The organism is Variovorax sp. GW531-E2, assembly GCF_059423125.1.
The window spans coordinates 1-84892 of record NZ_JBWKXQ010000023.1; the positions used below are offsets into that span (position 1 = coordinate 1).

Here is an 84892-nt window from a genome sequence, read left to right on the forward strand (position 1 = left end):
GTCCGAAGCCCCGCCCGCCTCGCCCTACGGCACGCTGCCGCCCGCCTCGCCCCTGGCGCAGCGCAAGCCCGTGAGCCTGCCGCGGCTGGCCGACATGCATGCGCGCGGCGAGAAGATCGCCATGCTCACCGCCTACGACGCCACCTTCGCGGCCATGGCCGACGCGGCCGGCATCGACTGCCTGCTGGTCGGCGACTCGCTGGGCATGGTCTGCCAGGGCCTGAACAGCACCGTGGGCGTGAGCCTGGAAGCCATGCGCTATCACACCGACAGCGTTTCGCGCGGCCTGCGCCGCGTGCAGGGCACGACCTGGCTCATCGCCGACCTGCCCTTCGGCAGTTACCAGGAGTCGCGCGAGCAGGCCCTGGCCAGCGCCACGGTACTGATGCAGGCCGGCGCGCACATGGTCAAGCTCGAAGGCGGCGGCTGGACCACCGAGACCGTGCGCTTCCTGGTCGAGCGCGGCATTCCCGTGTGCGCCCACCTGGGCCTGACGCCGCAGACCGTGCATGCGCTCGGCGGCTACCGCGTGCAGGGCAAGGGCGACACCGCCGGCGCACTGCTCAAGCAGCAGGCCCACGCGCTGCAGGACGCCGGCGCCGCCATGCTGGTGCTCGAGATGGTGCCGGCCGCGCTGGCCGCCGAACTCACCACGGAGCTGAAACACTGCGCCACCATCGGCATCGGCGCCGGCAAGGCCACCGCGGGCCAGGTGCTCGTGCTGCACGACATGCTGGGCATCAACCTCGGGAAGATGCCGAAGTTCGTGCGCAACTTCATGGCCGACGCGCCAGGCGTGCTGCCCGCGCTGCAGGCCTACGTGCAGGCCGTGAAGAACGGCAGCTTCCCCGACGACCGCCTCCACGCCTGGTAAGCACAGAAGGACACCGACCATGTACATCGCCAAGACCATCGACGAACTGCGCCAGCACCTGTCTTCCAGCCAGCGCCCCGCCTTCGTGCCCACCATGGGCAACCTGCACGAGGGCCACCTCGCGCTCGTGCGCCAGGCCAAGCCGCTGGGCGACGCCACGGTGGCCAGCATCTTCGTGAACCGCCTGCAGTTCCTGCCGCACGAAGACTTCGACACCTACCCGCGCACCTGGGACAGCGACTGCGAGAAGCTGCGCGCCGCCGGCTGCGACGTGCTGTTCGCGCCCGACGAGAAGGCGCTCTACCCCGAGCCCCAGACCTGCAAGGTGCATCCCGACCCGGCGCTGGCCGATCTGCTCGAAGGGCACTTCCGCCCCGGTTTCTTCATCGGCGTGTGCACGGTGGTGATGAAGCTGTTCCAGTGCGTGCAGCCGCGCGTGGCCGTGTTCGGCAAGAAGGACTACCAGCAGCTCATGATGATCCGCCACATGGTGCAGCAGTTCGCGCTGCCGATCGAGATCGTCGGCGGCGAGACCTTCCGCGCCGACGACGGCCTGGCGCTCTCCTCGCGCAACGGCTACCTGAGCGCCACCGAGCGCGCCGAGGCCGTGCAGCTATCGAAGGCGCTGCGAGACATGGCCGAGGCCGTGCGCGCCGGCGAGCGCGACGTGGCCGCCCTCGAGGCGCGCGCCATGCAGTCGCTCGCACAGCGGGGCTGGCAGCCCGACTACCTGGTGCTGCGCCGCCGCGCCGACCTGCAGGCGCCCCAGCCCGGCGATGCGCTGGTGGCCCTGGCCGCCGCGCGGCTGGGCAGCACGCGGCTCATCGACAACCTCGAAATCGACACCCCGCTCGCCGCATGACCTACAGCGTCAAGGAAATCTTCTACACGCTGCAGGGCGAAGGCGGCCAGGCCGGCATGCCGGCCGTGTTCTGCCGCTTCGCCGGCTGCAACCTCTGGACCGGCCGCGAGGAAGACCGCGACACGGCCGTCTGCCGTTTCTGCGACACCGACTTCGTCGGCACCGACGGCACGCTGGGCGGCAAGTTCAAGAGCGCCGACCAGCTCGCCGACACCATCGCTGCGCAATGGCCCGCCGGCGACACCGCGCACCGGCTGGTCGTGCTCACGGGCGGCGAGCCGCTGCTGCAGGTCGATGCGGCGCTGGTCGACGCGCTGCACACGCGGCACTTCCGCATCGCGGTCGAGAGCAATGGCACGGTCGTCGCGCCCGCCGGCATCGACTGGCTGTGCATCAGCCCCAAGGCTGGCGCGCCGTGGGTGCAGCAGCGCGGCCAGGAGCTGAAGCTGGTGTGGCCGCAAGCCGGCATTGACCTCGATGCGATGGCACGCACCGGCGAATTCACGCACCGCTTCCTGCAGCCGATGGACGGGCCCGACCGGCTCGCCAACACCGAGCTGTGCATCGCCGAATGCATGAAGCAGCCGGTGTGGCGCCTGAGCGTGCAGACCCACAAGATCACGGGCATCCGCTGACGCAGCGGCCCCTTTTTAGTTTCGAGTTTCTTTTTTGACGATGCGCTTCACCATCAGCCAACGCTTCTTCTTCGACGCCGCCCACACGCTCAAACGCGAGATCGAGGTCGAAGGCAGCCGCCGTATTCACGGCCACACGTATCACGCGGAGGTGTGGCTGGCGGGCGAGCGCGACCCGGTGACGGGGATGGTGATCGACCTGGGCCTGCTGCGCCGCCGGCTCGAGGACGTGCGCGAACAACTGGACCACCACCTGCTGGACGACGTGCCGGGGCTGCATCCGCCGACGCTGGAGAACCTGTGCGTGTTCATCGCCGACGCACTGCCCGACCTGCGGCCGTCGCTGGCGCGCGTGCGCGTGTGGCGCGAGGCGCTCGGCGACAGCTGCACGGTGGACTTCTAGCCGCCGGTCAGGCGGCGCCGATGCCGGCCACCAGGCTGCCCGGCGCCTGGCCGTTCTTCAGCCCGGCGGTGAACGCCAGCATGCGGTCGATCGGCACCCGCGCCCGCACGCCCAGCGCCGGATCGACGTGGATCTCGCCCGCACCGGTCTCCAGCGCGTTCGCCAGTTCGACCAGCCCGTTCATCGCCATCCACGGGCAGTGCGCGCAGCTCTTGCAGGTGCCGCCGTTGCCCGCCGTGGGCGCTTCGATGAAGGTCTTGCCGGGGTTCAGCGTGCGCAGCTTGTGCAGCATGCCGGTGTCGGTCGCGACGATGAACTCGGTCGCGTCGAAGCGCTGCGCCGCGTTCAGGATCGCCGAGGTGGACCCCACCGCATGCGCCAGCGCGATCACATCCGAGGGCGACTCGGGGTGCACCAGCACCTTGGCCTTCGGGTGTTCCTTCATGAGCAGCTCGAGTTCGAGCGCCTTGAATTCGTCGTGCACGATGCACGCGCCGTTCCAGCTGACCATGTCGGCGCCGGTCTGGCGGCGGATGTAGTCGCCCAGGTGGCGGTCGGGGCCCCAGAGGATCTTCTGGCCGGCCGCATGCAGCGCGTTCACCACGTCGAGCGCGCAGCTGGAGGTGACGAGCCAGTCGGCGCGCGCCTTCACGGCCGCGCTGGTGTTGGCGTAGACCACCACGGTGCGGTCGGGGTGCTGGTCGCAGAAGGCGCTGAAGGCGTCGACCGGGCAGCCCAGGTCGAGCGAGCAGTTGGCGTCCAGGTCAGGCATCAGCACGCGCTTTTCGGGCGAGAGGATCTTCGAGGTCTCGCCCATGAAGCGCACGCCCGACACCACCAGCGTGGTGGCGGCGTGGTCGCGGCCGAAGCGCGCCATCTCGAGCGAATCGCTCACGATGCCGCCGGTTTCCTCGGCCAAATCTTGCAGGTCGGGGTGCACGTAGAAGTGCGACACCATCACCGCGTTGCGCTCGCGCAGCAGGCGGCGGATGCGCTCCTTCAGCGCAATGCGCTCGTCGGGCGAAGGCTCGGGGGGCACGCGGGCCCAGGCGTGGCGCGTGTCGCAGACCGCGCCTTGCGCGGGCTGTTCGTAGTCGACATCGATGACGGAAGCGGTCGTCATGGCGGTTCAGTGGGTCAGGAAGCGCATCGAGTAGTCGATGGCCTTCACGTCCTTGGTCAACGCGCCGATCGAGATCCGGTCGACACCGGTCTCGGCCAGGGCGCGCAGGCCGTCGAGCGTGACGCCGCCCGAAATCTCGAGCACGGCCTTGCGATCGTCGCCCACGGCGTCGTTCAGGCGCACGGCCTCGCGCAGCGTGGGCAGGTCCATGTTGTCGAGCAGCACCATGCGGGCGCCGGCGTCCAGCGCTTCCTGCAGCTGGGCCAGGGTCTCGACCTCGACCTCGACAAAGGCGGCCTGCGCGGCCACGGGCGCCACCGCGCGCAGGGCGGCGGCCACGCCACCGGCCGCGACGATGTGGTTTTCCTTGATGAGCACCGCGTCGTACAGGCCGATGCGGTGGTTCAGCCCGCCGCCGGTGCGCACCGCGTACTTCTGCGCCAGGCGCAGGCCCGGCAGGGTCTTGCGGGTGTCGACGATGCGGGCACGGGTGCCCTTCACGGCGTCGGCGTACAGCGCGGTCTTGGTGGCGACGGCGCTCAGCAGCTGCAAAAAGTTGAGCGCGGTGCGCTCGGCCGTCAGCAGCGCGCGCGCGCCGCCTTCGATTTCAAGCACGGGCTGGTCGGCGGCGCAGCGCTGGCCCTCGCCGCACAGCCAGGTGATGCGCGCCTGCGGATCGAGCCGCCGCACGGTGGCCTCGACCCAGGGCGCGCCGCACACCACGGCGGTTTCGCGCGCGAGCACGCGGGCATGGGCGGTGCGGGAAGCGTCGACCAGCGAGGCGGTCAGGTCGCCGTCGGCGACGTCTTCCTGCAGGGCGCGGGCGACGTCGGACTCGGCCAGCGCGGCGACGGCCGACGCCGAGAAATCAAAGCGAGGGCTCATGTCTCTGGAATCTCTAATCTTCTTCAGGAGGAATGGCGCGAGGCCGGGCCGGCGGGCTGCTGCTGCACCGACTCGGGCACCGGGTCGCGCCCGGTCAGCGCCGCCACGGCATCGCGCGGGCTCACCTGGCCGTCGAGCAGCGCGACCACGCCTTCGGCGATGGGCATCTCGATGCCCAGGCCGCGCGCGCGCTGCACCACGGTGCGGGCGCAGTACACGCCCTCGGCCACGTGGCCCAGCGAATCGACGGCCTGCGCGAGCGTGCGGCCCTGGGCCAGCAGCAGCCCGACCTTGCGATTGCGCGACAGGTCGCCGGTGGCGGTCAGCACGAGGTCGCCCAGGCCCGACAGGCCCATGAAGGTGTCAGCGCGGGCGCCAAGCGCCAGGCCGAAGCGGGTCATTTCGGCCAGGCCGCGGGTGATCAGCGCCGCGCGGGCGTTGAGCCCGAGCGCGAGGCCGTCGCACAGTCCGGTGGCGATGGCGAGCACGTTTTTCACGGCACCGCCGACTTCGACGCCGACGATGTCGTCGTTGGCGTACACGCGCAGGGCCGGGCCGTGGAAGGCATCGACCAGCGCATCGCGCACGCCGGCGTGCGGGCTGGCGGCCACCAGCGCGGTCGGGCGCCCTTCGGCGACCTCCTGCGCAAAGCTGGGGCCGCTGAGCACGCCCGCCTTCAATTCAGGGGCCACCTGGGCCCAGATCTCGTGGGCGAGCAGGCCGAAAGCGGTGGGAGAGGCATCGAGCGCGGGCTCGACGCCCTTGCACAGCCACGCCACCTGGGCGGTGGTGCCGCGCAGGGCGATCAGCTGGTCGCGCAGGGCGGCCATGGGCGTGGCCACGATGACGAGGTCGGCCCCGGCCTGCGCCTGGGCGATGTCGCCCGCGCGCACGGCCAGCGAGGCCGGCAGGGCCAGCCCGGGAAGGTAGCGGGTGTTTTCACGCGCGGCCGACATGGCGTCGGCCTGGGCGGCGTCGCGCGCCCAGAGGGTGACCTCGTGGCGGGCCGCCGCGTTGACTGCGACGGCCGTGCCCCAGGCACCGGCGCCATGAACGCAGATCTTCATCGTGCGCTGGCGGCGTCGTGCGGCCGGTTTACTGGGCCAGGGTGGGGGCAGCCTGGCCGGCGGCCTGGGCTTGCTGCTGCTCGTACATGGCCTGGAAGTTGATTTCGGCCAGGTGCACGGGCGGGAAGCCGCCGCGCTGGATCACGTCGGCGACGTTGCCGCGCAGGTACGGGTAGACGATCTGCGGGCAGGCGATGCCCAGGATCGGGCCCATCTGGTCTTCCGGCAGGTTGCGGATCTCGAAGATGCCGGCTTGCTTGGCTTCGACCAGGAACACGGTGCGGTCTTCGATCTTGGTCTGCACGGTGGCCGACACGGTGATCTCGAAGATGCCGTCGGCCACGGGCTGGGCGTCCACGCCGAGCTGGATGTCGACGGTGGGTTGCGTCTGCTCCAGCAGGATCGCGGGCGAGTTGGGTTGTTCGAGCGACAGGTCCTTGAGGTAGACGCGCTGGATCTGGAACACGGGATCTTGGGCTTGCTGGTCGGCCATGGCTGAACTTTCGAGGATCAAAACAATGCCCGCCGGGGAGAAGGTCCCGCAGCGGGCTGCAGATGAGGGAACAAACGATTATCGCCCGACGGCCCGCGCACTTTCGTGACGCCCGGCCGCGTGGGACTTCAGGCGCCTTGCAGCAGCGGGACCAGGCCGCCGCGGCTGTCCAGGGCCATGAGGTCGTCGCAGCCGCCCACGTGGGTGTCGCCGATGAAGATCTGCGGCACCGTGCGGCGCTGGGTGATCTCCATCATGGTGGTGCGGGCTTGCGGGTCGGTGTCGATGCGGATCTCTTCGATCTGCTCGACGCCCTTGGCCTTGAGGATCTGCTTTGCACGCGTGCAGTACGGGCAGACGGCGGTGGTGTACATCTTGACGGCTTGCATGCGCTCTACCTTGGGGGAAATCAGGCTTTTTCAACCGGCAGGTTGGCCTCTTTCCAGGCCTTGAGCCCGCCGGCGACGGCTTGGGCCTGCTCGTAGCCGAGCTTCTTGGCCGTGGCCACGGCGCGCTGGGCGCGGGCGCCGGTGGCGCACACCAGGAGCAGCGGCACGTTCTTGTTCTTGACCGTGCTGGCCAGCTTCTCGTCCAGCAGGTTCAAGGGCACGTTCTTGGCGCCGATCATGTGGCCGGTCGCGAATTCTTCGGGTTCGCGCACATCGACCAGCACCGCGCGTTCGCGGTTGATGAGCTGCACGGCGCCCTGGGCCGTGAGCGTGCCACCGCCCGCACCCCGGAGCATCGGCCAGGCCAGCATGCCGCCCGAGGTGAGCGCCATCAGGATCAGCATCCAGTTCGCGGTGACGAATTCGATCAATTTCACGGGGGTTCCTTGGATGGCAAACCCGGGATTTTAGAATGCTGGTTTTCCCACGCGCTGCCAAAGGCCTCCGACATGCACAAACTGGTACTGATCCGCCACGGCGAATCGACCTGGAACCTCGAAAACCGCTTCACCGGCTGGACCGACGTCGACCTGACCGAAACCGGCGTCGAGCAGGCCAAGCAGGCCGGCCGGCTGCTCAAGGCCGAGGGCTACGACTTCGACGTGGCCTACACCAGCGTGCTCAAACGCGCCACCCGCACCCTCTGGCACACGCTCGACGAGCTCGACCGCACCTGGCTGCCCGTGGTGCACTCCTGGCGCCTGAACGAACGCCACTACGGCGGCCTGCAGGGCCTGAACAAGGCCGAAACGGCCAAGAAGTACGGCGACGAACAGGTGCTGGTCTGGCGCCGCAGCTACAGCACCCCGCCGCCGCCGCTGGAAGCGGACGACCCGCGCAGCGAGCGCTCCGACGTGCGCTACGCCAAGCTGTCGCCCGAACAGATCCCGCTGACCGAATGCCTGAAGGACACGGTGGCGCGCGTGCTGCCGTTCTGGAACGAATCGATGGCCCCGGCCATCCGCACCGGTCGCCGCCTGGTCGTGGCCGCGCACGGCAACTCGATCCGCGCGCTGGTGAAGTACCTGGACGGCATCTCGGACGACGCCATCGTCGGCCTGAACATCCCGAACGGCATCCCGCTCGTGTACGAGCTGGACGACGACCTCAAGCCCCTGCGCCACTACTACCTGGGCGATGCCGCGGCCGCCGAAAAGGCCGCCGCCGCGGTGGCTTCGCAGGGCAAGGGCTGAAGACGTAAGCAAAAGAAGAAAACCCCGCCTGCCGGCTCCTCCGTGGAACCCCGGCAGGCAATTTGCTTCCAAGCTGTGTATATTGGTTCGACAGCCGTCGACATACAGGACATTTCACTCATGATGGGCCAGAAACTGAAGATCACCGGCTGGGTCGCCGCCGGCGCCGTTGCTGGCGTCCTGACCACCGTCTCGCTGCAGACGGTCGCGCGGGGTTCGCTCGCGCCGCTCCCGCTCGAGGAGTTGCAGCAGCTCGCGGCCGTCTTCGGGATGGTCAAGAGCGACTATGTCGAGGCGGTCGACGAGAAGAAACTCATCTCGGACGCCATCTCGGGCATGGTCGCCGGGCTCGATCCGCACTCGCAGTACTTCGACAAGAAGTCCTTCAAGGAATTCCGCGAGGGCACCACCGGCCGCTTCGTCGGCGTGGGCATCGAGATCTCGCAGGAAGACGGCCTCATCAAGGTCGTCTCCCCCATCGAGGGCTCGCCGGCCTTCCGCGCCGGCTTGAAGCCGAACGACCTGATCACCAAGATCGACGACACCGCCGTGCGCGGCCTGTCGCTGAACGAAGCCGTCAAGCGCATGCGCGGCGAGGCCAACACCAAGGTGCTGCTGACCATCTTCCGCAAGGACGAGAGCCGCACCTTCCCGGTCACGATCACGCGCGAGGAAATCCGTACCCAGTCGGTGCGCGGCAAGATGATCGAACCGGGCTACGGCTGGATCCGCCTGTCGCAGTTCCAGGAGCGCACGGTCGACGACTTCGTCAAGAAGATCGAGGAGCTCTACAAGGAAGACCCGAACCTCAAGGGCCTGGTGCTCGACCTGCGCAACGACCCGGGCGGCCTGCTCGACGCGGCGGTGGCGGTGTCGGCGGCCTTCCTGCCCGAGAACGTCACGGTGGTCACCACCGACGGCCAGCTGGCCGAAAGCAAGTCGATCTACAAGGCGGCGCCGGAGTACTACCAGCGCCGTTCGGGCAGCGACCCGCTGCGCAACCTGCCGGCAGCGCTCAAGAACGTGCCGCTGGTGGTGCTGGTGAACGAAGGCTCGGCCTCGGCCAGCGAGATCGTGGCCGGCGCGCTGCAGGACCACAAGCGCGCCACCATCATGGGCAGCCAGACCTTCGGCAAGGGCTCGGTGCAGACGGTGCGCCCGCTCGGCCCGGACACCGGCCTGAAGATCACCACCGCGCGCTACTACACGCCCAGCGGCACCTCGATCCAGGCCAAGGGCATCGTGCCCAACGTGCTGGTCGACGAAAGCGCCGAGGGCAGCCCCTTCGCAGCCCTGCGCATGCGCGAGGCCGACCTCGAGAAGCACCTGGCCAGCGGCCAGGGCCCCGAGGTCAAGGACCCCGAGCGTGAAAAGGCCCGCGACGAAGCCCGCAAGCGCCTCGAGGAAGAAGCCAAGAAGCCGCCGCAGGACCGCAAGGTGCCCGAGTTCGGCACCGACAAGGACTTCCCGCTGGTGCAGGCGCTCAACCGCCTGAAAGGCCAGCCGGTGCTCGTCAGCAAGACGCAGGTCATCGTCGACAACAAGGACGAGAAGAAGGAAAACTGATCCCGGCGAGCGGGCCGCACGCACCGTGCGGTTCGCGCCACCGGCGTTTTCCCCTCCCCCGCACAGCCCCAGGCAGGCGCGCATGGACGATCACGACCTGCTGCGCTATTCGCGGCACATCCTCCTCGAAGAATTCGGCATTGACGGCCAGGCGCGCGTCAGTGCCGGGCGGGTGCTCGTCATCGGCGCCGGCGGGCTGGGCTCGCCGGTGGCCCTGTACCTCGCGGCAGCGGGAGTCGGCCACATCGTGCTGGTCGACGACGACGAGGTCGATCTCACCAACCTCCAGCGGCAGGTCGTCCACACCCAGGCGCGGGTGGGCCAGCCCAAGGTCGCATCCGCCGCGCAGGCCATGCGCGACATCAACCCCGGCATCGCCATCGAAACCCACGCCGTGCGCGCCGACGAGGCGCTGCTGTCGCGGCTCGTGGCTGAGGCCGACGTGGTGGTCGACTGCTGCGACAACTTCGCCACCCGGCAGGCCGTGAACCGCGCCTGCGTGGCGCACGCCAAGCCGCTGGTGGCGGGTGCGGCGATCCGTTTCGACGGCCAGCTGAGCGTGTACGACACGCGTGACGCCGCCTGCCCCTGCTACGCCTGCCTGTTCCCGCCCGAGGCCAGCTTCGAGGAAACGCGCTGCGCGGTGCTCGGCGTGTTCGGCCCGGTGGTCGGCACCATCGGCACGCTGCAGGCCAGCGAGGCGCTCAAGCTGCTGGCCGGCATCGGGCCGTCGCTGGCGGGCAAGCTGCTGATGTTCGACGGGCGCAGCACCGGCTTCGACACGCTGCGCGTCTCGCGCGACCCGCACTGCAGCGTCTGCGCGCAGCGGCCCCAGGCCGGCGCCTGAGCGCCCGCCTGCCCTCTTCTTTCTTTCGTTAAGGCTGGCGAGCCCCCTTGGCCCGCGCGGCACCGCGCGCGGCGGCCCCGGCCGTGGGCCGGTTCGCCAGCGCCAGCACACCCGTGCAGTCGGCGTTCTCGCCGGGGCCGGTCTCGATGGTCGCGGCCAGCGCCAGCAGCGGGTTGATGGCGCCGAGCGCCAGCGCGGCGAGCCCCCGACCGGCCAGCGGCCCGATCTCGACGCCGCCCTTGGGCGCGCCGAAGGTGCCGCTCACGACCAGTGGCGTGCGCAGCGACAGGAAGCTCGCGCTCTTGGGCTCGGGCCGGATCACGAAGTCCAGCGACTCGGTCGCGAGGTTGGCCTGGCCGGTGGCGGTAAAGACGGCGTTGGTGGTGTCCAGCACCAGCGTGCGCCCGTTCATCACGCCCTTGTTCACGTCGAAGGCCAGCGCGGCGCAGCGCAGCTCGACGTCGCGGTCGCCGCGCAGCAGGAACTTGAGGATGTCGCCGCCCACCAGCGTCGCGAACACGGGCATCAGGTTGCCGAACTGGCCGCGGCCCGACAGCACCGCCATGTCGCCCGACGCGCCGCCCAGCCAGCTGGCCACCGAATTGCCGGCGCCCGACAGGTTGATGCGCCCGTCGAGCCGGCCGACGCTGTTGCCCGAGTTCTCCAGCTTGGGAATGAGCCGAGCCAGCCGCAGGCCGCGCACGTCGAGCGAGGCGCGGATGTCGGCCGGCGTCTTGGTGGCGTCGATGCGGATCGCGCCCACGAGCTTGCCGTTGGCCACGCCCAGGTCGAGCGGGTCGAGCGACAGCACGCCGTCGGCCAGCTTGATCTTGACGCTGCCGCGGTCCAGCGGCACCTCGCGCACGTTGCGGATGCGCTCGGCCGTGTAGGCCACATCGGCATTCATGGCGTGCAGCCGCCCGAAGTCGAACGGCGTGGTCGGCAGCACCTTGCCGCCGGGCGGGCGCTTGGGCTGGGCCGAGGCGACGGGCGCCACACCCTCCACCGCGTTGGCGGAACGCGCCGTGGGCGGCAGGCCGATCAGCGGGCCGAGGTCGTCCATGTCCATCACGCGCGAGCGCAGCGTGCCCGACAGGCGCGGCACCTTGCCGGCCTGATCGAAGGCCATGTCGCCGCCGATGTCCGACAGGCCCAGCCGGCCGTTGAGCCCCGCCGCCTCCCAGAGCTTGCCGCGCTTGCGCAGGCCGCCGCTCAGCGCATAGGGCGGGGTCTGCGGCAGCACGATGCCCAGCAGCGGGTACAGCGCACTCAGCGTCTGGCCCTTGATCTGGAACGTGGCGTCGATGCCGTCGAAGCCCGCGAGCTGGGCCACCGTGCCATTGGCCTTGAGCCGGGTCTGGCCGGCGGCGGCGTTGATCTCGAGCGGGAACGGCGGCGCGCCCGCGGCGTTGATCTGCAGCACGTTGCCGGTGCGCCCGTCGGCCGTGAGCGGCTGGCCCTTGTAGCGGCCCTTGATGCGGTAGTGCAGCGGCAGCTCGCCGCGGTTGCTGTCGTAGTCCAGGTCGGCGTGCACGTCGACGCCCAGGTGCGTAGCCAGGAAGTCGACGGCGCCCTTGTCGACCTGGATCAGGCCGATGGTGGGCACGGTGCCGGTGTCGGAGGTGTCCTTGCCGAAGGCCCAGGTGCGGCGCCCGTCGGGTTCCATCTGCAGGCCGACGGTGGGCGCCGTCAGCGCCAGGCTCGGAATGACCACCCGCTTGTCGATCAGCGGCCACAGGCGGATCTCGAAGCTCGCGCGCTCGGCCTTCACCAGGTAGGGGTCGCGCGCCCAGTCGGGGTTGGCGAACTCGATGCCGTCGAAGTGGATGGTGGCGGCCTTCCAGCCCAGGTCCACGTCGAGCCGGCGGGTGATCTCGAACTTGCGCCCGGTCTTCTCGCTCACGAAGCGGTTGAGCGGCTCGCGCAGCGTGTCCCACGGAAAGAAGGCCACGAGGAGCGCGAACGCGGTCAGCAGGACGGCGACCAGCAACACGAAGGCCGCCAGCAGCTTCTGCCAGCGCGGCCGGGTGCGAAGGGATTGGGTTGCCATGGTCGATTCTTACCCGGATGCGCGCCCGAACCGGGTCGGCGGCAGGCCGCAGACCCCGTGCGGCTTGGCCTACGGGCGGGCGCAAGGCGGCGTGGAGACAGCCGCCTGCACATGCGTCAGAACCCGCCTACAACGCGCGGCCCTTGAACCCTGCATGATCCGCTGCGGGAAAGCCTCAATGTCCATGGGCAGGCTCTCTCCTCCGCAGGGCGCTTGGACACGAGCACCTGCCCACCTCAGAGGAAGCGCGGTTCGGCATGGATTCCAGATTGCAGACCTACGTTGTCGAAGACAACCCCACGATCCGTGAAAACCTCATCGGCACTCTGGAAGAGCTCACCTGCACCACGGTCGTGGGCTTTGCGGAAACCGAGCAGCACGCGCGCGACTGGCTGCACGACCATGCCGACGAGTGGCACCTGGCCATCGTCGATCTCTTTCTCAAGCAGGGGAGTGGCCTGGGCATCCTGCAGGCCTGCCAGTCGCGCAAGCCCGGCCAGAAGGTGGTGGTGCTCAGCAACTATGCGACGCCCGACATCCGGCGCCGCTGCGCCGAGTTCGGGGTCGACGCGGTGTTCGACAAGTCGAACGAGATCGACGCACTGGTCGACTTCTGCATCCGCCAGGCCGCCGCGCTGCGGTCCGCACCCGGCGATGCCTAGGCGCGGCTCAATCGATGAGCTTGTTCTTCAGCGCGTAGTAGGTCAGGTCGCTGTTGGAGGACAGGTTCATCTTCTCCATCAGCCGCGTGCGGTAGGTGCTCACCGTCTTCACCGACAGCGACAGCGTCTTGGCGATGTCGCCGGCGGTCTCGCCCTTGGCCAGCTTCAGGAAGACCTGGAACTCGCGCTCCGAGAGCTGCTCGTGCGGCGCGGCGTCGTCCTTGCGGTCGAGCTGGCGGGCCAGCAGTTCGGCCACAGCGGGCGTGATGTAGCGCCGGCCCAGCGAGATGGTGCGAATGGCGTTCACGATCTCGATCGGATCGCACTCCTTGTTGAGGTAGCCGCTGGCGCCCTGACGGATCAGGTTCATCGCGTAGTGCTCCTCGGGGTAGCCGCTGAGGATCAGGATGCCCACGTCCGGCGCCTTGGCGCGGATCATGGCAAGGGCATCAATACCGCTTTGTCCCGGCATGGAGAGATCCATCACCAGCACGTCCAGCTCGGTGGTGCGTACCAGCTCGATGGCTTCACGGCCGCTCGCTGCCTCGCCCGCCACGCGCAGGTCCACGTGCTCGGAGAAGAACTGCCGGAGGCCCGATCGCACGATGGCGTGGTCGTCCACAATTCCAATTTTGATCATCTGTTACTTTCGTCGTTGTGCCGCAGCTTTGGAAGCCGCAGCATGCCGGTCCCTGATTGTTATCAATTATTCACGAAGTTGCATTGAATGCGACCCTAAGGGTGTCATGCACTGGTTAGCCCCCCAAAAAATGGCCGTGAGCCTCTTGCTCGCGGCGCTGGCCGCACTGGCCCTCGTGGGCATCAACGAGGCAGGATACCGGCAATCGAGCCGCGCCCTGGCGGACATCGACGAGGCGCAGCAGATCCGCGGCACGCTCAACCAGATCCTGCAGAACATGCTGGACGCCGAAACCGGCCAGCGCGGCTTCCTGCTCACGGGCGAAGCCGCCTACCGCCAGCCCTACGACATCGCGGTCAAGCAGGTGGACGGCAACCTGGCCACGCTGCGCCAGCTGTACGCCGAGCGCCCGGCCGAGCGCACCCAGCTGTCCGAGCTGTCCAAGCACGTGCTGCGCAAGATCGCCGAGATGGACATGAGCGTGCGGCTGCGCCACGAGGGCAACGAGGACGCCTGGAAGTTCGTCATGACCACCGACGTCGGGCGCGAGGAGATGGAAGCCATCCGCGCCACCGCCAACGAGCTGGTGAAGACCAGCAACGCGACGCTGCAGGCCGGCCAGCTGCAGGTGATGAAGTCGCTGCAGCTGGCGCGCGTCGGCACCGGCATCGTGGCGCTCGCGGCGCTGATCGCCTTCTTCCTGTACCTGCGCCAGACGCACGCGCTGCGCTCGGTGGGCGAGCGCCAGCAGGAGGCGCTGCAACGCGAACGCAACGCCCTCGAAGACGAGGTGCGCGAGCGCACCGCCTCGCTGGCCGAGCTCGCCACCCACCTGCAGGACGTGCGCGAGACCGAGCGCGGCTACCTGGCGCGCGAACTGCACGACGAACTGGGCTCGCTGCTCACGGCCGCCAAGCTCGACGTGGCGCGGCTGAAGTCGCGCCTGGCCGACTCGCCCGACGCGATCCAGCGGCTGCAGCACCTGACCGAGCTGCTCAACAGCGGCATCGCGCTGAAGCGCCGCATCATCGAGGACCTGCGGCCTTCGTCGCTCTCCAACCTCGGGCTGGTCGCCTCGCTGGAAATCCTGGGGCGCGAGTTCGGAGAGCGCTCGGGCCTGGAGATCGAGATGGCGCTGGAGCCCGTGAGCATGGACGAGTCGCGCCAGCTCACGATCTACCGCATGGTGCAGGAGAGCCTGACCAACATCGGCAAGTACGCCGAGGCGAGTGAAGCCACCATCGTGCTGAAGAACTACGCCAACCACGTGATCGTGGAGGTGGCCGACAACGGCAAGGGTTTCGACGCGCAGCGCATGCGCCCGTCGACGCACGGCCTGGCGGGCATGCGCCACCGGGTCGAGGCGGCGCGCGGCAAGCTCACCATCACCTCGGCGCCCGGCCAGGGCACGCGGCTCACCGCGATGCTGCCGGTGGTGAAGCCGACACCGCAGGCCGGCACGCCGGCGAGCCCCGACACCCCCGCGCCGCGCGGCGCCTGACGCAGGCGCTGGCATTTCTTCACGCCCCGGGCCTGCGGCGACTCGGTCGCCTCCTACGCACCCCCGCCCCGGTCGCTGACAGGGCCGATGCGGCCCTGCCCTTAAGGTGGATCCTGTGTCATCCGGCACCGGGCCGCGTCTTCAGCGATGCGCCTGGATGCATGGTTTCAAACCACAAAGAGGGAAGCCTCGAAGGAGTTCCGCATGCTGCACTACGCCGTGGTATTTCTGGTCATCGCACTCATCGCTGCCGTGTTCGGCTTCGGTGGCATTGCCGCCAGCGCGGTGGGGATCGCCAAGGTCCTTTTCATCATCTTTGCCGTGCTCGCCATCGCCAGCTTCCTGGCCGGCTTGCTACGACGCAAGTAGCGTAGTTACGATCCATAGGCTCCCGCATTTCATCTTCCCGGAAAGGACTCTCCCATGAACACGACCAAGACCCCTTCGCAACTCGCCGACGACGTGCGCCAGACCGCCCAGGAAGCGGCCGAAACCACCCGCGCCTACGCTCAGAACGCGGTGAATGCGGCGGGCGAAAAGGTCCGCGAACTGCGCCGCGACGCCGAACCGGGTGTCGAGCAGTTGGCCGCACGCGTGCAGCAAGCCGTGCAGCGCGGCCTCGACGCCGCTTCGACCACCAGCGCCCGCGCGCACCGCCGCATCGAACAGGCCGCCGACGTGACCGGCCGCTACATCTCCGATCAGCCCGTGCGCTCGGTGCTGCTGGCCGCCGCGGCCGGCGCCGCCATCACGGCACTGATCGTGCTGGCCAGCCGCCGCAACCGCGACGACTACTGATCCGTTGCATCGCCACTGACCGACCGACCCCGCCCGACCACCCTCGCACATGCTTCATCCGATCTTCTCGACGGTGCTCGGGCACCCGGAGCTCATTGCCGATCACATCGCCAACTACGCCGCCCTTGTCCGGCAGGAGAGTGCCGTGGCGGGACGCGGCCTGGTTGCCCGACTGGTCGCGGGCGTCCTGGCCGTGGCCACCGCAGTGCTCGCCCTCGGGCTGATCGGCGTGGCCGTGCTGCTCGGCGTGCTGCACGGCAGCTTCCACTGGGTGCTGGTGGCCGTGCCTGCCGTGGCGGTGGTGATCGCGGCGATCTGCACCTGGATCGCCACCCGCCCGAGTCCGAACTACGGCTTCGACGATCTGCGCGCCCAGCTGGCCGCGGACCTCGACGCGCTGCATGCCGCCGGAGCCCGCCATGAGCAGCCCTGATCCCCGCCGCCCTGCCGCACCGCAACTCACGCCGCAACAGCGGCTGGCCCTGTCGCGCCGCGCGCTCGTGCGGCAACTGAACGGCGGCGAGCCGGATGCACCGGCGCCCCACCGCGCCTTGGCCGCCGGCGACGCCGACGACGATCTCGAATACGCACACACCGACGCCGGCGATGCGCCGCCCGGCTCGCCGGGGCGCCGCCACAACGTCTGGAGCGCGATGGCGCGCGGCGTGGTGCAGCGCTGGTGGCGCCGCCATCCCGCGCACGCGGCCGGCCAGCTGGCCCGCCCCCTGCTCGAACACTACGCCCGCACCGAGCCCGTCAAGCTCATGGCCGCCGCGGCCGCCACGGGCTCGCTGCTGGTGCTCGTGCGGCCCTGGCGGCTGCTCTCGGCCACGGCCGTGATCGCGGCGGTGCTCAAGACCTCCGACGTGGCCGACCTGGTCAACACGCTGCTGCAGAAGCCTGCGCGACCGCCGCGGCAAGACCCGCCCTGACGTCACGCCAACGTGTGCTGCATGCAGACAAGAAAAAGCCCGGTCGAACCGGGCTTTTTGCTGGGCGCGACAGAAGCGCCGGTCAGCCCTTCACTTCGAGCTGGTTGTTCACCGACTTCACGCCCTGCACGGCCTTGGCGATCTCCTCGGCGCGCGACTTGGCGGCGGCCGTCGGGGCCGGACCCTTGAGGCTCACGGCGCCGCCCTTGGTGTCGACGTCGATCTTGATCGCGCTCAGGTCCGGGTCCTTGGCCAGGCCGGCCGAGACCGAGGCGGTGATCGCGGCGTCGTCGACCGTGGCGGTCACGGCGGCGGTGGCGTCCTTGGCGGCTTCCTTCACATCGGCGGTGGCGCCGGCCATGCCGGTCTTGGCGTCGGCCGCGGCCTGTTCGGTCTTGGCCTTGGCATCGGAGGCCGCCTGCTCGGTCTTGGCGACGGCGCTGTCGAGCTTCTCACCGGCGGTCTGGTTGCCCGGCTTGTCGCAGGCGGCCAGGGTCAGCGCGGCGCCGGCTGCGAGCACGGCGAGCCAGGTGCGCGAGGTGGCAAAGGGAGCGAGGGAACGGTTCGACGTTGTCATGGGAAATCCTCCTGCGGTCGGAATGGGTGCATGGACCGGCTTGGTCCACGCCAGTCAATCTAGTCCCCACCGCCCGCGCCCGGGTGTCGCCGCAGGCCCGAAGCGCTGTAGGACAAGCAAGCGACGGCAGGCGGCTCAGGCGCTGACGATCCAGCCTTCGAGCGGGTCCATGGCCCCCGGCAATCCATAGCCCGGCCCGGGGCTATCGGCGCGCTGGCGGGCCCAAGCGGCCTGCAGCAGGCACAGCACGGCGTCGAGTTCATCGCCCTTGGCGTCGGCGCGCAGCCCGTCGCGCTGCGCGGCCGTGAGTTGGAGGCGCAGGCCGAGCCGCGTGCGTCCGGCCTCGAGCGCGGCCAGCAGGTCGGCGCGCGCGGCCCCGCGCTCGGGCGACTGCCGCGCGAGGTCGTCGCTCTTGTAGCTGCGCCGGCCGATCAGCTCGCGGGCCAGCAGGCCGGGATACGCCTCCAGCGCGATGCGCTCCTTGTGGGTGCCCGTGTGCAGACCCGGCAAGGTGGCGCCGGCGGCGAGCAAGCGCGGCACGCCGGCATGCAGCATGTAGGCGACCGGCGGGTTCACCCATTTCATCGACGGGCTCGAGCCGGCCGGCGCGTCGGTCGCACGGTGCGCGAACTTGCCGCCGACCGGACGCGCCGCGCAGAAAGCGGCGAAGGTGTCGCGGATCTCGGCACGGCTCAGGCCGGCGTAGTGGGCGATCAGCGCATCCCACGCGGTCGGCCACTGCAGGTGCTCGACCAGCTCGCGCGGCAGGCCGAAGGGAAAGTCGAAACCGCCGACCCAGGCGGGCGTGCTGCTGTCGAGCCACTGGCCCCAGGCGTCGAGCGTGGCGAAGCGGTGCAGACCGGTCAGCGTGACGACATCCGGGCCGGCCAGTTCACCGACGGCCACGACGATGGGTTTGCGGGCGGTCGGTGCGCTCGAGAAATCGCAGCCGAAAAGCATCGCCCGCCTTCGGTCAACCCAGTGCGAGCGCGATCACGCCGGCCGCGATGAACAGCGCGCCCAGCAGCCGCAGCATGCGGTCGCCTTCGCGCAGCAGGTGCCCGCCGATCAGCGCGGCGAACAGCATCGACACCTCGCGCGCCGGCGCGACGTGCGAGATGGGCGCCTGCTGCACCGCATACAGCACGAGCACATACGAGACGGGGCTGATCGCCGCCACCAGCAGCGCGTACTTCCACTGGTCGCGCCACATGCGCGCGGTGGTCGCGCGGTCCTGCAGCGCGGCGGGCAGCAGCAGCACGAGGCGCACGAAGTTGCTCATGTAGTCGAGCAGGATCGGCGACATCGCGAGGAACTTGACGGCGTAGCTGTCGGTGACCGTGTAGGCCGCGATGAAGGCGCCGGTCAGCACGCCATAACGCATGCCCTTGTGCACGCGCTCGCGCTGCACCGGGTCGTGCTTCTTGTGAAAGAGGCGCGGGCCGCCGGCCACCAGGAACACGCCGAGCACCACGCCGAAGATGCCGGCCACGCCGACGAGGCTGATCTTCTCGCCCAGGAACAGGATCGCGACCAGCGACGACAGCAGCGGCCCCGAGCCGCGCGCCAGCGGGTAGACCACCGTGAGATCGGACTTGCGGTAGCCGCGCAGCAGCACGACGTAATAGAAGACGTGCAGCACGCCGCTCAGCACGATGAAGGCCCACTCCTTCGTGCCCCAGGTCGGCACGACGCTCCAGCCGAGCGTGATGCCCACGGGCGCCCACACCACGGCCATGAACACGCCGCTCTGGAACGCGAAGCGCGAATCGCCGTTCGCCTTCTTGGCGGCGATGTTCCAGCTGGCGTGGATGACTCCAGCCAGCAGGATCAGTGCGAAAGCGGAAAGGGGCACCCCGGTCGAACCGGGATCAGTGGCGGCCGACGATGGCCGCGGTGGCCATCAGTTCTTCGAGCAGCGCGAGCGAGACCTTGCCCGAGACCTTGTACGGGTCGAGCTCGGGCTTCTCGGAGTACTTCAGCAGCGTCGAGGCGTTGAGCTTGGAGAGGTTGACCTGCCCCATCGTCCAGCCGCCGAAGCGGCGCTCGGAGATTTCTTCGTAGTGCAGCAGCACCACGTCCTTGTGGCGCGGATCGCGCTGGATATGGCCGTAGAGATCGCTGATGGCGTCGCGACCACCCTCGATGGCCTGCAGGAAGGTGCCGGCGCCGTAGCAGAGGATGCCCGTGATGCCGCAGGCCGGGTTGTGCGTGCGCGATTTCGCGAGGATCGCCTCGATGGCCTCGGGGCTGGTATCGACGGCGCGACTGGCATAGAGAAGTCGGACCAGCATGGCTCAGCTCTTTCGTGGCAGGAGGGAGAGGAATTCGCGACGCAGGCTCGGGTCTTTCAGGAACACGCCGCGCATGACGGAGTTGATCATCTTGCTGTCCATTTCCTTCACGCCGCGCCAGGCCATGCAGAAGTGCTCGGCCTCCATGACCAGCGCAAGGCCGTCGGGCTGCGTCTTTTCCTGGATCAGGTCGGCCAGCTGCACCACGGCTTCTTCCTGGATCTGCGGACGGCCCATGACCCATTCGGCCAGGCGTGCGTACTTGGACAGGCCGATCACGTTGGTGTGCTCGTTGGGCATCACGCCGATCCAGAGCTTGCCGATGATCGGGCAGAAGTGGTGCGAGCAGGCGCTGCGCACGGTGATCGGGCCGACGATCATCAGCTCGTTCAGGTGCTCGGCGTTGGGGAACTCGGTGAGCGGAGGTGCCGGCACGTAGCGGCCGCGGAACACCTCGTTGAGGTACATCTTGGCCACGCGGCGCGCGGTGTTGTCGGTGTTGTGGTCGTTCTCGACGTCGATGACCAGGCTCTCGAGCACGCCCTTCATCTTGACCTCGACCTCGTCGAGCAGCGACTCCAGTTCGCCCGGCTGGATGAACTCGGCGATGTTGTCGTTGGCGTTGAAACGCTTGCGCGCTGCATTCAGTCGCTCGCGGATCTTGACGGAGACGGGGGTGCCCTCGTCATCATCTTTTCGATCGGGAAGCGGTTCGACGTCGGTTTTCCTCAGCATGGCGGGGATCGTACCAGTGAATGGCCCCAGGGGATTCGGGCTGCAACGCCCGCCCCTTCTCGGAGCAATGCTATCAATTAGGTAGCGCGAAGTCGGCTACCAGTGGAAGGTGGTCGGACATGCGGGCCCAGATCGGGCCGCGCGGCACGTTGCAGGCCAGCGGTTCGAGCTGGCGGCCGTAGACGAAATCGAGCTGCGTCACGGGCAGGCGCGACGGGTACGTGAGCGTGCGCGGGCCGCGCAGGTCGCTGGTGTCGCGCAGGCCCATGGCATTCATGGCGTAGCGCATGCGCGCGCCCCAGTCGTTGAAATCGCCGGCCACCACCACGGCCTCGTCGGCCGGCACCTCGCGCTCGATGAACTCGCGCAGCCGGGCCACCTGCCGCACGCGGCTGCCCTTGATGAGCCCCAGGTGCACCACGATGGCGTGCACCCGGCGCCCTTCCACGTCGATCACGGCATGCAGCAGGCCGCGCTGTTCGAAGCGGTGGTCGGAGATGTCCTGGTGGCCCGTGCGGATCACCGGCCAGCGCGTGAGCAGCGCGTTGCCGTGCTCGCCATGGCGCGTGACGGCGTTGGTCTCGTAGACGGCCGTGTAGCCCTCGGGCGCCAGAAAGTCGGCCTGCGGCAGCTCGGGCCAGCGCGGAAAGCGGGCGGCGGCCTGGCGGTTCATCTTGCGCACTTCCTGCAGGCAGACGATGTCGGCATCGAGCTGCTCGATGGCGTGGCCCAGGTTGTGGATCTCGAGCCGACGCGCCGGCCCGATCCCCTGCACACCCTTGTGGATGTTGTAGGTCGCGACCCGAAGGTTCTGCGTTGCTGCTGCTGCGGCGGCCGGTGGGTTCATCGCGCAAATTCTGGCAGCAACAGAATGGCTTCGGCGTTCGACGGGGAAAAGCAGGCGTCGGCCGCCTCGTGGTACGGCAGCCATTGCCAGTCGGTGTGCTCGCGCGGGTCGAGCACGGGCGTCAGGCGTTCGGGCACGCACAAGCCGAACAGGTGCTCGGTGTTGTGGGTGACGCCGGGTTCGTAGCGCGCGCGCCAGCCCGGGTAGATCTCGTAGACGTTGCGCAGCTGCCAGTCGACCAGTTGCGAAGCCAGGGCGCTGCCTTCGCCGCACTGGATGCCGGTTTCCTCGGCCACCTCGCGGGCGGCCGTGAGCGCCAGCGGCTCGTCGAGGGTGTCCTTGCTGCCGGTGACCGATTGCCAGAAGTCGGACTCGGCATCCGCACGCCGGATGAGCAGCACATCGAGTGCCGGCGTGTGGATCACGACCAGCACCGACTCCGGGATCTTCCAGGGCCGGGTGCCGGTCGTCATGGCTGCATCAGGCCGCCTGCGGCGTGTTGCGCAGCTTGATGTGCAGTTCGCGCAGCTGCTTCTCGTCGACCGGGCTCGGCGCCTGCGTCAGCAGGTCTTGCGCGCGCTGGGTCTTGGGGAAGGCGATCACGTCGCGGATCGACTCGGCGCCGGTCATGAGCATGACCAGGCGGTCCAGGCCGATGGCGATGCCGCCGTGCGGCGGGGCGCCGTACTGCAGCGCGTCCAGCAGGAAGCCGAACTTGAGCTGCGCGTCCTCGGCGCTGATCTTGAGCGCGCGGAACACCTTGCTCTGCACTTCCTCGCGGTGGATACGCACCGAACCGCCGCCCATCTCGATGCCGTTGAGCACCATGTCGTAGGCCTTGGCGATGCACTTCTCGGGCGCGGTGTCCATGAGGTCTTCATGACCGTCCTTCGGTGCGGTGAACGGGTGGTGCACGGCGCTCCAGCGCTGGCCTTCCTCGTCGAACTCGAACATCGGGAAGTCGACCACCCACAGCGGTGCCCAGCGGTCGTCGAAGAGGCCCGCCTTCTTGCCGAAGGCGCTGTGGCCGATCTTCACGCGCAGCGCGCCGATGGCGTCGTTGACGACCTTTTCCTTGTCGGCGCCGAAGAACAGGATGTCGCCGTTGCGCGCACCCGTGCGGGCGATGATCTCGGCCAACGTGGCGTCGTCCAGGTTCTTGACGATCGGGCTCTGCAGGCCTTCGCGGCCGGCGGCTGCGTCGTTGACCTTGATGTAGGCCAGGCCCTTGGCGCCGTAGATCTTCACGAACTCCTGGTACGCGTCGATCTCGCCGCGCGACAGGCCGCCCTCGGCACCGCCGCCGGGCACGCGCAGTGCGACGACGCGGCCGCCGGCCATGGTGGCGGCGTTGGAGAACACCTTGAACTCGACGCGCTTCATCAGCTCGGTGAGTTCGGTGAACTCGAGCTTCACGCGCAGGTCGGGCTTGTCCGAGCCGTACTTGAACATCGCGTCGGCGTAGCTCATGGTCGGGAACACCGGCAGGTCGATGTCCGCGGCGTTGCGGAACACGTTGCGGATCATGCCTTCGAACATCTCGCGGATTTCCTCTTCGGCGAGGAACGAGGTCTCGATGTCGATCTGCGTGAATTCAGGCTGGCGGTCGGCGCGCAGGTCTTCGTCGCGGAAGCACTTCACGATCTGGTAGTAGCGGTCGTAGCCGGCCACCATCAGCAGCTGCTTGAAGAGCTGGGGCGACTGCGGCAGCGCGAAGAAGCTGCCGTCGTGCACGCGGCTGGGCACGAGGTAGTCGCGCGCGCCTTCGGGCGTGGACTTGCCCAGCATCGGCGTCTCGATGTCGATGAAGCCGTTGGCATCGAGGAACTTGCGCGTTTCCATCGTCACCTTGTAGCGCAGCATCATGTTGCGCTGCATGGCCGGGCGGCGCAGGTCGAGCACGCGGTGCGTGAGGCGGGTGGTTTCCGACAGGTTGTCGTCGTCCAGCAGGAACGGGGGCGTGACCGACGGGTTCAGCACCTTCAGTTCGTGGCACAGCACTTCGATCTTGCCGCTCTTGAGGCTGTCGTTGGTCGTGCCTTCGGGGCGCGCGCGCACCAGGCCGGTGATCTGCACGCAGAACTCGTTGCGCAGGTTCTCGGCCACGGCGAAGGTCGAGGCGCGGTCGGGGGCGCACACCACCTGCACGTAGCCTTCGCGGTCGCGCACGTCGATGAAGATCACGCCGCCGTGGTCGCGGCGACGGTTGACCCACCCGCACAGGGTGACGGTCTGGCCCAACAGGGCTTCGGTCACAAGACCGCAATAGTGAGTACGCATGGCCATAGAGATGACTTCCGGCGCCGTCGTGGCGCGTTCGTTTTTATGAGTTGGATGGCTTGATCGCCACCGAGGAGGGGCCGCCTGGAACGACCACGCCCATCGAGACGATGTACTTGAGCGCTTCGTCCACGCTCATCTTCAGTTCGACGCAGTCACTGCGCTTGAGCATGACGAAGTAGCCGCCCGTGGGGTTGGGCGTGGTCGGCACGTAGACGCTGAGGAATTCCTCGCTGCCCAGGTACTCGGCCACCTCGTTGCCCGGCGCGCCGGTCACGAAGGCAATGGTCCACACGCTCTCGCGCGGCCACTGGATCAGCACTGCCGTGCGGAATGCATTGCCGTTCTCGGAGAACAGCGTGTCCGACACCTGCTTGACGCTCGAGTAGATCGAGCGCACGACCGGAATGCGGCGCACCACAGCGTCGCCCCAGCCGAGCAGGCGCTTGCCGACGAAGTTGCTCGCAATGGCACCGACCACCAGCAGGATGGCCAGCGTGAGCAGCACACCGAGCCCGCGGATGTTGTTGTCGTAGAGCCAGCGCTGCCATGCGCCCGGCAGCACCCACAGCGTCTGGTCGAGCGTGTCGATGATCCACTTCAGCACCGCCAGGGTGATGAACAGCGGAACGATCACCAGCAAACCGGAGAACAACCATTTGCGCAGGGCGGACATGGGAGAGGGTTCCGTCAGTCGCCGCTCTTGGCGGCAGCCGTTGCAGCGGGGGCCGGCGCGGGAGCGGGCGCCGGTGCGGGGCTGGAGGCGGGGGACGAAGAAGAAGCGTCGGCCGACTTGGCGCCGTCGCCGGACGCAGCGGGCGCGGTGGCGGCCTCGGACTTCTTGCCGCCGCCCTCGCGGAAGTCGGTCACGTACCAGCCCGAGCCCTTGAGCTGGAAGCCGGCGGCCGTGACCTGCTTTTCAAATGCGCTCGCACCGCATTCCGGGCACACCGAGAGCGGCGTGTCCGACATCTTCTGCAGAACGTCCTTGGCAAAGCCGCAGGAACTGCACTTGTAGGCGTAAATGGGCATGGGAAATCGGGGTGGGAATGAGCGACGCAGCTGCCGCTCGCAAAGCCCTCGATTATAGGGGCGCCCCCGCCCGCAGGGGCCGTGGGGGCGCGGCCCGGCCCGGCGTCAGGCCGGCTCGGTCGCCAGGAGGCGGTGCGGCGTGTGAGTGTTCGCTATCCATTGCGGCAGCAGCGAGCCGATGACCATGCCCGCGAAGGAGGACAGCACGCCCGCCAGCTGGGCCGGGAAGGCGGTACCCCAGGGCATGGCCATGAACAGCAGCCAGACGCCGATGCCCCCCACGATCGAGGCGATGGCCCCCTGGGTGGTGGCGCGGCGCCAGTACAGGCCGCACACCAGCGGCACGAAGGCCCCGACCAGCGGCACCTGGTAGGCGCCCGAGACCAGTTCGTAGATCGGCGTGCCCTGCATGCGGATCGCGTAGGCCAGCACGGCGGCGCTGAACAGCAGCACCGTGATGCGCATGGTCATCAGGTTCTCGCGGTCGGTGCCGGCGGGACGGAACTGGCGCCAGATGTTCTCGGTGAAGGTGACGCTGGGCGCCAGCAGGGTGGCCGAGGCGGTCGACTTGATGGCCGACAGCAGCGCGCCGAAGAACAGCACCTGCATCACGAAGGGCATCTTCTGCAGCACCAGCGTGGGCAGCACCTTCTGCGGATCTTCCTTCAGCAGCACGGCCACCTCCTCCGGCATGATCAGCAGCGCGCTGGCCACGAGGAACATCGGCACGAAGGCGAACAGGATGTAGGCCACGCCGCCGATCACCGGGCCGCGCGTGGCGGCCTTGACGCTGTTGGCCGACATCACGCGCTGGAACACGTCCTGCTGCGGAATGGAGCCCAGCATCATCGTGATGGCCGCGGCAAAGAAGAACACCATGTCGTGCCAGTTGGGCTCGGGCCAGAACTTGAAGAGGTCCTTGCTGACCGCGAAGGCCACCACCTTGTCGGCGCCGCCGGCCATGTCGCCCGCGAACATCGCGATGACCGCGAGGCCGACGACCAGAATGATCATCTGGATGAAGTCGGTCACGGCCACCGACCACATGCCGCCGAACAGCGTGTAGGCCAGGATCGAGACCACGCCGATCACCATGCCCAGCGGGATGCTGATGGCGCCGGCCGACAGCACGTTGAACACCAGCCCCAGCGCCGTGACCTGCGCCGACACCCAGCCCAGGTAGCTCAGCATGATGATCAGCGAGCAGGCCACTTCCACGCTGCGGCCGTAGCGCTCGCGGTAGTAGTCGCTGATGGTCAGGAGCGTCATGCGGTACAGCTTGCCCGCGAAGAACAGGCCCACCAGGATCAGGCAGGTGCCCGCGCCGAACGGGTCTTCGACCACGCCGCTGAGGCCGCCCTCGATGAACTTGGCCGGGATGCCGAGCACCGTCTCGGACCCGAACCAGGTCGCGAAGGTGGTCGTGATGATCATGAACAGCGGCAGGTGCCGCCCCGCGATCGCGAAGTCGGTGGTGTTCTTCACCCGTTTGGCCGCATACAGGCCGATGGCGATGGTGACCAGCAGATAGACGATGACCAGCGTCAACAACACGGCAAAACTCCTCCAGCCTCTAGAACAAACGCACGCGCACCAGCACTTGCATGGCGAGCAACCCCAGGACGAATCCGATGCCGCCATAGAGGATGGCCTGCAGCAGCCGGTTGGTGCGCTTTTGCGCGGCCAGCAGCTCCTGCAACTCGCGGCGGTGATCGGGCGGCCGATTTTCCAGGAAATCGTGCAGCAAGCGCGGCAACTGCGGCAGCAATTTCGCGTAGCGCGGCGCCTCGGCCCGCAGCTGCTGGAACAGCTTCTTCGGCCCGATCTGGTCGATCATCCACTTCTCGAGGAAGGGCTTGGCCGTGGCCCAGAGGTCGAGCTCGGGGTCGATGCTGCGGCCCAGGCCCTCGATGTTCAGCAGGGTCTTCTGCAGCAGCACCAGCTGCGGCTGGATCTCGACGTGGAAGCGGCGCGAGGTCTGGAACAGGCGCATCAGCACCATGCCCAGCGAGATCTCCTTCAGCGGCCGGTCGAAGTACGGCTCGCACACGGTGCGGATCGCGGCCTCGAGCTCGTCGATGCGCGTGCCCTGCGGCACCCAGCCGCTCTCCAGGTGCAGCTCGGCCACGCGCTTGTAGTCGCGCCGGAAGAAGGCCGCGAAGTTCTGCGCGAGGTACTCCTTGTCGGACTCGGTGAGCGTGCCGATGATGCCGAAGTCGAGCGAGATGTAGCGCCCGAAGGTCTCGGGCGCCAGGCTCACCTGGATGTTGCCCGGGTGCATGTCGGCATGGAAGAAGCCGTCGCGGAACACCTGTGTGAAGAAGATCGTCACGCCGTCGCGCGCGAGCTTGGGAATGTCGACGCCGGCGGCGCGCAGCTTGTCGATCTGGGCAATGGGCACGCCGTTCATGCGCTCCATCACGATGACTTCGGGGTGGCAGAAGTCCCAGAACATCTCGGGGATCAGCACCAGGTCGAGCGAGGCCATGTTGCGGCGCAGCTGCGCGGCGTTGGCGGCCTCGCGCACGAGGTCGAGCTCGTCGTGCAGGTACTTGTCGAACTCGCCGACCACCTCGCGCGGCTTCAGGCGCTTGCCGTCGGGCGAGAGCTTCTCGATCCAGCCGGCCATCATGGCCATGAGGGCCAGGTCCTTCTCGATCACGCCGCGCATGTTGGGGCGCAGCACCTTCACCGCCACGTCGCGGATCTCGCCCTGGTTGGTGCGGATGGTCGCGAAGTGCACCTGCGCGATCGAGGCGCTGGCGATGGGCGTTTCGTCGAACTGCACGAACACGTCGCTCACCGGGCGGCGGAAGGCGCGCTCGATGGTCGCAACCGCCACTGCCGAGGGGAACGGCGGCACGCGGTCCTGCAGGAAGGCGAGCTCGTCGGCGATGTCGGGCGGCAGCAGGTCGCGCCGCGTGGACAGCACCTGGCCGAACTTCACGAAGATGGGGCCCAGCCGCTCCAGCGCCTCGCGCAGGCGCTGGCCGCGCGGCGCGTCGAGGTTGCGTCCGATCGAGACGATGCGTGCCACCACGCGCAGCCAGGGCTTCTGGAAGCTCGTGAGCACGAGCTCGTCCAGGCCATAGCGCAGTGCGACCCAGACGATGAACAGGCCGCGATAGAAGCGACTCATTCGGCGTGGCCCGCCGCACCGCCGGCACGGGCCGAGCGGTCGCCGACGAACTGGCGCAGCGCGCCCACCACGCGGCGCACGCCGTTGCCCAGCGTGTGCGCGGGCACGTCGCCGATCACGCGGGCCAGGTCGTCCTCGACGTCCCAGCGCACGTGGTCGACCAGCCAGTTGACCTCGGCCGCGAGCTGCACGTCGCCGACGATCTGCACGGAAGGCTTGTCGCCCCGCAGCGTGGCGCGGGCAATGTCGAAGGGGGAGTCATCGATCACGGTGAGCGTGAGTTCGGGCGTGGAGCCGGCAGGTGCCAGGTCGAGCAGGCCGGCCGGCGTGGCCACCAGTTCCATCGTCACGAAGCGCCACTGGAAGCGCACCACCCTGCCCTGCTGGCGCAGCAGCCGCTGCTGCGCTTCGGGTTCCTGCTGCAGCACGTGGTTCAGGAACAGAACCGCGCGGTGCTGGATTTCGTGGACGGCCCAGGCCGGCGGTTGCAGGCGTTCGCCGATGCGGTTGAACAGGTCGCCGAGCAAAGAAAAAGGGGACGATGGTGTAGCCATGGTCCCCATTATCCCGTCAGTGCTACAGCCGGGTGACGGCTGCAGCTCAGGTTTTTGTCACTGCAGCGCTTGCACGCCTGCGACGAGCCAGCCGGCGCTGCCGGTCTTGGTCATGTTCCAGACTTCGCGGAACGGGGCCGGGCCCGCCGACGCGTCTTCACGGATCATGCCGGAGAACTCCACGCTCGCCATGTAGGCGTCGGGCAACTCTTCGATGCCCAGCAGCTTGGCGTCGAGCATCACGACTTCGGTCTTGTTGAGCGCACCGCCCGTGTGGCTGGCGCGGTCGGCCAGCTGCGTGCGGATCTCTTCGACCATGCTGTCGGTCATCATGGAACGCAGCATCGACACGTCGGCGCGGTCCCAGGCGTCTTGCAGGGTCACGAAGTTGCGCTTGGCGGCGGTGAGGAAACCGTCGGCGTCGAAGCCCGCGGGGATGCCCCAGGACTGCGAACCGGCCAGTGCCGAACCGATCATGCTGCCGCCGGCTGCGGCACCCGCGGCCGAGAGGCTGCTGCCGTGCGATGCCGGCGCGGCATCGAACGCCGTGGCGTTGCGCTCCCACGGCCGTGCCGAGGCGTCGTTGCCGACGTTGGCCGGGCTGTACTGTGCCGGTGCGCGTGCATCGGCGGGGCTGCCGGCGCCCTGGAAGGCGAAAGCGCCCTGGCGGTTGGCGTTGCCCGACGACGCGGCCGAGCGCGCCTTGAAGATGCGCCACACCGCGAGCGCGGCAAAGGCCAGCAGCGCGATCAGCAGGATGTTGGCGAAGCCGGCACCCAGGCCCAGCGAATTCGCGAGCCATGCCAGGCCCAGGCCGGCGGCGAGACCGCCGAGCATCGCGCCCCACGGGCGCTTCGGTGCAGCGGCTGCGGGCGTTGCGGGCTTGGGCGCCGCATTGGTCGCGTTCTGCTGCGCGGGGGCCGCGGGCTGCGTGGCCTGACGCTGCGTCACGTTGGACGACTGGCGACCGACGGACTTGCCGCCACCCATGCGAGCAGCTTCCGCCTGAACGCTCACCAGCACCAGTGCTGCTGCCAAGAACAAAGAACCCAAACTCTTCATGCCGTCTCCTCTTGAGCGAAAAATTCGCGTCGTCATCGTGATCAACACTTGATTCCAACATGGAGGGCTGCAATTCCCCCCGTCATGTTGTGATAGTCCACATGTCCGAAACCGCCCTCTTTCATGAGGGTCTTGAGCTCCTCTTGCGAGGGATGCATCCGGATCGATTCGGCCAGGTAGCGGTAGCTCGCGTCGTCGCCGGCCACGAGCTTGCCCAGGCGCGGCAGCACGTTGAACGAATACCAGTCGTAGGCCTTCGTGAGCGGCTTGGCGACCTTCGAGAACTCGAGCACCAGCAGCTTGCCGCGCGGCTTGAGCACGCGGTTCATCTCCTTGAGGGCAACGTCCTTGTGCGTCATGTTGCGCAGGCCGAAGGCCACGGTGACCACGTCGAAGTGGTCGTCGGGAAAGGGCAGCTTCTCGGCGTCGCAGACCGTGGTGGGCAGCACCACGCCGGCGTCGAGCAGGCGGTTGCGGCCGGTGCGCAGCATGGCTTCGTTGATGTCGGTATGAACCACCTGGCCCGTGGCGCCGACCTTCTTGGAGAAGGCGAGTGCGAGGTCGCCGGTGCCGCCCGCGATGTCGAGCACGCGCGAGCCTTCGCCCACGTTCGCGACCATCACGGTGTAGGCCTTCCAGGCCCGGTGCAGTCCGGCCGACATCAGGTCGTTCATGATGTCGTAGCGCGAGGCCACCGAGTCGAAGACGCCGCGAACGCGTTGCGCCTTCTCGCTTTCGTCGACTTTCTCGAAGCCGAAGTGGGTTGTACTCATGCGCTGGATGTTAGGCCGGAAGGCATTCCTTCAAGGCGACGACCCCGCGGGCACGGCGGACATTTGTTGCTTTTTCCTCCAACGGAGGGCCGCCGCAACGCGCGTCTTTGCTGTGTGTAAGGCTATCTTTTCAATAGCAACAGGGTATGTTTACCCTCGGTTCCTCGACGCTCAGTGGCTGCTGCAGGCGTGGCCGCCCTTGTCGGCCATCGGGGCGTCGCGGTCCACGCCCGCCGCGGCCAGGCGCCGCTCGTAATCGGCCCACAGCTCGGCCTGCCGCGCGCCCAGGTCATAGAGCAGGCTCCAGGTGTAGATGCCGGAGTTGTGGCCATCGCTGAAGGCCGGCTGCACGGCGTAGTTGCCCACCGGCTCGAGCCCGACCAGGTCGACGTCGCGCTTGCCGGTCTGCAGCACCTCCTGCCCCGGACCGTGGCCCTGCACCTCGGCCGACGGCGAGTAGATGCGCATCAGCTCGAAGGGGATGCGGAAGGTGGCGCCGTCCGAGAAGCCGACCTCGAGCACGCGCGATTGGCCATGCACGGTGATCGATTGGGGTGTCGGCGCGCCGGCTTGCAAACCTGCCATGGGGAATCCGTTCGGAAGAAGAGAAAAGAGAAAAGGGAGAGGACTCGCGCAGTATGCCGCGCGCTGTGCGCCAGCGTGTCGGCTGCCTGCGCTTAGCATTGCCGCATGCCGTCACGCACACGCTCGCCCCTCCTCCTGTCGCGCCCGAACCGGGCCGCCCTCGTCCTCTGCATCGCGCTCGCGGGCACCGCCCTCGCCCCACCGGCCCATGCCTTCTGGGGCCTGATCGGCAAGGCGGCAGGCAAGGCCGCGACCGCCGGCAAGGCGGCCGGCGTGGCGGGCAAAGGCGCGGCGGTCGGCGCCGGCGCGGTGGCAGCCGAAGGTGCCACCGGCGTGGCCGCCAAGGGCGCGATGGCGCTGGGCGACGACGCCGCGCATGCCGCCCAGGCCGGCTCGCGCGGCTTCGGCGGCGCGCATGAACTGAGCACCGTGAACGCCGCGCTGCCACCTGAGGTCGCGGCCTACCTTGCCAAGCCGGCGAAGGAGCTCACGCCCAAGGACACGTCGTTCATGATGGACAGCTACCGGCAGATGGTCGAGCGCGCTGGCAAGAGCGGCGACTTCACCGCCGTCGAGCGCATGCCGACCTCGGCGGGCACCGCGCGCACGCTGCCTGCGGAGCCGGTCAAGGCTGCAGCAACACCGCAGCCGACGAGCACTGCAGCAACCGCGTCACCCGGCAGCTCGGGCGCGCTGCCCTTCCACGCGGTGCGCCTGCTGGCCCACGCTGCACATGCGGGCAACAAGAGCGCGCAGGCCGAGCTCGATCGCGTGTGCAGGGATGGCAGCGTGGCCTCGAAGCGCTTCTCGAAGGAAACGCGCGCCACGCCGGAATTCAAACAGGCCTGCGCGGACCGCAAGGCAGGCAGCGCGACGCGCACCGCCGCGGCCAACTAAGAAGAAACGAAGGCCTCAGGCCAGCGTCGCCAGCCGACGGACCATGTCGGCCTCCGCCTGCGGCAGCAGCGCCTGCACGGCGGCCAGCCGCTCGGCTGGCGCGGTCCGTTGCACGGCGGCCCAGACCGAACCGGGGAAATGGCTGTCCCAGTCGAAACGCGCGATCACGTGCCAGTGCAGGTGCGCCACCATGTTGCCGAGCGCGGCGATGTTGAGCTTGGTGGGCGCCAGCGCGTCGCGCAGGCATTGCTCCACGCGCACCACGGCCTCCATGCACAACGCGCGGTCGGCCGCGTCGAGGTCGGAGAACTCCGCTGCATGGTCTTGCCACACCACGCGGTAGAAGGCCGGAAAGCCTTCTTCCTGCGCATGGATGACGCGCAGCTTCGCGCCTTCGAACACGACACGCCCGCCGGGCGCGTCGCACAGCGGGCAACCCGCCACTGCCGTCATACGAGCACCCGCTCGATGCCGCCCTGGTTGGCGGCCGCCACGTAGTTGGGCATCCAGTCGTCGCCGAGCAGCTTGTTGGCCATCTCGACCACGATGTAGTCGGCTTCGAGCAGGCCGTTGTTCAGGTCGTTGCCGTAGCGCGAGAGGCCTTGCAGGCAGCTCGGGCAGCTGGTGAGGATCTTCACGTTGTCGGTCGCGCCGACATTGCCGCTCTCGCGCAGCGCGGCCTCGCCCTTCTTCAGCTCTTCTTCCTTGCGGAAGCGGATCTGCGTCGAGATGTCGGGCCGCGACACGCCCAGCGTGCCCGACTCGCCGCAGCAGCGGTCGTTCTTGAGCACGTTGTCGCCGACCAGCGCCTTGACGGTCTTCATCGGGTCCTGCTGCTTCATCGGCGAATGGCAGGGGTCGTGGTACAGGTAGCCGCCACCACCCGCATCGGCCAGCGTGATGCCCTTTTCGAGCAGGTACTCGTGGATGTCGATGATCCGGCAACCCGGGAAGATCTTGTCGAACTGGTAGCCCTGCAGCTGGTCGTAGCAGGTGCCGCAGCTCACCACCACCGTCTTGATGTCGAGGTAGTTCAGCGTGTTGGCGACGCGGTGGAAGAGCACGCGGTTGTCCGTGATCATCTTCTCGGCCTTGTCGAACTGGCCGCTGCCGCGTTGCGGATAGCCGCAGCACAGGTAGCCCGGTGGCAGCACGGTCTGCACGCCCGCGTGCCAGAGCATCGCCTGCGTGGCCAGGCCCACCTGCGAGAACAGCCGCTCCGAGCCGCAGCCCGGGAAGTAGAAGACCGCCTCGGTTTCCGAGCTGGTCGTCTTCGGGTTGCGGATGATCGGCACGTAGTCGGCATCCTCGATGTCGAGCAGCGCGCGCGCCGTCTTCTTCGGCAGGTTGCCCGGCATCTTCTTGTTGATGAAGTGGATCACCTGCTCCTTGATGGGCGCAGGCCCCAGCGTGGCCGGCGGCGCGCCGGTCTGCTTCTTCGCGAGGCCGCGCAGCAGGTCGTTGGCCATGCGCTGCGCCTTGAAGCCGATGCCCACCATGCCCGCGCGCACCGCCTTGATGGTCTGCGGGTTGGTCGCGTTCAGGAAGAACATCGCGGCCGCGTTGCCGGGACGGAAGCTCTTCTGGCCCATCTTGCGCAGCAGGTTGCGCATGTTCATCGACACGTCGCCGAAGTCGATCTTCACCGGGCACGGCGTGAGGCACTTGTGGCACACGGTGCAGTGGTCGGCCACGTCCTCGAACTCTTCCCAGTGCTTGATGCTGATGCCGCGCCGGGTCTGCTCTTCGTAGAGGAAGGCCTCGACCAGCAGCGAGGTCGCGAGGATCTTGTTGCGCGGGCTGTACAGCAGGTTGGCGCGCGGCACGTGCGTGGCGCACACCGGCTTGCACTTGCCGCAGCGCAGGCAGTCCTTCACGCTGTCGGCGATGGCGCCGATGTCGCTCTGCTGCATGATCAGCGACTCGTGCCCCATGAGGCCAAAGCTCGGCGTGTAGGCATTGGTCAGGTCGGCGTGCAGCGTCTGCGCCTGCCCCGCGGGCGTGCGCAGCAGCTTGCCCTTGTTGAAGCGGCCTTCGGGGTCGACCCGGGCCTTGTATTCGGTGAACGGGCGCAGCTCTTCGTCGGTGAGGAACTCGAGCTTGGTGATGCCGATGCCGTGCTCGCCCGAGATCACGCCGTCCAGGCTGCGCGCCAGCGCCATGATGCGCACCACCGCGGCATGCGCGGTCTGCAGCATCTCGTAGTTGTCGCTGTTGACGGGCAGGTTGGTGTGCACGTTGCCGTCGCCCGCGTGCATGTGCAGCGCGACCCACACGCGGCCCTTGAGCACCTGCTTGTGGATGGCGGTGCACTCGGCCAGGATCGGCCCGAACTCGGCGCCCGAAAAAATCTCCTGCAGCGGCTGGCGCAGCTGGGTCTTCCAGCTCGCGCGCAGCGTGTGGTCCTGCAGTTGCGGGAACAGCGTGTCGACGTTCTGCAGCCAACCGGCCCACAGCGCACGCACCTCGTGCACCAGCGCCACGGCCTGCGCCACGCGGTCTTCCAGCAGCTCGGCCGCCGGGATCTCGTGCGCGTCGTCGGTCTTGCCCAGCGGCAGGTTGCCGCGCGTGAGGAAGGCTTCGAGCGCGTCGGTGAGCGCCAGCTTGTTCTGCAGCGACAGCTCGATGTTGATGCGCTCGATGCCGTCGCTGTACTCGGCCATGCGCGGCAGCGGGATCACCACGTCTTCGTTGATCTTGAAGGCGTTGGTGTGCTTGCTGATGGCGGCCGTGCGCTTGCGGTCGAGCCAGAATTTCTTGCGCGCCTCGGGGCTGATGGCAATGAAGCCTTCGCCGCTGCGCGAGTTGGCGATGCGCACCACTTCCGAGGTGACGCGCGCCACCGCGTCGGCGTCGTCGCCCGCGATGTCGCCGAACAGCACCATCTTGGGCAGGCCGCCGTGCTTCTTCGACTTGGTGGCGTAGCCCACGGCCTTCAGGTAGCGGTCGTCCAGGTGCTCCAGGCCGGCCAGCAGCACGCCCGAGCGCTTCTGCTCGGCGAACATGAAGTCCTTGATCTCGACGATGCTGGGCACCGCGTCCTTCGCATTGCCGAAGAATTCGAGGCACACGGTGCGCGTGTGCGCCGGCATCTTGTGCACCACCCAGCGGCAGCTGGTGATGAGGCCGTCGCAGCCCTCTTTCTGGATGCCCGGCAGGCCGGAGAGAAACTTGTCGGTCACGTCCTTGCCCAGGCCTTCCTTGCGGAAGGTCTTGCCGGGAATGTCCAGGCGCTCGGTGCGCAGTTTCGTCTTGCCGTCGGCGGCGTAGTACTGCAGCTCGAACACGGCGCTCTCGGCGTCGTGGATCTTGCCCAGGTTGTGGCCGATGCGAGTCACTTCGAGCCATTCGGCCTGCGGCGTGACCATGCGCCACGAGGCGAGGTTGTCCAGCGCCGTGCCCCAGAGCACGGCCTTCTTGCCGCCGGCGTTCATCGCGACGTTGCCGCCGACGCACGAGGCCTCGGCGGAGGTCGGGTCGACCGCGAACACGAAGCCCGCGCGCTCGGCCGCGTCGGCCACGCGCTGGGTGACCACGCCGGCCTCGGTCCAGATGGTGGGCACGGGCGCGTCCAGGCCGGGCAGCGCGACGTGCTCGACCTCGGTCATGGCCTCAAGCTTCTCGGTGTTGATGACCACGCTCTTCCAGGTCAGCGGAATGGCGCCGCCGGTGTAGCCGGTGCCGCCCCCGCGCGGAATGATGGTCAGGCCCAGCTCGATGCAGCCCTTGACCAGGAGGGCCATCTCGGCCTCGGTGTCGGGGCACAGCACGACGAAGGGGTACTCGACGCGCCAGTCGGTGGCGTCGGTCACGTGCGACACGCGCGAGAGGCCGTCGAACTTGATGTTGTCCTTGGCCGTGAGCCGGCCCAGCACGCGGGTGGCCTTGCGGCGCAGCGCGGCGACGTCGCGGAAGGTGTCGTCGAAGGCGGCGACGGCCTGGCTGACCAGGCCGGTGAGCTCGCCCACCAGCTGGTCGCGCGGCAGGTCGCTGTCGGGGGTGCGGCGCTTCTGCACCTCGCCCAGGCGGTGACGCAGGGCGTCGACCAGCTGGCCGCGGCGGCGCGGGTTGTCGAGCAGGTCGTCGACGAGGTAGGGGTTGCGCTGCACCACCCAGATGTCGCCCAGCACCTCGTAGAGCATGCGCGCCGATCGGCCGGTGCGGCGCTCGGCGCGCAGGGTCTGCAGCAGGTCCCAGCCGCGCTCGCCCAGGAGGCGAATCACGATCTCCCGGTCGGAGAAGCTGGTGTAGTTGTAGGGGATCTCGCGCAGTCGTACAGGCTCTGCGGCCTGTGACAACAGCGTATTCAACGCGGTCGGAGCATTCATCGGGTGGGGCCCTTGGCCAGGCGCTGCGCGCCCATGTAGCCGGGGGGTCGATTTTAGGGCAGGCCCCGGGGGCTTTGCCGTGCCCGGCCGCTATTCCCTATCGCGGCCCTATTGCGGGGCCCGCGGGGGCCCCGGCGGGCTCAGAACAGCACGCGGCTGCGGATCGTCCCGCCTACCTTCGCCAGCTTTTCCAGCGCCAGGTCGGACGAGGCGGCGTCGATGTCCATCACGACGTAGCCGATCTTCTCGTTGGTCTGCAGGAACTGGGACGAGATGTTGATGTTGTTGTCCGAGAAGATCTTGTTGATCTCGGACAGCACGCCCGGCACGTTGCGGTGGATGTGCAGCAGGCGGTGCTTGCCCGGGTGCGCCGGCAGCGCCACCTCGGGGAAGTTGACCGACGAGGTCGAGGTGCCGTTGTCGCTGTACTTGACCAGCTTCTCGGCCACTTCGAGCCCGATGTTGGCCTGCGCCTCCATGGTCGAGCCGCCGATGTGCGGCGTGAGGATCACGTTGTCCAGCCCGCGCAGCGGCGACTGGAACTCGTCCTTGTTGGTGCGCGGCTCGACCGGGAACACGTCGATGGCGGCGCCCAGCAGCTTCTTGCTCTTGAGGGCCTCGGCCAGCGGCTCGATCTCGACCACGGTGCCGCGCGAGGCGTTCAGCAGGATGGCGCCCGGCTTCATGGCGGCGATCTCGGCCGCGCCGATCATCCATTGCGTGGCCTGGGTCTCGGGCACGTGCAGGGTCACGATGTCGCTCTGGCCCAGCAGCTGGTGCAGCTCGCGCACCTGGCGGGCGTTGCCCAGCGGCAGCTTGGTGACCACGTCGTAGAAGGCCACGTGCATGCCCAGCGCCTCGGCCAGCACCGACAGCTGCGCGCCGATGGAGCCGTAGCCCACGATGCCCAGCGTCTTGCCGCGGATCTCGAAGGCGTTCTCGGCCGACTTGAGCCAGCCGCCGCGGTGCGCCACGGCGCTTTTCTCGGGCACGCCGCGCAGCAGCAGGATGGCTTCGGCCAGCACCAGCTCGGCCACCGAGCGGGTGTTGGAATACGGCGCGTTGAACACGGCCACGCCGTGTTCGCGGGCGGCTTCGAGGTCGACCTGGTTGGTGCCGATGCAGAAGCACCCGGCGGCCACCAGCTTGTGGGCAGCAGCGAACACCTCGGCCGTCAGCTGGGTGCGCGAGCGGATGCCCACGAAGTGCACGTCGGCGATCTTGGCCTTGAGTTCGGCGTCGGGCAGCGCACCCGGCAGCGACTCGATGTTGGTGTAGCCGGCGGCGCGCAGCACCTCCACGGCCGAGGGGTGGATGCCTTCGAGCAAAAGGAACTTGATCCTGCTTTTGTCGAGGGAGGTTTTGCTGCTCATGGCGTACTCAAGGAAGCCCCGGCCATGGCGACAAGCTAGGCCAAAAAAGGGAGGGCGATGCTAGCATGGTGCAGCGCAGCATGAGGCCCGCAACCCGCACCGGGCTTGACGCCAAAGGGGTTTCCCCGATTGGAGGAACCCTTCGGTCCGTGCCCCAATGTGACGCGGCTGTGTCACGCACATGCCCTAGCATTCGCGCTTTCCATTTTTTCCCTTCAGGAGTCTTCATGCGATTCAAGACGCTCGCGTTGGCATCGGCGCTGGCCGCCACGCTGTTCAATGCAGCCCAGGCCCAGACCGAGATCCAGTGGTGGCATTCCATGACCGCCGTCAACAACGAGTGGGTCAACGACCTGGCCAAGCAGTTCAACGAGAGCCAGAAGGAATACAAGATCGTGCCGACCTTCAAGGGCACGTACGACGAATCGATGACGGCCTCCATCGCGGCCTTCCGCTCGGGCAACGCACCGCACATCCTGCAGGTGTTCGAAGTGGGCACCGCCACCATGATGGCCAGCAAGGGCGCCGTCATTCCGGTCGGCCAGGTCATGAAGGACGCGGGCGAGAAGTTCGACCCGGCCGCCTACATCCCCGCCGTGGCCGGTTACTACACCGCCCCCAACGGCCAGATGCTGAGCTTCCCGTTCAACAGCTCGACCACGATCTTCTATTTCAACAAGGACGCCTTCAAGGCCGCCGGCCTGCCCACCGACAAGGCACCCGCCACCTGGCCCGAAGTGGTCGCGGCAGCCGCCAAGCTCAAGGCCAGCGGCCACAAGTGCCCGTTCACCACGGCCTGGCAGAACTGGACGCAGGTCGAGAGCTTCTCGGCCTGGCACAACGTCGAGTTCGCCAGCAAGGCCAACGGCCTGCAGGGCCTGGACGCGCGCCTGAAGGTGAATTCGCCGCTGCACCAGCGCCACATCGAGAACCTGGCCAGCATGTCCAAGCAAGGCCTGTTCATCTACAAGGGCCGCGGCAACGTGCCCGAGGCCTCGTTCGTGTCGGGCGAGTGCGCCATGATCAACACGTCTTCGGGCTTCTACGGCAACGTGGCCAAGAACGCCAAGTTCGCCTACGGCCTGGCACCCCTGCCCTACTACCCGGACGTGCCGGGCGCACCGCAGAACACCGTGATCGGCGGCGCCAGCCTGTGGGTCATGTCGGGCAAGAAGGCCGCCGAGTACAAGGGCGTGGCCAAGTTCTTCAGCTTCATCTCGACGCCTGAAGTGCAGTCCGCCAGCCACAAGCGCACCGGCTACCTGCCGGTGACCACCGCCTCGTACAAGCTCACCGAAGAGTCGGGCTTCTACAAGCAGAACCCCGGCACCGACGTGGCCGTGACGCAGATGATCCGCAAGGTCACCGACAAGAGCCGCGGCATCCGCCTGGGCAACTACGTGCAGATCCGCGCCATCGAGGACGAAGAGCTCGAACAGGTCTGGGGCGGCAAGAAGACCGCCAAGGAAGCCCTCGATTCGATCGTGACCCGCGGCAACGAACAGCTCGAACGCTTCCAAAAGGCGAACAAAAGCTAACGATTGAAGATCCGGGCTCCGTGTCCGGCTAATATCGCCCGCCCCCGCACGCCCTTCTTCCAGGGTGCGCCGGGCGGGATTTTTTATGTAGGGGCTTCATGGAAAAACGCGTTTTCTTTCGCTCGGGCTGGTTGCCCTGGCTGCTGCTGACACCGCAGATGGCGGTGATCCTCGTGTTTTTCTTCTGGCCGGCCGGCCAGGCGCTGTTGCAGTCGCTGCAGCAGCAGGACGCGTTCGGCACGTCGGTCGAGTTCGTCGGGTTCGACAACTTCCGCCACCTGTTCGACGACCCGGCCTACGCCGAGTCGTTCAAGACCACCGCGCTGTTCTCGGTGCTGGTGGCCGGCATCGGCATCAGCCTGTCGCTGATGCTGGCCGTGTTCGCCGACCGCATCGTGCGCGGCGGCATGTTCTACAAGACCATGCTGATCCTGCCGTACGCCGTGGCGCCTGCCGTGGCGGCCGTGCTGTGGGTCTTCATGTTCTCGCCCTCGCTGGGCGTGGTGGCCTATGCGCTGGGCAAGATCGGCATCAACTGGAACCACCTGCTCGACTCGGGCCACGCCATGACGCTGATCGTGATGGCCTCGGTGTGGAAGCAGATCTCCTACAACTTCCTGTTCTTCCTGGCCGGGCTGCAGTCCATTCCGAAGTCGCTGATCGAGGCCGCGGCCATCGACGGCGCGCGCCCGTGGCGCCGCTTCTGGACCGTGCAGTTCCCGCTCTTGTCGCCCACCACCTTCTTCCTGCTGGTGATCAACGTGGTCTACGCCTTCTTCGACACCTTCGCGATCGTCGATGCGGCCACGCAGGGCGGCCCGGGCAAGGACACGACCATCCTGGTCTACAAGGTCTACCACGACGGCTTCAAGGGCCTGGACCTCGGCGGCTCGGCCGCGCAGTCGGTGGTGCTGATGGTGATCGTGGTGGCGCTGACCGTCATCCAGTTCCGCTACGTCGAGAAGAAAGTGCAGTACTGATGAAGCAACAAGAACAAATCGAATCCGGCGGAGCGCAGCATGGTTGAGAAACGCGGCACGCAGGGCATCCTGGCCCACGTCATCATGATCCTGGGCGTGTTCATCGTCGCCTTCCCGCTCTACCTGGCGTTCGTGGCCTCCACGCACACGGCCCAGGAGATCGTGCAGGCGCCGATGCCCCTGACACCCGGCTCGAACATCGTCGACAGCTACAAGGGCGCGCTGTTCGGGCGCGCGAGCAGCGCGGGCTCCAACGCCCCGGTGGCGCACATGATGTGGGTGAGCTTCGTGACGGCCATGGTCATCGCCATCGGCAAGATCACCATCTCGCTGCTGTCGGCCTTCGCCATCGTGTACTTCCGCTTCCCGTTCAAGAAGATCTGCTTCTGGGCCATCTTCGTGACGCTGATGCTGCCGGTGGAGGTGCGCATCCTGCCCACCTACAAGGTGCTGTCCGACCTGAACATGCTGAACACCTACGCGGGCCTGACGGTGCCGCTGATCGCGTCGGCCACGGCGACCTTCCTGTTCCGCCAGTTCTTCCTCACCGTGCCCGACGAGCTCACCGAAGCGTCGCGCATGGACGGCGCGAGCCCCATGCGCTTTTTCTTCGACGTGCTGCTGCCGCTGTCCAAGACCTCGATCGCGGCGCTGTTCGTGATCCAGTTCATCTACGGCTGGAACCAGTACCTGTGGCCGCTGCTGGCGACCACGAGCGAAGACATGTACCCCGTGGTGGTCGGCATCAAGCGGATGATTGCCGGCGGCGACGGACAGAACGAATGGAACGTCGTGATGGCCACCGCCATCCTGGCGATGCTGCCGCCCGCGCTGGTGGTGATCCTGATGCAGAAATGGTTCGTCAAGGGCCTTGTTGATACCGAGAAATAAAAAATGGCAGCTCTTTCCCTACGCAACGTCATCAAGCGCTACGGCCACGGGCCGAAAGCCAACCAGGTCATCCACGGCGTGAGCGCCGAGATCGCCGACCACGAATTCATCGTCATCGTCGGCCCTTCGGGCTGCGGCAAGTCGACGCTGCTGCGCATGGTCGCGGGCCTGGAGGAAATCTCGGCCGGCGAAATCTGCATCGGCGGCAAGGTCGTGAACCAGCTCGAACCCTCCGAGCGCGACATCGCCATGGTGTTCCAGAACTACGCGCTGTACCCGCACATGAGCGTGTTCGCGAACATGGCCTACGGCCTGAAGATCGCCAAGGTGCCGACGGCCGAGATCAAGGTGCGCGTCGACAAGGCGGCCAAGATCCTCGAGCTGGGCCACCTGCTCGAGCGCAAGCCGCGCGAACTCTCGGGCGGCCAGCGCCAGCGCGTGGCCATGGGCCGCGCCATCGTGCGCCAGCCGCAGGTGTTCCTGTTCGACGAACCGCTGTCGAACCTGGACGCCAAGCTGCGCGCCCAGACCCGCCTCGAGATCCAGAAGCTGCACCGCGAGCTCGGCATCACCTCGCTGTTCGTCACGCACGACCAGGTCGAGGCCATGACGCTGGCCCAGCGCATCATCGTGATGAACGGCGGCGTGATGGACCAGTTCGCCACGCCCGAAGAGGTGTACTCCAGGCCCGCCACCACCTTCGTGGCGAGCTTCATCGGCTCGCCGCCGATGAACCTGCTCAAGCACGCACCGGGCGTGCGTCCGGGCCAGATCCTGGGCATCCGCCCCGAGCACATGAAGCTCGACGAAAGCGGCTGGACGGTGCAGGTCGAGCAGGTCGAACTGCTGGGCGCCGAGCGCCTGGTGTACGGCCGCATCGGCGAGGAGCAGATCATCATGCGCACCGACGAAGGCGACCACCCGCCGGTGGCCGGCGACACGGTGAAGATCGCGGCGCGCGAAGACAAGCTGCACTGGTTCGACGCCGGCTCCGGCAAGCGCGCCGACTGAGCGATGGCCGAACGCAGCCCCTGGCCCTACCCCCGCTGGGTCGCGCACCGCGGCGCCGGCAAGCTGGCGCCCGAGAACACGCTTGCGGCCTTCCGCTTCGGCGCTTCGCACGGCTACCGCATGTTCGAATGCGACGCCAAGCTCAGCGCCGACGGCGTGGTGTTCCTGATGCACGACGCCACGCTCGATCGCACCACCAACGGCCACGGCATCGGCGGCCAGCAGGCGTGGAGCGCGCTGTCGCAGCTCGACGCCGGCGGCTGGCATTCGCGCGCCTTCGCAGGCGAGCCGCTGCCCACACTGGAAAACCTGGCGCGCTTCTGCCGGGCCAACAACCTGCTGCTGAACATCGAGATCAAGCCCACGCCCGGCACCGAGCGCGAGACCGGCGAGGTGGTGGCGCGCGAAGCCGCGCGCCTGTGGCAGGGTGCGGCCGTGCCGCCGCTGCTCACCTCGTTCCAGGTCGACGCGCTGAAGGGCGCACAGGCCGTGCAGCCCGAGCTGCCGCGCGGCCTGCTCCTCGACACGCTCTGGAACGGCTGGCTCGACACCGCGCTGGGCCTGGGCTGCCAGGCCATCGTCTGCAACCACGCGCTGTGGGACGCCGCCACCGTGGCGCAGGTGCATGGTGCGGGCCTGCGTTCGCTGAGCTACACGGTGAACGACGACTGGGCCGCACAGCGGCTCATCGACCTGGGCACCGACGGCATCATCACCGACCGGGTGGACCTGTTCAGCCCCGCGGGCTGACGCTGCATTTCTTACCCGTTCTTACGTCATGGCGGCTTCTATGATGCGGCCATGAATCGGACCTCTCGCCTGGCGGGCCTGTGCCTTCCCGCCCTCCTGGCTCTGTGGGCCCTGCTGACGTGCGGCGGCGCCTTCGCGCAGCCGGACGCCAGCATGAACGCAGGCAACGGCAACCCCAACAACAGCGCCAACACCGCGGCGGCGGCCGCCCCGCCCCCCACCATCGCCGAGCTGCGCGCGCAGTTCGCCCGCATCGCGCCTTCGGGCAAGGGCAACGCCAGTGTCGTTCCGGGCGCCGAAGACGACGCACGCAAGCAGCTCGCGCAGATCAACGAGATCGGCGTGCAGGCCGACAAGTTCGTCGCCGCCCGTACCAGCGAACTGGCCGACCTGAACGCGCGCCTCGGCGAACTCGGCAATCCGCCCGCCGCCGGCGCCACCGAAGACCCCAACATCACGCGCCAGCGCGCGCAGCTGACCAAGGAGCGCAACGCGCTCGACGCGGACATCCGTCTGGCCAAGCTGCTGGCGATCGACGTGCGCCAGCGCGGCACCGACGTGGTGTCGCAGCGGCGCCAGCAGTTCGAGGCCGAACTCACCAGCCGCGCCGCCTCGCCGCTCAGCGGCGAGTTCTGGGACGACCTGCGCGAGGCCTGGCCCGACGACTTCGAACGGCTGCAGGCGATCGGGGCGGCGCTCGGCGACGGCTTCGACCAGGCGCTGCAGCCCGAAAGCCGCACGCCGGTGATCGCCTCGTTCATCGGCGCGCTGCTGCTCGCCTGGCTCGGCGTCTGGGCCGCCGAGCGCGGGCTGGCGCGCCTGGCCACACGCGTGCTGCCGGCCGGGCGGCTGCGCCGCTCGCTGCTGGTGATCGCCATCGTCGCCACGCACGTGCTGCTGGTCGCCGTGGCCGCGCACGGCGTCGTCGAAGTGCTCAAGGCCCACGCGATGTGGGATGCGCAGGCGCGCAAGGCGCTGCAATCGGCGGCGCAGACGCTGACCTTCATGGCGTTCATCATCGGCCTCGGGCGCGGGCTGCTGGCCACGGGGCGGCCGTCGTGGCGCCTGCCGGCCATTCCCGACCTCACGGCACAGCGCCTGTCGGCGCTGCCGTGGCTGGTGGCGCTGGTGGCCGCGCTGGCGTGGACGCCGGCCGAGATCAACGCGCTCATCGACGCCAGCTTTGCCGCCGTGGTCACGACGCACGTGGCGACGGCGCTGCTGCTCACCGCGCTGGTCGGCACCGTCGTGTACCGCCTGAAGGCGCTGCGCGCCGACGCGCCCGACGCCGGCCTGCCGGAACGGCCGATGTGGGTCGGGGTGCTGGTGGCGCTGATCGTGGTGCTGGTGATCGCGATCTGGGTGCTGGTGGCCTTCGGCTACGTGGCGCTGGCGAGCTTCCTGGCCTCGCAGCTCACCTGGAGCGGCATCGTCGCGGCGGCCTTCTATGTGCTGTTCAAGTTCGCCGACGACCTGTTCATGGCCGTGGTGTCCTCGCGCAGCGCCTCCGGCCAGCGGCTGCAGAAGAGCTTCGGCCTGGCGCCGCAGACGCTCGACCAGGCGGCCACGGTGCTCTCGGGCCTGAGCCGCGTGGCGCTGTTCTTCTACATGCTGGTGGCGCTGGCCGCGCCGCTGGGCACGGGCCCGGGCGAGGTGTTCCAGCGCGGCGGCAAGCTCGGCACCGGCGTGAAGGTGGGCGAATTCCAGCTGGTGCCCGGCGCGATCCTCAGCGCCGTGGCGGTGGCGGTGATCGGCTTCATCGTGCTGCGGGTGTTCAAGCGCTGGCTCTCGCGCAGCTACCTGCCGAGCACGCAGTTCGAGCCGGGCATGCAGAGCTCGATCACCACGCTGCTGGGCTACGTGGGCGGCATCCTGGTGGTGGCGTTCTCGCTGTCGGCGCTGGGCATCGGCATCGAGCGCATCGCGTGGGTGGCGAGCGCGCTGTCGGTGGGCATCGGTTTCGGCCTGCAGGCCATCGTGCAGAACTTCATCTCGGGGCTGATCCTGCTGGCCGAGCAGCCGGTGAAGGTCGGCGACTGGGTGGTGCTGGGCACCACCGAGGGCGACGTGCGGCGCATCAACGTGCGTGCCACCGAGATCCAGCTGGGCGACCGCTCGACGCTGATCGTGCCGAACTCGGAGTTCATCACCAAGACCGTGCGCAACATGACGCTGGCCAACGCCGAAGGCCGCGTGCTGATCCGCCTGCCCATGCCGCTGACCACCGACGCGCAGCGCGTGCGCGAGCTGATCCTCGAGGCCTGCCGCGCGCACGAGGGCGTGCTGGAAACGCCGGCGCCCTCGCTCACGCTCGAAGGCATCGAGAACGGGCTGCTGATCTTCCAGGCCATCGCCTACGTGCCGAGCCCCCGGCTGGCAGGCGGCGTGCGCAGCGACCTGCTGTTCACGATCCTCGACGCGCTCAAGCAGGCCGACCTGCCGCTGGCCACGCCCACGACGCTGGTGATGGCGGCGCCCGCGCCGGTGCTGCCCGCCGAGCCGTCGCCGGCGCCGGCCACGCCGGCGTCCCCGCTGCCGGGCACCACCAGCACCTGACGCGCCCGTCGCCCTATTCGAGCGGCAGCGCCCCCGTGCACTTGATCTCGTTCAGGCACACGCTGGAGCGCACCGCCGACACGCCCGGCATGTGCATCAGCGTGTGCATGAGGAACTGCGACAGCGCCTCCAGGTCGCGCGCGACCACCTTGAGCACGTAGTCGAAGTCGCCGGTCACCGAGTAGCACTCCAGGATCTGGCGCATGTCGGCGATCAGGTCCTGGAACTTGGGCAGCTCGTCGACATGGCCGCGCGCCATCGTGACGTGGATGAAGGCGATCACGCCCAGCCCGATGTGACGCGCGTTGAGCCGCGCGGCGTAGCCGCTGATCAGCCCCAGTTCCTCGAGCCGCCGGTGGCGCCGCAGGCACTGCGCGGGCGACAGCTGGGCCACCTCGGCCAGGTCCAGGTTGGACGCGCGACCGTGCGCCTGGAGGTGGTCCAGAATCCGCCGATCGGTCCGGTCGAGTTCGATGATCTGCAATTTCGTCTCTCCATATGCATCAAGGATGCAATTATGTTTCCTAAAGCGGGGAAAGCCCGAGGCATTCATGCACCTTAATTGTGCAAAGTACGATCTAGACTTCGACGCGCCCGGACGGCGTTGCGCCACGCCGGGCCGCTGAATTGCGCGCCCTGGTGCTTTGCCGGTGCCTTGCCGGCGGCTTCGAACGCACCCACACCCCTTTCCCCACCCGGAGACCCTTACGTGAAAAACGCTTTGCTTCGCACCCCCTTCAGCGCCGTGGCCCTGGCCCTCGGCGTGCTCGCCGCCGCACCGGCCCTGGCCGCCGACAAGTCGGTCGCCGTGACCGCCATCGTCGAGCACCCGGCGCTGGACGCCGTGCGCGACGGCGTGAAGGAAGAGCTGAAGGCCGCCGGCTACGAAGCGGGCAAGAACCTCAAGTTCACCTACCAGAGCGCCCAGGGCAACGTAGGCACCGCCGCCCAGATCGCCCGCAAGTACGTGGGCGATGCGCCCGACGTGATCGTCGCCATCGCCACGCCGTCGGCGCAGGCGACCGTGGCCGCCACCAAGACCATTCCCGTCGTGTACTCGGCCATCACCGACCCGGTGGCCGCCAAGCTGGTGAAGAACTGGGAGCCCTCGGGCACCAACGTGACCGGCGTGTCCGACCTGTCGCCGCTGGAGAAGCACATCGACCTGATCAAGAAGGTCGTGCCCACGGCCAAGCGCGTCGGCGTGATCTACAGCCCCGGCGAAGCCAACTCGGTGGCCATCGTCGAGTCGCTCAAGAAGGCCGCCTCGGCCGCCGGCATGACGGTGGTCGAAGCCGCCGCCGCGCGCACGGTCGACGTGCCCACCGCCGCCCAGAGCCTGGTCGGCAAGGCCGACGTGATCTACACGCCCACCGACAACAACGTGGTGTCGGCCTTCGAGGGCATCGTGAAGGTGGCCCAGCAGGCCAAGCTGCCCGTGGTGGCCGCCGACACCGCCACCGTCGAGCGCGGCGCCGTGGCCGCACTGGGCCTGAACTACACCGACATCGGCCGCCAGACCGGCAAGATCGTGGTGCGCATCCTCAAGGGCGAGAAGCCCGGCACCATCGCCTCGCAGACCAGCACCAACTTCGAGCTGGTGGTGAACCCCGGCGCGGCCAAGCTGCAGGGCGTGACCCTGTCGGACGCGCTGCTGAAGTCGGCGAAGGTCGTCAGCACCAAGTAAACGCCGCCCCGGCGGGCCTTCTGCTCCCGGCGCAGGCCGGGCGCCGGGGCCCGCCGACTGCGCTCCCGCCGGAAGCCCCCATGTCCCTCATTGCTTCGCTGGGCGCCATCGAGATCGGTCTGATTTTCGGACTGGTCGCGCTGGGCGTCTTCATGTCGTTTCGCATCATCAACTTTCCCGACCTCACGGTGGACGGCAGCTTTCCGCTGGGCGCCGCCGTGGCCGCGACGCTGATCGTCGCGGGCTGGAACCCCGCCGCCGCCACGGCCGTGGCCTGCGTGGCCGGTGCCGCCTCGGGCTGGCTCACGGCCTGGCTCAACGTCAAGCTGAAGATCATGCAGCTGCTCGCGAGCATCCTGGTGATGATCGCGCTGTACTCCATCAACCTGCGCGTGATGGGCAAGCCCAATGTGGCGCTCATCACCGAACCCACCGTGTTCAGCATGGTCAGCTTCGGCGGCATGCCCGAGCAGTGGGCCAAGCCGCTGCTGCTGCTGATCATCGTGATCGCCGCGAAGATCGTCGTCGACCTGTTCTTTGCCTCCGAAGCGGGCCTGGCGATGCGCGCCACCGGCGGCAACGCGCGCATGGCGCGGGCCCAGGGCATCTCGACCGATTTCCAGACCATGGCGGGCCTGGCGCTCTCCAATGCGCTGGTGGCGCTGGCCGGCGCGCTGTTCGCGCAGAGCCAGGGCACGGCCGACATCTCGATGGGTGTGGGCACGATCGTGATCGGCCTGGCCGCCGTGATCATCGGCGAGACCCTGCTGCCCGCGCGCAGCATGGTCATCACCACGCTGGCCTGCGTGCTGGGTGCGCTGCTGTACCGCTTCTTCATCGCGATGGCGCTGAACACCGACTTCATGGGCCTGCAGGCGCAGGACCTGAACCTGGTCACCGCCGTGCTCGTGGCGTTCGCGCTGCTGGTGCCCGCCTACAAGCGCAAGCTGGGCGGACTCTTCAAGGGGAAGAACTGATGCTGCGCGCCCAACAACTCGAAATCACCTTCAACCCGGGCACGCCGATCGAAAACCGCGTGCTGCGCGGCCTGAGCCTGGACATTCCGACCGGCCAGTTCGTCACCGTGATCGGCTCCAACGGTGCGGGCAAGTCGACCTTCCTCAATGCGATCAGCGGTGACCTGATGGTCGACAAGGGTCGCCTGGAGATCGACGGCAAGGACGTGACCCGCCTGAACGCCTGGCAGCGCTCGGGCATGGTGGCCCGCGTGTTCCAGGACCCGATGGCCGGCACCTGCGAGGCGCTGACCATCGAGGAAAACATGGCGCTGGCGTGGAAGCGCGGCGAGCGCAGGGGCTTCGGCTTCTCGCTCAACCGCAACCTGCGCGAGCTGTTCCGCGAGAAGCTGTCGATCCTGAAGCTGGGCCTCGAAAACCGGCTGGCCGACCGCATCGGCCTGCTCTCGGGCGGCCAGCGCCAGGCCGTGAGCCTGCTGATGGCCTCGCTGCGGCCCTCGCGCATCCTGCTGCTGGACGAGCACACGGCCGCGCTCGACCCGAAGACCGCGGCCTTCGTGCTGGAGCTCACCGCCAAGATCGTCGAAGGCAGCCAGCTCACCGCCATGATGGTCACGCACAGCATGCGCCAGGCGCTGGACTACGGCACGCGCACCGTGATGCTGCACGAGGGCCAGGTCATCCTCGACGTGGCCGGCAACCAGCGCGCGGGCCTGGACGTGCCCGACCTGCTGCGCATGTTCGAGCAGACGCGCGGCGAGAAGCTGGACGACGACAAGCTGCTGCTGGCCTGATGGACGCGGCGGCTCCTCTTCTGCTCGTGCGCGACATGCGCGCGGACGACCTCGACGCGGTGCTGGCGATCCAGCTCGCCTGCTACGGCGCGGGGTTCGTGGAGGACGGCGTGCTCATCGCGCGGCGGCTGGCAGCCTCGCCGCACACCGGCTGGGTGGCCGAGCACGGCGGTGCCGTGCGGGCCTACCTGGCGGCCTACCCCTCGCAGCGCGGCAAGCTCACGCCGTTGCACGGCGATTTCGAGGTGGCGCCCGACGCCGACGCGCTCTACCTGCACGACCTGGCCGTGCACCCCGAGGCCTCGGGGCTGGGCCTGGGGCCGCGCCTCGTGCGCCATGCCTGGGCGCACGCGCTGCGCGCGGGCTGGCGGCATTCGACGCTGGTGTCGGTGCAGGCTTCGGTCGGGTTCTGGGAACGCCAGGGCTATGCGGCCACGGTGCCGGCCGATGACGCGCAGCAGGCCCGGCTGGCGACCTACCCCGGGGACTCGGTCTACATGGCCCGCCGGCTGGACTGAGGCCGGCTCAGCGGCCCCAGCCACGCATCGCGATCCACTGCACGGTGCCGCAGACCGCCGCCAACGCGGCATAGGTGGCCATGGAGCCGTCGCGGCCCGTGAGGATCAGCCCGGCCAGCGAGGTCAGCAGGCCAGCCCCGAAGGTGATCGCCCATTGCTTCCACCAGTGCGGAATGCCGGTGCGCGGGCCGCCGAGGAAGCGCCCGACCGCCACCAGCACCAGGGCGATGAAGGCCGCCGGTGCCGCAAAATTAAGCAGATGATTGAAGAGATCCAGAAGGTCCATGAGGGGGCCACGAGTGGGCGCGGGGCCATGTGGCGAAGCGTATGGCTGTCATAGGGAAAGCCATTTGCCCCTCGGCAAACCTCGCCCGGCTGCTGATTTTATAATCATGGACATGTCAGTCTGGGCTCTCGGCTTGAACCACACGACCGCGCCGCTCGATCTGCGCGGTCGTTTCGCGTTCGCGCTCGACCAGATCGCCCCGACGCTGCACAGCCTGCGCAGTTCTTTCGCCGGCAACAGCAGCCACCCACAGGTCGAGGCCGCGATCATCTCGACCTGCAACCGCACCGAGATTTATTGCGCCTCCGAGCACATCGCGCTCGACCACACCTTCGGCTGGCTGGCCCAGAGCGGCGGCGTGGCCCCTGCCCTGCTGCGCTCGCACGCCTACACCCTGCACGACGACGAAGCCGCGCGCCATGCCTTCCGCGTGGCCAGCGGGCTCGACTCGATGGTGCTCGGCGAGGCCCAGATCCTGGGCCAGATGAAAGACGCCGTGCGCGCGGCCGAAACCGCCGGCGCGCTCGGCAGCACGCTCAACCAGCTGTTCCAGCGCTCGTTCGCGGTCGCCAAGGAAGTGCGCACCGCCACCGAGATCGGCGCCCATTCGATCAGCATGGCCGCCGCCGCCGTGCGCCTGGCCGGCCAGCTGTTCGAAGACCTGCGCAAGACCCGCGTGCTGTTCGTCGGCGCGGGCGAAATGATCGACCTCGCGGCCACGCACTTCGCGGCCAAGGAGCCCAAGGCCATCGCCATCGCCAACCGCACGCTGGAGCGCGGCGAAAAGCTCGCTTCGCGCTTCGGCGGCGAAGCCATGCGGCTGGCCGACCTGCCGGCGCGGCTGGCCGAGTTCGACATCGTCATCAGCTGCACCGCGAGCACGCTGCCGATCATCGGCCTGGGCGCCGTGGAGCGCGCGCTCAAGGCACGCAAGCACCGCCCGATGTTCATGGTCGACCTGGCCGTGCCGCGCGACATCGAACCCGAGGTGAAGGCCCTCGAAGACATCTACCTGTACACCGTGGACGACCTCGCCCAGGTCGTGCAGCAGGGCCAGGCCAACCGCCAGGCCGCCGTGGCGCAGGCCGAAGTCATCATCGACGCCGGCGTGCAGAGCTTCATGCACTGGCTGGGCCAGCGCGGCACCGTGCCGCTGATCCAGCAGCTCAACGCGCAGGCCGACGAATGGCGCGCCGCCGAGATGGCCCGTGCGCGCAAGCTGCTCGCCAAGGGCGAATCGATTGATGCGGTGCTCGAGGCCATGTCGCGCGGCCTCACGCAGAAGATGATGCACGGCGCCATGGCCGAGCTGCACGCGGGCGATGCCGCCTCGCGCGAACAGACGGCGCAGACGCTGTCGCGCCTGTTCCTGCGCAAAGAGCGTTAGCGACGACGCGCGTCGATGGCCCCGCTCGCCGCGCGGGCCGCGGTCTCCATGCGCCCTGCCGCTGCACTGCGGCGTTCCCCTCCCCATTTTTCGAGCCCCTTCCGTCGTGAAATCTTTTCTGCGCCACCAACTCGAACGCTACGTCCAACGCCTGGGCGAGCTCGACTTCCTGCTCTCGCGCGAAGACATCATGAGCGACATGGCGCAGTACCGCACCATCTCGCGCGAGCATGCCGAGGTCACGCAGATCGCCGGCCGCTACGAGCGCTTCAAGCAGCGCGAAGCCGACATCGCGGGCGCCCAGGAGATGCTCGACGACCCCGACATGGCCGAGATGGCTAAAGAAGAAATCGCCGGCGCCGAGGCCGAGCTGGTGCAGCTCGAGGACGAGCTGCAACGCCTGCTGCTGCCCAAGGACCCCGACGACGCGCGCAACGCCTTCATGGAAATCCGCGCGGGCACGGGCGGCGACGAGTCGGCGCTGTTCGCAGGCGACCTGCTGCGCATGTACACGCGCTACTGCGAGCGCGCCGGCTGGCGCTGCGAGGTGGTGAGCGAAAGCGAGAGCGAACTCGGCGGCTACAAGGAAGTGGTGATCCGCATCGTCGGCGACGACGTGTTCGGCCACCTGCGCTTCGAGTCGGGCGGCCACCGCGTGCAGCGCGTGCCGGCCACCGAGACGCAGGGCCGCATCCACACCAGCGCCTGCACGGTTGCCGTGCTGGCCGAGCCCGACGAGACCGTGGCGGTGCAGATCAACCCGGCCGACCTGCGCATCGACACCTACCGCGCCAGCGGCGCGGGCGGCCAGCACATCAACAAGACCGACTCGGCCGTGCGCATCACGCACATCCCGACCGGCATCGTGGCCGAGTGCCAGGACGATCGCAGCCAGCACCGCAACAAGGCCAAGGCGCTGCAGGTGCTGTCGGCGCGCATCCAGGAGAAGGAGCGCAGCGAGCGCGCCGCCAAGGACGCCGCCATGCGCAAGGGCCTGATCGGCAGCGGCGACCGCTCGGACCGCATCCGCACCTACAACTTCCCGCAGGGCCGGCTCACCGACCACCGCATCAACCTCACGCTCTACAAGCTGCTGGCCATCATGGAAGGCGACCTGGGCGACGTGCTCGAGGCGCTGCGCGCCGCGCGCGAGGCCGAGCAGCTGGCCGAACTCGAATCGAGCCTGCCCGCGTGATGACCGACACCACCGCACCGTCCACCGTGGCGCAGGCGCTGGCCGCGGCCATGGCCCTGGGCATCGATCGCCTGGACGCCCAGCTGCTGCTGCTGCATGCGCTGGGCCGCCCCGTGAACGACCGCGCCTGGCTGCTCGCGCACGACACCGACCCGTTTCCCGGCGAGGCCTGGCCCGCGTTCGCGCGCCAGCTGTCGCGCCGCACGGCGGGCGAGCCGGTCGCCTACCTGCTGGGCGAGAAGGAATTCCACGGTCTGCAGCTGCAGGTCGATGCCCGCGTGCTGGTACCGCGCCCCGACACCGAAACGCTGGTCGAGTGGGCCCTGGCCTGCCTTGCCGCTCCGGACGGCCGTCCGGCCCCGCGCGTGCTCGATCTCGGTACGGGCAGCGGCGCGATCGCACTGGCGCTGCAGCATGCGCGCCCCGACGCGCAGGTCGACGCGGTCGATGCCAGCGCCGACGCCCTCGCGGTGGCCCGGGCCAACGCCCAGCGCCTGGGCCTGCCGGTGCGCTTCACCGAATCGAGCTGGCTCGACGGCGCCGCCGACGGCTACGCGGTCATCGCCAGCAACCCGCCGTACATCGCCGCCGGCGACCCGCACTTGCCCGCGCTGCGCCATGAGCCGACCCGCGCGCTGGTCGCGGGCGCCGACGGCCTCGACGACATCCGCCAGATCGTGCGCGACGCCCCGGCCCACCTGGCCGACGGCGGCTGGCTGCTGCTGGAGCACGGCCACGACCAGGCCGAGGCGGTGCGCCAGCTGCTGGCCGAACGCGGTTTTGCCGAGGTGCAAAGCCGTGACGACCTCGCCGGCATCGCGCGCTGCTCCGGCGGCATCTGGCGCACGGTGAAATAATCCCCCCAGCCCACTTTTCTTCAGGAGTCCCCATGTCCGACGCTCAACAACGCATCGACGACCTCGTCAAGTCCAACGAACTCGTGCTCTTCATGAAGGGCAACGCCAGCTTCCCGATGTGCGGTTTCTCGGGCCGCGCCATCCAGATCCTCAAGGCCGTGGGCGTCGACACCAAGACGCTCAAGACCGTCAACGTGCTCGAAGACGACGGCATCCGCCAGGGCATCAAGGAATACAGCAACTGGCCCACCATCCCCCAGCTCTACGTGAAGGGCGAATTCGTGGGCGGCTCCGACATCATGATGGAGATGTACGAGTCGGGCGAGCTGCAGCAGGTGATCGGCGGCGGCGCGTCCGCCTGAGCCTTCCGCTCCCCGTTTGACGGGCGCCGCGCCCCGCGCGCGCCCGAACCCGGTGCCAGTCATGGCACCATGGCGGTCTACGACGTGCCGCCATGACTCTCACCCAAAGCCTGCTCATCATCGCGCTGCTGATCGCGATGAGCGCCTTCTTCTCCCTCGCCGAAATCTGCCTGGCCGCCTCGCGCCGCCTGCGTCTGCGCCAGATGGCCGACGAGGGCGATCCGCGCGCGGAAAAAGTGCTGCGCGTGCAGGAGCAGCCGGGCCACTACTTCACCGTGGTGCAGATCGGCCTGAACGCCGTGGCGATCCTCGGCGGTGTGGTGGGCGAAGGCTCGTTGAGCCCGTATTTCGCCCGCTTCTTCGAGAACTGGCTCAGCGTGGAGGTGGCGGCCAACATCGCCTTCCTGTGCTCGTTCGTGATCGTGATCGCGGTGTTCCTGGTGTTCGCCGACCTGTTCCCCAAGCGCCTGGGCATGAGCGCGCCTGAACGGCTCGCGGTGCGCATCGTCGGGCCGATGCTGCTGCTGATCACCGCCTTCAAGCCGCTGGTGTGGTTCTTCACGCGCGCGACCGACCTGCTGTTCAAGGTGCTGGGCATGCCGATGGCACGCGACGACAAGATCACCTCGGCCGACATCCTGGCCATGACCGAGGCCGGTGCGCAGGCCGGCGTGCTGGCGGCGCGCGAGCAGCAGGTGATCGCCAACGTGTTCGAGCTCGACACGCGCCTCGTCAGCAGCGTGATGACCGCGCGCGAGAGCATCGCCTGGTTTTTGCACGACGACCCCGAGTCGGTGCTGCGCGCGCGCATCGTGGCCGAGCCCTATTCCGCCTACCCGGTGTGCGACGGCGACATCGACCACGTGCTGGGCTACGTGGATGCCAAGGACATGTTCCAGCGCGTGCTCAGCGGCCAGCCGCTGGCCTTCGACCAGGGCCTGACGCTGCACAAGGCGCTGGTGATTCCCGACCGGCTCTCGCTCACCGAGGTGCTCGAGCAGTTCCAGCAGGCGCACGAAGACTTCGCGATCATCGTCAACGAGTACAGCCTGGTGGTGGGCGTGATCACGCTCAACGACGTGATGAGCACGGTGATGGGCGACCTGGTGTCGACCTCGACGCCCGAGGAAGAGCAGATCGTGAAGCGCGACGAAAACTCGTGGCTGATCGACGGCATCACGCCCATCCAGGACGTGCAGCGCGCGCTGCACATCGACGAGCTGCCGCATGCCGAGGAGTACGAAACGCTGGCGGGCTTCCTGATGGTGATGCTGCGTCGCGTGCCCAAGCGCACGGACAGCGTGACCTGGGGCGGCTACACCTTCGAGGTGATGGACGTCGACAGCTACCGCATCGACCAGGTGATGGTCACCAAGGGCTCGGCGACCGCCAAGGCCGTGGTCGCCGACTGAGCAACTGCGGCTGCCTTCAGGCCGCCGAGCGGTCCCTGTCGACGTAAGCCCACAGCCGCTGGTTCGCGAACACCGCGTTCGGGTACGGCGCGCGGCCCCGGCTGCCGTTGTAGCGGCCCAGCGTCATGAACAGGTCGCCCTTCTCGCGGTCGAGGTAGTGGCGCAGGATCACGCAGCCGAAGCGCAGGTTGGTCTGCATGTGGAACAGCTTGGCCGAATCGCTGTCGCCGATCACGCGAGTCCAGAAGGGCATCACCTGCATGTAGCCGCGCGCGCCGGCGCTGGAGACCGCGAACTTGCGGAAGTTGCTCTCGACCTGGATCAGGCCCAGCACCAGGCTCACGTCGAGCCCCGAGCGCTTGGCCTCGTACCAGACGGTCTGGAGGAACTCGATGCGCGTGGCCGGGTCGGCGACCTTCTTGCGCAGGCGCTCGCTCATCTCGCCGAGCCACCGCAGGTACGCGAGGCGGGCCTCGGTGTCGGCGAACTGCGGCACCGGCGGCGCCTTGTTGTGGATGGCCGAGCTCAGCGCGGTGCGCACCGAGTCGATCAGCGGCTCTTCGATCTGCGCGCCGGCCCAGGCCACCTGGGGCAGTGCCAGCGTCGTCAGGGCGCCTGCCGCAACGCTGCCCAGCAGGCAGCTGCGTCGCGAAAGGCCCCCCGCCACGCTCATGCCGCGAGCTTGCCGGCGATGAAGTCGGCGATGCCGGCCGCGGGCACCTTGGTGGCGGCGGTGTCGCGCCGGCCCTGGTACTCGAGCTGGCCTTCCTTGAGGCCGCGGTCGGAGATGACGACGCGGTGCGGCACGCCGATCAGCTCCCAGTCGGCGAACATCGCGCCCGGGCGCTCGCCACGGTCGTCCAGCAGCACGTCGACGCCCTTGGCCAGCAGTTCTTCGTAGAGCGCTTCGGCCGCGACCTTGACCTCGGGGCTGCGGTCCATGCCGATCGGGCAGACCACCACCGTGAACGGCGCCAGCGCGTCGGGCCAGATGATGCCGCGCTCGTCGTGGTTCTGTTCGATGGCGGCGGCCGGCAGGCGGGTGATGCCAATGCCGTAGCAGCCCATCTCGAGGAACTGCGGCTTGCCGCCTTCGTCGAGGTAGGTGGCGTTCATGTCCTTGCTGTACTTGGTGCCAAGCACGAAGACGTGGCCCACCTCAATGCCGCGCTCGATGGCCAGCACGCCCTTGCCGTCGGGCGAGGCGTCGCCGGCGACCACGTTGCGCAGGTCGGCGACCAGGTCGGGCTCGGGCAGGTCGCGGCCCCAGTTGACGCCGGTCATGTGGAAGTCGACTTCGTTAGCGCCGGTGATCCAGTCGGCCAGCACGGCGGCCTCGCGGTCGGCCACGAGCTTGACGGGCTTCTTGAGGTTCAGCGGGCCGAGGTAGCCCGGCTTGCAGCCGAAGTGCTCGTCGATCTCGGCGGTGGTGGCAAAGCGGAAGCCCTTGTCCAGGCCGGGCAGCTTGCTGACCTTGATCTCGTTCATGTCGTGGTCGCCGCGCAGCAGCAGCAGCCAGATCTGCGCGCCCTGGATGTTGCCGGCCGCGTCGAGGACGTCGGTGGCCAGCACCAGCGACTTGACCGTGGTGGCCAGCGGCACGCCGAGCAGTTCGGCCACGTCGGCGCAGGTGCTCTTGCCGGGCGTGGGCGTCTTCTCGAGCGCGTTGGCGGCGGCGGGACGCGGGCCGGCCGGGGCCAGCGCCTCGGCCTTTTCCATGTTGGCGGCGTAATTGCTGTCGGGGCAGTAGACGATGGCGTCTTCGCCGGTGGCGGCGATCACCTGGAACTCTTCGCTCAGGTCGCCGCCGATGGCGCCGCTGTCGGCCGCCACCGCGCGGTAGCGCAGACCGAAGCGGTCGAAGATGTTGCGGTAGGCCTGGGCCATCACCTGGTAGCTGGCCTTGGCCGCGTCGAGGTCGCGGTCGAAGCTGTAGGCGTCCTTCATGATGAACTCGCGCCCGCGCATCAGGCCGAAGCGCGGACGGCGCTCGTCGCGGAACTTGGTCTGGATCTGGTAGAAATTCTTCGGCAGCTGCTTGTAGCTGCGGATTTCCTGGCGCGCAATGTCGGTCACCACCTCTTCGCTGGTGGGCTGGATCACGAAGTCGCGGTCGTGGCGGTCCTTGATGCGCAGCAGCTCGGGGCCCATCTTGTCGAAGCGACCGGTCTCCTGCCAGAACTCGGCCGGCTGCACCACGGGCATCGTGAGCTCGACGGCGCCGGCGCGGTTCATTTCCTCGCGCACGATCGCTTCGACCTTGCGGATCACGCGCAGGCCCATGGGCATGTACGTGTAGATGCCCGTGCCGAGCTTCTTGATCATGCCGGCCCGCATCATGAGGCGGTGGCTCGCGACCTCGGCGTCAGCGGGCGCTTCCTTCAGGGTGGAGACAAAGAATCGGGAAGCTTTCATCGGGATCGCGCAGGTGGGTTCGAAGTGAGGAGGGAGACAGGCACCCCGGAGAGACCCTGAGAGCCCGGAACCGGTCGCTTGCCGAGTGCAACCCGGCATGCATAATCGACTCAGTTCAAAAATTGGGGTTTGATTATGCTCGACCGGGACGGCTTCAGGCCCAACGTCGGCATCATCCTGCTCAACCAGAGAAACCAGGTTTTCTGGGGCAAGCGCATACGCACGCATTCCTGGCAGTTTCCGCAAGGCGGCATCGACCGTGGCGAAAGTCCCGAGCAAGCCATGTTCCGGGAACTGCACGAGGAAGTCGGGCTCCACCCGGAGCATGTGCGCATCGTGGCCCGTACCCGCGACTGGTTGCGCTACGAGGTGCCGGATCGGTTCATCCGCCGTGACGCACGGGGCCACTACAAAGGCCAGAAGCAGATCTGGTATCTGCTGCAACTTGTCGGCCACGACTGGGATCTCAACCTGCGTGCCACCGACCATCCCGAATTCGACGCCTGGCGCTGGCACGACTACTGGGTCCCGCTCGACGTGGTCGTCGAGTTCAAGCGCGGCGTCTACGAGATGGCGCTTACCGAGCTTGCTCGCTACCTGCCCCGGCAGGATTTCCGCAACCGCTTCCTGCGCAGCAACGTGCGCGCCCGAGAATTCGAGCGCCACACGCTGGACCATGGAGCACCTGCGGGCCTCGACCTGCCGCCCGGCGGCAGCTTCGACCCGCATCCCGACATTCCTTCTGCGAGCGATGAACCTCCTCCCAAGAACAGCGCGCCCTCTTCTTTCCCGACGCCACGCTGAGCGTGCGCTCGTCATCGCCTGCGTCAGCCTGCTGGCCGCCTGCGCCTCCCGCGGCTACGACACCGACAACCCCGACTGGGCCCAGGCCGGCATGCCACCGGCGCCCAAGAGCACCGAGCAGGACAAGGAGTGGGAAGAAACTGCGGTGCCGCCGCCGCCCGCCTTCAGCGAAAGCCGTCTGCTGCCGATCGCGATGCCGCCCTACATGACGCTGAAGTTCGGCGTTGATCCGAACACCATCGCCATCACGAAGGACGGCATCGTGCGCTACGTGGTGGTGGCACAGAACCGGGCCGGCGGTGCCGTCAATGCGTTCTACGAAGGCGTGCGCTGCTCGACGGCGGAAATGAAGAGCTATGCCCGCTACAACAACGGCGCCTGGCAGGAAACGAAGTCGCCCGAGTGGAAGCGCGTGAGGGACATGAACTCCAGCTACGTGCCGGCGCTGGCGTCGCAGGGCCTGTGCCGCGGCAACGCGCCGCGCAGCTCGGTCAACGAGATGGTGCAGAACATCCGCAACCCGCTGCGCGAACTGCCGTGAACCGGCGGCGGGGCATTGCGCCCCGCCCAGCAGGTCAACCGGGCATCAGCACCATGTTGTCGCGGTGCACCATCTCCGGCTCGGCCGCGTAGCCCAGCAGCCGCTCGAACTCGGCCGACGGCTTGCGGCACAGCAGCCGGGCCTCCACGCTCGAATAGTTGGCCAGCCCGCGGGCCAGCTCGACGCCGTCGACATCGCGCACCGCGATCACGTCGCCGCGCGAGAACTCACCCGACACGCCCGTCATGCCGATCGGCAGCAGGCTCTTGCCTTCGCCGCGCACCTTCGCAGCCGCACCGGCATCGACGATGACGGCACCGCGCAGCTGCAGGTGATCGGCCATCCAGCGCTTGCGCGCCTGATGCTTGGCGGTCTGCGCCACCAGCAGCGTGCCGATGGATTCGCCGCGCGTGAGCCGCAGCAGCGCGTCGGCTTCGCGGCCCCAGGCGATGACCGTGGAAGCACCGGAGCCCGCCGCGCGCTTGGCCGCGAGGATCTTGGTGATCATGCCGCCCCGCCCGATGCTCGAGCCGGCGCCGCCTGCCATGGCTTCGAGCGCCGGATCGCCTGCGGCAGCTTCGTGCACGAATTTCGCGTCGGGGTCCTTGCGCGGGTCGGCCGTGTACAGGCCCTTCTGGTCGGTCAGGATGATCAGGGCATCAGCTTCGACCAGGTTGGCGACCAGGGCGCCGAGCGTGTCGTTGTCGCCGAACTTGATCTCGTCGTTGACCACCGTGTCGTTCTCGTTGATCACCGGCACCACGCCCAGGCGCAGCAGCGTGACCAGGGTCGAGCGTGCATTGAGGTAGCGCTCGCGGTCCGCGAGATCGGCGTGCGTCAGCAGCACCTGCGCACTGCCGATCTGGTTCTCGCGCAGCTTGGTCTCGTACATCTGGGCCAGGCCCATCTGCCCGACGGCTGCCGCCGCCTGAAGCTCGTGCACTTCGTGCGGACGGGTCTTCCAGCCCAGGCGCTTCATGCCCTCGGCGATCGCGCCGCTCGACACCATGACCACTTCGCGCCCGTCGCGCACCAGCTCGGCCAGTTGCCGGCACCACTCGCCGATGGCACCTTCGTCGAGGCCGCGCCCCTCGTTGGTCACGAGGCTGGAGCCCACCTTGACGACGATACGGCGGGCATCCCGCAAGGCAGTGGAACCGGAATTCGAGGTCATGAAGAAAGAAGGCGTGTTTCAGGAATGCAGCCTGCGCTGCTTGCTATCCATTTTGCAGCACCGAAGGTGCCGCGACGCCCTCAGTTTCCTTCGGGCGGCAGCGGAACGAAGCGCGGATCGACCACGACGGTTTCGTGCTCGGCCACCTGCTGCGCCTTGACCTGCTGGTACACGGCCTTGATCAGGTGCTCGCAGCCTTCGCGCGTGAGCGCCGAGATCTCGAAGACCGGGCCCTTGAAGCGCAAGCGCTTGACGAAGTCCTTGACGCGCGCGGCGCGCTCGTCGTCCGGCACCATGTCCAGCTTGTTCAGCACCAGCCAGCGCGGCTTCTCGTGCAGCGCCGCGTCGTACTTCTTGAGCTCGGCCACGAGCGCCTTGGCCTGGGCGACCGGATCGACGCTGTCGTCGAACGGCGCCATGTCGACCACGTGCAACAGCAGGCGGGTGCGCTGCAGGTGGCGCAGAAACAGGTGACCGAGGCCGGCGCCTTCCGAGGCGCCCTCGATCAGACCGGGCAGGTCGGCCACCACGAAGCTCTGCTCGGGGCCGACGCGCACGACACCGAGGTTCGGGTGCAGCGTGGTGAAGGGATAGTCGGCAATGCGCGGACGGGCGTTCGAAACGGCGCTGATCAGCGTCGATTTGCCGGCATTCGGCATGCCCAGCAGGCCCACGTCGGCCAGCACCTTGAGCTCGAGCTTGAGGCTCTTCTTCTCGCCGGGCCAGCCGGGCGTCTTCTGGCGCGGCGCACGGTTGATCGCGCTCTTGAAGCGCATGTTGCCGAAGCCGCCGTCGCCGCCCTTGGCGATGGTGATGACCTCGCCGTCCTTGAGCAGCTCGTACAACACCTCACCCGTTTCAGCGTCGGTGATGATCGTGCCGACGGGCATCTTGAGAACGATGTCGTCGCCGGCGGCGCCGAACATGTCGGAGCCCATGCCGTGCTCGCCGCGCTTGGCTTCGTGCCGGCGCGAGTAGCGGAAATCGACCAGGGTGTTGAGGTTCGAGTCGGCCACCGCGAACACGTGGCCGCCACGGCCGCCGTCGCCGCCGTTGGGGCCGCCGAACTCTTTGTACTTCTCATGACGGAACGACACGCAGCCGTTGCCGCCATCGCCCGCGGCGATGTCGATGAAGGCTTCGTCGACGAACTTCATGGGATGTCCAGTTTACAAATGAAGAAGCCCCGGCAATGCGGGGCCTCGGAAAGATCGAAGTGACTGCGGGGCTTAGGCCGCGGGCGTCACGTTGACCATATGCTTGTTCAGCGCACCCTTGTGACCGAACGACACGTGGCCGTCGACCAGGGCGAAGAGCGTGTGGTCCTTGCCCACGCCGACGTTCACGCCGGGGTGGAACTGGGTGCCGCGCTGGCGCACGATGATCGAGCCTGCGCTGATCAGTTCGCCGCCGAAGGCCTTCACGCCGAGCATCTTGGGCTTGGAATCGCGCCCGTTTCGCGTGGAGCCGCCGCCTTTTTTCTGTGCCATGGAATGTGCTCCTTAGCCGGCGATCGCGCCGATTTGCAATTCGGTGAACTGCTGGCGATGGCCTTGACGTTTTTGATAGTGCTTGCGACGGCGCATCTTGAAGATGCGAACCTTGTCGTGCAGGCCGTGCGACAGCACCGTGACTGTCACCGTTGCGCCGGACACCAGGGGCGTGCCAACCTTGATTTCAGCGCCGTTTCCGACAGCCAGAACCTGGTCGATCACGATTTCCTGGCCTACGTCCGCAGCAATCTGTTCTACTTTAATTTTCTCGCCGGAAGCAACGCGATACTGCTTGCCGCCGGTTTTTATGACCGCGTACATGTAAACCTCTTAGAAATGAGTCTCCGCAGCGAATTCCGCAGAGCCCAAGATTATAGCGCGGTTTGCGAACACTCACCACCCCGACGCTGAGACGCTCCAGGGAATCGTGCACGGCTCCCTATAATTCGCGCGTTCCGGCCTCCAGGGCCGCCCTCATCCTCGCAGCGCCCCGCGCCTTCGCTTTGCCAGTTCCCGCCGCCGACACCTCCCCCACCGCCACCGTGCTGGACCTGATTGCCGGCGACATGGTCGAAGTCGACCGTGTGATCGCCCAACGCCTCAATACTGGCGTTCCGCTGGTCAGCCAGGTTTCGCAATACATCATCTCGGCCGGCGGCAAGCGGCTGCGGCCGGCGCTGCTGCTGCTCATGGCAGGCGCGCTCGGCTACACGGGCGAACAGCGCTTCAACTTGGCGGCCGTGGTGGAGTTCATCCACACCGCCACGCTGCTGCACGACGACGTGGTCGACGAATCGACCCTGCGCCGCGGCCGCGCCACCGCCAACGAATCCTTCGGCAACCCCGCCAGCGTGCTGGTGGGCGACTTCCTGTATTCGCGCGCCTTCCAGATGATGTTGGATGCAAACAACATGCGCATCATGCAGATCCTGGCCGAAGCGACCAACGTGATCGCGGAAGGCGAAGTGCTGCAACTGATGAACATGCACGACGCCTCGCTGGACGAAGCGGCGTACCTGCGCGTGATCCGCTCCAAGACCGCCAAGCTCTTCGAGGCGAGCACCCGCCTGGCGGCCGTGCTGGCCGGCACGACGCCCGAAGTCGAAGAAGCCTGCGCCACCTACGGACAGGCGCTGGGTACGGCCTTCCAGGTGATCGACGATGTGCTCGACTACGCAGGCGATGCGCAGGAAACCGGAAAGAACGTCGGCGACGACCTGCGTGAAGGCAAGACAACCTTGCCGTTGATCTTCGCCATGCAGCGCGGCACTCCTGAGCAAAGCGCACTGGTGCGCGCCGCGATCGAGGCCGGCGACACCGCGCAGCTGGGGAAAATCGTCGAGATCGTTCGCGAAACCGGCGCGCTGGAAGCTTCGCGCGCAGCCGCTGCAGCAGAGGCCGAACGCGCAATTCATGCATTGCGCGACCTTCCGTCGAATTTGCACGCTTCAGGTTTGCTACAATTAGCGGCTCAGTTGCTTGAGCGACGTGCCTGAAACACCTCCACAGAGTTGGCATCTAGGACGAGTTCTTTTTCTTGCAACCAATCGGGGTGTAGCTTAGCCTGGTAGAGCGCTACGTTCGGGACGTAGAGGCCGGAGGTTCGAATCCTCTCACCCCGACCAGTTTTTCTCGACTGGTCCAGTTAATGTCAGTCCCTGTTGCTGTGTAACGATTTACAGCACAGGCGTGTTCAGCGATGATCGTGAAGCACTTTTTCACATCTTTTGCATTCGCTGAATGGCCGCTGCCGAAATTCCCGTTAAAGAAACTACGCAGATCGCCCTTCCCGGCCTGGCGCGCGCCCTCGTGTCGGCTGGCAAGCTCGCGGCGAAGACAGCCGAAGACATCTATCAGAAGTCGCTGAGCGGCCGCACCAGCTTCATCGCCGAACTGACCGGCACCGGCGCCGTTTCGGCTGCGGACCTCGCCCACACCCTCTCAAGCGCCTTCGGCGCCCCGCTGCTCGACCTCGATGCCATCGATCACCAGCGCCTGCCCAAGGACCTGCTCGATCCGAAGCTCTGCCATGCGTACCGCATCGTCGTTCTCAGCAAGCGCAACAACCGCCTGATCGTCGCGACGGCCGACCCGTCGGACCAGCAAGCCGCGGAGAAAATCAAGTTCGCGTCGCAGATGGGCGTGGACTGGGTCATCGCGGAGTACGACAAGCTCTCGCGCATGATCGAAGCCGCCGCAGCCAGCGCTGCGGAAACGATCAACAGCATCGTCGGCACCGAGTTCGAGTTCGACGACGTCACGGCCGACACCTCGGGCGACGCCAACGAACAGGCCATCGCCGAGGTCGAAGACGCACCCGTGGTGCGCTTCCTGCACAAGATGCTGCTCGACGCAGTGAGCATGCGGGCCTCGGACATTCACTTCGAGCCTTACGAACACCATTACCGGGTGCGCTTCCGGGTCGATGGCGAGCTGCGCGAAATCGCCAGTCCGCCCACGGTCATCAAGGACAAGCTGGCCTCGCGCATCAAGGTCATTTCGCGGCTCGACATCTCGGAAAAACGCGTGCCGCAAGACGGCCGCATGAAGCTCAAGATCGGCCCCGACCGCGTGATCGACTTCCGCGTGAGCACGCTGCCCACGCTGTTCGGCGAGAAGATCGTCGTGCGTATCCTGGACCCGAGCAGCGCGCGCATGGGCATCGACGCCCTGGGCTATGACGCCGACGAGAAAGAACGACTCCTCCACGCCATCGGCCGCCCCTATGGCATGGTGCTGGTGACCGGCCCCACGGGTTCGGGCAAGACCGTGTCGCTCTACACCTGCCTGAACCTGCTCAACCAGCCGGGCGTCAACATCGCGACGGCGGAAGACCCGTCGGAAATCAACCTGCCCGGCGTCAACCAGGTCAACGTCAACGAGAAGGCCGGCCTCACTTTCGCGGCCGCGCTGCGCGCCTTCCTGCGGCAGGATCCCGACATCATCATGGTCGGCGAAATCCGCGACCTCGAAACCGCCGACATCTCGATCAAGGCCGCGCAAACGGGCCACCTGGTGCTGTCGACGCTGCACACCAACGACGCCCCGACCACGCTCACGCGCATGCGCAACATGGGCATCGCGCCGTTCAATATCGCGTCGAGCGTGATCCTGATCACCGCGCAACGCCTCGCGCGCCGGCTGTGCATGCTGTGCCGCGCACCGATCGACATCCCGCGCGAAGCCCTGCTCGATGCCGGCTTCAAAGAGGAAGACATCAACGGCACCTGGAAGCCCTACCGCCCGGTCGGCTGCGCCGCCTGCAGCGGTGGCTACAAAGGCCGGGTCGGCATCTACCAGGTGATGCCGATTTCGGAGGCCATCCAGGAAATCATCCTGCGCGACGGCAGCGCGCTGGACATCGCGAACCAATCCGAAGCCGAAGGCGTGCGCTCGCTGCGCCAGTCCGGCCTTCGCAAAGTCATGCAGGGTCTCACTTCACTCGAAGAAGTCGTCGCCTGTACCAACCTATAACGAACACACTGAACACCGGAGATCGAATGGCAACAGTGGCATCCTCCCGCTCCCAGGTCACGCACAAGGAATTCGTCTTCGAATGGGAAGGCAAGGACCGCAACGGCAAGCTGGTGCGCGGCGAACTTCGCGCCGCCGGGGAGAACCAGGTGCAGGCGGCCTTGCGTCGCCAGGGCGTGCTGGCCTCCAAGATCAAGAAGCGCCGCATGCGCTCGGGCAAGAAAATCAAGCCCAAGGACATCGCGATCTTCACGCGCCAGCTCGCGACCATGATGAAGGCCGGCGTGCCGCTGCTGCAGTCCTTCGACATCGTCGGCCGCGGCAACGCGAACCCGAGCGTCGCCAAATTGCTGAACGATGTCCGCAGCGATGTCGAGACCGGCACCTCGCTGTCGGCCGCTTTTCGCAAGTTTCCGAAGTACTTCGACAACCTGTACTGCAACCTTGTGGAGGCCGGTGAGGCTGCCGGCATTCTGGAAGAATTGCTGGACCGTCTCGCGACCTACATGGAGAAGACCGAGGCGATCAAGTCGAAGATCAAGTCGGCATTGATGTACCCGACCTCGGTGGTCGTCGTCGCCTTCGTGGTGGTGGCCGTCATCATGATCTTCGTGATCCCCGCGTTCAAGGAGGTGTTCACCTCATTCGGCGCCGATTTGCCTGCGCCGACGTTGTTTGTCATGGCGATCAGCGAGTTTTTTGTTTCCTATTGGTGGCTGATCTTCAGCGTGCTCGGCGGCGGCATTTATTTCTTCCTTCAAGCTTGGAAACGCAACGAACGCGTCCAGAAGGTCATGGATCGCCTGCTGCTGCGCCTCCCGGTTTTCGGCACTCTGATCGAGAAATCCTGCATCGCCCGCTGGACCCGCACGCTCGCGACCATGTTCGCAGCCGGCGTACCGCTGGTGGAGGCGCTCGACTCCGTGGGCGGCGCGTCGGGCAACTCGGTGTACGGTGACGCCACCGCCAAGATCCAGCAGGAGGTCTCGACCGGTACCAGCCTCACGGCCGCCATGACCAACGTCAACCTGTTCCCTTCGATGGTGATCCAAATGACGGCCATCGGCGAGGAGTCGGGCTCGATCGATCACATGCTCAGCAAGGCCGCCGACTTCTACGAATCCGAAGTCGACGACATGGTGGCCGGCCTCTCCAGCCTGATGGAACCCATCATCATCGTGTTCCTGGGCGTCATCATCGGCGGCATCGTGGTGTCGATGTACCTGCCCATCTTCAAGCTCGGCCAGGTCGTCTGATGCTGGTGTCCCAAGGGTTCGACACCGCATTGGCCGGTGTGCTGGGGCTATTGATCGGCAGTTTCCTCAACGTGGTGATCTACCGCACCCCGGTCATGATGTACCGCGGCTGGCTGGGCGATGCGGTCGCCAATCTCATGTCGTCGAAGGACATGCCTTCGCTCTGGTCGCTGGTCTTCGGCCCGAAGGCCGTGCCACCCGCAGGCCTCGAGGCGGCCGCCGACAAGGCCGCCGAAGCGCTTGAGAAGCTCCCGCCTTTCGATCTCACGCGCCCCGCCTCGCGCTGCGGCACGTGCGGCCACAAGATCCGCTGGTACCAGAACATCCCCGTGCTCAGCTACCTCGTGCTGCGCGGCCGATGCGCCAGCTGCAAGACCTCGATCAGCCCCCGCTACCCGCTCGTCGAACTGATCACGGGCGCGCTGTTTGCCCTGTGCGCACACCGCTTCGGCATCACCCCCACGGGCGCGCTCTGGGCGGCCTTTGGCGCCGTGCTGATCTGCCAGTTCCTGATCGACTTCGACACCCAGTTCCTGCCCGACGCACTGAACTACCCGCTGCTCTGGCTCGGCCTGGTCGGTGCCGCCATGGGCTGGACCGGCGTCAGCCTGAACACCGCGGTCTGGGGTGCCGTGTTCGGCTACCTGAGCCTGTGGCTTGTGTACCATGCCTACCGCCTGGCCACAGGCAAAGAAGGCATGGGACATGGGGACTTCAAACTGCTCGCCGCTCTGGGCGCCTGGCTCGGCGCCGACTACCTCATTGCGATCATCCTCGTCTCCTCGGTGGTGGGCGCCGTGATCGGCCTCACGTTGCGCTTCGCCGGCAAGCTGGCCCACAAGGACATTCCCATCGCCTTCGGCCCCTTCCTGGCCGGCGCCGGCCTGATCTGCCTCGTGGCCGGTCCCGCCGTCGTCAAGCAGTGGATTCCCTTCGCCTTCCCTTTCGGGGCCCTGGCCCTTTGAGAACGACAGCGGCATGGCGGTGAAGCGCATCGGCCTGACCGGCGGCATCGGCAGCGGCAAGAGCACGGTCGCGTCGCTGCTGGTGGCCGAAGGCGCGGTGCTGGTCGATACCGACGCCATCGCACGCCGCATCGCGCAGTCCGGCGGCATCGCGATGCCCGCCATCGAGGCCGCATTCGGCCCTTCCGTCATCGCGCCCGACGGCAGCCTCGACCGGGCCGCCATGCGCCAGCTGGTGTTTGCCGACGCGGGCGCCAAGGCCCGCCTCGAAGCGATCCTGCACCCGCTGATCGGCACCGAGACGCAACGCCAGGCCGCCGCGGCAGGCGACGATGCCGTCGTCGTGTTCGACGTCCCCCTGCTGGTCGAATCCGGCCGCTGGCGGGCCCTCGTGGACCGCGTGCTGGTGGTCGATGCCCACGAAGACACGCAGCTGCAGCGCGTGGTCGCACGCTCGGGATGGGAGCCCGAGGCCGTGCGCGCCGTGATCGCCCAGCAGGCGCCGCGCAAGGCGCGCCGGGCCGCCGCCGACGCCGTGATTTACAACGAGTCGTTGACGCTCGCGGAACTGGGCACCGAGGTGCGGGGTCTCTGGAAGCTGTGGGCTGCGGCCACCACGCGATAATCCGAGACCAGCCGCCCCGGCGGCTCTATAACGATTACGACAAAAAGGCGCTCGCCCCTGCAGTGCCCTCCCCGAGATGCTTTTCAACTCGTATCCCTTCATTTTTGTCTATTTCCCGCTGGTCCTGATCGGGTTCTTCCTGATCGGCAAACGCAACGCCCGCGCCGCCGCCGGCTTCCTCGGACTGGCCTCGCTGTTCTTCTACGGTTGGTGGAGCGTGCAGGCCCTGCCGCTGCTGCTGGGTTCCATCTGCGTCAACTACTGGTTCGGCCTGCAGCTGACGCCCGCGCCGGGGCGCAACGACCGCAAGCGCAAGACGCTGCTGATCGCCTCGCTGGTGATCAACCTGGGCGTGCTGGCCGTCTTCAAATACGCCAACTTCTTCCTGGAAAACGTCGATGCGGGGCTGGTCGCCGCGGGTCTCACGCCGATCGATCTGGTGCACATCGTGCTGCCGATCGGCATCTCGTTCTACACCTTCACGCAGATCGCCTTCCTGGTCGACTGCTGGCAGGGCAAGGTGCACGAACGCAGCTTCATCCACTACGTGCTGTTCGTCACCTACTTCCCGCACCTGATCGCGGGCCCGGTGCTGCACCACGCGCAGATGATGCCGCAGTTCGCGAACCCCGCGACCTACCGGATGGACCCGAACAAGGTCGCCATCGGCCTGACGATCTTCGTCTTCGGCCTCGCCAAGAAGCTGCTGATCGCCGACCCCATGGGGCAGTACGCCGACCTGATGTTCAACGGCGTTCACAAGGGCATCGAGCCCACGCTGTACACCGCGTGGTTCGGTGCACTGGCCTACACGCTGCAGATCTATTTCGACTTCTCGGGCTACTCGGACATGGCCGTCGGCCTCTCGATGTGCCTGGGCGTGCAGCTGCCGCTGAACTTCCGCTCGCCCTACAAGTCGACCAACATCATCGAGTTCTGGCGTCGCTGGCACATCTCGCTGTCCACCTTCCTGCGCGATTACCTCTACGTGCCGCTGGGCGGCAACCGCAAGGGCCCGGCGCGGCGCTACCTGAACCTGTTCCTCACGATGCTGCTGGGCGGCCTGTGGCACGGCGCGGCCTGGACCTTCGTGGTCTGGGGCGCGATGCACGGCGCGTTCCTGATGGTCAATCACCTCTGGAACGCCAAGGTCCGTCGCAACGCCACCCCGGGGCGCATCGCGCGCGTGCTGGGCTGGCTGCTGACCTTCCTGTGTGTGGTGGTGGCCTGGATCGTCTTCCGCGCCGACGGCATGAACACGGCCATGTCCATCTACAAGGGCATGCTGGGCCTGCACGGCGCGCCGGTCTCGGCGTTCAGCGAGTTCGGCAAGGTGCCGTTCCGCAAGCCGGAGTTCTTCCAGCTCATGCTGGTGGCGATCGTCATCTGCCTGACGCTGCCGCCGACCATCACCCTGGAGCGCTGGATTCCCCATCCCAAGTCGATGGCCGGCCGCCCGGTGATGGCCCGCCTGTCGACCGTGGTGCTCGCCATCGGTACCTTCGCACTGTTCGCGTGGTGCGTTTCGAAGCTGGGCGGCTACAGCCCCTTCCTCTATTTCCAATTCTGATTCGACATGACGACGACCACGACGCCCGCGAAAGTCTGGCTGCGGTTCTTCCTCTTCGGCTACTTCGTCCTGATGGCCCTGTGGATCATTTCGCTCACCAGCCCGGTGCCCTACGGCGACCTCACGCGCATCGGACGCCTGTCCGAACGCGAGTTCGGCTGGCGCGACCCGCCGCCCAAGGTCGATCCGGTCTACCTCGCCAGCACGCCCATCGAACAGGCGGACGTGATGGTCGTGGGCGACAGCTTCTCCATGACGCACCGCTGGCAGTCCGTGCTCGCCAAGGCCGGCTACCGGGTCTCGACCTCGTACTGGGGCCAGTACGGCGAGTCGCTGTGCGGCGACTTCAGCCAGTGGGTCCACGACTCCGGCTTCAAGGGCAAGCTGGTCATCATCGAAAGCGTGGAGCGCCTGCTGGACATGCGCATGCGCTACAGCGAGCGCTGCAAGGACGGCAAGACCATCTTCCCCTACAGCGCCAAGGCCGAGCCCCTCATCGAACCCGACGAGACCGTACCGGCCTTCGCGCCCAACTGGGAAGTCCAGTACATGACCGGCGTCGTGACCTACTACCACACGTGGAAGGCCAAGAACTCACCGGTAGACACCTATTTCGATCGTGACACCTGGGTAAGGAAAGTCCCCGACGGTTGCAAATTCTTCTCGCATCGCCAGTGCGACCGGATGCCCTTCTTCCAGGAAGACGAGGACAATGGCCCGTTGACCTCCGACACGCTGGCGCGAATGAAGAACTTCACCGCTGCGCACAGCACCATCCCGCTCCTGTGGATGGTGGTGCCCAACAAGACCACGGTCTACCTCAAGCCCGATTTCTCGAAGGACTTCGAAAGCGGCTTCCGCGACGCGAAGCTGGGCCCCGACCTCTACGCCTTCACCCGCGAAAAGCACACGCAGATCCGCGACTTCTACTTCTCGAACGACACGCACATGTCCATGCACGGACAGCTCGCACTCGGCGAGCGCATGCTGGCCGCGGTGCGTGAAGTGATGCCCACACCCCCTTCCAAATCGCCCTGAAGTTATGATTCCGCGACAGGAAACCGACAAATACGCGTGATCCTCTACGAGTACCCCTTCAACGAGCGCATCCGCACGTACCTGAGGCTGGAGCATCTGTTCCGTCGCCTCGGGGAACTGGTGCCCTCGGAATCGCCGCTTTCGCACCACTACGCCCTGGTCACGATCTTCGAGATCATGGACGTGGCGGCGCGCGCCGACCTCAAGGCCGACGTGCTGCGCGATCTCGACAAGCACAAGAACGTCTTCAACAGCTACCGGGGCAATCCGGCCATCGCCGAGACGGTGCTGAACCAGGTGGTCGACCAGCTCGAACGCAACTTCAGCGCGCTCAACGGCGTGGCCGGCAAGGCGGGACAGGCACTCACCGAGAACGAGTGGCTCATGAGCATCCGCAGCCGCGCCGGCATCCCGGGCGGCACCTGCGAGTTCGACCTGCCCGCCTACTACGCGTGGCAGCACCGCACGCCGGCCAGCCGCCGCGCCGACCTGGAACGCTGGTCGAACACGCTGTCGCCATTGGCCTCGTCGATCTACCTGCTGCTCAAGCTGCTGCGCGACGCCGACGTGCCCTACAAGGTGATCGCCACCCACGGGCAGTTCCAGCAGAACCTGCCGCAGGGACGCAGCTTCCAGCTGCTGCGGCTGCGCATCGATCCCAAGCTGGGCCTGGTCCCGGAAATCAGCGGCAACCGCCTCATGGTCTCGGTGCGGCTCATGCGGCACGAGGCCGACGACCGCCTGCACCCGAGCACCGAAGACACCCCCTTCGAACTGACCCTCTGCGCGTGAGGCCCGGTGTGAGCAAGAAGAAAGAAGACGAACGCATCGTCCGCTGCCCGACCTGCGGCGGCGACAGCATTTATGCGGAGCGCAACCCGTTCCGGCCGTTCTGCAGCGCACGCTGCAAGGGCATCGACTTCGGCGCCTGGGCGACCGAGGAATTCAGGATGCCGGCGGAGACACCGCCCGACGAAGAGCCCTTCGGCGATCCCAAGCTGCAGCAATAGATTGCATGCACGCCGCCGCAGCCCAGAGCTGCGGGGCCGTCAGTTGGCTGCCGCGGGCTGCACGCCCTCTTCCAGGAACACCTTGTCCAGGTAGGTCGCGAACTGCCGCGTGAACGCGGGCCGCAGATGGCCGTGGTCCTTGTAGGCCGGCGCACCGTCAGGCATTGTCCGCGGGCACTGGCCGTCCTTGCACAGGGCGCCCAGCACGTCGATCGCCTCCGCACCGCTGGCGGCCGCGATCTGCAGGAGCCGCTGGTTGAGCTTCACCTGGTCGGCGAGCACGGGCGCGGTCGGCGAATTGCCCACCACCGACAGCGTGCGCAGCCGGCTGCCCTCGATCATGCGGCGGGGTTCGAAGTCGTCGCCCAGCGCGTTGTCCAGCAGTAGATAGACCTTTTTCTTCTGCTTGACCAGTTCGGTCACCCACGCCTGCAGCGCCACCAGCGAGGGCTCGATGCCGGCGCGGTCGCCGCGGGTCAGGGAGAGCGACGCGCCGTTCGCGCGCAGCACGTAATCCAGCGGGAAATCGCCCGTGAAGTAGCAGTTCCAGCAGCTGCCGATCAGCACGGTGTCGATCTGCGGGTCGCGTGCCATCGCCATCCACTGGTCGCGGGCCGGGCCGCAGCCGGGGTTCTGCTCGGCGAAGACGTTCGGAATGGCCGGGCACGCGCCGTAGGTGAAGAAGTAGGTGGTCGCCATGCGCTCGGGCGCGAGGCGCGCCAGCTCTGCCGCGCGGGGGCCGTACTCGATGACGTGGCTGTCGCCGATCAGCAGCACCTTGCGGGCGCCGTTGCCGATGCGATTCACCGCGTAGGGTCCGAAGTTCTCCGAGGAAAAGCCGGCGTAGTAGTCGCCGTCCACCGTCGCATCGGTCACCTTCTGCAGCAGCTCGCTGTTGTGGCGGGCGGGCAAACCGTTGAGCACCGCCACGCCGGCCACGGCCACGAACGCACCGGTGCCCACGAGCGTGCGCAGCATGCCCGCGCCCAGGCGGGCCCGCGTGAACCGCTCGATGAAGCGGTAGGTCAGCCAGGCCAGCAGCACGCTCGCGACCACCATCGTCACGCGCGTGCCCACCGACGGCTCCGCGCCCTTGACGATCCGCGCGTACACCAGCAGCGGCCAGTGCCACAGGTACAGCGGATAGCTGATCAGGCCGATCCACACCATCGCGCGGTTCGACAGGAAGTACTTGTTCAGCACGCCCGTCGGGCCGGCCGCGATGCAGCTCACCGCGCCCAGCGTCGGCAGCAGCGCCCACCAGCCGGGGAAGGCCTTGTCGCTGCGGATCATCACGAGGCCCAGCACGATCAGGCCCACGCCCAGCACCGACTGCACGTGGCTGCGCCAGACGCTCGGTGCCGACGGCTTCATCCGCATGCAGGCCAGGATGCCGCCCACCATGAGCTCCCAGAAGCGCGAGGCCGGCGAATAGAAGGCCGCCGTGCGGAACGGATGGATCGTCGTCACGTTGATGAGGAACGACACCACCGCCAGCACCCACAGCACGCGCACGATCGGCCAGCGACGGCGCCAGGCCAGCCCGAGCAGCAGCGGCCAGAAAATGTAGAACTGCTCCTCGATGCCCAGCGACCACAGGTGCAGCAGCGGCTTGGTCTCGGCGGCCGTGTCGAAATACCCGGCCTCGCTCCAGAAGACGAAGTTGGCCACGAAGCCCACGCCGCCCAGCGCCTGCTTGCCCAGCTCGACGAATTCCTTGTTCAGCAGCACGTACCAGCCGAAGGCGAGCACGCCCGCCAGCATCAGCATCAGTGCCGGGAAGATCCGACGGATGCGCCGTGCGTAGAAATCGCGGTAGCTGAAATCGCCGGCCGCGTGGCTCTGCATGATGATCGTCGTGATCAGGAAGCCCGAGATCACGAAGAAGATGTCGACGCCGATGAAGCCGCCAGGCAGCAGCTTCGGGAACGCGTGGAAGATGACGACCGAGGCCACGGCCACGGCGCGCAGGCCGTCAATGTCGGCACGGTACTTGGGATGCATATCTCTTACTTCTGGACCACGGTCGTGCCGTGCGTCGTCAGGCGACGGTCGACACCGCCTCGGCGGCCGACGCGGGCAGGCCGCGCTCCTCGACCAGCCACGCCAGCACCGGCAGCGCGCCCGGCAGCACCGGCGCCACGTCAAGCGGCAATTGCTGCCAGGCCATGGCCTGGCTTTCGCGCATTTCGAACTCGCCGGTCCAGTCCGTCACCTTGCACCAGTGCAGGCGCACCAGCGCGTGCGGGTAGTCGTGCTCCGTGACCTTCCAGACCTCGGCGCCGCCGATGGTGATGCCCAGTTCTTCCTGCAGCTCGCGGCGCAGGGCTTCCTCGACCGTTTCACCGGCCTCGATCTTGCCGCCCGGGAACTCCCAGTAGCCTGCGTAGGCCTTGCCTTCGGGCCGCGTGGTGAGCAGCAGCGCCTCGTCGGCCAGCCGGATCAGCACGCCGACGGCCACTTCGGTGTGCTTGCGTGCCGTCTCGCTCACGCGCCGGCCCGTCCTGCGTAGTCGCGCGCGAACTGGTAGGCCACGCGGCCGCTGCGCGAGCCGCGCTCCAGCGCCCACACGAGCGCCTCGGGCCGCGCCGCCGCGATGGCCGCGTCGTCGACGCCGAACGACGAGAGCCACTGGCCCACGATCGTCAGGTATTCGTTCTGGCTGAAGGGATAGAAGCTCACCCAGAGGCCGAAGCGCTCCGACAGCGAGATCTTCTCTTCGATCACCTCGCCCGGATGCACCTCACCGTCGTCCGTGTGCTTGTACGTGAGGTTGTCCTTCATGTACTCGGGCAGCAGGTGGCGCCGGTTGCTGGTGGCGTAGATCAGCACGTTGGGCGTCGAGGCGGCAATCGATCCGTCGAGGATCGACTTGAGCGCCTTGTAGCCCGGCTCGCCCTCGTCGAAGCTCAAGTCGTCGCTGAAGACGATGAACTTCTCGGGGCGCTGCGACACCACCTCGACGATGTCGGGCAGGTCGGTGAGCTCGGCCTTGTCGACCTCGATCAGGCGCAGGCCCTGCGGCGCGTAGGCCTGCAGACAGGCGCGGATCAGCGACGACTTGCCCGTGCCGCGCGCGCCGGTCAGCAGCACGTTGTTGGCCGGCTTGCCTTCGACGAACTGGCGCGTGTTGCGCTCGATCTTTTCCTTCTGGACGTCGATTTCCCTCAGCGAATCGAGCGCCATCGTGGCCACGTGCTTCACGGGCTCCAGCACGCCATGGCCGGAGCTGCGGCGGCGGTAGCGCCACGCGATGGAAGCGCTCCAGTCGGTCGGCGCGGCCAGCGGCTGCGGCAGGATCGATTCGATGCGGCCGATGAGCTGTTCGGCGCGCTCGATCAGTTTCTGGAACTGCTCGTTCATGACCGGTAGTCGGCGTTGATGGTCACGTATTCGTGGCTGAAGTCGCAGGTCCACACGGTGTCGCTGGCGGCGCCGCGGCCCAGGCCGATGCGCACGGTGATTTCGCTCTGCTTCATCACGCGCTGGCCGTCTTCCTCGCGGTACGACGGGTTGCGCCCGCCCTTCACCGCCACGTGCACGTCGTCCAGGAACAGGTCGATGCCGGTCTGGTCGAGGTCGGCAATGCCGGCGTAACCGACGGCCGCCAGGATGCGGCCCAGGTTCGGGTCGCTGGCGAAGAAGGCGGTCTTGACCAGCGGCGAATGCGCCACGGCATAAGCCACCTGGCGGCACTCGGCCCCGTCCTTGCCGCCATCGACCTGGATGGTGATGAACTTGGTGGCGCCTTCGCCGTCGCGCACGATGGCTTGCGCCAGCAGGCGGGCCACGTCGCGCATTGCGGCCACGAGCGCCTGGCCGTCGGCCGAGTCGAGCGAGGTGATGGTCGCGTGCGCGGCCTTCTGCGTGGCGATGACCACGAACGAGTCGTTGGTCGAGGTGTCGCCGTCGATGGTCACGCGGTTGAACGAGGCGTCGGCCAGCTGCGTGGCCAGCGGCTGGATCAGCGCCGGGTCGATCTTCGCGTCGGTCGCCATGAAGCCGAGCATGGTCGCCATGTTCGGGCGGATCATGCCGGCGCCCTTGCTGATGCCGGTGACGGTGACCGTGGCGCCGCCGATCTTCACCTGGCGGCTGAACGCCTTGGGGATCGTGTCGGTGGTCATGATGCCTTCGGCGGCACGGGCCCAGTTGTTTTCCGACGCGTCGGCCAGCGCGGCCGGCAGGCCGGCTTCGATGCGGTCCACGGGCAGCGGCTCCATGATCACGCCGGTCGAGAACGGCAGGATCTGCTCGGGTGCGAGCTCCAGGTGGCGCGCCAGCGCGATGCAGGTGGAGCGCGTGCGCATCAGGCCGTCTTCGCCGGTGCCGGCGTTGGCGTTGCCGGTGTTGATCACCATCGCGCGGATGCCGTAGTTGGCCTTCAGGTGGTCGCGGCAGACCTGCACCGGGGCGGCGCAGAAGCGGTTCTGCGTGAACACGCCGCCGACCGCCGAGCCTTCGTCGATCAGCACGACGGTCAGGTCCTTGCGGTTGGCCTTGCGCACGCCGGCTTCGGCCACGCCGATGCGGACGCCGGGCACCGCGAACAGCGCGGCGGGATCGGGAGCGGACAGGTTCACGGGCATGGGATTTCTCTCAATGAAAGGTGCGGGACTTCAGCTCAGCTTGCCGTGGCACTGCTTGTACTTCTTGCCGCTGCCGCAGGGGCAGGGGTCGTTGCGGCCGACGCGCGCAAAGGCGGCGGCTTCGGCGCTCAGCGCACCGGTGCCGACAGCCGCCAGGCGGCGCTGGTTCTCTTCGTCGACGCGCACCTCGACCTCGCCGGTCTCGGTGGGCGCGGTGTAGGTGATGTTCGAGACGTTCTCGCCGCGGCTTTCCATTTCCTCGGCCGCCTGCTCGAGCTGTTCGCCCGACTGCACGCGCACCGTCATGAGCTGGCGCGTGACTTCGTTCTTGACCGAGTCGAGCAGCTGGCCGAAGAGCTCGAAGGCCTCGCGCTTGTATTCCTGCTTGGGCTGCTTCTGCGCATAGCCGCGCAGGTGGATGCCCTGGCGCAGGTAGTCGAGCGAGGCCAGGTGTTCGCGCCAGTGGGTGTCGATGCTCTGCAGCAGCACCATGCGTTCGAACTGGGTGAAATTCTCCTGACCGATGAGTGCGACCTTGGCGTCGAAGCTCTCGTTGGCGTAGGCCACGATCTTCTCGACCACTTCCTCGTCGGAGATGGCATCGGCGGCCTCGACCTGCTGCTTGAGCGGCATGTCGATGCCCCACTCGCTGAACAGGCTCTTCTCGAGGCTGTCGAGGTCCCATTGCTCTTCGACCGATTCGCGCGGCACGTACTGGCGCGCGAGGTCGGTGAAGCAGCCTTCGCGCAGCGCGGCGATCTGCGCCGTGAGGTCGGCCGCGTCGAGGATGTCGTTGCGCTGCTGGTAGATCACCTTGCGCTGGTCGTTCGACACGTCGTCGTACTCGAGCAGCTGCTTGCGGATGTCGAAGTTGCGCGCCTCGACCTTGCGCTGCGCGCTCTCGATGCTGCGCGTGACGATGCCGGCCTCGATGGCTTCGCCGTCGGGCATCTTCAGGCGGTCCATGATCGCCTTCACGCGGTCGCCCGCGAAGATGCGCATGAGCGGATCGTCCAGGCTCAGGTAGAAGCGCGAGGAGCCCGGGTCGCCCTGGCGGCCCGAACGGCCGCGCAGCTGGTTGTCGATGCGGCGCGACTCGTGGCGTTCGGTGGCGATGATGCGCAGGCCGCCCAGCGACTTCACGAACTCGTGGTCCTTGGTCCACTCGGCGCGCACGTGGGCGATGTCGGCCTGCTTGGTGGCTTCGTCGCGGCCTTCGTCGGCCTCGATCGCCTCGATCATCTTCTCGATGTTGCCGCCCAGCACGATGTCGGTACCGCGGCCGGCCATGTTGGTCGCGATGGTGATCATCTTCGTGCGGCCGGCCTGCGCCACGATGTCGGCTTCGCGGGCGTGCTGCTTGGCGTTGAGCACCTGGTGCGGCAGGCCCGCCTTCTCGAGCAGGGCGTCGATGATTTCCGAGTTCTCGATCGACGAGGTGCCCACCAGCACCGGCTGGCCGCGCTCGTAGCACTCGCGGATGTCCTGGATCGCCGCCTCGTACTTCTCGCGCGTGGTCTTGTAGACGCGGTCGAGCTGGTCGTCGCGCTTGCTGATGCGGTTCGGCGGAATGATCGTGGTCTCGAGACCGTAGATTTCCTGGAACTCGTAGGCCTCGGTGTCGGCCGTGCCGGTCATGCCGGCCAGCTTGCCGTACAGGCGGAAGTAGTTCTGGAAGGTGATCGAGGCCAGGGTCTGGTTCTCGGCCTGGATCTCGACGCCTTCCTTGGCTTCCACGGCCTGGTGCAGGCCGTCGCTCCAGCGGCGACCGCTCATGAGGCGGCCGGTGAATTCGTCGACGATGACCACTTCGCCCTGCTGCACGACGTAGTGCTGGTCGCGGTGGTACAGGTGGCGGGCACGCAGCGCGGCATTCAGGTGATGCATCAGCGTGATGTTGGCCGGGTCGTACAGCGACGCGCCTTCGGGAATCAGCTTGAGTTCGCCCAGGATGCGCTCGGCGTTCTCGTGGCCGTCTTCGGTCAGGAACACCTGGTGGGTCTTCTCGTCGACCGTGAAGTCGCCGGGCACCGTGACGCCCTCGCCCGTGCGCGGATCGGCTTCGCCTTCCTGCTTCTTGAGCAGCGGCACCACCTTGTTGATCGCCAGGTACAGGTCGGTGTGGTCTTCGGCTTGGCCGCTGATGATCAGCGGCGTGCGGGCCTCGTCGATCAGGATGGAGTCCACCTCGTCGACGATCGCGAAATTCAGGCCACGCTGCACCCGGTCACCGGGCTCGTAGACCATGTTGTCGCGCAGGTAGTCGAAGCCGTACTCGTTGTTCGTGCCGTACGTGATGTCGCTGCTGTAGGCGGCCTGCTTCTCTTCGCGTGGCATCTGCGGCAGGTTGATGCCGACCGACAGGCCCAGGAAGTTGTACAGGCGGCCCATCCAGGTCGCGTCGCGGTTGGCCAGGTAGTCGTTCACCGTGACCACGTGCACGCCCTTGCCGGACAGCGCGTTCAGGTACACGGGCAGCGTGGCGGTCAGCGTCTTGCCTTCGCCGGTGCGCATTTCGGAGATCTTGCCGTTGTGCAGCGCCATGCCGCCGAGCAGCTGGACGTCGAAGTGGCGCATCTTCATGACGCGCTTGGAGCCTTCGCGCACGGTGGCAAAGGCTTCGGGCAGCAGGTCGTCGAGCGACTCGCCCTTGGCGATGCGGTCCTTGAATTCCTGCGTCTTGGCGCGCAGCGCGTCGTCGCTGAGCTTTTCGAATTCGGGTTCGAGCGCATTGATGCGCGTCACCGTCTTGCGATACTGCTTGAGGAGCCGGTCGTTGCGACTGCCGAAGATCTGGGTCAGGAAGTTGGTTGCCATGGGCGTGGAGAGGGGCGGGCACCTGACACGACAGGCACTGCGACCGGATTCCCTAAGATATGGTGAAAGCAGTTGGGCGCACCTTCTTCGAATGCAAGCTTCGCAAGTCTCGAAGTCGGATGGCCCCGTTCCGGAACAAACGCCGACGCACGCGTCGGCAAACCGGGCATTTTAGCTGTCTTGTTTCTAACCCCTGGATTACCCATGTATCGCCGACTGCCCCCCGCCATTTCACTGCACGATGCTGCGGCAGGCGCCCCCACCCTGGGGAGCCTGATGGCGCGCGCGCGGGACACGGCCGAGCGGCTGAAGGCCATCGAAGGGTTGATTCCGCCGGCCATGCGCGCGGCCATCCAGCCGGGGCCGGCCGAGGGCGACGTGTGGTGCCTGCTGGTCAAGGGCAGCGCCGCGGCCGCCAAGCTGCGGCAGCTGTCGCCGATGCTGGTCACGCGGCTGAAGAACCGGGGCTGGGACGTCGCGACGATCCGCATCAAGGTGCACACGGGGCGCTGAGCCCCGGATTTGCACGCCGACTCAGGCGGCCACGGCGCGGTCGGGCCAGCTCGGGTCGCTCGACGCGTCGGAGGTCAGCACCATCACGACATGCGCATCGGCCGCGATGGTCTCGGCCTCGCGCAGTTGCCGCACGGCCCCCAGGCCCGCCGCTGCCGCCAGTTCGGCGCTCACGCCGGCCGCGGTGAGCAGCCGCCGCGCCGCGCGGGCCTCGTCGTCGCCCACCACCACGGCACCGCCGCCGCTGGCCGTGGCGGCCTGCCATTGCAGATAAGTGACCGTCGCGCCCGCGCTCGACAGCTGCGCCGTGCGACCGGGGTAGCTGCCGTTGAGCGCCCCGCCGCCGAGCACACGCGACAGCCGCGGGAAGGGCTCGACCAGCCACATCCGCGGCAGCCGCGCGATGCGCCCCGCCGCCAGCAACTCGCGAAAACCGGCGTAGATGCCCCAGGCCATGTCGCCGCGCCCGGTCGGCACCACGACGTGATCAGGCAGGCCGCCGTCCTTCAGGCACTCTTCGGCGATGGCCTTGTAGCCCTCCACGCCCAAGGGCGCACTGCCCAGCGCGGGCAGGCGGTAGTTGGACAGCGCGAAATACCCCGGGTACTGCGAGCGCTCGCGCACGAAGCCCCAGCGGCCGGTGTTGTCGGCGAACACATAGCGCCGCGCGCCCAGTGCGTCGAGCTGGCGGGCATAGGTGGCGGGCATCGCCTCGTAGGAGGCCACCTCACAACCGAGCCCCGCGGCCCAGGCGTAGTGCGCCGCCGACACCGCCGTGTTGCCCGACGAGGCAAGCACCAGCGTGTGGGCCCCGGCGTCCAGCGCCTGCGCCACGCCCATCGCGGTCAGCCGGTCTTTCGGCGAGCCGGTGGGGTTGCGCGATTCGTCCTTGATGCTCAGGCGCGCGATGTCGAACTGCCGCGCGAGCTCGGGCATGTCGTGCAGCGGCGTGTTGCCCTCGCCGAGCGAAAAGCCCTGCACGTAGGGCATCGGCACCACGTCCGGGCCGCCAGGCCGGTAGCTGGCGCGCAGCCCGACATGGAAGCCGGCCTGCCGGCAGGCCGGGCAGCCGTCGTTGGCGAGCGTGACCGGGTACAGCGCGTCGCAGCGCAGGCACTGCAGCCCCTGCAGGCGCGGATTGCGCTGCGGCGTGAACGAGCGGCCGAGCACCCCGGCCGGCCGCCCCGGCAGGAAGGTCTGCGCGGGGCTCTCCGGCGGCGCGGTGAACTTGAAGTCCAGGACGGGCGATGGGGTCACGGATCGTTGACTCGTTAATAAATGTGACCGAATCTTATTCAAAATCAACAAAATCCACGATACGGGAGTTCATCCCATTGCAGCGGATTTCAGTTTTCCTTCACTTATTTCCAGCTGAATTCGTGGTTCAGCCCGATCACCACGCCGCGCACGCCCTGCGGCCCGGTGCGCGAGGTGCTGATGTCGACGCTGATCAGCGGCGTCAGGCTGAAGCGGCCGCCCACGCGCGAGGTCCACAGGCCCCCTGCCCGGTGGCGCTCGGCGATCAGCGACACGGCGTCGTTCAGCGCCCACTCCACGGCCAGGCCGCCGCGCGGCGTGCGCACGCCGGTGCCCAGCGCCCAGTCGGCGCCCAGGTTGGCGTGGATCTGCAGGCTCTCGGTCGGCCGCCAGGTGAGCGGCACGACCAGCTGGCCGCCCCAGCGACCGCCGCGCCGCAGGTCGGCCACCGCGCCCATCGACACGGCGGCGCTGAAAGGCGCGTCGGCGGCCGCGCCGGCAAAGGTCCACTTGAGCTGCGGGCCGCCCGTGACCGAATGGACGCCCTGCGCCGACAGCCGGTCGAAATTCAGCCCCAGCTCGACCGGCCCGACCCGGCAGGCAGGCCCGACATGGAAACCCGTCGTGACCGGCTCGGCACCGCTGCGGCCCCACCAGGTTTCGTACTGGCACTGGCCGGGATCGAGCGTGCCGGCGTCGTCGACATCGAAGTGGCCGGCGGCCTGCGCGCCGAGGCCCGGCAACGCCGCGACTGCGGCAAGAAGCAGGCGTGCGGTGCGGTTGTTGTTGTTCTTCATCTCGTGCTTCCCTCAGAGAGCCCTGCCTCATTCTAGGAAGCCGGAAAGTCCGCGCCATGACGCGGCAATGCCATCCCCCGCCCTTCAGAGTTCGAACTGCGGCTGCAGCTCGCGGATGCGCTTGATCGCCACGCCGGCCGCTGCCGTGCGCGTCTCCACGCCCAGCTTCACGTACACGCGCTCCAGGTGTTTCTTGGCGGTGGCCGGGCTGCTGCCGAGGATCTCGCCGATGTCCTTGTTGGTCTTGCCCTTGACCACCCAGTACAGCACCTCGGCCTCGCGCGCCGTGAGCTTCAGGCTCAGGCTCATGGCCTCGATCACGGCGGTGTCGGACACCTCGCGCATGACGATCATCCATTCGTCGCCGGCGTCGTCCTCGCCGGTCTGGCGGTGCAGTCGCAGGCTCAGGCTGCGCGCGCCCTGCGCGATGACCAGGGCCGGCGGCTCGATGCCGCGCGCGCGGGCGTCGGGCGCGTGCTGGCGCAGCCAGCCGAGCACGGCCGGCGGCGTCTCGGGCGCCTGCGTTTCGCAGTAGCGCGCCAGCAGGTCGCGCGCCAGCGCCGTCTGCCAGATCAGCCGCCCCTCGGGCAGGCGCACCGTGATGCTCGCGTAGCCGAAGGCGTCGAGCGCATTGCGTGCCTGCCCGGCCTGGTGTGCCTCCTGCCGCGCGCGGCGGGCGCCCTGCAGGTGCACGTTCATGCGCGCCAGCACTTCCTTTGGCTTGATCGGCTTGGTGACGTAGTCGACCCCGCCCGCCTCGAGCGCGGCCACGAGGTGCTCGGTTTCAGTGAGGCCCGTCATGAACACGATGGGAATGTGCGCGGTGGCCGCATCGGCCTTGAGCCGGCGCGCCACCTCGAAGCCGTCGATGCCCGGCATCATCGCGTCGAGCAGCACGATGTCGGGGCGCGCCTGCGCGGCGCGCTGCAGCGCCTGCTCGCCGTTCGTGGCGATGAGCACGGTGTAGCCCGATTCGTCGAGCGCGTCGTGCAGCACGGCGAGGTTGTCGGGCACGTCGTCGACGATCAGCACCAGGTCGCCGTGGGCGCCCTGCTGCTCGCGCAGCGTGCGGGCGAGCGGTGATGTGAGCATGGTCGGTGGAGACAAGAGAGTCATCCGGCGCCCTCGGCGGCTTCGGCCAGTGCGCGGCCCATGGCTTCGAACTGGAACTGGCGGGCCAGCGCGCGCTGGGCCTCGGTCCACGCGGCGCACTCGGGCTGCGCGGCATCGATGTCGTCGAGCTGGTTCATGATGCCCCGGAAGTAACCCAGGCCCACGGCCTCGTCGAGCGCACGCAGGCGCGCCAGCGACGGCGGCTGCATCGTGCGCGGCGCGGCCACGGCGGGCGCGGGCCGCGCGGCGGTGTCGGTCCACTGCAGGGCCAGCCGGCGCTCCAGCCAGTCGAGCAGTTCGGTGTGGCGCACGGGCTTGACGAAAAAATCTTCGGGCGCAATGCCCACGTCGTTGTCCAGGCCCTTGTCGAAGGCGTTGGCCGAGACGATGGCCACCGACGCCTCGGCCAGCCCCAGCTTGCGCGCGCGGCGGATGGTCTCCCAGCCGTCGATGCCGGGCATCGCGAGGTCGACGAACACGGCGTCGGGCCGGTAGCCGGCGGCGATGAGGTCCAGCGCGTCGTGCCCGCTGGCCGCGCTGCGCAGCTCGAAGCCCAGCGGCGCGAGCACATGGCCCAGCAGCTCGCGGTCGGCCTCCTCGTTGTCGACCACCAGCAGGCGCCGGCGCACGCCCTCGTAGCCTCGCCGTGCACGCGGTGCCGGTGCGACGCGCGCGGTGCCGGCTACCGCTTCGTGCACCCGTGGCAGGAACAGCCGCACGCAGAACAGCGAGCCCTCGCCCGGCGTGCTGCGCACCTTCATCTCGCCGCCCATCAGGTCGGTCAGCATCTTCGCGATGGTCAGGCCCAGGCCCGCGCCCGGCGCCGACGACACCGCCGCGTGGCCGCGCGCGAAGGGCTCGAAGATGCGCTCGATGTCGGCCGCCGTCATGCCCGGCCCGGTGTCCTCGATCTCGATGGCGGCGAACTCGCGCGCGTACGAAATGCGCAAGGTCACCTGCCCCGCCGCCGTGAACTTGATCGCGTTGCCCAGCAGGTTGATGAGGATCTGGCTCACGCGTTTCTCGTCGGCGCGCACCACGTCGGGCAGCGCACCAGCCGCTTCGAAGCGAAAGCGCAGGCCCTTCTCCGCCGCCTGCAACTCGAACATGTCGGCCAGCTCGCGCATGGCGTCGGCGAAACGCATCGGCCGCGCGTCGAGCGTGAGCTTGCCGGCCTCGATGTGGGCGATGGCCAGCGTGCCCTCGATGAGCGACAGCAGGTGCTCGCCGCCGCGCTTGATGACGGCCACCGCCTGCTGGCGGTGCGGCGGCACCGAGTGGTCTTCGCCCATGAGCTGCGCGTAGCCCAGGATGCTGTTGAGCGGCGTGCGCAGCTCATGACTGATGGCGCTGATGTAGCGGCTCTTGGCCTGGTTCGCGAGGTCCGCCGCGCGCCGCGCCTGGTCGGCCGCGAGCTTGGCGTGCTCGGCGATCTCGCGGGCTTCTTCGGCGCTCTGCTTGGCGTCCTGCAGTGCGCGGTCGGTCTCGCGGTGCAGGGCAATCTCGCGCACCAGCAGGTGGGTCTGGCGGTTCGATTCTTCCTGCGCCACCTTGCGGCTCTGGTGCGCCAGCACCAGCCACCACGCGACGATGCCCGCGATGACCAAGAGCGCCATGTAGGCCTTGAGAAAACCCGAGCGCAACGACGCCTGCTGCACCGCGACCAGCGCCCCGCCCACGTCGGCCTGCGCCGCCAGCGCGAGCGCACCTTCGCTCAGCGCCCGCAGCTCCTGCTGGTAGAGCACGCCGAACACCACCGCCAGCAGCGGCACGATGACCAGCATCAGCAGCAGGAAGTGCCCGAGCCCCGTGTCGAGGTAACGCCAGCTGCGGCGCGGCAGCAACCAGCGCAGCACGGCGGACCACTGCGCTGACAGGCTCGCGTGCGGCTTGCACAGGTCGCCGCAGCGCGCGTCGAGCGTGCAGCACAGCGAGCAGATCGCGCCCTGGTAGGCCGGGCAGTGCGCCATGTCGGGGCCTTCGTACTCGCGCTCGCAGATCACGCAGTGCTGCACCTTCAGGCGCTGGTAGCTGCCGCCTTCGTCCGGCGACGGCTCGATCCGCGCCCAGCGCACCTTGCGCCCACCCGCGGCCGGCGCGAACAGCACCGAGCCGCCCGCGTCGGAGGTGCGCGCCAGGTAGTACTTGCCGCCCGTGGCCCACGCCAGCAGCGGCGACGCGACCAGCGCCGTGCCCAGCGCAATGAGCGCCGAGAAGGCCTGCGCCAGCGGCCCGAACACGCCCAGGTGCGCCGTGATCGACAGCACCGACGCCAGCGCCATCGCGCCCACGCCCACCGGGTTGATGTCCCACAGGTGCGCGCGCTTGAACTCGATGCCCGGCGGCGACAGCCCCAGCGGCTTGTTGACGACCAGGTCGGCCACCACGGCCATCATCCAGGCGATGGCGATGTTGGCGAAGAGGCCGAGCACGTCGCCCAGTGCCTCGAACACGTTCATCTCCATCAGCATGAAGGCGATGAGCGCGTTGAACACCACCCACACCACGCGCCCCGGATGGCTGTGCGCCACACGCGAGAAGAAGTTGCTCCAGGCCAGCGAGCCCGCGTAGGCGTTCGTCACGTTGATCTTCAGCTGCGAGACCACCACGAACAGCGCCGTCGCCGCCACCGCCCAGCCGTAGTTCGGGAACACGTACTCGTAGGCCGCCAGGTACATCTGGTTCGGGTCGACCGCGCGCTCCACCGGCACCATGTGCGTGATTGCCAGGTAGGCCAGCGCCGCGCCGCCCAGCATCTTGACCACGCCCAGCACCACCCAGCCC

85 protein-coding genes and 1 tRNA gene are annotated in these 84892 nt (G+C 67.8%); 42 read left to right on the forward strand and 44 right to left on the reverse strand.

Annotation, left to right across the window (positions count from 1 at the left end; translation table 11 throughout):
- The 4 genes from panB to AC07XP_RS15280 form a co-directional block, all read left to right on the forward strand.
- On the forward strand, positions 1-874 hold an 874-nt coding region (gene panB, locus AC07XP_RS15265), incomplete at its 5' end, for a 3-methyl-2-oxobutanoate hydroxymethyltransferase (protein ID WP_495265157.1).
- Between the two features lie 19 nt (positions 875-893).
- Positions 894-1736, forward strand: coding sequence for a pantoate--beta-alanine ligase (panC, locus tag AC07XP_RS15270; protein ID WP_495265158.1), 843 nt, complete (start codon positions 894-896; stop codon positions 1734-1736).
- Complete coding sequence (queE, locus tag AC07XP_RS15275; RefSeq protein WP_495265159.1) at positions 1733-2371, forward strand: 7-carboxy-7-deazaguanine synthase; 639 nt, start codon at positions 1733-1735, stop codon at positions 2369-2371. Before panC ends, queE begins: the two co-directional genes overlap by 4 nt.
- Positions 2372-2411: 40 nt before the next feature.
- Positions 2412-2774 carry a 6-carboxytetrahydropterin synthase gene (locus tag AC07XP_RS15280; protein ID WP_369631695.1) on the forward strand — a complete coding sequence of 121 codons (363 nt, stop codon included), beginning with the start codon at positions 2412-2414 and terminating at the stop codon, positions 2772-2774.
- 7 nt (positions 2775-2781) lie between these two features.
- On the opposite strand, the gene nadA is transcribed toward AC07XP_RS15280, so the two are convergent.
- The 6 genes from nadA to AC07XP_RS15310 form a co-directional block, all read right to left on the reverse strand.
- A complete protein-coding gene (gene nadA / locus AC07XP_RS15285) occupies positions 2782-3897 on the reverse strand; it encodes a quinolinate synthase NadA (RefSeq protein ID WP_495265160.1) in 1116 nt (371 codons plus the stop codon).
- 6 nt (positions 3898-3903) lie between these two features.
- Positions 3904-4782 (reverse strand): carboxylating nicotinate-nucleotide diphosphorylase, encoded by an 879-nt coding sequence (nadC, locus tag AC07XP_RS15290; protein ID WP_495265161.1) that lies wholly within the window; start codon positions 4780-4782, stop codon positions 3904-3906.
- 23 nt (positions 4783-4805) lie between these two features.
- Positions 4806-5849, reverse strand: coding sequence for an NAD(P)H-dependent glycerol-3-phosphate dehydrogenase (locus AC07XP_RS15295; protein WP_495265162.1), 1044 nt, complete (start codon positions 5847-5849; stop codon positions 4806-4808).
- Between the two features lie 28 nt (positions 5850-5877).
- Entirely contained in the window at positions 5878-6342 is a 465-nt protein-coding gene (gene secB, locus AC07XP_RS15300) for a protein-export chaperone SecB (protein WP_056578332.1), read from the reverse strand.
- A gap of 128 nt (positions 6343-6470) precedes the next feature.
- Entirely contained in the window at positions 6471-6731 is a 261-nt protein-coding gene (grxC, locus tag AC07XP_RS15305; protein ID WP_062477087.1) for a glutaredoxin 3, read from the reverse strand.
- Between the two features lie 20 nt (positions 6732-6751).
- Positions 6752-7135, reverse strand: coding sequence for a rhodanese-like domain-containing protein (locus AC07XP_RS15310; protein ID WP_370681259.1), 384 nt, complete (start codon positions 7133-7135; stop codon positions 6752-6754).
- Positions 7136-7240: 105 nt separating this feature from the next.
- On the opposite strand from AC07XP_RS15310, the gene gpmA reads away from it, so the two are divergent.
- From gpmA to AC07XP_RS15325, 3 genes are all read left to right on the forward strand, one after another.
- On the forward strand, positions 7241-7984 hold the full coding sequence (gpmA, locus tag AC07XP_RS15315; protein WP_013543140.1) for a 2,3-diphosphoglycerate-dependent phosphoglycerate mutase: 744 nt from the start codon (positions 7241-7243) through the stop codon (positions 7982-7984).
- Between the two features lie 123 nt (positions 7985-8107).
- Positions 8108-9550 carry a S41 family peptidase gene (locus AC07XP_RS15320; protein WP_062477129.1) on the forward strand — a complete coding sequence of 481 codons (1443 nt, stop codon included), beginning with the start codon at positions 8108-8110 and terminating at the stop codon, positions 9548-9550.
- An 82-nt stretch (positions 9551-9632) separates the two neighbouring features.
- On the forward strand, positions 9633-10397 hold the full coding sequence (locus AC07XP_RS15325) for a HesA/MoeB/ThiF family protein (protein ID WP_495265163.1): 765 nt from the start codon (positions 9633-9635) through the stop codon (positions 10395-10397).
- A 28-nt stretch (positions 10398-10425) separates the two neighbouring features.
- Here AC07XP_RS15325 and AC07XP_RS15330 read toward each other — a convergent pair whose 3' ends face one another.
- On the reverse strand, positions 10426-12447 hold the full coding sequence (locus AC07XP_RS15330; RefSeq protein WP_495265164.1) for an AsmA family protein: 2022 nt from the start codon (positions 12445-12447) through the stop codon (positions 10426-10428).
- Positions 12448-12704: 257 nt separating this feature from the next.
- Between AC07XP_RS15330 and AC07XP_RS15335 the strand changes: the two genes are divergently transcribed.
- Positions 12705-13109, forward strand: a complete 405-nt coding sequence (locus AC07XP_RS15335; protein ID WP_062477080.1) for a response regulator — start codon at positions 12705-12707, stop codon at positions 13107-13109.
- A 7-nt stretch (positions 13110-13116) separates the two neighbouring features.
- Here AC07XP_RS15335 and AC07XP_RS15340 read toward each other — a convergent pair whose 3' ends face one another.
- Positions 13117-13749 (reverse strand): response regulator, encoded by a 633-nt coding sequence (locus AC07XP_RS15340; protein WP_007837167.1) that lies wholly within the window; start codon positions 13747-13749, stop codon positions 13117-13119.
- Positions 13750-13879: 130 nt separating this feature from the next.
- Here AC07XP_RS15340 and AC07XP_RS15345 point away from each other — a divergent pair, with 130 nt between their 5' ends.
- The 5 genes from AC07XP_RS15345 to AC07XP_RS15365 all read left to right on the forward strand — a co-directional run bounded on the left by AC07XP_RS15345 (position 13880) and on the right by AC07XP_RS15365 (position 16980).
- Positions 13880-15250, forward strand: coding sequence for a CHASE3 domain-containing protein (locus AC07XP_RS15345; protein ID WP_495265165.1), 1371 nt, complete (start codon positions 13880-13882; stop codon positions 15248-15250).
- 204 nt (positions 15251-15454) lie between these two features.
- Positions 15455-15619 (forward strand): DUF1328 domain-containing protein, encoded by a 165-nt coding sequence (locus AC07XP_RS15350; protein ID WP_070063586.1) that lies wholly within the window; start codon positions 15455-15457, stop codon positions 15617-15619.
- Between the two features lie 54 nt (positions 15620-15673).
- Positions 15674-16048 carry a hypothetical protein gene (locus AC07XP_RS15355; protein ID WP_062477074.1) on the forward strand — a complete coding sequence of 125 codons (375 nt, stop codon included), beginning with the start codon at positions 15674-15676 and terminating at the stop codon, positions 16046-16048.
- A gap of 49 nt (positions 16049-16097) precedes the next feature.
- Positions 16098-16481: a hypothetical protein gene (locus AC07XP_RS15360; protein ID WP_062477071.1), complete on the forward strand. Its 384-nt coding sequence runs from the start codon at positions 16098-16100 to the stop codon at positions 16479-16481.
- Complete coding sequence (locus tag AC07XP_RS15365) at positions 16468-16980, forward strand: hypothetical protein (protein WP_495265166.1); 513 nt, start codon at positions 16468-16470, stop codon at positions 16978-16980. Before AC07XP_RS15360 ends, AC07XP_RS15365 begins: the two co-directional genes overlap by 14 nt.
- 82 nt (positions 16981-17062) lie before the next feature.
- Here the strand turns inward: AC07XP_RS15365 and AC07XP_RS15370 are convergent, their stop codons facing one another.
- The 16 genes from AC07XP_RS15370 to AC07XP_RS15445 all read right to left on the reverse strand — a co-directional run bounded on the left by AC07XP_RS15370 (position 17063) and on the right by AC07XP_RS15445 (position 30858).
- Positions 17063-17557: a BON domain-containing protein gene (locus AC07XP_RS15370; protein ID WP_062477068.1), complete on the reverse strand. Its 495-nt coding sequence runs from the start codon at positions 17555-17557 to the stop codon at positions 17063-17065.
- Positions 17558-17692: 135 nt separating this feature from the next.
- Positions 17693-18517 carry a DUF429 domain-containing protein gene (locus tag AC07XP_RS15375; protein ID WP_495265167.1) on the reverse strand — a complete coding sequence of 275 codons (825 nt, stop codon included), beginning with the start codon at positions 18515-18517 and terminating at the stop codon, positions 17693-17695.
- 13 nt (positions 18518-18530) lie between these two features.
- A complete protein-coding gene (locus AC07XP_RS15380) occupies positions 18531-19412 on the reverse strand; it encodes an EamA family transporter (RefSeq protein ID WP_390346141.1) in 882 nt (293 codons plus the stop codon).
- Between the two features lie 16 nt (positions 19413-19428).
- A complete protein-coding gene (locus AC07XP_RS15385; RefSeq protein WP_062477059.1) occupies positions 19429-19851 on the reverse strand; it encodes a BLUF domain-containing protein in 423 nt (140 codons plus the stop codon).
- Between the two features lie 3 nt (positions 19852-19854).
- Entirely contained in the window at positions 19855-20586 is a 732-nt protein-coding gene (folE, locus tag AC07XP_RS15390) for a GTP cyclohydrolase I (protein WP_062477056.1), read from the reverse strand.
- Between the two features lie 73 nt (positions 20587-20659).
- Positions 20660-21433, reverse strand: coding sequence for an endonuclease/exonuclease/phosphatase family protein (locus tag AC07XP_RS15395; protein ID WP_487847824.1), 774 nt, complete (start codon positions 21431-21433; stop codon positions 20660-20662).
- Positions 21430-21906: a dihydroneopterin triphosphate diphosphatase gene (nudB, locus tag AC07XP_RS15400; RefSeq protein WP_369631684.1), complete on the reverse strand. Its 477-nt coding sequence runs from the start codon at positions 21904-21906 to the stop codon at positions 21430-21432. The genes AC07XP_RS15395 and nudB overlap by 4 nt, the downstream gene beginning before the upstream one ends.
- A gap of 7 nt (positions 21907-21913) precedes the next feature.
- Positions 21914-23719: an aspartate--tRNA ligase gene (aspS, locus tag AC07XP_RS15405; RefSeq protein ID WP_495265168.1), complete on the reverse strand. Its 1806-nt coding sequence runs from the start codon at positions 23717-23719 to the stop codon at positions 21914-21916.
- A gap of 37 nt (positions 23720-23756) precedes the next feature.
- Positions 23757-24389 carry a DUF502 domain-containing protein gene (locus AC07XP_RS15410; protein ID WP_062477045.1) on the reverse strand — a complete coding sequence of 211 codons (633 nt, stop codon included), beginning with the start codon at positions 24387-24389 and terminating at the stop codon, positions 23757-23759.
- A 14-nt stretch (positions 24390-24403) separates the two neighbouring features.
- Positions 24404-24745 carry an FmdB family zinc ribbon protein gene (locus tag AC07XP_RS15415; protein ID WP_062477042.1) on the reverse strand — a complete coding sequence of 114 codons (342 nt, stop codon included), beginning with the start codon at positions 24743-24745 and terminating at the stop codon, positions 24404-24406.
- Between the two features lie 105 nt (positions 24746-24850).
- Complete coding sequence (locus tag AC07XP_RS15420) at positions 24851-26299, reverse strand: high affinity choline transporter 1 (RefSeq protein WP_062477039.1); 1449 nt, start codon at positions 26297-26299, stop codon at positions 24851-24853.
- A gap of 19 nt (positions 26300-26318) precedes the next feature.
- The gene (gene ubiB / locus AC07XP_RS15425; protein WP_062477035.1) at positions 26319-27884 is read right to left on the reverse strand and encodes a ubiquinone biosynthesis regulatory protein kinase UbiB; all 1566 of its coding nucleotides are present in this window, start codon (positions 27882-27884) and stop codon (positions 26319-26321) included.
- The gene (locus AC07XP_RS15430) at positions 27881-28438 is read right to left on the reverse strand and encodes a ubiquinone biosynthesis accessory factor UbiJ (protein WP_062477123.1); all 558 of its coding nucleotides are present in this window, start codon (positions 28436-28438) and stop codon (positions 27881-27883) included. The genes ubiB and AC07XP_RS15430 overlap by 4 nt, the downstream gene beginning before the upstream one ends.
- 57 nt (positions 28439-28495) lie before the next feature.
- On the reverse strand, positions 28496-29500 hold the full coding sequence (locus tag AC07XP_RS15435; protein ID WP_139700159.1) for a Tim44 domain-containing protein: 1005 nt from the start codon (positions 29498-29500) through the stop codon (positions 28496-28498).
- A gap of 41 nt (positions 29501-29541) precedes the next feature.
- Positions 29542-30273, reverse strand: coding sequence for a bifunctional demethylmenaquinone methyltransferase/2-methoxy-6-polyprenyl-1,4-benzoquinol methylase UbiE (ubiE, locus tag AC07XP_RS15440; protein WP_056578284.1), 732 nt, complete (start codon positions 30271-30273; stop codon positions 29542-29544).
- 171 nt (positions 30274-30444) lie between these two features.
- On the reverse strand, positions 30445-30858 hold the full coding sequence (locus AC07XP_RS15445) for a gamma-butyrobetaine hydroxylase family protein (RefSeq protein ID WP_062477026.1): 414 nt from the start codon (positions 30856-30858) through the stop codon (positions 30445-30447).
- A 105-nt stretch (positions 30859-30963) separates the two neighbouring features.
- Between AC07XP_RS15445 and AC07XP_RS15450 the strand changes: the two genes are divergently transcribed.
- Positions 30964-31755, forward strand: a complete 792-nt coding sequence (locus AC07XP_RS15450) for a hypothetical protein (RefSeq protein WP_495265169.1) — start codon at positions 30964-30966, stop codon at positions 31753-31755.
- Between the two features lie 15 nt (positions 31756-31770).
- Here AC07XP_RS15450 and AC07XP_RS15455 read toward each other — a convergent pair whose 3' ends face one another.
- The 3 genes from AC07XP_RS15455 to serA form a co-directional block, all read right to left on the reverse strand.
- Positions 31771-32208 carry an HIT family protein gene (locus AC07XP_RS15455; RefSeq protein WP_495265170.1) on the reverse strand — a complete coding sequence of 146 codons (438 nt, stop codon included), beginning with the start codon at positions 32206-32208 and terminating at the stop codon, positions 31771-31773.
- Positions 32205-36083, reverse strand: a complete 3879-nt coding sequence (locus tag AC07XP_RS15460) for a DUF3683 domain-containing protein (protein WP_495265171.1) — start codon at positions 36081-36083, stop codon at positions 32205-32207. Before AC07XP_RS15460 ends, AC07XP_RS15455 begins: the two co-directional genes overlap by 4 nt.
- 140 nt (positions 36084-36223) lie before the next feature.
- Complete coding sequence (gene serA, locus AC07XP_RS15465; protein ID WP_070063599.1) at positions 36224-37456, reverse strand: phosphoglycerate dehydrogenase; 1233 nt, start codon at positions 37454-37456, stop codon at positions 36224-36226.
- Positions 37457-37683: 227 nt separating this feature from the next.
- Here serA and ugpB point away from each other — a divergent pair, with 227 nt between their 5' ends.
- From ugpB to AC07XP_RS15495, 6 genes are all read left to right on the forward strand, one after another.
- Positions 37684-38994 (forward strand): sn-glycerol-3-phosphate ABC transporter substrate-binding protein UgpB, encoded by a 1311-nt coding sequence (gene ugpB / locus AC07XP_RS15470; protein WP_070063600.1) that lies wholly within the window; start codon positions 37684-37686, stop codon positions 38992-38994.
- A gap of 98 nt (positions 38995-39092) precedes the next feature.
- A complete protein-coding gene (ugpA, locus tag AC07XP_RS15475) occupies positions 39093-39974 on the forward strand; it encodes a sn-glycerol-3-phosphate ABC transporter permease UgpA (RefSeq protein ID WP_062474481.1) in 882 nt (293 codons plus the stop codon).
- 39 nt (positions 39975-40013) lie between these two features.
- Positions 40014-40865, forward strand: a complete 852-nt coding sequence (gene ugpE / locus AC07XP_RS15480) for a sn-glycerol-3-phosphate ABC transporter permease UgpE (protein ID WP_495265172.1) — start codon at positions 40014-40016, stop codon at positions 40863-40865.
- 3 nt (positions 40866-40868) lie between these two features.
- Positions 40869-41876 carry a sn-glycerol-3-phosphate ABC transporter ATP-binding protein UgpC gene (ugpC, locus tag AC07XP_RS15485; protein WP_062474484.1) on the forward strand — a complete coding sequence of 336 codons (1008 nt, stop codon included), beginning with the start codon at positions 40869-40871 and terminating at the stop codon, positions 41874-41876.
- A gap of 3 nt (positions 41877-41879) precedes the next feature.
- Positions 41880-42626, forward strand: coding sequence for a glycerophosphodiester phosphodiesterase (ugpQ, locus tag AC07XP_RS15490; protein WP_495265173.1), 747 nt, complete (start codon positions 41880-41882; stop codon positions 42624-42626).
- A 51-nt stretch (positions 42627-42677) separates the two neighbouring features.
- Complete coding sequence (locus tag AC07XP_RS15495; protein ID WP_495265174.1) at positions 42678-45182, forward strand: DUF3772 domain-containing protein; 2505 nt, start codon at positions 42678-42680, stop codon at positions 45180-45182.
- Positions 45183-45195: 13 nt separating this feature from the next.
- Here AC07XP_RS15495 and AC07XP_RS15500 read toward each other — a convergent pair whose 3' ends face one another.
- Positions 45196-45666, reverse strand: coding sequence for an Lrp/AsnC family transcriptional regulator (locus AC07XP_RS15500; RefSeq protein ID WP_056578260.1), 471 nt, complete (start codon positions 45664-45666; stop codon positions 45196-45198).
- Positions 45667-45891: 225 nt separating this feature from the next.
- Here AC07XP_RS15500 and AC07XP_RS15505 point away from each other — a divergent pair, with 225 nt between their 5' ends.
- The 4 genes from AC07XP_RS15505 to AC07XP_RS15520 all read left to right on the forward strand — a co-directional run bounded on the left by AC07XP_RS15505 (position 45892) and on the right by AC07XP_RS15520 (position 49158).
- Positions 45892-46869 (forward strand): ABC transporter substrate-binding protein, encoded by a 978-nt coding sequence (locus AC07XP_RS15505; RefSeq protein ID WP_172438392.1) that lies wholly within the window; start codon positions 45892-45894, stop codon positions 46867-46869.
- An 80-nt stretch (positions 46870-46949) separates the two neighbouring features.
- Entirely contained in the window at positions 46950-47846 is an 897-nt protein-coding gene (locus tag AC07XP_RS15510) for an ABC transporter permease (protein WP_062474491.1), read from the forward strand.
- Entirely contained in the window at positions 47846-48640 is a 795-nt protein-coding gene (locus AC07XP_RS15515) for an ABC transporter ATP-binding protein (protein ID WP_495265175.1), read from the forward strand. Before AC07XP_RS15510 ends, AC07XP_RS15515 begins: the two co-directional genes overlap by 1 nt.
- Complete coding sequence (locus AC07XP_RS15520) at positions 48640-49158, forward strand: GNAT family N-acetyltransferase (protein WP_495265176.1); 519 nt, start codon at positions 48640-48642, stop codon at positions 49156-49158. Before AC07XP_RS15515 ends, AC07XP_RS15520 begins: the two co-directional genes overlap by 1 nt.
- 7 nt (positions 49159-49165) lie before the next feature.
- Here AC07XP_RS15520 and AC07XP_RS15525 read toward each other — a convergent pair whose 3' ends face one another.
- Positions 49166-49444 carry a hypothetical protein gene (locus AC07XP_RS15525; protein WP_495265177.1) on the reverse strand — a complete coding sequence of 93 codons (279 nt, stop codon included), beginning with the start codon at positions 49442-49444 and terminating at the stop codon, positions 49166-49168.
- Between the two features lie 112 nt (positions 49445-49556).
- Here AC07XP_RS15525 and hemA point away from each other — a divergent pair, with 112 nt between their 5' ends.
- The 5 genes from hemA to paeA all read left to right on the forward strand — a co-directional run bounded on the left by hemA (position 49557) and on the right by paeA (position 54657).
- A complete protein-coding gene (gene hemA / locus AC07XP_RS15530) occupies positions 49557-50831 on the forward strand; it encodes a glutamyl-tRNA reductase (protein ID WP_495265178.1) in 1275 nt (424 codons plus the stop codon).
- A gap of 106 nt (positions 50832-50937) precedes the next feature.
- Positions 50938-52026: a peptide chain release factor 1 gene (gene prfA / locus AC07XP_RS15535; RefSeq protein WP_062474498.1), complete on the forward strand. Its 1089-nt coding sequence runs from the start codon at positions 50938-50940 to the stop codon at positions 52024-52026.
- The gene (prmC, locus tag AC07XP_RS15540; RefSeq protein WP_495265179.1) at positions 52026-52883 is read left to right on the forward strand and encodes a peptide chain release factor N(5)-glutamine methyltransferase; all 858 of its coding nucleotides are present in this window, start codon (positions 52026-52028) and stop codon (positions 52881-52883) included. The genes prfA and prmC overlap by 1 nt, the downstream gene beginning before the upstream one ends.
- A 32-nt stretch (positions 52884-52915) precedes the next feature.
- Positions 52916-53245: a Grx4 family monothiol glutaredoxin gene (gene grxD / locus AC07XP_RS15545; RefSeq protein WP_062474501.1), complete on the forward strand. Its 330-nt coding sequence runs from the start codon at positions 52916-52918 to the stop codon at positions 53243-53245.
- Between the two features lie 92 nt (positions 53246-53337).
- Positions 53338-54657: a polyamine export protein PaeA gene (gene paeA, locus AC07XP_RS15550; protein ID WP_062474502.1), complete on the forward strand. Its 1320-nt coding sequence runs from the start codon at positions 53338-53340 to the stop codon at positions 54655-54657.
- Between the two features lie 16 nt (positions 54658-54673).
- Here paeA and AC07XP_RS15555 read toward each other — a convergent pair whose 3' ends face one another.
- Both AC07XP_RS15555 and AC07XP_RS15560 read right to left on the reverse strand, forming a co-directional pair.
- Positions 54674-55330 carry a lytic transglycosylase domain-containing protein gene (locus AC07XP_RS15555; RefSeq protein ID WP_062474504.1) on the reverse strand — a complete coding sequence of 219 codons (657 nt, stop codon included), beginning with the start codon at positions 55328-55330 and terminating at the stop codon, positions 54674-54676.
- A complete protein-coding gene (locus AC07XP_RS15560; protein WP_495265180.1) occupies positions 55327-57072 on the reverse strand; it encodes a proline--tRNA ligase in 1746 nt (581 codons plus the stop codon). The genes AC07XP_RS15555 and AC07XP_RS15560 overlap by 4 nt, the downstream gene beginning before the upstream one ends.
- Positions 57073-57207: 135 nt before the next feature.
- Between AC07XP_RS15560 and AC07XP_RS15565 the strand changes: the two genes are divergently transcribed.
- Positions 57208-57876 (forward strand): RNA pyrophosphohydrolase, encoded by a 669-nt coding sequence (locus tag AC07XP_RS15565; protein WP_062474507.1) that lies wholly within the window; start codon positions 57208-57210, stop codon positions 57874-57876.
- Positions 57824-58417: a CNP1-like family protein gene (locus tag AC07XP_RS15570; RefSeq protein WP_139700136.1), complete on the forward strand. Its 594-nt coding sequence runs from the start codon at positions 57824-57826 to the stop codon at positions 58415-58417. Before AC07XP_RS15565 ends, AC07XP_RS15570 begins: the two co-directional genes overlap by 53 nt.
- A 34-nt stretch (positions 58418-58451) precedes the next feature.
- On the opposite strand, the gene proB is transcribed toward AC07XP_RS15570, so the two are convergent.
- From proB to rplU, 4 genes are all read right to left on the reverse strand, one after another.
- On the reverse strand, positions 58452-59591 hold the full coding sequence (gene proB / locus AC07XP_RS15575; RefSeq protein WP_062474510.1) for a glutamate 5-kinase: 1140 nt from the start codon (positions 59589-59591) through the stop codon (positions 58452-58454).
- 80 nt (positions 59592-59671) lie between these two features.
- Complete coding sequence (gene cgtA / locus AC07XP_RS15580; protein WP_062474512.1) at positions 59672-60748, reverse strand: Obg family GTPase CgtA; 1077 nt, start codon at positions 60746-60748, stop codon at positions 59672-59674.
- Between the two features lie 72 nt (positions 60749-60820).
- Positions 60821-61081, reverse strand: a complete 261-nt coding sequence (rpmA, locus tag AC07XP_RS15585) for a 50S ribosomal protein L27 (RefSeq protein ID WP_013543198.1) — start codon at positions 61079-61081, stop codon at positions 60821-60823.
- Between the two features lie 12 nt (positions 61082-61093).
- Positions 61094-61405, reverse strand: a complete 312-nt coding sequence (gene rplU / locus AC07XP_RS15590) for a 50S ribosomal protein L21 (RefSeq protein WP_062474515.1) — start codon at positions 61403-61405, stop codon at positions 61094-61096.
- A 182-nt stretch (positions 61406-61587) separates the two neighbouring features.
- Here rplU and AC07XP_RS15595 point away from each other — a divergent pair, with 182 nt between their 5' ends.
- The 10 genes from AC07XP_RS15595 (at position 61588) to AC07XP_RS15640 (ending at position 71022) form a co-directional block, all read left to right on the forward strand.
- Positions 61588-62580, forward strand: a complete 993-nt coding sequence (locus AC07XP_RS15595; RefSeq protein ID WP_070063612.1) for a polyprenyl synthetase family protein — start codon at positions 61588-61590, stop codon at positions 62578-62580.
- 52 nt (positions 62581-62632) lie between these two features.
- A tRNA-Pro gene (locus AC07XP_RS15600) sits at positions 62633-62709 on the forward strand.
- A gap of 115 nt (positions 62710-62824) precedes the next feature.
- Positions 62825-64558: a type IV-A pilus assembly ATPase PilB gene (gene pilB / locus AC07XP_RS15605; protein ID WP_062474518.1), complete on the forward strand. Its 1734-nt coding sequence runs from the start codon at positions 62825-62827 to the stop codon at positions 64556-64558.
- A 26-nt stretch (positions 64559-64584) separates the two neighbouring features.
- On the forward strand, positions 64585-65814 hold the full coding sequence (locus AC07XP_RS15610; RefSeq protein ID WP_495265181.1) for a type II secretion system F family protein: 1230 nt from the start codon (positions 64585-64587) through the stop codon (positions 65812-65814).
- On the forward strand, positions 65814-66779 hold the full coding sequence (locus tag AC07XP_RS15615) for a prepilin peptidase (RefSeq protein WP_492734151.1): 966 nt from the start codon (positions 65814-65816) through the stop codon (positions 66777-66779). The genes AC07XP_RS15610 and AC07XP_RS15615 overlap by 1 nt, the downstream gene beginning before the upstream one ends.
- Before the next feature lie 13 nt (positions 66780-66792).
- A complete protein-coding gene (gene coaE / locus AC07XP_RS15620) occupies positions 66793-67404 on the forward strand; it encodes a dephospho-CoA kinase (RefSeq protein WP_492734150.1) in 612 nt (203 codons plus the stop codon).
- Between the two features lie 76 nt (positions 67405-67480).
- Positions 67481-68974, forward strand: coding sequence for an MBOAT family O-acyltransferase (locus tag AC07XP_RS15625; protein WP_095743910.1), 1494 nt, complete (start codon positions 67481-67483; stop codon positions 68972-68974).
- A 6-nt stretch (positions 68975-68980) separates the two neighbouring features.
- Complete coding sequence (locus AC07XP_RS15630) at positions 68981-70012, forward strand: alginate O-acetyltransferase AlgX-related protein (RefSeq protein WP_062474527.1); 1032 nt, start codon at positions 68981-68983, stop codon at positions 70010-70012.
- A 36-nt stretch (positions 70013-70048) separates the two neighbouring features.
- Positions 70049-70804 carry a cell division protein ZapD gene (gene zapD, locus AC07XP_RS15635; RefSeq protein ID WP_070063618.1) on the forward strand — a complete coding sequence of 252 codons (756 nt, stop codon included), beginning with the start codon at positions 70049-70051 and terminating at the stop codon, positions 70802-70804.
- Between the two features lie 8 nt (positions 70805-70812).
- Positions 70813-71022 carry a DNA gyrase inhibitor YacG gene (locus AC07XP_RS15640; RefSeq protein WP_062474531.1) on the forward strand — a complete coding sequence of 70 codons (210 nt, stop codon included), beginning with the start codon at positions 70813-70815 and terminating at the stop codon, positions 71020-71022.
- A 39-nt stretch (positions 71023-71061) separates the two neighbouring features.
- Here the strand turns inward: AC07XP_RS15640 and AC07XP_RS15645 are convergent, their stop codons facing one another.
- Genes AC07XP_RS15645 through secA form a run of 5 tightly spaced genes read right to left on the reverse strand, consistent with a single transcriptional unit; the run spans position 71062 to position 78428 of the window.
- On the reverse strand, positions 71062-73026 hold the full coding sequence (locus AC07XP_RS15645) for an acyltransferase family protein (protein ID WP_062474533.1): 1965 nt from the start codon (positions 73024-73026) through the stop codon (positions 71062-71064).
- A 37-nt stretch (positions 73027-73063) separates the two neighbouring features.
- The gene (locus AC07XP_RS15650) at positions 73064-73513 is read right to left on the reverse strand and encodes an NUDIX domain-containing protein (protein ID WP_493194587.1); all 450 of its coding nucleotides are present in this window, start codon (positions 73511-73513) and stop codon (positions 73064-73066) included.
- On the reverse strand, positions 73510-74385 hold the full coding sequence (locus AC07XP_RS15655) for an ATP-binding protein (RefSeq protein ID WP_062474537.1): 876 nt from the start codon (positions 74383-74385) through the stop codon (positions 73510-73512). Before AC07XP_RS15655 ends, AC07XP_RS15650 begins: the two co-directional genes overlap by 4 nt.
- Entirely contained in the window at positions 74382-75611 is a 1230-nt protein-coding gene (argJ, locus tag AC07XP_RS15660; RefSeq protein WP_495265182.1) for a bifunctional glutamate N-acetyltransferase/amino-acid acetyltransferase ArgJ, read from the reverse strand. Before argJ ends, AC07XP_RS15655 begins: the two co-directional genes overlap by 4 nt.
- 30 nt (positions 75612-75641) lie before the next feature.
- On the reverse strand, positions 75642-78428 hold the full coding sequence (gene secA / locus AC07XP_RS15665; RefSeq protein WP_307637094.1) for a preprotein translocase subunit SecA: 2787 nt from the start codon (positions 78426-78428) through the stop codon (positions 75642-75644).
- A 204-nt stretch (positions 78429-78632) separates the two neighbouring features.
- Here secA and AC07XP_RS15670 point away from each other — a divergent pair, with 204 nt between their 5' ends.
- A complete protein-coding gene (locus AC07XP_RS15670) occupies positions 78633-78941 on the forward strand; it encodes a DciA family protein (protein WP_062474543.1) in 309 nt (102 codons plus the stop codon).
- Between the two features lie 21 nt (positions 78942-78962).
- On the opposite strand, the gene AC07XP_RS15675 is transcribed toward AC07XP_RS15670, so the two are convergent.
- The 4 genes from AC07XP_RS15675 to AC07XP_RS15690 all read right to left on the reverse strand — a co-directional run.
- Complete coding sequence (locus tag AC07XP_RS15675) at positions 78963-80198, reverse strand: pyridoxal-phosphate dependent enzyme (protein WP_095949380.1); 1236 nt, start codon at positions 80196-80198, stop codon at positions 78963-78965.
- Between the two features lie 104 nt (positions 80199-80302).
- Complete coding sequence (locus AC07XP_RS15680; protein WP_495265183.1) at positions 80303-80995, reverse strand: PA4824 family protein; 693 nt, start codon at positions 80993-80995, stop codon at positions 80303-80305.
- A gap of 84 nt (positions 80996-81079) precedes the next feature.
- Positions 81080-82087, reverse strand: a complete 1008-nt coding sequence (locus AC07XP_RS15685; RefSeq protein WP_492729820.1) for a response regulator — start codon at positions 82085-82087, stop codon at positions 81080-81082.
- 20 nt (positions 82088-82107) lie between these two features.
- Positions 82108-84892: hybrid sensor histidine kinase/response regulator (locus AC07XP_RS15690; RefSeq protein ID WP_495265184.1), on the reverse strand; the 2785-nt coding region annotated here is incomplete at its 5' end.

Excerpts from the sequence above, each read along its gene's own strand:
- AC07XP_RS15495 (WP_495265174.1), top strand. The coding sequence starts at position 42,678 with ATGAATCGGACCTCTCGCCTGGCGGGCCTGTGCCTTCCCGCCCTCCTG.
- ugpQ (WP_495265173.1), top strand. The coding sequence starts at position 41,880 with ATGGCCGAACGCAGCCCCTGGCCCTACCCCCGCTGGGTCGCGCACCGC.
- AC07XP_RS15370 (WP_062477068.1), bottom strand. The coding sequence starts at position 17,557 with ATGACAACGTCGAACCGTTCCCTCGCTCCCTTTGCCACCTCGCGCACC.
- ugpA (WP_062474481.1), top strand. The coding sequence starts at position 39,093 with ATGGAAAAACGCGTTTTCTTTCGCTCGGGCTGGTTGCCCTGGCTGCTG.
- AC07XP_RS15415 (WP_062477042.1), bottom strand. The coding sequence starts at position 24,745 with ATGCCCATTTACGCCTACAAGTGCAGTTCCTGCGGCTTTGCCAAGGAC.
- rplU (WP_062474515.1), bottom strand. The coding sequence starts at position 61,405 with ATGTACGCGGTCATAAAAACCGGCGGCAAGCAGTATCGCGTTGCTTCC.
- AC07XP_RS15310 (WP_370681259.1), bottom strand. The coding sequence starts at position 7,135 with ATGCTGATCCTGATGGCGCTCACCTCGGGCGGCATGCTGGCCTGGCCG.
- cgtA (WP_062474512.1), bottom strand. The coding sequence starts at position 60,748 with ATGAAGTTCGTCGACGAAGCCTTCATCGACATCGCCGCGGGCGATGGC.
- AC07XP_RS15655 (WP_062474537.1), bottom strand. The coding sequence starts at position 74,385 with ATGAACGAGCAGTTCCAGAAACTGATCGAGCGCGCCGAACAGCTCATC.
- AC07XP_RS15455 (WP_495265170.1), bottom strand. The coding sequence starts at position 32,208 with ATGACGGCAGTGGCGGGTTGCCCGCTGTGCGACGCGCCCGGCGGGCGT.
- argJ (WP_495265182.1), bottom strand. The coding sequence starts at position 75,611 with ATGCCCGTGAACCTGTCCGCTCCCGATCCCGCCGCGCTGTTCGCGGTG.
- AC07XP_RS15630 (WP_062474527.1), top strand. The coding sequence starts at position 68,981 with ATGACGACGACCACGACGCCCGCGAAAGTCTGGCTGCGGTTCTTCCTC.
- AC07XP_RS15385 (WP_062477059.1), bottom strand. The coding sequence starts at position 19,851 with ATGCTGGTCCGACTTCTCTATGCCAGTCGCGCCGTCGATACCAGCCCC.
- AC07XP_RS15410 (WP_062477045.1), bottom strand. The coding sequence starts at position 24,389 with ATGTCCGCCCTGCGCAAATGGTTGTTCTCCGGTTTGCTGGTGATCGTT.
- AC07XP_RS15450 (WP_495265169.1), top strand. The coding sequence starts at position 30,964 with ATGCCGTCACGCACACGCTCGCCCCTCCTCCTGTCGCGCCCGAACCGG.
- AC07XP_RS15375 (WP_495265167.1), bottom strand. The coding sequence starts at position 18,517 with ATGCTTTTCGGCTGCGATTTCTCGAGCGCACCGACCGCCCGCAAACCC.
- rpmA (WP_013543198.1), bottom strand. The coding sequence starts at position 61,081 with ATGGCACAGAAAAAAGGCGGCGGCTCCACGCGAAACGGGCGCGATTCC.
- AC07XP_RS15685 (WP_492729820.1), bottom strand. The coding sequence starts at position 82,087 with ATGCTCACATCACCGCTCGCCCGCACGCTGCGCGAGCAGCAGGGCGCC.
- AC07XP_RS15345 (WP_495265165.1), top strand. The coding sequence starts at position 13,880 with ATGGCCGTGAGCCTCTTGCTCGCGGCGCTGGCCGCACTGGCCCTCGTG.
- aspS (WP_495265168.1), bottom strand. The coding sequence starts at position 23,719 with ATGGCCATGCGTACTCACTATTGCGGTCTTGTGACCGAAGCCCTGTTG.
- AC07XP_RS15520 (WP_495265176.1), top strand. The coding sequence starts at position 48,640 with ATGGACGCGGCGGCTCCTCTTCTGCTCGTGCGCGACATGCGCGCGGAC.
- AC07XP_RS15330 (WP_495265164.1), bottom strand. The coding sequence starts at position 12,447 with ATGGCAACCCAATCCCTTCGCACCCGGCCGCGCTGGCAGAAGCTGCTG.
- AC07XP_RS15325 (WP_495265163.1), top strand. The coding sequence starts at position 9,633 with ATGGACGATCACGACCTGCTGCGCTATTCGCGGCACATCCTCCTCGAA.
- grxD (WP_062474501.1), top strand. The coding sequence starts at position 52,916 with ATGTCCGACGCTCAACAACGCATCGACGACCTCGTCAAGTCCAACGAA.
- AC07XP_RS15680 (WP_495265183.1), bottom strand. The coding sequence starts at position 80,995 with ATGAAGAACAACAACAACCGCACCGCACGCCTGCTTCTTGCCGCAGTC.
- AC07XP_RS15565 (WP_062474507.1), top strand. The coding sequence starts at position 57,208 with ATGCTCGACCGGGACGGCTTCAGGCCCAACGTCGGCATCATCCTGCTC.
- grxC (WP_062477087.1), bottom strand. The coding sequence starts at position 6,731 with ATGCAAGCCGTCAAGATGTACACCACCGCCGTCTGCCCGTACTGCACG.
- AC07XP_RS15670 (WP_062474543.1), top strand. The coding sequence starts at position 78,633 with ATGTATCGCCGACTGCCCCCCGCCATTTCACTGCACGATGCTGCGGCA.
- AC07XP_RS15560 (WP_495265180.1), bottom strand. The coding sequence starts at position 57,072 with ATGAAAGCTTCCCGATTCTTTGTCTCCACCCTGAAGGAAGCGCCCGCT.
- AC07XP_RS15430 (WP_062477123.1), bottom strand. The coding sequence starts at position 28,438 with ATGGCTACACCATCGTCCCCTTTTTCTTTGCTCGGCGACCTGTTCAAC.
- prmC (WP_495265179.1), top strand. The coding sequence starts at position 52,026 with ATGACCGACACCACCGCACCGTCCACCGTGGCGCAGGCGCTGGCCGCG.
- AC07XP_RS15365 (WP_495265166.1), top strand. The coding sequence starts at position 16,468 with ATGAGCAGCCCTGATCCCCGCCGCCCTGCCGCACCGCAACTCACGCCG.
- AC07XP_RS15625 (WP_095743910.1), top strand. The coding sequence starts at position 67,481 with ATGCTTTTCAACTCGTATCCCTTCATTTTTGTCTATTTCCCGCTGGTC.
- AC07XP_RS15510 (WP_062474491.1), top strand. The coding sequence starts at position 46,950 with ATGTCCCTCATTGCTTCGCTGGGCGCCATCGAGATCGGTCTGATTTTC.
- AC07XP_RS15350 (WP_070063586.1), top strand. The coding sequence starts at position 15,455 with ATGCTGCACTACGCCGTGGTATTTCTGGTCATCGCACTCATCGCTGCC.
- gpmA (WP_013543140.1), top strand. The coding sequence starts at position 7,241 with ATGCACAAACTGGTACTGATCCGCCACGGCGAATCGACCTGGAACCTC.
- paeA (WP_062474502.1), top strand. The coding sequence starts at position 53,338 with ATGACTCTCACCCAAAGCCTGCTCATCATCGCGCTGCTGATCGCGATG.
- AC07XP_RS15615 (WP_492734151.1), top strand. The coding sequence starts at position 65,814 with ATGCTGGTGTCCCAAGGGTTCGACACCGCATTGGCCGGTGTGCTGGGG.
- AC07XP_RS15395 (WP_487847824.1), bottom strand. The coding sequence starts at position 21,433 with ATGAACCCACCGGCCGCCGCAGCAGCAGCAACGCAGAACCTTCGGGTC.
- ubiE (WP_056578284.1), bottom strand. The coding sequence starts at position 30,273 with ATGAGTACAACCCACTTCGGCTTCGAGAAAGTCGACGAAAGCGAGAAG.
- AC07XP_RS15515 (WP_495265175.1), top strand. The coding sequence starts at position 47,846 with ATGCTGCGCGCCCAACAACTCGAAATCACCTTCAACCCGGGCACGCCG.
- AC07XP_RS15460 (WP_495265171.1), bottom strand. The coding sequence starts at position 36,083 with ATGAATGCTCCGACCGCGTTGAATACGCTGTTGTCACAGGCCGCAGAG.
- serA (WP_070063599.1), bottom strand. The coding sequence starts at position 37,456 with ATGAGCAGCAAAACCTCCCTCGACAAAAGCAGGATCAAGTTCCTTTTG.
- AC07XP_RS15295 (WP_495265162.1), bottom strand. The coding sequence starts at position 5,849 with ATGAAGATCTGCGTTCATGGCGCCGGTGCCTGGGGCACGGCCGTCGCA.
- proB (WP_062474510.1), bottom strand. The coding sequence starts at position 59,591 with ATGACCTCGAATTCCGGTTCCACTGCCTTGCGGGATGCCCGCCGTATC.
- hemA (WP_495265178.1), top strand. The coding sequence starts at position 49,557 with ATGTCAGTCTGGGCTCTCGGCTTGAACCACACGACCGCGCCGCTCGAT.
- secA (WP_307637094.1), bottom strand. The coding sequence starts at position 78,428 with ATGGCAACCAACTTCCTGACCCAGATCTTCGGCAGTCGCAACGACCGG.
- AC07XP_RS15360 (WP_062477071.1), top strand. The coding sequence starts at position 16,098 with ATGCTTCATCCGATCTTCTCGACGGTGCTCGGGCACCCGGAGCTCATT.
- ubiB (WP_062477035.1), bottom strand. The coding sequence starts at position 27,884 with ATGAGTCGCTTCTATCGCGGCCTGTTCATCGTCTGGGTCGCACTGCGC.
- nudB (WP_369631684.1), bottom strand. The coding sequence starts at position 21,906 with ATGACGACCGGCACCCGGCCCTGGAAGATCCCGGAGTCGGTGCTGGTC.
- AC07XP_RS15610 (WP_495265181.1), top strand. The coding sequence starts at position 64,585 with ATGGCAACAGTGGCATCCTCCCGCTCCCAGGTCACGCACAAGGAATTC.
- AC07XP_RS15645 (WP_062474533.1), bottom strand. The coding sequence starts at position 73,026 with ATGCATCCCAAGTACCGTGCCGACATTGACGGCCTGCGCGCCGTGGCC.
- pilB (WP_062474518.1), top strand. The coding sequence starts at position 62,825 with ATGGCCGCTGCCGAAATTCCCGTTAAAGAAACTACGCAGATCGCCCTT.
- queE (WP_495265159.1), top strand. The coding sequence starts at position 1,733 with ATGACCTACAGCGTCAAGGAAATCTTCTACACGCTGCAGGGCGAAGGC.
- AC07XP_RS15280 (WP_369631695.1), top strand. The coding sequence starts at position 2,412 with ATGCGCTTCACCATCAGCCAACGCTTCTTCTTCGACGCCGCCCACACG.
- AC07XP_RS15525 (WP_495265177.1), bottom strand. The coding sequence starts at position 49,444 with ATGGACCTTCTGGATCTCTTCAATCATCTGCTTAATTTTGCGGCACCG.
- AC07XP_RS15445 (WP_062477026.1), bottom strand. The coding sequence starts at position 30,858 with ATGGCAGGTTTGCAAGCCGGCGCGCCGACACCCCAATCGATCACCGTG.
- ugpE (WP_495265172.1), top strand. The coding sequence starts at position 40,014 with ATGGTTGAGAAACGCGGCACGCAGGGCATCCTGGCCCACGTCATCATG.
- AC07XP_RS15435 (WP_139700159.1), bottom strand. The coding sequence starts at position 29,500 with ATGAAGAGTTTGGGTTCTTTGTTCTTGGCAGCAGCACTGGTGCTGGTG.
- ugpC (WP_062474484.1), top strand. The coding sequence starts at position 40,869 with ATGGCAGCTCTTTCCCTACGCAACGTCATCAAGCGCTACGGCCACGGG.
- AC07XP_RS15335 (WP_062477080.1), top strand. The coding sequence starts at position 12,705 with ATGGATTCCAGATTGCAGACCTACGTTGTCGAAGACAACCCCACGATC.
- secB (WP_056578332.1), bottom strand. The coding sequence starts at position 6,342 with ATGGCCGACCAGCAAGCCCAAGATCCCGTGTTCCAGATCCAGCGCGTC.
- AC07XP_RS15355 (WP_062477074.1), top strand. The coding sequence starts at position 15,674 with ATGAACACGACCAAGACCCCTTCGCAACTCGCCGACGACGTGCGCCAG.
- folE (WP_062477056.1), bottom strand. The coding sequence starts at position 20,586 with ATGCTGAGGAAAACCGACGTCGAACCGCTTCCCGATCGAAAAGATGAT.
- panC (WP_495265158.1), top strand. The coding sequence starts at position 894 with ATGTACATCGCCAAGACCATCGACGAACTGCGCCAGCACCTGTCTTCC.
- AC07XP_RS15340 (WP_007837167.1), bottom strand. The coding sequence starts at position 13,749 with ATGATCAAAATTGGAATTGTGGACGACCACGCCATCGTGCGATCGGGC.
- nadC (WP_495265161.1), bottom strand. The coding sequence starts at position 4,782 with ATGAGCCCTCGCTTTGATTTCTCGGCGTCGGCCGTCGCCGCGCTGGCC.
- AC07XP_RS15555 (WP_062474504.1), bottom strand. The coding sequence starts at position 55,330 with ATGAGCGTGGCGGGGGGCCTTTCGCGACGCAGCTGCCTGCTGGGCAGC.
- nadA (WP_495265160.1), bottom strand. The coding sequence starts at position 3,897 with ATGACGACCGCTTCCGTCATCGATGTCGACTACGAACAGCCCGCGCAA.
- AC07XP_RS15570 (WP_139700136.1), top strand. The coding sequence starts at position 57,824 with ATGAACCTCCTCCCAAGAACAGCGCGCCCTCTTCTTTCCCGACGCCAC.
- coaE (WP_492734150.1), top strand. The coding sequence starts at position 66,793 with ATGGCGGTGAAGCGCATCGGCCTGACCGGCGGCATCGGCAGCGGCAAG.
- ugpB (WP_070063600.1), top strand. The coding sequence starts at position 37,684 with ATGCGATTCAAGACGCTCGCGTTGGCATCGGCGCTGGCCGCCACGCTG.
- AC07XP_RS15320 (WP_062477129.1), top strand. The coding sequence starts at position 8,108 with ATGGGCCAGAAACTGAAGATCACCGGCTGGGTCGCCGCCGGCGCCGTT.